This is a genomic window from Streptomyces fragilis (assembly GCF_003112515.1).
Taxonomy (GTDB): domain Bacteria; phylum Actinomycetota; class Actinomycetes; order Streptomycetales; family Streptomycetaceae; genus Streptomyces; species Streptomyces fragilis.
In genome coordinates this window covers 228,547-343,889 of the sequence record NZ_BEVZ01000001.1, presented here as the reverse complement: position 1 = coordinate 343,889, position 115,343 = coordinate 228,547, and the positions used below count along the sequence as shown (strand labels likewise).

Sequence of the window (115,343 nt, the reverse complement as noted above, 5' to 3'; positions counted from 1 at the left end):
GTTCGCGCCGGCCCCGTGCCGGCGTCACATTCCGCCGACAACCGGAGGGGGCGATTCTGCATGATTGGGCGCGGTACAGTTGGGTATCCCGCGCCGAACTCGGGCCGGGTGCCGAAGAGTTCCTGCCTCCCGCACGGCAAGAAGCAGCCAAACTGCGCGGGTCGTTTGCGTAGTTCGCTCCTTCTGTCCGCCCCGACTTGCCCTGAATACCGGCGAAATCTCGGCATATTCCAGACCCCCCGCCCCCAGAATTGTCGTCGGATTGACCTGTTGCAGAGGGCAGTTGGACAGATACATTCAGCCGCGGTCGACGCGTTCCGGCGCACGCCCGTCGCTCTCGGCGGCGGGTGAGGTCTGACCCGGATCCGCGAAGTGTGGATCTGTGCAAGGGCCAGTAATAGGGGAGTTAGGCATGGCTCAGGGCACCGTCAAGTGGTTCAACGCGGAGAAGGGGTACGGCTTCATCGCGGTCGACGGTGGTGCGGACGTCTTCGTGCACTACAGCGCGATTCAGATGGACGGCTACCGCACCCTCGAGGAAGGCCAGCGGGTCGAGTTCGAGATCTCGCAGGGCCAGAAGGGGCCGCAGGCGGACATGGTCCGGCTGGCTGCCGGCTGAACGCCTCGACCGAACATCCTGACGTGACATCGGGCCCGCGGCCCCCCTCGGGGGGTCGCGGGCCCCTTGCGTTCCCGGCGTCCGGCGCCGGCCCCACAGCGCCCGGGAGGGTGTCCAGGGGGCGGGAAACGGGGGCGGGATCGGGAGAGCGTCTTGCACTCGGAGGGGGCGAGTGCTAATCATTGCGTTAGCACTCTGAAGGTGAGAGTGACAACGATGGACCGGGTCGGTGAGGTCCGCGTTGCCGTTGGCGGGGAAGGAACCGCCCGGCACGCAGGCCGTCCGTCGCGGGCGCGGGCGCGGTCCGAAGGAATCACCCCCAGTCCTGGGAGGACCACTTCACATGGCCAAGATCATCGCGTTCGACGAGGAGGCACGGCGCGGCCTCGAGCGCGGCATGAACCAGCTCGCGGACGCCGTCAAGGTGACGCTCGGCCCCAAGGGCCGCAACGTCGTCCTCGAGAAGAAGTGGGGCGCCCCCACGATCACCAACGATGGTGTCTCCATCGCCAAGGAGATCGAGCTCGAGGACCCGTACGAGAAGATCGGCGCCGAGCTGGTCAAGGAAGTCGCCAAGAAGACGGACGACGTCGCCGGCGACGGTACGACCACCGCGACCGTGCTCGCCCAGGCGCTGGTCCGCGAGGGCCTGCGCAACGTGGCGGCCGGTGCCAACCCGATGGCCCTCAAGCGCGGCATCGAGAAGGCCGTCGAGGCCGTCTCCGGCGCCCTGCTCGAGCAGGCCAAGGAGATCGAGACCAAGGAGCAGATCGCCTCCACCGCCTCCATCTCCGCCGCCGACGTCCAGATCGGCGAGCTCATCGCCGAGGCGATGGACAAGGTCGGCAAGGAAGGCGTCATCACGGTCGAGGAGTCCCAGACCTTCGGTCTGGAGCTCGAGCTCACCGAGGGCATGCGCTTCGACAAGGGCTACATCTCGGCGTACTTCGCGACCGACATGGAGCGCATGGAGGCGTCGCTCGAGGACCCGTACATCCTCATCGCCAACTCCAAGATCGGCTCCGTCAAGGACCTGCTCCCGCTCCTCGAGAAGGTCATGCAGTCGGGCAAGCCGCTGCTGATCATCGCCGAGGACGTCGAGGGCGAGGCCCTGTCGACCCTGGTCGTCAACAAGATCCGCGGCACCTTCAAGTCCGTCGCGGTCAAGGCCCCCGGCTTCGGTGACCGCCGCAAGGCCATGCTCACCGACATCGCCATCCTCACGGGCGGCGAGGTCATCTCCGAGGAGGTCGGCCTCAAGCTGGAGAACGCGTCCCTGGACCTCCTGGGCCGCGCCCGCAAGGTCGTCATCACCAAGGACGAGACCACCATCGTCGACGGCGCCGGTTCCGCCGACCAGGTCCAGGGTCGGGTCAACCAGATCCGCGCCGAGATCGAGAACAGCGACTCGGACTACGACCGCGAGAAGCTGCAGGAGCGCCTGGCGAAGCTCGCCGGCGGTGTCGCGGTCATCAAGGCCGGCGCCGCCACCGAGGTGGAGCTCAAGGAGCGCAAGCACCGCATCGAGGACGCCGTCCGCAACGCGAAGGCCGCCGTCGAGGAGGGCATCGTCGCCGGTGGTGGCGTGGCCCTGCTGCAGGCCTCCCAGGTCTTCGAGAAGCTGGAGCTCGAGGGTGACGAGGCGACCGGCGCCCAGGCCGTGAAGCTCGCGCTCGAGGCCCCGCTGAAGCAGATCGCCGTCAACGCCGGCCTCGAGGGCGGCGTCGTGGTGGAGAAGGTCCGCAACCTCACCCCGGGTCACGGCCTCAACGCCGCGACCGGCGAGTACGTCGACCTGATCGCCGAGGGCATCATCGACCCGGCGAAGGTGACCCGTTCCGCGCTGCAGAACGCCGCCTCCATCGCGGCGCTGTTCCTCACCACCGAGGCCGTCATCGCCGACAAGCCGGAGAAGGCCGCCGCGGCCGCCCCGGGCGGCATGCCGGGCGGTGACATGGACTTCTGAGTCTGACGGCTCGGAGGACCACGGTCCGCCTCGCGCGAGACACGCGAGACACAGGAGGGCGGCACCCCGCTGGGGTGCCGCCCTTCGGCGTTCCGCGCAAGGGCGGCGCCTCGCCGCCGTCGCCCCGGGCGTGGGCGCGGGCGCGGGTGGGGGCGGTGTGCCGATCGTCACCGGCGACGGGGAATGCCCCGGCATACCGACTGGTTCGCACAAGTACGCGGACGCGCGCGCCGCCGGACGGCGCACGCGCCCGCGCAGTGTGACCGAAGACCGACCCCTGACTGTCCCTCCCTTAGGAGCCCCACGTGACCGTCGCCACCGGTGCCGAGATCGCCGACCGCGCCTCCCGGGTCCTGGCCCGCCCGCTCACCATCAACGGCATGACGCTGCGCAACCGCCTGGTGATGCCTCCCATGACCCGCAAGTTCTCCCCGGACGGCGTGCCGGGCGAGGACGTCGTCGCCTACTACCGGCGGCGCGCCGCGGCCGAGGTCGGGCTGATCGTGACCGAGGGCACGTACATCGACCGTCCCGCCGCCGGTGACAGCCGCCGGGTGCCGCGCTTCCACGGCGAGGACGCGCTGGCCGGCTGGCGCAAGGTGGTCGAGGCGGTGCACGCCGAGGGCGGGAAGATCGTCCCGCAGCTGTGGCACGTCGGCATGACCCGCCCGGAGGGCCGCGGCCCGTCCCCCGACGCCCCGTCCGAGGGCCCCTCGGGTCTGCTGCTGAACGGTGAGGCGGCCCCGAACGGCCGCGCGATGACCCAGGAGGACATCGACGCCACCGTCGCCGCCTTCGCCCGGGCCGCCGCCGACGCCGAGCGCGTCGGCTTCGACGGCATCGAGCTGCACGGCGCCCACGGCTACCTGATCGACCAGTTCCTGTGGGAGCGCACCAACCGCCGCACCGACAAGTACGGCGGCGACGCGGTGGCCCGCACCCGCTTCGCGGTGGAGATCGTCGAGGCGGTCCGTGCCGCGGTCTCGCCCGACTTCCCGGTCATCTTCCGCTTCTCCCAGTGGAAGTCCGAGGCGTACGACGCGAAGCTGGCGACCACCCCGGAGGAGCTGGAGGCCGTGCTGCGGCCGATCTCCGAGGCCGGCGTCGACGCCTTCCACGCCTCCACCCGCCGCTACTGGCTGCCCGAGTTCGAGGGCTCCGACCTCAACCTGGCCGCCTGGACGAAGAAGCTGCTCGGCAAGCCCGTGATCACCGTCGGCTCGGTGGGCCTGGACGGCAACTTCACCGACGCCTTCGCCGGCAAGGGCGCCCCGGTGCGCGCCGTCGACGACCTGCTGGACAGCGTGGAGCGTGAGGAGGTCGACCTGGTGGCGGTCGGCCGTGCGCTGCTGCAGGACCCCGAGTGGGGCGCCAAGCTGCTCGGCGGGCGCACGGACGAGATGACGCCGTACGACGCCGCCTCGCTGATGAACCTGCACTGATCCCCCTCCGCCGGGACCGCGAACGGTCCCGGCGGACCCCGCCGGGACGCGATCGGGCCCGGGACGCGCACCGCCGCCGCGTCCCGGGCCCGTTCGCGTGCCCATGGAGCCGGCCGCGCACGGCGACCACGGGGCACCCGGGGCCCGTGGGGCGCTACCGCGGGGCCCGTGGGGCGCGCCCTCGGTCAGCCCATCGGTTCGACGGGGACGACCCGGGGCTCGCCCCAGACGCGCAGCACCTCGTAGTCGGTGAACTCGTGCACCAGCCGGTACGCCATGGCCGGGCGCGGGGAGCGGCGCTCGGCGGCCAGGAACAGCTCGGCCTCCCGCCGGTCCCGGCGCGGCGCGCCGCACAGCTCCCAGCCGCGGCCGTTCCACGCCTCCGGCAGCCAGCGCTGCTGCGGCTGCGGGCGGTCGCCGTGCATCCCGTACCGCGACGGCACCGGGTCCACCGGGCGGTCCGGGACGGGACCGCCGCTGAGCCGGGCACGGCGGGCGGAGCGGCGGCGGGTCTCGCAGAGCAGGCACAGGTCCTGGGCGCTCGCGTCCACCGGGCCGTTGGGGTGCTCCGGGCAGCGGGTGGCCGGGGCAGCCGTGGTGACGGTGTCCTCCAGCAGCTCCATCGCGCGCCGCAGGTCGCCCTTCAGCTCGTGCAGCCGTGAGTCGGGGGTGTCGGAACCCAGGGCCTCCCCGTGCTCGCCGAGCACGCGCAGGGCGCGGCCCAGGGCGTTGAGCTGTGCGTGGTTCACGGCGGTGCGGTCCTTTCCGGGACGGGACGTGTCGCGACGTGAGGCGACGGGACGCGTCGGTACGGGCGGCGCGGCGGTGAGCCGGTGCCGGGTGCCGGGCGCCCCCGCGGGACGTCGCGGCGGGTCTGGGTGCGGCGGAGTGCTGCGGGGTGTGCGGAGTGCTCGAGCGTGCTGGGGACTGCTTGGGCGTGCTTGAGCGTGCGGCTTCAAGCGTCGCACACGCCGGGCCGGCCCCGGAGCGCGTGCGGCGGGCGCAGCGGCGCACAATGCGGGCATGACCGCATCACAGGCCGACCTCGCCGACCTCGACGCACTGCGCGCCCGCTGGGCGCGGACCCTGACCGCCGCCCGCGGCGGGGCCGCGGAGCCGGATCCGGCGCCGTACGCGGAGCGGCTGCTGGCCCGCTGGGCGGAGCCGCAGCGGCACTACCACACGCTCGCCCACCTGACCGCGGTGCTGGACCGGGTGGACGAACTGGAGCGGTACGCGGCCGACGTGGAGGTGGTGCGCCTGGCGGCCTGGTTCCACGACGCCGTGTACCGGCCGGACCGTTCCGAGAACGAGGAGCGGTCCGCCCGCCTCGCCGACACCGCGCTCCGCCAGGCGGGCGTCGACGCGGCGAGGACCGCCGAGGTGGTGCGCCTGGTCCGGCTCACCGTCACCCACGACCCGGCCGACGACGACCGGGACGGCCAGGTCCTGTGCGACGCCGACCTGGCGGTCCTCGCCTCCCCGCCCGAGGCGTACGCCGCCTACACGGCGGCGGTCCGGCAGGAGTACCACTTCGTGCCCCCCGAGCTGTTCCGCGAGGGCCGTGCCGCGGTGCTGCGCCAGCTCCTGGAGCTGCCCCGGCTCTACCGCACCCCGTACGGCGCGGAGCACTGGGAGGCGACCGCCCGCTACAACCTGCGGGCCGAAATGGACCTGCTCACCGGCTGATCGCGGCCTAGGCTCCGGACATGACAAATCTGGGAGCCCTCGGGGGCGACGCGGCGGCGCGAGCGGTGACGGACACGGTGGCGGAGGCGGTGGAGGCGCTGCGGCCGGCCACGGGACGCGACTGGTCCGGCGTCCGCGCGGGACGGGTCGAGTGGGACTGCCTGCGCACCGCCGAGCACGTGGTCAGCGACCTCTTCGCCTACGCCACGCAGCTGGTGACGCGCGCGCCGGCCGCCTACCGGCCGGTCGAGTACGTCCTGGACCCGCCGCACGACGGCGCCGCCTCGCCCGAGGACGCGCTGGAGGCGATCGAGGCGGGCGGCCTGATGCTCGCCCTCGCCTGCCGCACCGCGCCCCGGGCCGCACGCGGCTTCCACCCGTACCCGTTCCGCAGCGCCGGGCGGGAGGGCTTCGCCGCGATGGGCATGGCGGAGGTCCTGCTCCACACCCACGACATGGCGCAGGGGCTGGGCGTCGGTTTCCGGCCGTCGGCCGAGCTGTGCGGTTACGTGCTCGCGCGGCTCTTCCCCCACGTGCGGCAGGGCGAGGACCCGTGGCGGACGCTGCTGTGGGCCACCGGGCGGGGGCCGCTGCCCGGCGAGGAACCGGTGGACGAGTGGCGCTGGTACAACAACCCGCTCGTCGAGGCGGAGCGGCTGACGCTGGAGGCGCTGACCGTGCCGGCCGCGGCGGACCTCTCGCTCGGCGGCGACGGCGGCTTCGCCTGGGTCTCCGGCGGACCGTTCGAGGGCACCCGGGAGGGCGCCGGCCTCATCACCGCGGCGTACGGGAAGGGCGCCTTCCGGCCCGAGTGGTCCTCCTACGTCCTGGTGCGCCGCGAGGACGACCGCGCGGTCGGCTCCATGGGCTTCCACGGGCCGCCGGACGAGCACGGCCAGGTGGAGATCGGCTACGACCTCGCCGTGGCCGCCCGCGGCAAGGGCTACGCCACGGAGGCCCTGCGGGCGCTGAGCACCTGGGCCCTGGCCCGCGACGGCGTGGAGGTGGTGACGGCCCGGGTGGACCCCGCCAACACGGCCTCCCGGCACGTCCTGGAGCGCGGCGGCTTCCGCCGCGCCGGCCACGTCGACGAGGCCGGCGGCGTCCTGGTCTTCGAGCGCCGCGAGGACTGACGGCAGCCGAACCCGGGCGGTCGCGGACGCCGCACCCGGTCCTCGCGGGGGAACGACCGCCCGCCGGATGCTCGGTGCGGTCAGCGGCGGCCCGGGGTCTTGCGGCGGCGCAGGCCGGCGGTGTGCAGGCGGCGGACGAGCTCGCGGCTGCGGACCGGGACGGCGCCGGCCGCGATCGCGTCGGCGTACCGGTCGGCGGGGATGTCGTAGTGGTCGCCGTCGAAGGCGCGGCCGGGCGCGCCCAGCCGGGCCGCGAAGGCGTGCAGCTCGTCGAAGGACACGTCGCTGATCAGGTGGGACCACAGACGGCCGTGTCCGGGCCAGGCGGGCGGGTCGATGTAGAGGGCCACGGGATCAGGAGGCGCCCGGCAGGGCGGAAGCCAGCCCGCCGACCGCCGCCACCCGTACGCCCGCCTGGTGGCACACCCAGTGCGGGTCCGCCCCCAGCTCCGGCTCGACCTCCAGCGCGTGCGGCTCGCCGTGCGCGCACACCGGGCACAGCGGCCACCGCCCGTACTTGTCGAGCAGCGCGTCCTGGACGTCCTGCGCGACCAGCCCGGGCAGGAAGTCCGCGCCCTCCGGCCACTGCTCGACCCACCAGCGCCGCTGCACCACCGAGTCCTCGACCAGGGAAACCACGTCGGCGTGGGCGACGTCTCCAGCTACCAGATCGGCGAGGACGAGGGCGCGTGCCGCGTGCACGGCCTGTTCGAGGGGGCTGATGGCGCTCATGCCCCCATTGTCACGCGCCCTTGACCGCGGCCAGGCGGTGAAAATATCTTTCAAGTACACCTCGTGAGATGAAGGAAATTTTCGTGAGCGCAGCGAGCCAGCAGTCCGCCGCCCGCCAGGCCGCGACCCGCGCCCCGGCTCGTGCCGTCGCGCCCGCCCGGCCCGCGCCCGCCCCGCCCGCGCCCGCCGCGCTGGCGGCCAAGGTGCGGACGCTGGCGCCGTCGATGACGCGGTCCATGCAGCGGGTCGCCGAGGCCGTCGCCGGCGACCCGGCGGGCTGCGCGGCGCTCACCGTCACCGGGCTGGCGCAGCTCACCGGCACCAGCGAGGCCACCGTGGTGCGCACGGCGCGGCTGCTGGGCTACCCCGGCTACCGGGACCTGCGGCTGGCGCTGGCCGGCCTCGCGGCCCAGCAGGAGTCGGGCCGGGCACCCTCGGTGACCGCCGACATATCCGTCGACGACCCGATCGCCGAGGTCGTCGCCAAGCTCGCCCACGACGAGCGGCAGACCCTGGCCGACACCGCCGCCTCCCTGGACACCGCGCAGCTCGGCGCGGCCGTCGCGGCGATGGCGGCCGGCCGGCGGATCGACGTGTACGGGGTCGCCGCCTCCGGTCTGGTCGCGCAGGACCTGGCGCAGAAGCTGCTGCGGATAGGGATGGTCGCGCACGCGCACAGCGACCCGCACCTCGCCGTCACCAACGCCGTGCAGCTGCGCCCCGGGGACGTGGCGGTGGCGATCACCCACTCCGGCTCCACCGGGGACGTGATCGAGCCGCTGCGGGTGGCCTTCGAGCACGGTGCGACGACCGTGGCCGTCACCGGCCGGCCGGGCTCGCCGGTCACCCAGTACGCGGACCACGTGCTGACCACCTCGACTGCCCGCGAGAGCGAACTGCGGCCCGCCGCGATGTCCTCGCGCACCGGTCAGCTGCTGGTCGTCGACTGCCTGTTCGTGGGCGTCGCCCAGCGCACCTACGACCGGGCCGCGCCCGCCCTGTCCGCCTCCTACGAGGCGCTCGCGCACCGCCACCGGCGCTGAGAGGCGCCCGACGCCGACGCCGCCCCGCCCGCCACCGACGCCGATCCGCCGTTCCGACCCACCTGCCGCGTCCGCCGACCCGCCTGCCGCGTCCGCCGGCCCGCCCCCCGCTCCGCCGGCTCCGCCCGCCGATCCAGCCTCGCCGACCCCGCCCGCCGATCCCGCCCCACGACCCCGGGAGTGCCCGCCGACATGTCCGGTGCCGACCTGAGAGTCCAGCTCGAGAGCCTCGCCACCGAGGCCGCCCGCCCCGACCTCGCCGAGCTCGACCGGCTGCCCACGGAGCGGATCGCGGAACTGATGAACGAGGGGGACGCCGCCGTGCCCGCCGCGGTCCGCGGACAGGTGCCGCGGATCGCCGCCGCCGTGGACGCGATCGCCGCGCGGATGGCGCGGGGCGGCCGCCTGATCTACGCGGGCGCCGGGACGGCCGGCCGGCTGGGCGTGCTGGACGCCTCCGAGTGCCCGCCCACCTTCGGCACCGCCCCCGGGCAGGTCGCCGGACTGATCGCGGGCGGCCCCGAGGCGCTGGTCACCTCGCTCGAGGGCGCCGAGGACGACGCCGACGCCGCGCGGGCCGACCTCGACGCGCTCGGCCTGACCTCCGGCGACTGCGTGGTCGGCGTCTCGGCCTCGGGACGGACGCCCTACGCCGTGGCCGCGGTGGAGCACGCCCGCGCCGCGGGGGCGCTCACCGTGGGCGTGGCCTGCAACCCGGGCAGCCCGCTGGCCGCGGCGGCGGAGCATCCCGTCGAGGTGGTCGTGGGCCCCGAGATCGTCGCGGGCTCCACGCGGCTGAAGGCCGGCACCGCGCAGAAGCTGGTCCTCAACATGCTCTCCACCATCACCATGGTCCGCCTCGGCAAGACCTACGGAAACCTGATGGTCGACGTCCGGGCCACCAACGAGAAGCTGCGGGCGCGCGCCCACCGGATCGTCGCCCTGGCCACGGGCGCGCCGGACGAGGAGGTGGCCGCGGCGCTGCGGGCCACCGGCGGCGAGGTCAAGCCCGCGGTGCTGGTGGTGGCCGCCGGGGTGGACGCGGAGACGGCGGCGCGGCTGCTCGAGAAGTCCGGCGGCCACCTCAGGGCCGCCCTCGGCGGGGCGGGGGACTGACGTCCCGCCCGCCGGTCGAGCCCCGGCGGTGTGTGGCGCGTGAGGCGTCCTAGGCCGCCTCGCGGTGGGTCCTAGGCCGCGGGCAGTGGCGCGGCCGCCGGTCTAGGACGCGTGCCGGGCCGAAGATGGGGCAGTCTCCCGATGCCCCGAACCCCCCTTGGAAGCGAAGGTTGAGGTGCTTCGCAATCGAGGAACGCAAGGGGGAAGGTCATGTTCGAGTACAGGTATCAGGAGATTCGGGCGGCTGAGCTCAGGGAGCGGGCGGCGCGCGAACGGCTGGCCCGGGCCGTGGTGCGGGCCAGCCGGGAGGCCCGGCGAGAGGCCGCGGCGCGTGAGGCGGCCCGGCGGGAGGCGGAGGCGGCGGCCGCCGTGCGCCGGGCGGCCCGGCGGGGGCCCAACGGCCTCGCCGCGTGAACGGGGCGGTCGTGCCGCGAGGACGCGGCGGCTTCGGCGCCCTCGCTCCCGCACCGCGGAAAGTCCCCGCCCCCGCCCCGCGGGCCTGTGCGATGCTCCCCCACGTGGAGACCAGGAACGTGAGTCCGGTGTTCGTCGGCCGGACCGAGGAACTGCGGGTCCTCACCGAGGCGCTCGCACGGGCCGACGCCGCCGAGCCGCAGGCGCTGCTGCTCGGAGGCGAGGCCGGGGTGGGCAAGACCCGTCTGGTCGAGGAGTTCACCGCCGCGGCTCGCGGGGGCGGCGCGGTCGTCGCCGTCGGCGGCTGCGTGGAGATCGGCGCGGACGGACTCCCGTTCGCCCCCGTCTCCACCGCCCTGCGCGTGCTGCGCCGGGAACTGCCCGCGGAGCTGGCCGCGGCGGTCGCGGGCCAGGAGGACGAACTGGCCCGGCTGCTGCCGGAGATCGGCGGCGAGATCCCGCGCGGCCGCCACGACGACGAGGGCCTGGCCCGCCTGTTCGAGCTCACCGCCCGGCTGCTGGAGGAGCTGTCCGCCGCCCGCACGGTGGTCCTCGTCATCGAGGACGTGCACTGGGCGGACGCCTCCACCCGCCATCTCCTCGCCTACCTGCTGCGCACCCTGCGCACCGGCCGCCTGCTGGTCCTCGCCACCTACCGCAGCGACGACGTCCACCGCCGGCACCCGCTGCGGCCGCTGCTCGCCGAACTGGACCGGCTGCGCACCGTCCGCCGGATCGAACTGGGCCGCTTCACCCGCGAGGAGGTCGCCTGCCAGCTCACCGGGATCCACGGCGCGCCGCCCGGCGCCGACCGCGTCGACGAGATCCACCGGCGCTCCGACGGCAACGCCTTCTTCGTCGAGGAACTCTCCTGCTCCGACCGCGCCGACAGCCTGCACGACCTGCTGCTGGTCCGCGTCGAGCGGCTGCCCGAGGAGGCCCAGCGGGTGGTGCGGATCGCCGCCGAGGCCGGGTCCACGGTGGAGCACCGGCTGCTCGCCGCCGTCGCGGGCCTGCCCGACGACCGGCTGGACGACGCGCTGCGGGCCGCCGTCGGCGCCAACCTGCTGCTCGCCGAGGCCGAACAGGACGGCTACCGCTTCCGCCACTCCCTGGTCCGCGAGGCCGTCGCGGACGACCTGCTGCCCGGGGAGCGCGCCCGGATCAACCGGCGCCTGGCCGAGTGCCTGGAGGCCGACCCCACCCTCGTCGCCCCGGACCGCCGCGCCACCCGGCTGGCGGGCTACTGGTACTGCGCCCACGACGCCGCCAAGGCGCTGCCCGCCGTGCTGGCCGCCGCCGGGGAGGCGAGCTGCCGCCGCGCCTACGCGGAGCAACTGCGCCTGCTGGAGCGGGCGCTGGAGCTGTGGGACATCGCGCCCCAGGAGATCAGGCCGGCGCTGCGCCTCCCCGACCACGAGGAGATGTCGCTGTACGGACCCGACGAGCCGGCCCGGGCCCTGGACCACGTCGACCTGCTCTCCCAGGCCGCCGTCGCCGGGCGCCTGTGCGGGGAGCGGGACCGCGCGCTGAAGCTGGCCCGGCGCGCCCTGGAGCTGATCGACGAGCGGAAGGACCCGCTGCGCGCCGCCTGGTTCTGGGACCAGACCTCGCTGCTCGTGGAGAAGCTGGGCCGCGGGGACGGCCGGGCGGAACTGGAACGGGCGAGGGAGCTGACCCGCGGGCTGCCGCCGTCCCGGGTGCACGCCTGGGTGCTGGCCCACTCGGCGGCGTGGGAGATGGTGCGCCACCGCGGGCCGGACGCGCTCGCCGCCGCCGAGCACGCCGTCACGTACGCCCGGATGGTCGGCGTCCTGCCCATCGAGCTGAACGCCCGGACCACCCTGGGCTGTCTGCGCGTCCACGCGGGCGACGTGGCGGGCGGATTGCGGGAGCTGTACGCGGTGAAGGACGAGGCGATCGCCGCGGGGCTCATCCACCAGGCCGGCCGGGTCTACGTGAACCTGCCCGCGGAACTGGAGTCGATGGGCCGCTCCCGGGAGGCCGCGGCGATGCTGGAGGAGGCGGTGGCCTTCACCGAGCGGAACGGGCTGGTGGTCTCCCGGGCCTGGGTGCACGCCAACCTCACCGAGGCGCGGTTCTCGCTGGGCGACTGGGACGGTGCGCTGAGCGCCGCGGAGCGGACCCGGCGGATCGGTCACTCGGCCGCGTCGCAGGGCACGGCCCGCCTGGTCACCGCGCTGGTGGCGCTCCACCGGGGGGAGACGGACGAGGCGGAGGGACTGCTCCGGGAGGCGCGGGAGCTGTACGGCGCCGACGACCCGCTGCCGCAGGAGTCCATCCCGCTGGCCTGCGCCAAGGTCCTGCTCGCGTCGGCCCGCGGCCGGACCGGCGAGGCCCGCGCGGCGCTGCTGACCGCGCTGGAGGCCGGGCTGCCCCCGGCGGCCGCCCCGCACACCTGGCCGTTGCTGCTCGCCGGAGTGCAGGCGGCGATCGCCAGGACGGCGGCGACGAGCGCGGCGGCGACGAGCGCGGCGGAGACGAGCGCGGCGGAGACGGTGGCGACACGGACGGCGGCGACGGAGACGATGGCGACGGCGACGGCGGTGGACGCGCGGCTGCTGGAGCGGCTGCGCGCGGCCGCCCGGGGCCAGGCCACGCCCGCGCCGGTGTGGCGGGCGCACGAACTGTGGTTCCGGGCGGAGCTGCGGCGGGCGACGGCCGCGGGCGGGCCCGGTGGCGGCGCGGACGGACCGGGGGAGCCGGAGGCGGCGGTGGACGAGTGGTCCGCCGTGGTCACCGCCTTCGAGGCCCTGGAGCGGCCGTTCGACCTGGCCCGGGTCCGCCTCCGGCTCGCCGAGGCGCTCCTCACGCGCGGCGCGGACGGCGACGCGCAGCGGGCGGCCGGCCTGCTGGACCTGGTCGGCGCGGTCGCCCGTGGGCTGCGGGCCCGCCCGCTGGCCGCCGCGGCCGAGGCCCTGCGCCCCGCGCGCCCGGGCCGGGAGCCCGGCGACCCCTACGGGCTGACGGCGCGCGAACGGGAGGTCCTGCCCCTCGTCGCCGCGGGGATGAGCAACCGCCGGATCGCCGAGCGGCTGTTCATCTCCCCCAAGACGGCGAGCGTGCACGTCTCCAACATCCTGGCCAAGCTGGGCGTCGCCACCCGGGGCGAGGCCGCCGCGCTGGCGCACCGCGGAGGACTGGTGGCGGGCGGGGACCACCCCTAGCGTGACGGCATGACGACTCCTGCCGACGTACGACGAATCGACCGCGACCCCGAGCTGCCGGGACGGCTGCTGACCGTCGAACGGGACGTGTTCGTCCCGCTGTTGCGGTCCCGCCCGGACGCCGACTTCGACGCCCCGGTGCCCGCCTGCCCCGGGTGGACGGTGCGGGACGCGCTGTCCCACTGCGGGGCGGTGCTCACCCGTCTGGTGGAGGACCGGTGGGAGCGGGGGACCGGCAGTCCCGAGGCCAACGCCCGGGACATCGCGGAGCGGGCCGGCTGGCCGGTGGCGCGGGTCGTGGACGAGCTGGAGCGGGGGATGGCCGAGGCCGGCGCCGCGATCGCCCGGAACGAGCGCGGGTCACGGGACGGCGTGGCGTTCGGCGAGTGGGTGCACGCCGGGGACGTGCGGGAGGCGTGGGGACTGCCCGGCGCCTACGCGGGCGACGGGCAGGCGGACGCGCTGCGGCTGCTGGCCTGGGTGACCGCCCACTACGGCCTGGCCCCCGTGCACGCCGACCTCGACGGCTACGACGAGCCGGTGCGGCTGGGCGACCCCGCGCGGACCCCGGGGCGCTACATCGGTGACGCGGCGACGCTGATCCGGCTGTGCACGGGGCGGTCGGCGGCGGGCGCGTCCTACGAGCTGGCCGGGGTGGGTGAGGCCGAGCTGAACATCTTCGGCTGACCCGGCGGGGCGTGGCGCGTACCCTGGGGGTCCAATTGGACTAGACCTGTGTGGTGGTGGCCCGTGAGTCTCGTGAGTGCGGAGCGTCCGGTGCTGGAGGTGATCGCGCTCGACGCCGAGGACGCGGTCGCGGCGCGGGAGGGCGGGGCGGACCGCCTGGAGCTGGTGTGCGACATGGCGGCCGACGGGCTGTCCCCGTCGGCCGCCGTCTTCGCGGCGGTGCGCGAGGCGGTGGACCTGCCGGTGCGCGTGATGCTGCGCCTGTCCGACGGGTTCTCCGCCGGGGGCGACGCGGGGGTGGGCGCGCTGGTCCGCCGCGCGGAGGAGTTGCGGGAGGCGGGCGCGACGGAGTTCGTGCTCGGCTTCCTCGACGGGTCCGGGCTGCTCGACCTCGCCGCGACGGAGCGGGTGGTGACGGCGCTGGACGGCTGCGCGTGGACGTTCCACCGGGCGCTGGACCACGCGGCGGACCGGGCCGCGGTCCGCAAGGCCCTGGCCGGGCTGCCGGGCCTCGACCTGTGCCTGACCGCCGGCGCGGCCGGCGGGGTGGGGGCCGGCCTGCCCGTGCTGCTCGCCGAGGCGGCCGCCGCGACCCCCGGTGACCCGGGGCTGATGGTCGGCGGAGGGCTGCGGCTGGAGCACCTGCCGCCGCTGCTGGCGGGCGGCGTCGGCGCGTTCCACGTCGGCGGCGCGGTCCGCGGCGCCGGCGGCTGGGCGGGCAGCGTGTCACCGGCGGCGGTCCGTGCCTGGCGCACCGCGGTGGACCTCGTCCCCGCCGCCTAGACACCGACCCGCGCGGCCGTCCAGCCGCGTGGCCGCGGAGCCGCGTGGCCGCCGCCCCGCGTGGCCGCCGACCCGCGTGGCCGCCCCGCCGCGTGGCCGCCGAGCCCCGTGGCCGTCCAGCCGAGTGGCCACACGACCCGCGCGGCCGTCCAGCCGCCGGGTCGCGTGGGCGCGTCGTCAGGTGAGCTGGGCGGGCAGGGCCGTCGTGTGGGTGACGACGAGGCCCGAGACGGCTCGGGTGAGGGTGACGTAGAGGCGTCGCAGGCCGGTGCGTTCGTCGGGTTCGCCGTCGACCACCGCCTGCGGCTCGTCGAGCACCACGTAGTCGTACTCCAGGCCCTTGGCCAGCGACGCCGGCACCAGGGTGAGCCGGGTGCCGGCGGTGGTCTCCTCGCCCGGCGCGAGGTACCCGACGCCCGCCCCGGCCAGCGCCTCGGCCAGCACCGGCACCCGCGCGTCCGCGGCGATCAGGCCCACCGACCCCTCGTGGCGCAGCAGTTCCTCGCAGGCCGCGACGACGGCCCCGGTGTCCTCGACCCGCCGGATGTCGAAGAACCCGGGGTTCTCACGGACCGAGGCGACCGGCGTGAGCCCCGGCGCGATGTGCGGCAGCAGCCGCGAGGCGTACGTGATCACGTCCGTCGGCACGCGGAAACCGGCGGTGAGCTCCTCCACCTGCCCGTCCGGCTTGCCGAGGTGCCGCAGCGCCTCGTCCCAGCTGCGCGTGGCCCACGGTGTGGTGCCCTGCGCGAGGTCGCCCAGCACCGTCGCCGAGCCGGTGGTGCAGCGGCGGCCCACCGCGCGGTACTGCATCGGGGAGAGGTCCTGCGCCTCGTCCAGCACCACGTGCCCCAGCGACGGCGTCCGCTGCACCAGGTCGGCCGCCTCGTCGATCAGCACCGCGTCGGCCGCCGACCACTTCGCGGACCGCACCGACCGCGCGGGCTTCGTCCACAGCAGCTGTTTCTGCTCGTCCGCGGTGAGCACGCCGTCCGCCTGTTCGGCGAGGAACTCCGGGTCGGAGAGCAGCCGCAGCACCAGCTTCGCCGGGTCGACCGGCGGCCACACCGTCTTGACGGCCGCCTTCACCGCCGCGTTGCGGGCCACCGCGTCCTGCACCCGGTCGTCCGGCGCCTCCCCGGACTGCTCCATCCGCACCAGCACCGCGTGCGCGATCCGCTGCGGCAGCGCCTCCCGGGCCGCGCCGTAGCGGATGTCCCGGCCGAGCAGCTCGGTGACGATCTCCTCGAGTTCGTACGCCGGGATCCGCCACCGCCGTGAGCCGCGGACCACCACGACCGGCTCGGTGGGCATCGTGACGTGCGAGCGCACGGCCCGCCGCACCACCTCGGCCATCCGCGCGTCGCCCTTGAGCAGCGCGGTGGCCGGCTCGTCCGCGCCGCGCACCTCGACACCGGAGACCCGGGCGACCAGGTCGTCCACAGTGGCCTGCTGGACCTCCAGCTCGCCCAGCGCCGGCAGCACCTGCTCGATGTAGTGCAGGAAGGAGCGGTTGGGCCCGATCACCAGGGTCCCGGTACGGGCCAGCCGCTCCCGGTAGGCGTACAGCAGGAACGCCACGCGGTGCAGGCCGACCGCGGTCTTGCCGGTGCCGGGGCCTCCCTGCACGCAGACCGTGCCGCCCAGCCCGGCACGGACGATCTCGTCCTGCTCCGGCTGGATGGTCGCCACGATGTCGCGCATCGGGCCGACGCGCGGCTTCTCGATCTCCTGCTGGAGCAGCCGGCTGGTGGTCTCCGCCTCCGCCGGGTCGGTCAGGCGCTCGTCCTCGTACGCGGTGAGTTCGCCGCCCGTGTAGCCGAAGCGGCGGCGCAGCCCGATGTCCATGGGGTCCTTGCGGGACGCCCGGTAGAACGCCTGGGAGACCGGCGCGCGCCAGTCGATGACCATCGGGTCGCCGTCGGCGTCGTGCACGTGCCGCCGCCCGATGTAGAACTGTTCCCCGCCGGCGCCCTCCGCCCGGTCGGCGCCCGGCGCGTGCAGGAAGTCGAGGCGGCCGAAGAACAGCGGGGTGTCGCTGAGGTCGGCGAGGGACCGGATGCGTTCGTCGATCTGCCGGGTCAGGATCTGCGCGTTCACCCAGTTGGCGGTGACGTCGCTGATGTCGAGGGCCTCCACGTCCTCCCGCATGGCCCGCAGCGCGGCCCGCGAGGCCGCCAGGTGGGCGCGCTCCCGGGCCAGCGGATCACCGTCGAACGGATCACCGCCGAACGGCTCTCCGGCGAGCGGCTCCCCGACGTGAGGGTGCCCGGCGTTCGGGTCCCCGGCGGGGGCGTCGGACGGGCTGGACGAGGTCGGGCTGGACACGGCATGCCTCCGGACGTACGTACCTGATGGTGTGCGGTGACGGGCCGCCGGGCGCGAGGCGCGGGGGCGGCGGGGCCGGCCGGTTTCCGTCCGGTCGGCGGCACTCCGGGGCACGGAGGCGGGAGACGCGGGATCCTACGCCCCCGCGCGGGGGCGGCGCCAACGCGTTTCCCGCCCCGGCGGCCGCACGGAACCGGCCGGGGGTGGCCCGGGTCACCCCGCCGCCCGCTCCGGGTGATGCACACTGGACGTTTGGCCGACGAGGTGCGGCCGTGAGGGAGAGGTGGCGCGGGGTGAACGGTCCGCTGATCGTGCAGAGTGACAAGACGCTGCTGCTGGAGGTCGACCACGAGCAGGCCGACGACTGCCGTCGGGTCATCGCGCCCTTCGCCGAACTGGAGCGGGCGCCCGAACACATCCACACCTACCGGATCACGCCGCTCGGCCTGTGGAACGCCCGCGCCGCCGGGCACGACGCCGAGCAGGTCGTCGACGCGCTGGTCACCCACAGCCGCTACCCGGTGCCGCACGCGCTGCTGGTGGACATCGCCGAGACGATGGACCGTTACGGCCGGCTGACGCTCTCCAAGCACCCCACGCACGGCCTGGTGCTCACCACCACCGACCGGCCGGTGCTCGAGGAGGTGCTGAAGTCCAAGCGGATCGCCCCGCTGGTCGGCGCCCGCATCGACGCCGACTCGGTGGCCGTGCACCCCTCCGAGCGCGGCCAGATCAAGCAGACGCTGCTCAAGCTGGGCTGGCCCGCCGAGGACCTCGCCGGGTACATCGACGGCGAGGCGCACCCCATCGACCTGCACGAGGACGGCTGGCAGCTGCGGCCCTACCAGCGGCAGGCGGTGGAGAACTTCTGGCACGGCGGCAGCGGCGTCGTCGTGCTGCCCTGCGGCGCGGGCAAGACGCTGGTCGGTGCGGGCGCCATGGCCGAGGCGAAGTCGACCACGCTGATCCTGGTCACCAACACCGTCTCCGCCCGGCAGTGGAAGGCCGAGCTGGTGCGGCGCACCTCGCTGACCGAGGACGAGATCGGCGAGTACAGCGGCACGAAGAAGGAGATCCGGCCGGTCACCATCGCCACCTACCAGGTGCTGACGACCCGGCGGAAGGGCGTCTACCCGCACCTGGAGCTGTTCGACTCCCGCGACTGGGGGCTGATCCTCTACGACGAGGTGCACCTGCTCCCCGCGCCGGTCTTCAAGTTCACCGCAGACCTGCAGGCCCGGCGGCGGCTCGGGCTGACCGCCACGCTGGTGCGCGAGGACGGCCGGGAGTCCGACGTCTTCTCGCTGATCGGGCCCAAGCGGTTCGACGCGCCGTGGAAGGAGATCGAGGCGCAGGGATACATCGCGCCCGCCGACTGCGTCGAGGTGCGGGTCAACCTCACCGACTCCGAGCGGCTGGCGTACGCCACCGCGGAGACGGAGGAGAAGTACCGCTTCTGCGCCACGACGGCCACCAAGCGGAAGGTGACCGAGGCGCTGGTCAGGAAGTTCGCCGGGCAGCAGATCCTGGTCATCGGGCAGTACATCGACCAGCTGGACGAGCTGGGCGAGCACCTGGGCGCCCCGGTCATCAAGGGCGAGACCAGCAACGCGCAGCGGGAGAAGCTGTTCGACGCGTTCCGCAACGGCGAGATCAACGTGCTGGTCGTCTCGAAGGTCGCGAACTTCTCGATCGACCTCCCCGAGGCGACGGTCGCCATCCAGGTGTCCGGCACGTTCGGCTCCCGGCAGGAGGAGGCGCAGCGGCTGGGGCGGGTGCTGCGGCCGAAGGCGGACGGGCACCAGGCGCACTTCTACTCGGTGGTCGCGCGGGACACCGTCGACCAGGACTTCGCGGCGCACCGGCAGCGGTTCCTGGCCGAGCAGGGGTACGCCTACCGCATCGTCGACGCCGACGACGTCCTCGCCGCCGACTGACGGGCCGGGGCGCGGGCGGGCCGGCGGCACGTGGTGCCCGGGGCCCGGCCCGCCGTCCTCACCCCTCGTCGTCGAGTTCGGCGGCGCCGGTGATGCGGTGGAGGGGGTACGTGCGGACGCCCGCGGCCGTGTGGTCGTGGGCGGTGACGAAGCCGCCCTCCACGCTGAGCGGCGTCAGCACCCGCTGCGTGGCGATCCCCTGCGCGTCGAGGTGACCGATCAGGACGCGCGTCCCCGTCATGACCGCCATCTGCAGCGTGGCCAGCGTGTCCGCCGCCGAACCGCGCGGCAGGTCCCCCTCGACCGCGTCCGGCGTCCGCAGCGGCGCGGTCGAGGCGTCGTCCCCCGCGCGGATCGCCCGCACCGCGGCGGACAGCGCCGGCCCGTCCGGCGTCGGCGGCCCCTCCGGCACCGGCTGCGGCACCGCCCGCGGCGGGGTCCGGTGCGCGGCGGCCCGGGCGATCAGCACGTCGCCCTCCGTCGACTCCGCGGCCGGGGCGAACCCCATCGACCGCAGACCCTCCAGCAGCGTCGCCGGGTCGGTCCGCGCCGCCAGCACCGTGGGCGCCAGCCGCCGCAGGCCCAGCCCGGAGGACCGCCCGTCGGCCAGGATCTCCTCCAGCACCTTCTCGTCGTCGCACCGCACGTACGAGGAGGACGCCCCCACCCGCAGCACGCCGTGCCGCCGGGCCACGTCGTCGATCAGGTAGGCCAGCGGCTGCGGCACCGGGGTGCGCGCGTGCGCGGCGAGGAAGGCGTGCAGGTCGGCGGCGGTGCGGCCGGAGTCCAGCGCGCGCCGCACCGAGCCGGGCGTGAACCGGTAGACCGTGGCGCCGCCCTTGGACTCCACCTCCGCCAGCACGTCCAGCGTCTCGGCCAGCGGCCGCACCAGCGGCCCCGGGGCGACCGCAGTGAGGTCGGCCTGCAGCAGCACGTGGTCCAGCGGCGCGGGCAGCAGCGGCGTCAGGACCCGGGCCGCGAGGTCCGCGGCCTCGGCCTGCGCGGCGGGCGGCAGCGGGGCGGGGATCGGCTCGGGACGGCCGGTGGCCCCGTCGTCGTGGTGGTGGACGGGGAGCTTGTCGCCCGGCCCGGCGTCCGCGGCGGCGGTGGAACCCTGACCGCCGCCCGCGCCGTCGTGCGCCCCGGCCGCGGCCGGCTCCCGCACCTCGCCGAGGACCAGCGCGCGGCCGTGCGAGGACAGCGCGCCGCGCCCGGTGACGCCGAGGCGTTCGGCCTCCTCCAGCGTCCAGCGGGCGATGCGGGTCCGCAGGTCCTCCTCGCCGCCGGCCGGCCCGCCGGAGGAGCCGGCCGAGCCGTCCGCCCGCCGCAGCGGACGCTCCCACCGCAGCCGCTCCAGCAGCGACCGCTCGTCCGGCGCGGCGCCCGACGGCAGCGAGGCCGCCAGCGTCAGCACCCGGTGCCGCACCTCCGGCGCGGCGGAACGGTCCAGGCCGGGGCCGAGCGCGGACAGCGCCCGGTCCTTGGCGTCCCGGCCGCCCACCACGCCCGGCGTGCGGGTGGCCGTCAGCCACGCCTCGGCCAGCCGGGCCCACCGCTCGGCGGGCGGACCGTCCAGCCACTCGTCGGAGGCGGGGGTCGGCGCGTACCGCTCGTCGGCCTCGCCGTCGGAGGCCAGCAGGCCCGCCGCGAAGGCGAGCTCCAGCCAGAACGCCGCCTCCGGCTCGGAGACGCCGAGCGACACGGCGGTCCGCTTCAGGTCGCGCACGCTGAGCCCGCCGGCCCGCAGCACGGCCGGGCCGCCGCCGTCCCACAGCTTCAGCAGGTCCTCCACGGCCACCAGCGCCTGGTACGCCTGCCCGGCCGCGGTGGCGTCCACCACCTGCGGCGGGTGCTGCGCGGCGGCCCGCACGGCGGGCGGCAGCGGCTCGGTGACCCGGTGGGCGCGCCCGCCGCGCAGGTGCAGAGCCACCTCGCGGGGCAGCACGACGGTGCCCGGGGTGATCGGCAGCAGCAGGCCGCGGTCCATCAGCCAGCGCAGCCGGGGCGCGGGATCGTGCGTCACCTGGCCGTAGGGCGGGCCCCACACCAGGCGGTCCAGGATCTCCAGGGAGTCGGCGGGCGCGTCGGACAGCAGGTCGGACATCCGCTGCGGGTCGGTGAACAGGTCGGTGAGCGCGGTGACCGCGGAGACCGCGTCATGGGTGGACGACAGGCCGGCCGTGGCCAGGATGTCCTGCACCCGGTTGGGTGACATGGGGACGGCGGCCTCCGCCACCGTCGGGCCCAGACCGGTCGGCGAGGGGTGCCGCGGTGTGGGCGCCATCAGCTCGCGGGCGGTGCGCACCAGGCGCAGCCGGGCGTCGTCGCCCCACACCAGTGCCTGCTCGCGCAGCTTCGCCACGGCGTGGGGGAGGGCCCTGGCCACCGCGGAGTCCGCGGCGTGCGGGTCCTCGCCCTGCTCGCCCGCCATCAGCCGCAGCAGCTCGTCGTAGGACGCCGGGTCGGCGGCGACGGCCAGCGCCTCGGCGGTCTGCAGGGTGAAGCGGTCCAGCCGCTCCAGGGCGCGCGCCACGGAGGCGCGGGTGCCGGCGCGGGTGGCCAGCTGCGTCAGGTCGGTGGGGACGGGGGTCACCAGGTCGGGGCGGGCGCGCAGCAGCGCGGACAACGACGCGTCGTCCCGGGCGCGCAACGCCTCCGCGAGGGAACGGGGGGTTGCCGCCGGCTTCTCCTCGGTGCTCATCCGCCTAACGGTAGTGGGTGGGACCGTCACAGCCTGGGCAGGCCTGTGGAGGGGCAGGCGGGGCGGCGGGTCCCGGGGAGTGTCAGGGGCGGCGTTCCCCGGCCACGGCGGGGTGTCTGCGCTAGCGTGCGAAGGCGCGGCCCGGGGGTGCGCGGGGCGGGCGGTGGCAGGGCGGTGGCACGGGAGGTTGAGCGCGTGGGGATCGAGAGCGACCGGCTGGTCTACGACTACCTGAGCCGGGTCGGGGACGTCGCCCAGCAGCGGCAGCTGCCGTCGGCGACGCGGATGCGGCTGGTGACGGAGCTGCGCGGCGAGATCGACCGGCGGCGCGCCAAGGCGATGGGCGACGGCCCCGCGACGGTGCGGCGGATCCTGGACCGGCTCGGGTCGCCGGACGCGGTCGTCGCGGCGGCCGGCGGGTCGGTGCCGGTCCAGCGGGCGGCCCCCGACGCGCCGCCCGCGGCCCCGGCGGTCCCCGCCGCCCAGGCTCCCGCGGCCCAGGCCCCTGCCGACCGGGCTCCTGGAGCTGCCGAGCCGTCGCGACCCTCGCCGGAGGGGCCGCCCGAACCGGTGCCGCCCGCGCCCCAGGGGTCCCGGCTGTGGGGGCTGCGCAAGAGCGTGCCCAAGCAGCGGGAGGACGACGCGACCGCGGCGGGCGACTGGTGGCGGGTGGACCCGGTGGCGGGGCCGGACGAGGTGCCCGGGTTCACCGGGGGCGTCGAGATCCCCGAGATGCTCAAGCCGCCCCCGCGTGAGCGCGACCGTGACGCGGGGGCCGGGGCGGACGCCGTCGTGCCGCCGGAGCCGGGGGTGGCCGTGCCGGCCGCCGCCCCGGCGGGCCGGCGGTTCGCCTGGCTCCCGCGCGGACGCCGGGGCGCCGGCGGCGGGGCGGGCCTGGGCAGCCCGGTGCTGCTGGCCGCGGCGCTGGCGCTGGTCGCGGGCGCGGTGATGGGGCAGCTGCTGCCGCTGGCCCTGGGCTGGCTGATCGTCTGGGGTTCGCGGCGGCTGGGGCCGGGCGGGACGCGGTGGGCCCTCGTGGTCATGCCGGGCCTCGCCGTCGCGGGCGGCGTCGTCTGGCTCTGGGGCCGCGCGCGGGGCCACTGGGGCGCTCCGGTCCCCGACGGCGAACTCGCCGCCGCGCTCGCCGAGACCGGCCCCTGGGTGCTGCGTGCCGCCGCCGTCCTCACCGCCGCCTACGTCCTCCGCCGGACCCGCCGCCCGGCCTGACGGCGCACCCCGCCTGCCTCCCGGCCGGCGCGACGCTCCGGCCGCGGTGCGCATGCCGCGCTGCGCCCTTCCCCCGCCCTGCGGACACTCGTGCTGCCGGGCGCCAGGGGCCGCGCGCCACCGGCCCTCCCGGCCGACGCGGGACCGGGTCGTCAGGCCAGGGTGCGGCGGCCCGAGGCGGTCGCGCTGTGCAGGAGGCCGCGGACGGTGGTGGCCCAGCCGACGCCGACGATCGCCGCCGCGACGGCCATGCCGAGCGGGCCCACCAGGGGCAGGGAGATGCCGATCGCGCCGCCGACCACCCAGGCCAGCTGCAGCGTCGTCTCGGACCGGGCGAACGCCGAGGTCCGCACCAGTTCGGGCACGTCCCGCTGGATCATTGCGTCGAGCGACAGCTTGGACAGCGCCTGGGCGAAGCCCGCGACACCCGCGAGGACGGCCACCATCGCCGCCCCGAAGAACGCCGCGGCCAGCGCCCCCGCCACGACCACCAGCGCCACCACCGTCACGATGATCCGCTCCGGCGCCCGCGCCCGCACCCACGCGCCGACCGCCGTGCCCAGCGCGTTGCCGGTGCCCGCCGAGACGCCGACGATGCCCATCGAGACGGCCACGCTCTGCCCGCTCAGCGGGTGCTCCCGCAGCAGGAACGCCAGGAAGAAGAGCAGGAACCCGGAGAGCACCCGCTGCGAGGCGTTCACCGCCAGCCCGTGCGTCACGCTCGTGCCGACCGTCCGCAGCGCCAGCCGCGGCCGGTCCCCGGGGTCGCGCCGGTGCGGGCCGTGCAGGTGCTCGGGGTCGGCCGCCAGCAGTGCCGCCTCCTCGCCCTTCGCGGAGTCGACCTTCTTCGGCAGCGACAGGGACAGCACCGTGCCCGCGACGAACACCGCGCACGCCGCGTACAGCGGCCACCGCGGCCCGATCTGGTGCAGCAGCGCCCCCACCGGCGCGGCCGCCCCGGTGGCGACCAGCCCGCCGAGGGTGACCCGGGAGTTCGCCTTGACCAGCGAGAACTTGCGCGGCAACAGGCGCGGCACCACCGCGCTGCGCACCACCCCGTACGTCCGGGAGCACACCAGCACGGCCAGCGCCGCCGGGTACAGCTGGATGCCGCCGCCGACCACCGCCCCGGTGAGGACGAGCGCCAGCACCGCCCGCGCGCCCATCGCGGTCGCCATGGCGGCCCGCCGGCCGTACGGGACGCGGTCGATCAGCGGCCCGATCACGGGGGCGAGCAGCGCGAACGGCGCCATGGTGATCGCCAGGTACAGCGCGACCCGCCCGCGGGCCTCGTCGGTGGGGACCGAGAAGAAGACGGTGGAGGCCAGCGCCACCGTGATCAGGACGTCGCCCGCCCCGTTCACCGCGTGCAGCTCGATGAGCTTGCCGAGCCCCGACTCGCCCGCGCCGTGCGCGTGGGTGACCCGGCGGATCAGCCGGCCGAGCGCGCCGAACGGGGACCTCAGGGCACGCCCGACGGCACGGAACGGTCCGTCGTCTCGGTCCGCTCCGTCGCTGGTTCGTCCCCCGGTCCCCCGGGACGTCCGTACGGCTGCCACCCCGTCATAGTGCCCCGCTCGCGGCGGTTATGCGCGGTTCCGTCCGGGCGGTTCGGATTGTCGAAGGACGCGCCGGCACCGTCCGCGAGGCCCCCGCGCGCCGATCGGGATCGCCGGAACCGCCCGCCGGTGTGGGCCGACGGCCACGGAGCAGGTAGCGTTCGGTTGCGCGCCGTGGTGGTTGTACTCGGCCGCGCGCCTGAACCTCATCCCGCAGAATGGATGACATAGGTGCGCCCGAGCGCGATCGGGCGCGGACGTCGACGCGGCCCTTCGGTCCGCTCCGTCCGCCCCGCCGCCGAACGCGTGCACCCGTGAGACGGCGTAGGAGAGAAGCGATACCTGTGAGCGCAGCGACAACGCGAAGCCGCACCCCCGACCGCCTGTGCGCCGAGGCCGTCGACCTCGCCCGCGCCGCAGCCGAGGAGGTGGCCGCGCCGGGAGTCGTCGGCGAGCACGTCGGCGTGGTCGCCGAGGGGGACCGCGTCGTCACCCACTTCTTCGCGTGCCAGGACCCCGGCTACCGCGGCTGGCGCTGGGCCGTGACGGTGGCCCGGGCCTCCCGCGCCAAGATCGTCACCCTGGACGAGACGGTGCTGCTGCCCGGCCCGGACTCGCTGCTGGCCCCCGAATGGGTGCCGTGGAGCGAGCGGCTGCGGCCGGGCGACCTCGGCCCCGGCGACCTGCTGCCGACCAACGCCGACGACCTGCGCCTGGAGCCGGGCTGGAGCGGCGAGGACGAGCCCGCGCCGAACTCCGCGGTCTCCGACGAGATGGCCGCGCTGGTCGAGGCGGAGGACGCCGAGGTGGCGGGCGCCGGGCCCGCGGAGCTGCCGGTCACCCCGGCCCGCGGCACGATCGCGGCCGTCGCCGAGGAGCTGGGCCTGCGCCGGGCCCGGGTGCTGTCGCGGTACGGGCTGCACACCGCGGCGGACCGGTGGGAGGACTCCTTCGGCCCGAAGACCCCGATGGCGCAGGCGGCGCCCGCGACGTGCGTGTCCTGCGGGTTCCTGGCCCGGGTGGGCGGCTCGCTGGGCCAGGCGTTCGGCGTGTGCGCCAACGAGTTCTCGCCCGCGGACGGGCGCGCGGTGTCGCTCGGGTACGGCTGCGGTGCCCACTCGGAGGCCGCCGTGATGCCCAAGCCGCCGCGGCCCGCGCCGCCGGTCCTCGACGAGACCCGGGTCGAGTCGATGGTGCTGCACCCCGTCTCGGTCCCCGACGAGGGCTCCGTGCCCGCCACGGCCGACTCCTCCACGGAGGACCTGGGCCACTCCTGACCCGGCCGCCGGCCCCGCGCCGCGGCCCCGTGCGGCCGGGGACGGCAAGGCAGGGGAGGGCACGGGCGGCAGCGCCCTGCCAGGGTCCTCACCCGGCCTTCCCGGGGCGAAAGCGTCCAGCACGCGGCGGTTCGCACCGTACGAGCGCCGCGGGGGACGGCACGCCGACCCCCGCGTGACCTTGTCGTTGCCGGGGCCAGATAGCCTTCGGCCATGACCACGATGCACTCCGCCGCGCGCCGCCGCCGAGCCGTCGCCGCCGTCGGCGCCGTTTCCGCCGGGCTGCTCGCTCTCTCCGCCTGCGACGCGCCGTCGCCGGTCGCCACCGTGACCGTCAATTCGGACACGGTCAACTCAGAGGCCTCCTGCTGGAACGACGGCAAGGCGATCGACGACAAGGAGCTGACGTCCTGCCTGCAGGACAAGGACGTCCCCACCCTGAAGGTGAACCAGGACGAGACCGTCCGGTTCGGCGTCGACCAGGAGATCGCCGAGAGCCGCTGGGTGATCCTCATGAACGGCCGCCCGCTCGTCGAGGACAGCGGCCGCACCTACCGCACGATCCCGGGCAGCGTCTTCTTCGACCCCCAGTACGGCGCCCAGGGCAACTCCACCGTCGTCGCCATCCGGGCGCTGGACGAGGACGACAAGGCCAGGACCACCGGCCTGTGGACGTTCAAGCTCAAGCGCGGCGACGACAGCTGAGCGCACCGTGTCCGGCCTGACCCGCGTACTCGTGGCCACCGCCGTCCCCGCCGAAGGGGACGCGGTGGCCCGCGCGTTCGGTCCCGTCGCCGGTGAGGCGTCGCTGCCCGGCGGCCTGCTGGTGCGCGGTCTGACGGACGGCCCCGACCTCCTCGCGGCCGGCGTCGGCCCCGCGCTCGCGGCCGCGTCGACCGCCACCGCGCTCACCGCCGCCGCCCTGCGCGGCGAGCCGTACCGCCTGGTCGTCTCGGCCGGCATCGGCGGCGGCTTCGCCCCCGCCGCGCCCGTCGGCTCCCTGGTGGTGGCCGACGAGATCACCGCCGCCGACCTGGGCGCCGAGACCGCCGACGGCTTCCTGCCCGTCACCGAGCTCGGCTTCGGCGCGGTCACCCACCGCCCGCCCGCCGACCTGGTCCGCGCCGCCGCGCGGGCCACCGGAGCGGCCACCGGCCCGGTGCTCACCGCCTCCACCGTCACCGGCACCGCCGGGCGCGCCGAGCTGCTCCTGTCCCGTCACCCCGGCGCGCTCGCCGAGGCGATGGAGGGCTTCGGCGTCGCCGAGGCGGCCGCCGCGCACGGCGTACCCGTCCTGGAGGTCCGGGCCGTCTCCAACCCGGTCGGCCCCCGCGACCGCGCCGCCTGGCGGATCCCCGAGGCGCTGGCCGCCCTCACCGCCGCCTTCGAGGGGCTCGCACCCGTCCTGAGGCGCTTCAGCACCGAAAGAGTGAAGCCATGAGCGACACGCCGACGCACACCCCTGCCGCCGCCGGGCACACCGGCCACCCCGGCCGTGACGAGGGCGCCGCGCTGCGCATCGCCTACTCGCCCTGCCCGAACGACACCTTCGTCTTCGAGGCGTGGGCCCACGGCCGGATCCCCGGCGCGCCCGCCCTCGACGTCACCTTCGCCGACATCGACATCACCAACGGCATGGCCGAGCGCGGCGAGTTCGACGTGCTGAAGGTGTCGTACGCGGTGCTGCCGTACGTGCTGGACGAGTACGCGCTGCTGCCCTGCGGCGGCGCGCTGGGCCGCGGCTGCGGCCCGCTGGTGCTCACCCGGGACGCCGTCGCCCCCGGCGACCTGGCCGGGCGCACCGTCGCCGTGCCGAGCGAGCGGTCCACCGCCTACCTGCTGTTCCGGCTGTGGGCGGCGGCCGAGGTGCCCGGCGGCGTCGGCGAGATCGTGGTGATGCCGTTCCACGAGATCATGCCCGCGGTCCGCGACGGCAGGGTGGACGCCGGCCTGGTCATCCACGAGGCGCGGTTCACCTACCAGGACTACGGCCTGACCAGGCTCGCCGACATGGGCGAGCACTGGGAGGCCGCCACCGGGCTGGCGATCCCGCTCGGCGCCATCATCGCCAAGCGCTCCTTGGGCGAGGAGACGCTGCGCCGGCTCGCCGACGCGGCCCGCGCCTCGGTGCGCGCCGCCTGGGCGGTGCCCGAGGCGACGCGCCCGTACGTGATGGAGCACGCGCAGGAGATGGACCCGGCCGTCGCCGACCAGCACATCGCGCTGTACGTCAACGAGTTCACCGCGGACCTCGGCGAGGAGGGCCTGGCGGCGGTCCGCGGCCTGCTGGACCGCGCCGCGGACCAGGGCCTCGTCCCCGCGCTGAAGCCGGACGCGCTCGCCTTCCCCTGACCGGCCCCGGCCGGCCGTGGCGTGGGGGGTTCTCGGCCAAGGTGATCCTCACGGGGCGAGGCGCGGCGGATCCGCACCCTTTCGCCCACGCCGACCGTACAGTGGTCGCGTAGTTTCGGGATCGGCCCAACTCCTGGACGCCGCGGCCTCGTTGCCGGCCGCGGCGAGTCCGCCTCCTACCCCACGTGGAGAACGAGTGACCAGCAAGCAGCCGTCCGTAAGCCCCTTACTGTTCGACACGCTGATCGACCGGTGGCAGTCCCTGCGCGACAAGGGACCCGTCCACCACGACGAGACGCTCGGCGTGTGGCAGGTCGTGGACCACGAAGGCGTCGCGGCCGTGCTGAGCGACCACGCCACCTTCTCCTCCGACATGAGCTCCCTCGCCCCGACGCAGGAGGACTTCGACACCTTCCGGCAGGGCAACTTCGTCGGCATGGACCCGCCGCACCACCGCAAGCTGCGCACCCTCGTCAGCCAGGCCTTCACCCCGCGCGTCGTCCAGGGGCTGGCGCCACGGATCGAGGACGTCGTCACCCGGCTGCTGGACGAGGTCGCCGGCCGGGACCGCTTCGACCTGGTGGAAGCCCTCGCGAACCCGCTCCCCGTCATCGTCATCGCCGAACTGCTCGGGGTGCCGCCCGAGGACCACCGGCTGTTCCACGAGTGGGCGAGCGTCCTGTTCGACGGCGAACTGGTCGGCGAGAGCGCCGACATGGACGACCTCGGGCGCGCCCTGGAGGCGATCGCGCCCACCGTGCGCGAGATGAACGGCTACGTGCTGGACCACATCCGCCGCCGGCGGGCCGACCCCGGCGACGACCTCACCAGCCGCCTGCTGCACGCCGAGGTCGACGGCGTCCGCCTGGCCGACCAGGAGATCGTCGGCTTCGTCGCCCTGCTGCTGGTCGCCGGGCACATCACCACCACCGCCCTGCTGGGCAACACCGTCCTCACCCTCGACCGGCTCCCCGGCGCCCTGGACGGGCTGCGCGCCGATCCCGACCGGATCCCGGCGGCACTCGAAGAGGTGCTGCGGTGGCTTCCCCCGTTCCCCGAGGTGGGCCGGCGCACCGCCCGCCCCGTCGTCCTCGGCGGCCACGAGATCCCGGCCGACACGCTGATCACGGCCCACCTGGGAGCCGCCAACCGTGACTTCGCCCGCTTCACGGACCCCGACGCCGTCGACGTCGGGCGCAGCCCGAACCCCCACCTGACCTTCGGGCACGGCATCCACTTCTGCCTCGGCGCCCACCTCGCCCGCCTCGAGGCCCGCATCGGCGTCCGCCTGCTGCTGGAACGTTTCGCCACGCTGGCCGTCGCCTCCTACGACGACGTCGAGTACCGGAACCCGGCGGTTATCGTCGGCGTCCGCCACCTGCCGGTCGAGGTCACCCGCGCGCGGTAGCGCCGGCCCGGCCCGCCCCGGGCGACCGCCTGGGGCGGGCCGGCCCCGCCGCCGGACGGGGCGGGGCGTCAGACGTCCAGGTCGTCGGCGACGGCCCGCAGCAGGGTGGCGACCTTCTTGCCGACCGCCTTGTCGGGGTAACGGCCCCGGTCCAGCCCGGCCACCATGCCCTCCAGCAGGGTCGTCAGGTCCTGGACGATGGACGCCAGCTCGGCCGGCTTGCGCCGCTGCGCCGCCGCCACCGAAGGAGCGGGCTCCAGCAGGCTGACGGCGAGCGCCTGCTCGCCGCGCTGTCCAGCCACCACACCGAACTCGACCCGCTGACCGGGCTTGAGGGCCTCGACGCCGGCGGGCAGGACCGAGGAGTGGACGAAGACGTCACCGCCGTCGTCGCGGGAGAGGAAGCCGAAGCCCTTCTCCTTGTTGAACCATTTGACCTTGCCGGTGGGCACGTCCGTCGTCCTCGTCCTCGTGCTGGTTGCGGTGATGGCGGCCGGCGAGATCGGCCGGTTTACAGGCTAATGGGCCCCTGCCCGGGGACAAGACGTCCCCCGGCCGTTTCCCCTGGCTGGGAACTACCCTGGTGGGGTGCGTGAACAAACACCAATGAATTCCGGCGACCGCCTGGTCCGCGTCGGCGGGATCGTCTTCGTCGTCGGCGCCGTGGCCACCTTGGTCACCGTGGCCCCGCTCCTGCTGGGCACCACGCCGTTCCCCGTCTACATGTTCTGCCTGAGCATGCTGATGGGCGTGGGCTTCCTGATCGCCGCCGCGGGCGTGCTGACCTCCGCCGCGGCCGGGCGCCGCGAGGCGCGCGCGGCCCGGGAGGCGGCCGCCGCTCAGGCGGCCTCGGGCTCCGGCGTCGGCGCCGTGAGGTAGTCCGCCAGCCACGCCGGGAACTCGGACAGGTCGGCCAGCACCACGTCGGCGCCCGCGGCGCGGAGCTCGCCGGCCGGGCAGGGACCGCTCGCCACCCCGACGGACAGCGCGCCCGCGCGCCGCGCGCCGAGCACGTCCCCGACGTGGTCGCCCACGTAGACGGTCGCCCCCTCGGCGCGCAGCGCCTCCGCCTTCGCCTCCGCCCACAGGCCGCCGATCACGGCGTCCGCGTCGATGCCGAGGTGGGCCAGGTGCAACTTCGCGTTCGGCTCGTACTTGGCGGTGACCACGACCGCCCGGCCGCCCGCCGCGCGCACCGCGTCCACCGCCTCCCGGGCCCCGGGCATGGCGAGCGTCGGGGCGATGGCGTACCGCGGGTACATCTCCCGGTACACGCCGGCGATCTCCGTGATCCGCTCCTCGGGGAACCAGTACGCCAGCTCCGTCTCCAGCGGCGGGCCCAGCCGGGTGACGGCCAGGTCGGCGTCGACGAACGTGCCGGTCCGCGCCGAGAGCTCCGTGTAGCAGGCGTGGATGCCCGGGCGGGAGTCGATCAGGGTCATGTCGAGGTCGAAGCCGACCGTGAGTGTCGCGTTCACTCTCCTATGGTGTCCCAACCCGATGACCAGCAGGTGAACTGGTTCCGCCGTCGATGACCCGGGGCACACCACGGGTCGCCGTGCGGAGGCCATGCATGAGCCATGCGGAATCGGAACCTCCTCGGTGGAGAGTGCCTGAGCAGCGAACGAGGTAGCTCTTGCAGGGGGATACATGAACATTCAGCTCTTGGGCAGCGTCACCGTTCACACGGTTGAAGCCGGACAGAAACGGGTCGCCGGCGGCTGTGGGCGGTTGCTCGCGAGTCTTGCCTGGACGCCAGGGGCGTTCCTGGCCGACGAAGTGGTGATCGACCGCATCTGGCAGGACCGGGCCCAGCCGGAGGATCCGCGGGGCGCGCTTTACATCTTGGCGACCCGGCTCAGAAAAATCCTGGGTGAACGCCTGACTCGCGAAGCGGGTGGCTACCTGCTGAACGTCGACGAGGACTCCGTGGACGTCGCACGGTTCCGGGCACTGGCGCGCCGTGCTCATGTCGCTTATCGGGAGGGAATGGCGGAAAAGGGGCTTCGCGCCTACGACGAAGCGCTGGCGCTCTGGAGGGGGGAGCCGATGACGGACATCCGCGCCCCGTGGGCGGACGCAGCGAGGGTGACCATGGAGCACGAGTACCGCGAAGCATTGGTAGCCGTTACCGAGCTGTCACTTCTCGCAGGCCGTCCGGGGGAACGCATTTCGGCCCTCCACCACTTCACGGAGTCGCATCCGCTCGACGAGAGGGTCACCGGACTGCTCATGGCGGCCCTGCACCGCGACGGACGCCGCGCCGAGGCGTTGCAGCAGTTCCGCTGTCTGAGGCGCAGAACGATCGACTTCCTGGGCTGTGAGCCTGGACCGGAGCTGCAGGAATTGAACAGGTCGCTCCTGGTCCAGGGTGAACCGGCCGAATCAGCTGTGATGGCACATCAGCTTGCCCAGCCCTCCGGGAAGTGGTCCGCCATGAACCCGCGCAGTCTTTCCTCCCTCTCTGCGGGCGGTTTCGCGACGGTATGAGGCAGCGCGCCCACAGGTCGCTTCGTGACGTCTCCGGCCGCCCACCAGGCACCATCGCGGTGTACCGCGGGAATGCCGAGACTGTCGAACAGTGAGGTGGCCCTGCCTGCCGCGGCCTCAGCGGCGGGCAGGATCCCCGCGGCCTCGCCGGCCGTGGCCAAGATTTTGAGACAGCGCGCCTCTACGAGACGCTGCGATGCCTGTCGGGCGGCGTCCACCCCGCCTTGGGCAGCGTCGAAGGCGGCTTTCGGCTCCCCGGTCTCGAGCAGGGTCAGTGCCTCAGCGGCACGGATCAAGGGAAGCCTCAGCACATGGGCGTCGATCGCCATCGTGCCGGCCTGTCCCAGCAGCGCCGTTGCGGTGAGCGCGTCGCCCGTGGCGTGGGAGATCAGGGCGCGCTGGAGCAGGGCGTCCACCCTCCCGGCGTGGTACCCCGAATCGATCAGGCCGTCGGCCTGCTGCAGGTACTGCCGGGCGTCCTCTGCGGAGCGCCACCGCAGCGCCAGCAGAGACAGACCGAGCAATGCGTTCGCCCGGCAGTAACGGTTCTCCGCCCATTCGGCGACGGCCAGGGCATCGTGCCAGACCCGCCAGGCGATGTCGTCCCTTCCCGTCTCCGCGTGGAACCTGGCGAGCACGTCCAGTGTCATCGCCTCCGCGTAAGGGAGGTCGGCGTCACGACAGATGGCGAACGACTCCCGCAGCGGCTCGGTGACGCTCGTCAGGCTGCCTTGGTGGAGCCGGACGGAGGCGAGGTTGGCCAGCGCCAAGCACCGGGGAATCCGTAAGTCGGCCTGCAGCAGGTCGAGGGCTCTGGTCGCTGCCTCCTCCGCCTCGTCGAGCAGACCGAGCGAGAGGTTGAGGGAGGACATGTTGAGGAGCATCAAGCCCTCGGAGCGGCGGTTCCCCTGCTGGTGGTAGAGATCGATCGCTTTGCGGTAGCGGGGAAGGGCTCGGCGGGGCTCGCCGAGAATTTTCAAGGTGACCCCTGCGCCCTGTAGTCCGGCCGCCTCTCCATGGCCCCACCGTGCCACCTTGGAACGGTCCTCGGCGCGCTGGAAGGCGGCGAAAGCCTCACGCAGGTCACCCTCCCTCCACCGGGCGGCGCCAAGGGCGAGTGACATCGCGGCCACGCCCACGGCGTCACCGTCGCGATCCGCGGCGCTGCGGGAGATGGTCGCCAGCCGGATCCAGTCGGAAAGCGGGCGCCAGTGATGGAAGACGTCCTGCATGGCATCCACGATCTGCCACGCGTAATGCGCCGGCCCGAAGTCTGCCGCGTGCATGACGGCCGAGACGATGTCCTTCCACTCCGCATCCACCCAGGCGGCTGCCTCGTCCATGCAGCGGAAGGCACGAGGGGCGGCTCCGTCGGATGGTGGCAACGGCACGGCAGGTGTGTGGAAACTGCATACTGCAGCTGCCGCTACGAGGCTGTGCAGGTAGTGCCCCAGGAGTCTGTGCCGAGCAGCGTCGCGGACGTCCGCAGGGTCCTCGGTGCCGCTCCTGGCGACCGCGTATTCATGAACCAGGTCGTGCCAGGCCCACCGTCCGCGGCCGTCCCTCCGGACGAGATGAACCTTCTCCGCCTGACGCAGGAGTTCCTCGGCACGGTTCGCATCGATGTCGGACGTGGCGGCGATTGCGGCGGTGGAGCGCCCGCTGCCTCCCGTGACACCGAGGAGCCGGAAGACCCGGCGGGCTTCCGGGAGCAGTGTCTCGTAGGAAAGGTCCAACGCCGCGCGAACAGCCACGCTGTCGTCGCCCTCGGACTGCAGGCCGGCCAGTCGGCCTCGCTCGGCCAGTTCGTCGATGTACTCCTGGACGCGCCCGTGACCGCCCTCCTGCAGCCAGGACCTGGCGATGCTCAGGGCCAGGGGAAGACGCTCGCACAGTTGGACCAGCCGGCCGGATGCCTCCGGCTCCTCGTCCACACTCATCGCCGAAGGGCCCGCCCTCAGCAGTTCCAGGGCTTCCTCCTCGCCGAAGAGGTCGCAGGTGATCCGGCGCGCACCCTCCAAGGTGATCAGGGAACCGAGTTTGTACCGGCTCGTCACCACGGTCATCGAGCCGGGAGCGGGCGGTTGCAACCTTCGCACCGTTTCGGCGTCGGTGACGTCGTCCAGCACCAGGAGCATTTTGCGGCGAGCGATCATGGTGCGGTACAGGGCGGCTTGCGCGTCCTGCCCTGTGGGGATGTCCCGGACCGCGCAGCCGAGGCCTTGCAAGAGGATGACCAGCGCCTCTCCCGCGCTCATCGGCGCACGGCCGTCGAAACCGTGCATGGGGAGGAACAACTGTCCGTCGGGAAAGCGCGGCATGACCCGGTTGGCCCATTTGAGGGCCAAGCTGCTCTTGCCGATACCGGCGGGGCCAGTGATCAGCGCCAGTGGCTCGTTCTTGTGGAGGCAGTCGTCCAGACTCGACAACTCCGCCGAACGCCCGACGAACAGTCGCGGTGCGGCGGGAAGCTGCCGCGGCACCACCGCGTCCTTGCGGCGTTCGTCCTCGGCTTCCTGCGGTGACGGACGCCGAGCCACCTCCGCCTCACCGGCCAGCAGGCGCTGGTGTGCGGCTGTGAGCGCGGCGGAGGGCTCCGTGCCCAGCTCCTCCACCAGACGCCGCCTCAGCGCCGCGTACACCTGTAGCGCCTCGCCCATCCTCCCGTCGAGTTGCAGTGCTCGCATCAGAAGGACATGCGGCCGCTCCCTGAGCGGGTCCTCCGCCGTGAGACGGACCAACCGTGCCACAGCACTGGGGTGGTCGCCCAGCTCCATCTCGGCCTCCGCCATGCCCGCTTGAGCGGTTTTCCGGAGCTCGGACAACCGCTCACGTTCCGCCCAGGTGGCGAGGGCCGGCAGGTCGGTCAGGGGCTCCCCCCGCCAGAGGCGGAGCGCCTCACCATGGCAGCGCAGGGCCGCTCGCCACTCCCCGGCCGCACTCATACGCGAGCCCTCACCCACGAGTTCTTCGAACTTGAGGGTGTCGAGCTCGTCAGGTGTCACGCGGATGGCATACCCGGGACGGCGGGTCTCCAGCACTGACGCGCATGCACCCATCGCGCGCCGCACCTCCGCGACCAGCGCCCGCACGCGGGCCTCCCCGGCCTGCGGGGGCGCCGCTCCCCAGAGCTGGTCCACCAGGCGGTCGACCGACACCACTCGGCCTGGCTGAAGCAGGAGGGCCGCACAGAGGGCACGCTGCCGAGGCGTCAGCCTCACAGGACAACTGTCGCTCTCGACTTCCAGAGGCCCGAGCAGACGGAAAGCTACGTGCGAAGCGGACACCTTGTGCACTTTAACGAGGGCGAAGTGCAGGCGGCAACACATTGTTGATCATGAGTGAAGGGGTCGGCGACCTGTCAGACGCGAGACCGTCCTCCGTACTCTGCGCTGGTGGCGGTGCCACCAGGTGCGTGCCCACAGAGCGTGCAGTCCGCACAGGCAGACTGCCGTGGCGGCCGAGTCCCACCAGAGCAGTCGCTCTTCGGTCTCGGTGAGCCGAAGGACCGAGCGGCCCAGCAGCGGCCACATCACCTCGGTCAGGTAACGGGTGCCGAGGAAGAGGCAGACGCCGGTTCCGGCCGCCGCCACCACGGCGTAGCACATGACGATCCGGCGCTCGCGGGGCAACAGCGCGGGCAGCGCGCGGGCCGAGAGGTTTCCGGCCGGCCGGGACACGAGGTGGCGAAGGTATCTGCCCGCGTCTCCGTACAGGTCACGGCAGCCCGTGAGGTCCTGTACGAGGAAGTAGATGTCGGTACGCATGAAGATCATGAACTGCTCGGCGATGGCGAGCGCCTGAAGCACGATTACGACCGCGAGGAGCGGCGAGCGCGCTCCGAGAGCGAGTGCCAGCAGACAGAGCCCGGCCACGCAGGCATCAAGAGCGATACCGGACAAGTAGACGGTCAGACGTTCCCGGCGGCCCTTGAGCCAGATGCCGGACACTTCCGTCTGGGCCACCAGGAATTGCAGGCGTGTCCCCAGCGTCACCCGTCCCGCGACCCCGGCGGCGCGCGCTGTACCCAGATGCGCGAGTTCGTGCAATCCGATCAGCACCCAGGCCAGCCCGAGCTGCGTCAACAGATTCACTGTGCTGTATTCCGACCACAGGAAGTCGGTCCACGTCGGCAACTGGACGTAACCGAGCAATACCGCACCCACGCCCGCCAACGGCACCGACATGATGGTCGCCTGGACGACAGGTGAGAGCAGCCAGCGCACGTGCCGCTGACGCAGTCGGGGCAGCGTCACTCTCTCGGCCTCGCCGGGGAACTCCTCGTGGCCGAATCTCTTCACCAGGCCCGCGTCCGCCAGCCCTCGCACGAACGCGGACACATCGACGGAGCGTCCTGTTGATCCGAGGACGAGTCGCTGCGTGCGGCGCACGCCGTTCCCCGCGGCGAGCAGCCGCAGAGCTTCCATCCCCACCTCGGGGATGGCGACCACCCGGCCGCCGTCGGGACATCCGACGATCCACTCGCCGTCGTCGTGCCGGAAACGCAGTTCACGCAGGACGACGGTGACGTCGACCGGGTCGGAGTCCTCCTGGTACATCACGGCCGGCACAGGGAGCAGTCGGGGCGGGCGGGATGCCTGACGTAGATCGCCTCGTCAGGCGTGACGAGGTTGATGCCTCGCACGTGTCCGGGGGCTGCGGCGCCGGTGCCGGTGATGAGTGAGATCACTTCATGAGCCAGCAGTCCGCCGGCGAGTCCCGCAGTGGTCGACAGTGCGCCCTGCCCGCGCATGTCCGGCATCCATCCGTGCTTCAGCACGGACTGCTCCGCCAGACTCATGCATTCGACGCAGGGGCCTTCCGGGGAGTACACCCCGACCGTGACCAAGGGTCCGTTGTAACCGCCGCGTACCCAGGGGAGCCCCGCGCGGTGGCAGGCCCGGGAAGCCATGGTGGCGATCTCGCCGTTGCGCGGCTCGTCCGCGCAGAGCGCCAGGACGTCACACCCTCGCACTGCCTCGAACAGCTTCTCCTCCGAGTCGGCCAGCTGAATGCGGAACGTGTAGTCGCCGGTCGAATTGACGTGTTCGAGACGCCGTGCCGCCACCTCCGCCTTGTACCCTCCGACATCCCGCTCGTCGAACAGCATCTGCCGACTCAGGTTGGATGGTTCCACCCGGTCCGGGTCGACGAGATGCAGGGACCCGATGCCCGCGGCGGAGAGCGCCCAGGCGACGTGGGTCCCCACACCCCCGATTCCCACGACCACGACGCGTGCGTCCCGCAGGCGTCGCTGGGCGGTGTACGGACTGCTGCCCGGCCGGAGGTCCACGTACCTGAAGTAGGCGATGTTGCGGCTGTACCGCTCCAGCTCGTCCGCCGACAGCACCTCGGCGCCGTCCAGCGCCGCGTCCTCTATGTAGCCCGTGGCGATCAGCTCGGCGATCAGGCGTTCCGCCTGGGACCGGGCCAACCGGTCGTACCGCTGTGACAGCCGTTCTGCGATCAGGTCCACGGGCGTCCGGCCGTTCATCATCGCCAAGGCGTCCCAGATCCAGCCGTGCCGGTCCATGATCTCGGCGGCCAGGCCGTAGAGTTCCCCGCCGATCCTGATCGTGCCGTCGTCGAAGCGATGCGGAGCATGCGGCGGCTTCACCTTGGGCAACCTCACGGCGCTTCCTCACTGATCTGTGTCCGGGGTCGTCACGTGCCGACGGACAGGTCCGCCCGTCGGCACGTGAGCGTCATCCGTCGACGTGCTTCAACTTGACCGTCTCGATCTTGTCGAGGAGACGAATCTCGATGAACTCGGCCGGCTCGGTCGAGGAGACCGGCGCGGGCGTCACCGTCTCCTGGGCATTGTGCGAAGACGTGTTCTGTTCCATGTTTTCCCCCTTTCCCTGCTCACGGTGGAAGCGCAGCGCGCGGAAGGCGGTCAGCGCCTCTTCGTGCGCTGCTGGCACAGCGTGCGCTCCGGGTCTTTCACAGGCGTTTCACCGGGCGGTGGGGCAGAGACGTTCACAGGCGGAGCACCACCGACCCCAGGACGCGTTCGACAGGGAAGGGGCCAAGCTGCCGGGAGTCGAGACTGCGTCGCCGGTTGTCGCCGAGCAGCGCCACATGCCCGGGCGGAACCGTCGAACCGGCGCCTGTCCCGGAGTCCCACAGCTCTCCGGGTTCAGCCGCCACCCGTTTGACCAGCCACCGTCGATCACCGAGGCGGTCTCCCGTCACATCAGGTCTGGTGACCGGATCGGGCCACGGTGAACCGTCCGTGGACGGTTGCTCCACGACGACGACGTTCCCTGCGCGCGCCACCGTTCCGCGTCTGACGAGAACGCGGTCCCCGGGCTGGAAGGCTGGCTGCATGCTCACGCCAACCACGGTGACCAGTACCAGACGCTTCCGTAGCGCCGCTGCCACCGCCGCCGTGGCCGTTACCACCCCGGTCAGGAACAGGAAAAGCCACAGGGCGCCGCTCATGAGGCGTCCAGGGTGACGGCCGCGGGACGCAACTCGTCGGCATATCCAGCTGCCTGAAGGGTGAACAGCTGGGCGTACACGCCGTGGGACGCCATCAGGGAGGCGTGGTCGCCCTCCTCGACGATGCGGCCCTCGGACAGGACGAAGATCCGGTTCGCTTCCCGTACGGAGCCGAGGCGGTGCGAGATGAGCAGACTCGTCCTGCCGTGGTGGAACTCCTGCAGGCTGCGGTTCATCGCGTGTTCGGACTGAGCGTCCAGCCCGGAGGCCGGCTCGTCCAGGATGAGGAAGTCCCTTCCCTCCCTGATCAGCCCTCGGGCCAGAGCCAGACGCTGGAACTGGCCGCCGGAGAGCAGTACCCCGGACGAGGAATCGGCGTCCTCGTTGTCGTTGTCCGGAAAGAACATGCGGGTCACCAAGGTGTCATAGCCCTTCGGCAGTGCGGCGATCGTCTCGTGCGCCCCCGCCCTGCGAGCCGCATCCGTGACACGCCCGGTGTCCCCCAGGTGCTCCAGGTCGCCGAGCGCGATGTTCTCGTGGGCGCTGAGGTCGTAGTGCATGAAGTCCTGGAACACCGCCGTCAACCGGTGCCTGAGCTGCGCGGCGTCCATGTCCCTGATGTCGACGCCGTCCCACATGATCGCCCCGCGGGTCGGGTCGTAGAACCGGCACAGCAGCTTGACGAGCGTGGACTTGCCGGATCCGTTGAGGCCCACCAGTGCCGCACTGCTCCCCATGGGAATGCGGAGGCTGACGCCTTCGAGGACCCAAGGCTGGTCGTCCGCGTAACGGAACCACACGTCCCGGAGCTCGATGGAGTGCTCCAGCGGATCGCAGGCGTGGGGACGGGAGGCTTGCGCCAGGTCCGGCTCGGCGTCGATCACTGCCTGGTAGTGCGTGAAGAGGGTCACCGCGTGGTGGGCGCGGGCGAAGTCGCCGGCGAACTGAGCGGTCGACACCTGGACGCCTGCCACGGCGGCGATGAAGATGGCGACGTCGCCCAGGGTGAGCCGCCCGTTCACCGCGCTGATCACGGCCCACAGGAGGCCCGCACCGGACACGAGAGCGGCGAGCAGCGACAGCGCCGACTGCGTGGTGAGTTCGCGGCGGTCCATCCGCCGGGTCGCGGCGTTCGCCTCTCGCCGTTCGCGTTGCAGTCGGTCCATCAGGAACCCGCCGATGCCGAAGAGACGTATTTCCTTCGCGGCGTCGACGTTGGACAGCAACTGGTCGTAGAAGAACTCCCGTCTCTCCCGCGGGCTGATCTGCCAAAGCAGCCGTGCCCTGCGCCGGGAGAGCACGAGTTCCGCGACCAGTACCGGAACGGAGGAGATCAGTACCGCGGCGGCCATCAGCGGAGCCAGCGCGAGGAGCGACCCCAGGAAGCCACCTGTCGTGACGCACGCCCGCAGACAGCCCAACGTCCCACTGACCACGTCGAACGGAGCGGTGCGGCCCGACTGCTTGGCGAGTCGGAGCCGGTCGTGGAAAACGGGGTCCTCGAAGCGCTGCAGGCCCGTGAACCGGCTCAGTGAGGCGAACAGCCTTCCCTGGGCGAGTACGCCGATGTCCCGGCCGATCTCCGCCTGCAGGTAGCCGACCGCGTGCGGCAACACCGCCTGCAAGATCCCGGCGACCGCCAGCGCCAGCCCCAGGGCGAGCAGGCCCGACTCCGTCGCCCTCTCGCTCAGCCGGTCGATGACCAGCTTGGTGAGCCAGCCGACCAGTACGGGCAAAGCGCCGCCGACCAGGCTGAGCAGAGTGAAGCAGGCCAGTTTCGCCGGTGCGGCCTCCAGTCCCAGTGAGAGGGCGGACCAGGCACGGAGCACACCGGCCCCCGACTTCTCCCGCCACCGCGGTGGCGACTTCTTCACCCGTGTCATGTCCGGCGCCTAGCCGATGGCCATGGTCCGCGACAGGAATCGCGGTGCGGTGGTGGCGAGCCGTGCGGAACTCTGCACGGCGTGAACGACCCGGTCCCCCTCGACGACGGCGTAGGTGGGGAACACGGAGACGCCCAGCGTCTCCACCAGTTCGGAGGTGATCCCGCTCTGCGGGATCACACGGCTGAGGTCACCGAGCTCCTCGGCGTAGAACGCGACACCTTCAGGAGCACCCATCACGACGGAGAAGACGCGGTCCCGTTCGACGCCGGCGTTGCGCAGGAACTTCTTGTACGCGGGAAGCTGCTGCTTGCACCCGTTGCAGTCCACCGCTTGGAAGGTGAGGATCCACGGAGCGTGACCACCGACCGGGAGCTCGACTTCCTCGCCGCGGAAGTCGGCGACCGCCGGCATCGCGGGTACGGCCTCACCCGGCTCAGGACCCGAGTCACGACGACCGCGGCTCAGCACTCCCTCCTCGGTGAGCGGATCCAGCAGTTTCTTCACCCTCAATGCCACGGCCAGGGACAGGGCCAAGCTCAGTGATCCGACGAGCAGCGCGAGTACGGACGTTAGAGCGATCATGAATGACTCCGGTGTCTGTTCGGGGGGTGCTGAGGAATAGGGACACAAGGGCACCGAGGTGCAGAAGGGCGAATCCCGTGAGCGCAGCGGGCACCGCTGTGACGGCGTAATGGACGGCGGAGGGGCCCGACGACGCCTCGCTCGCCCACCAGGCAAGGAGGCAGAACCCGGCGAGTATCGCGTTGCGGGTGACGTCCAGGCCCGACGCCGGCGTCTCCCGACTGCTCGAGCAGCCGCAGGAGGCCTTGCTTCCGGATCTGATGAGAATCAGCAGATACATACTGAAAATCGCCAGGAGGAGAAGGACGGCGAGGAATCGACCGAAGCCCAGACCGCGGAACGGTATGAAGACCACGGCTGCCGCCTCTGCCACCAATGTCCCAGCGCCGATCAGCCATGCCGGTGCGGGCCAGGAAACTGTCGTCGACACGTGATGGCAGAACTGCCGGAAATGGCGGGCCTTGGTGATTCCGGACCAGGCGAAGGCACCCATCAGGCAGACGTAGCTGAAAGCCTCGATTGATCGCATGCGCGCTGCCGTCCTGCCGTGGGTGAGTTCCGTAGAGGCCGGAATGGGCGACCGTCCGGTCGCCCGTGATCCGACTCGCCGCGATGCCACTTCATCGCGGTTCGCTTTCTTCATCGGCCACTCAAACTGCGAGGTCCTTCCTGGAACTTTCGCGCATCTTTCACTTCCGTGCGCCGTTCTCGTGCTTCTGGTGAAAGGGATGGGAAATAGATCCGAAAGACTTCCCGGCCATGGTTCTTCGTGAAGACGGAACGAAAACGCGTTCCCGAATCCGATGCGGATCCGCATCGGATGATCTCTACCGAGGAGAAACGACATGTCGAAGCTGTTCCGCAGCATGGCCGGCCGTGTGGCCGGCGCGCTGCTTCCCCAGACGTCCGCCGCCGCGGGCTGCGCCTCCGACTGCACCACCCACTGGGAGAAGACCGGCAGCAACCAGGTGTACAAGATGAAGTGCTGCTACCGGCCGGACTGCACCTACTACTGCGTGCCTGCGTAACTTCCGCCGCCGTGGCGGCGTAATACATCGGCCGCCGTGTCCCTGGACACGGCGGCCGATGTGTGGAGGCGGGGGTGCGGGCAGGAACGACCCGGTCATGCGGACGGGACCCTGGCGCTGCTGTGGGTGGAGCGCTCCCGCCGCTCACTGTCACGTTAGCCTCCTTCACGTGAACGTGACGAGCACCGACCCCGGCGCCCCGGACCCCGCCCCGGACCTCTTCGGCACGGCGCCCCTGCGCCGCGCCGTCCTGGACACCTGGACCGCAGCCCCGCCCCGCTTCCGCGAGGACGCCAACGCCGAGGAGGACCTCGTCCTCGGCGGGTACCGCGACCGCCTGGTCGTCGAGCTCGCCCAGAACGCCGCCGACGCGGCCGCCCGCGCCGGCGTACCCGGCCGCCTGCGCCTCACCCTGCGCGACGGCGTCCTGGTCGCCGCGAACACCGGCGCCCCGCTCGACGCGGCCGGCGTGGAGTCCCTTTCCACCCTGCGCGCCTCCGCCAAACGCGACACCGACACCGCCGTCGGCCGCTTCGGCGTCGGCTTCGCCGCCGTGCTCGCCGTCACCGACGAGCCCGCCGTCGTCTCCCGCCACGGCGGCGTCCGCTGGTCCCTCGCCGAGTCCCGCGACCTCGCCGCCGCCGAGGCCGAGGCGGCGGGCAGCGCGGGCCTCGCCGAGGAGATCCGCCGCCGCGACGGCCACGTCCCGGTGCTGCGCCTGCCCTTCCCCGCCGAGGGCACCGCGCCCGCCCCGTACGACACCGCCGTGATCCTCCCGCTGCGCGACCCGGCCGCGGAGGCGCTCGCCGCCCGGCTGCTGGACGCCGTGGACGACGCCCTGCTGCTGGCCCTGCCGGGACTGGCCGAGGTCGTCGTGGACAGCGACGACGGGCCCGAGCGGGTGCTGCGCCGCCGCGACGAGGGCGACGTGGTGGCCGTCGAGGACTCCCGGACCGGGACGACCCGCTGGCGCACCGCCGCCGACCACGGCGAGCTCGACGCCCGGCTGCTCGCCGACCGCCCCGTCGAGGAACGCCTGCGCCCGCACTGGTCGGTGACCTGGGCCGTCCCCGTCGACGACGCCGGAGCGCCCGGCCGCCCCGGCACCGCCCCCGTGCTGCACGCGCCGACCCCCAGCGACGAGCCCGTCGGCGTCCCCGCCCTGCTGATCGCCACCTTCCCGCTGGACACCACCCGCCGGCACGTCGCGCCCGGAGCGCTCACCGACTTCCTGGTCCAGCGCGCCGCGGACCTGTACACCGCGCTGCTCGCCGCCTGGCGTCCGGTCGACGAGGGCCTGATCTCCCTGGTCCCCGGCCCGCTCGGCAAGGGCGAGCTGGACGGCGCCCTGCGGGCGGCCGTCCTGGACCGGCTGCCCCGCACCGCCTTCCTGCCGCCGGCCCTCCCGCCGCGCGGCGACGGCTCCGACAGCGACCTGCCCGAGGCCCTGCGGCCCCGCGACGCCGAGATCGTCGAGGGGGCGGGCGCCGGCACCGTCAAGGTCCTCGCCGAGGTGCTGCCCACGCTGCTCCCCGCCGGCCTGGAGCGCCGCACCGAACTGCGCTCCCTCGGCGTCGCCCGGCTCCCGCTCACCGAGGCGATCGACCGGCTGGCCGGGCTGGAGAAGTCCCCCGAGTGGTGGCACAGGCTCTACGACAGCCTGCTGGGCGTCGACCCCGACCGGCTGACCGGCCTGCCCGTCCCGCTGGCCGGTGGCGGACGCACCGTCATCGGCCCGCGCCAGGTGCTGCTGCCCACCCCCGACGGGCCGTCGGCCGACCCGGAACTCCTCGCCCGCCTCGGCCTCAAGGTGGCCCACCCCGACGCCGCGCACCCCCTGCTGGAGAAGCTGGGCGCGCTGCCCGCGACCGCCCGCGCCGTCCTCACCACCGGGCAGGTCCGCGCCGCCGTCGCCGCCTCGCTCGACGACGAGGGCGCCGGCTGGGACGAGAACGCCCTGGACGCCGACGAACTCGCCGACCTGGTCCTCACGCTGGTGCGCGACGCGAACCTCGAGCCGGGCGACGAGCCCTGGCTGGGGGCGCTGGCCCTGCCCGACGAGGAGGGCGAACTCACGCCCGCCGGCGAACTCCTCTTCCCTGGAAGCGCGTTCGCCCGCGTCGTCCGTGAGGGCGAGCTGCTCGCCGTGGACGAGGAGACCGCCGCGCGCTGGGGCGAGCGGACGCTCGCCGCCTGCGGCGTGCTGGCCGGCTTCACCCTGGTCCGCGCCACCGACGTCGTCCTCGACCCGGACGAACTGGAGCCCCGCGACTCGGACTTCGCCGAGCCCGACGACGCCGGGCTGCTGGACGCGGTCGACGTCTGGTGCGAGGACGTCCTGGACCGCTTCCCCGGCACGCCGGTGCCGCCGGTCGCCGTCGAAATGGCCGCCGTCCGCGACCTGGAGCTGGTCGACGACGACCACTGGCCCGAGGCGCTGGCGATGCTCTCCCGCCCGCCGCTGCGGGACGCCCTCGTCCAGCCGGTGCGGGTGCTGATGCCCGACGGCACCCACGAGACCGTCCGCCCGTACACCGCCTGGTGGCTGCGCGGTCACCCGGTGCTGGACGGCCGCCGCCCGGCCGGACTGCTCGCGGCCGGCGGCGACCCGCTGCTGCGCGGCCTCTACGACGAGGCGGACGCCACCGGCTTCGACGACGTCCAGGTGCTGCGGGCCCTCGGCGTGCGCACCTCGGTGGCCGCGCTGCTCGACGAGCCGGGCGGGCCGGCCGAGCTCCTGGACCGTCTCGCCGACCCGGACCGCCAGGTCACCCCCGCCCAGCTGCACGGCCTCTACAGCGCGCTCGCCGAACTCGACCCCGAGCGGGTCGGGCTGCTCCCCGACGAGGTGCGCGCGGTGGTGGACGGCCGCGCGCGGATCGTCGACGCCGCCTACGCGGTGGTGGCGGACACCCCCGACCTGCTGCCGCTCATCGAGGGGACCCCGCTGCTGCCGGTCCGCCCGGAACTCGCCGCCGAGCTGGCGGAGCTCTTCCAGATCCGCCGCCTCAGCGAGACGGTGCCCGGGACGGTCGTGTCGCAGGGCGTGGAGCACGAGGTGCCGGAGGCGGTGCGGGTGCTGCTGGGGCCGTCGGCGCCGGCGTCCTACGTGGAGCACGAGGAGCTGGTGGTCGACGGGACCGAGCTGGACTGGCGGCTCGCCGCGGACGGCACGGTGCACGCCGCCACGCTGGAGGGCGTGGCCGCGGGCCTCGCCTGGGCCGCCCGCCAGTGGCCCCGCCGCTTCGAGGTCGCCGCCCTCCTGGAGGACCCCTCCCGCACCGCCGAACTCGCCACCGCCCGCTGGTTCGACTGACCCGAGGAACCCCCGGGAGCCCCGGGGGAGCCGCCGGGCAGCCTCCGGGCCCGGTTCGGCGGCCGGTCCTCCGCCAGGCGGATGGCGTCCGGGCCCCCGGGGCCGTCACCCTGGTGGCATGCGCCTCTTCGCCGCCGTGCTGCCCCCGGACGACGTGCTCCAGGACCTCGCGGACGCCGTCGCGCCGCTCCGCGAGCTCCCCGCCGGGCAGCGGCTGCGCTGGACCGCGCCCGCGGGCTGGCACCTGACCCTCGCCTTCTACGGCGAGGTCGACGAGGAGCGGCTGCCCGCCCTGCGCGAGCGGCTGGCCCGGGCCGCCGCCCACACGGAGCCGTTCGCGCTGAGCCTGGCGGGGGCGGGCCAGTTCGGCCGGGGGCGCGCGGTGTGGGCCGGGGTCCAGGGCGACGTGCGCGACCTGGGCTTCCTCGCCTCGCGCGCCGAGGCCGCCGCCCGCAGGGCGGGCCTGCGCATGGACGAGCACCGCCGCTACCGGCCGCACCTCTCCCTGGCCCGCTCCGGCCGCGGCGCCCCGCCCCCGGACGTCCGGCCGGTGCTGGAGGCCCTGGACGGCTACCGCGGCCGCACCTGGCCGGTGGAGGAGCTGGCCCTGGTCCACAGCCGGCTGCCGCGCTCCGGGGTCCCGGGCGAGCAGCCCCGCTACGAGACGGCCGCCCGCTGGCGGCTCGGCGCCTCCGGTTAACCTCGAAGGCGTGGATACCAAGACCCGGAACCGGATCATGGCCGGTGTGCTCATCCTGATGTTCGTCGCCGTCGCCCTGGCCTCGGCCGTCGGCCGGTAGTCCGGCCGACGGCGCGAGGAACTCGACGGAGAGCGCCCGGGGCCTCTACCAGGCGAACGCCTCCGGCGACGGGCCCGGGCCGGGGAAGATCTCGTCCAGCCCGGTCAGCACCTCTTCGCTCAGCTCCAGCTCGAGGGCCCGCAGCGCGGACTCCAGCTGCTCGACGGTGCGCGGGCCGACGATCGGCCCGGTGACGCCCGGCCGGGTCAGCAGCCACGCCAGCGCGGCCTCGCCCGGCTCGATGCCGTGCTTGTCCAGCAGGTCCTCGTAGGCCTGGACCTGCTCGCGCACGGCCGTGTTCGCCAGCGCGTCCGCGGACCGGCCGCTCGCCCGCCGCTTCCCCTCGTTCTCCTTCTTCAGCACGCCGCCCAGCAGACCGCCGTGCAGCGGCGACCAGGGGATCACGCCCAGCCCGTAGTCGCGGGCCGCCGGGATGACCTCCATCTCGGCGCGCCGCTCCGCCAGGTTGTACAGGCACTGCTCGCTGACCAGCCCGATGGTGGTGCCGCCGCCGCGGCGGGAGGCGACCTCGTTGGCCTGGGCGATCTTGAAGCCGGGGAAGTTGGAGGACCCGGCGTAGAGGATCTTGCCCTGCTGGACGAGGACGTCCACCGCCTGCCAGATCTCCTCGAACGGGGTCCGGCGGTCGATGTGGTGGAACTGGTACAGGTCGATGTAGTCGGTGTTCAGCCGCTTGAGGCTGGCCTCCACGGCGCGCCGGATGTTCAGCGCGGAGAGCCGGTCGTGGTTGGGCCAGGGCTTGTCGTCGGCGCTCATGTTGCCGTAGACCTTGGTGGCCAGCACCACCTTGTCGCGGCGCTCACCGCCCTTGGCGAACCAGCTGCCGATGATCGACTCGGTGCGGCCCTTGTTCTCGCCCCACCCGTACACGTTGGCCGTGTCGAAGAAGTTCAGGCCCGCGTCGAGGGCGGCGTCCATGATCGTGTGGCTGTCGGCCTCGTCGGTCTGCGGACCGAAGTTCATGGTCCCGAGGACGAGCCGGCTGACCTTGAGACCCGTGCGTCCCAGTTGTGTGTACTTCATGGCCCCCAGCCAACGCCCTGACGGCCCGCCGGGCAAGAGGGACTCGGCGTCACGTCGGTGAACGGGGACGTCTCTAGAAGCGTGACGGCTCGTACCGCTTCCCGTACCCCCACGCCTCGTGCATCACGTCCGCGAAGGCCGCCGCCAGCTTGTGCTCGCCTGCGGCGTTGGGGTGGGTGCCGTCGTAGGTGTCGTGGTCGATGTCCCAGCCGGGCGGCACGGGGGCGAGGAGGACCGGCGAGTGCTCGGTGTGCAGGGTCCCGGCCTCCTGGGCCAGGAGCTCGTTGAAGCGGGCCACCTCGGCGGCGAAGTCCTCGTCCTTCGCGGCGCGCACGTTGGGGATCACCGGCAGCATCACCATCCGCACCGCGGGCCGGACCTGGCGCGCCTCGATCACGAAGCGGCGCACGTTGTCGGCGGTCTGCCGGGCGTTGGTGTAGAAGCCCAGGTCGATCAGGCCGAGGGAGATCAGCAGCACGTCGGCGCGGTGGGCGCGGACCTCCTCGCCGATCAGCGGCATCATGTGGTGCCAGCCCTCGCCCCAGCCGGCCAGGTGCGCGCGGGGGAACGCCGGGTCGACGTCGGCGGCGTACTCGTACGCGTCGGGGCCGTCGGTGGCGGGGTCGTGCAGCGCCTCGCGGGGACCGACGATCCGGAACGGGGCGTCGAGCGTGGCCCGCAGGTGCTGCCAGAGGCGGTAGCGCCAGGTGTGCTCCCCCGCGCTGCCGATCGTCATGGAGTCCCCGACGGGCATGAACCTGAGCATCCGATCATGATGCCCCGTTCCCGGCCCGCGACGCGATGTGAGGGGGGACACTGGGCGCATGCCGCGTCGATCGCTCGTGACCCTCGCCGGGGCGGTGCTCCTGGCCGCCGCCGGTTCCGCCGTGTCCGCCGCACCCTCCGCCGCGGCGGAGGGGGACGGGAGCTTCACGCTCACGGATCCGCGGATCACCGAGTCGAGCGGTCTCGCCGCCTCGCGCCGGCACCCGGGGATCTACTGGACGCACAACGACAGCGAGGACGGCTCCCGGGTGTTCGCCGTGGACGGCCGCACCGGGCGGACCGTCGCCACCGTGACCCTGTCGGGCGCCGGGCAGGCGCGGGACATCGAGGCGGTGTCGGTGGGGCCGGACGGGCGGGTGTACGTCGGCGACATCGGCGACAACTTCGACGGCGGGTGGGACCACGTCTGGATCTACGCCTTCCCCGAGCCGAAGAGGCTGCGGGACGCCACCGTGCGGGCCACCCAGTACGTGGTGAAGTACGAGGGCGGGGCGCGGGACGCCGAATCGCTGGCCGTGCACCCGAAGACCGGAAGGGTCTACATCGTCGACAAGCGCAAGGGCGGCGACGGGCACGTCCTGGCCGGGCCTGAGCGGCTGTCGGCGACCGGCGTGAACCTCTTCCGGCCGGTCGCCGGCATCGACGTCTGGGCGACGGACGCGGCGTTCTCCCCCGACGGGTCCGAGCTGGCGGTGCGGGGCTACCTGGACGGCGTGCTGCTGGACTGGAACGGGGGCCGGCCCGAGGAGCGCGAGCGGCTGTCGCCGCCGTTCCAGAAGCAGGGGGAGTCGCTGACGTACAGCGCGGACGGGCGGCTGCTGCTGTTCGGCAGCGAGGGCGAGGGCAGCCGGGTGGTCGCGAAGCCGGCCCCCGGGGGCGCCGCGGTGGAGCCGCCCGAGCGGTCCGGTGACACCTCGTCCTCCGGCCGCACCCCGGCGGCGGGCGCGCCCGCGGAGACGGCCGGGGGTGGCGGTGGCAACGGGGGGAGCGTCACCCTGGGCGGGGTGGCGCTGATCGCCCTGGTCGTGGGCCTGTGGGTCGCCGCCCGCCACCGCCGGGCGGACTGACGCCGTCCACCCGCGGGGCGGTCGCGGTCGGTGCGGAAACCGGATGCCCTCGCCGGCGGAGCCGGACGACGGCCATCGGCGTCACGGCCACCGGCGCGGTCGGCGTCGGCGCGGCCAGGCCCACCATCGGCGGCTCGGACAAGGGCCCCTTCCACGGAGCGGGACACGCCGGGCTCCTGAGCACCCGGAACGCGTGAGGGGGCGGGCGCCGGAATGCTCCGGCACCCGCCCCCTCACGCCGTCCCGTCACCCCGGGGTGGCGAACTCAGCTCGCGGTGACGAGCTCCCGCTCGCGCGGGACGACCCGCACCGTGGGGTGCGTGCCCCGCCAGCCGACGGCGAGACGCAGGCGGCCCAGCCGGGCCAGCGCCACACCCACCGCGACGGCGGACAGCGTGGCGACCGCGCCGCAGGCCACGAAGCCCGCCCGCGCGCCGTAGACGTCCGTCGCCCACCCGGCGAGCGGCGCCCCGATCGGCGTGCTGCCCATGAAGACCATCATGTAGAGCGACATCACCCGCCCGCGCATCGCGGGCTCGGTGGCCATCTGCACGCCCGTGTTGGCGGTGACGTTGAGCGTCATGCTGAACGCCCCGATCGGCACGAGCAGCGCCGCGAAGAGCCACAGCCCGGGGCTGAGCGCCGCCGCGACCTCCAGGAGACCGAAGGCGAGCGCCGCGCCGATCAGCAGCCGCAGCCGCGCCCGGGCGCGCCGGGCGGCGAGCAGCGCGCCGGCCAGCGAGCCGACGGCGATCAGGATGTTGAAGAGCGAGTAGCCCGCCGCCCCGGTGTCGAAGACGTCGTAGGCGAAGGCGGACAGCACCACCGGGAAGTTGAAGCCGAAGGCCCCGACGAAGCCGATCAGGACGATCGTCCAGTACAGGTGCGGCCGCCCCGACACGTAGCGGATGCCCTCCCGCAGCTGCCCCTTGGCGCGGGGCGCCCGCGCCGTCGGGTGCAGTTCGCGCGTCCGCATCAGCATCAGGCCGGCGATGGGGGCGGCGAAGGAGAGGCCGTTGATCAGGAAGGCCCAGCCCGTGCCCATGCCGGTGATCAGCACGCCGGCCACGGCGGGACCTATCAGGCGGGCGGACTGGAAGTTGGCGGAGTTGAGGCTGACCGCGTTCTGCAGCTGCCCCGGGCCGACCATCTCGGAGACGAACGTCTGCCGTGCCGGGTTGTCGACGACGGTGGCCAGGCCGACCAGCAGGGCGGCGACGTAGACGTGCCACACCTCGACGTGCCCGCTCAGGTCGAGCGCGGCCAGGGCGAGGCCGGTGACGGCCATCGCGGACTGGGTGACGAGCAGGGTGGGCCGCTTGGGCAGCCGGTCCACCAGCAGGCCGCCGTAGAGCCCGAGCAGCAGCATGGGCAGGAACTGCAGCGCCGTGGTGACGCCGACGGCGGTGGACGAGCCGGTGAGGCTGAGCACCAGCCAGTCCTGGGCGATCCGCTGCATCCAGGTGCCGATGTTGGAGACGACCTGGCCGGCGAAGAAGAGCCGGTAGTTCCTGATCCTGAGGGAACTGAACATCGAGCCCTTGCGGGACTCGGCGCCGGCGACGGCAGCGGGGGTGGTGCGGGGGGTCGGTGGATCGATCGGTGCGGGGGCGGAGTGTGCTCCGGGTCCCGAACTCAAAAAGGTTCGCCTCCTTCTGGCGTCCAGCTCACAGGTGGGCGAGCTTCTCCAGCACCGGCGCGGCGGCACGGAGCTTCGCCCACTCCTCCTCGTCGAGTCCCTCTTCGACCAGTGCGGCGAGGAACGCGTTCCTCCTGCGGCGGCTCTCCTCGAGCATCGCCTCGGCCGCGTCGGTCTGGGAGACGACCTTCTGCCGGCGGTCCTCCGGATGCGGCTCCAGACGGACCAGCCCCTTGGCCTCGAGCAGGGCCACGATGCGCGTCATGGACGGCGGCTGCACGTGCTCCTTGCGGGCCAGCTCACCGGGGGTGGCACGGCCGCAGCGGGCGAGGGTGCCGAGCACCGACATCTCGGTGGGGCTCAGCGACTCGTCCACCCGCTGGTGCTTGAGGCGGCGGGCCAGGCGCATCACGGCGGAGCGCAGGTCGTTCACGGCGTCCGCGTCGTCGCCGTGGTTGAGGTCCAGCATGTCCTTAGAGTAACTCATTACCCTCTCTAAAGAACAATGACAGGCCTCATGCGTGCAGGAGGGTGGGCGAGATCACCCGAAGGAGTGGTCCCGACGAGGGAAACGGGACTGTTTCCGGCCCCCGGCGCGACCCTCGTGGCCATGCAGATGACGCAGACGACGGGACACACCGGCAGCGGTGTGCTGAGCCTGCGCGTCGACGGGGACCTGCTCGACCGTCTCCGCAGGCACGCGGCGAGAAGTGGGATGAGCGTCCAGGACTACGTGGTCCGGACGCTCGTGAGGGACGACTTCGACCAGCGGTTCCGGGCCGCGGTCGAGGAGACGGAGAAGCACTACGGCCCCGCGCACGGGAACGCGGGGCCGTAGGGGTACGGGGGCGGCGGCCGCCCCCGAAGGGGATCAGGCGAGGCCGAGGGCCGGCATCAGGTAGTAGAAGACGAAGACCGCGGCCACCGCCCACATCGCCGCCGGGACGCCCTTGGCGCGGCCGGTCGCCAGGCGCAGCACCGCGTAGGTGATGAAGCCCAGGCCGATGCCCGTCGTGATGGAGAAGGTGAACGGCATCGTCAGCATGGTGACGAAGGCCGGGATGGCGATCGACCAGTCGTTCCAGTCGATCTCCTTGATGTTGCCCGCGAGGATCAGGAAGCCGACCGCGACCAGCGCCGGGGTGGCCGCCTGCGACGGCACCATGGTGGCGACCGGGGTCAGGAAGAGCGCGACCGTGAAGAGCAGGCCGGTCACGACGTTCGCGAGGCCGGTGCGAGCGCCCTCGCCGACGCCGGCGGTGGACTCCACGAAGCAGGTGGTGGCCGAGGACGAGCTGGCGCCGCCGGCGGCGACCGCGATGCCGTCGATGAACAGCACCTTGTTCATGCCGGGCATCTGGCCCTGGGCGTCGGTCAGCTTCGCCTCGTCGCTGATGCCCATGATCGTGCCCATGGCGTCGAAGAAGCAGGACAGCAGCACGGTGAAGACGAACAGGACGCCGGTCAGCACGCCGACCTTCTCGAAGCCGCCGAACAGGCTGACCTGGCCGACCAGGCCGAAGTCGGGGGCAGCGAAGGGGTTGCCGGGCCACTCGGGCGTGGTCAGGCCCCAGCTCTTCACGTCGGCGACCGCGTGGATGACCACGGCGACGACGGTCATGGCGACGATCGAGATCAGGATGGCGCCGGGAACCTTGCGGATCAGCAGCGCGAAGGTGAGCAGCACGCCCAGGGCGAAGACCAGCACCGGCCAGCCGTGGAGCTGGTTGCCGACGCCCAGCTGGAGCGGGACGGTCGTGTTGGCGGCGTCCGGGATGCGGGTGACGAAGCCGGAGTCGACCAGGCCGATGAGCAGCACGAACAGGCCGATGCCGATGGCGATCGCCTTGCGGATGCCGAAGGGCACCGCGTTCATCACGCGCTCCCGCAGACCGGTGGCGACCAGCAGCATCACCACGAAGCCGGCCAGCACGACCATGCCCATCGCGTCGGCCCACGACATGCGCGGGGCCAGCTGGAGCGCGACGACGGTGTTGACGCCCAGACCGGCCGCCAGCGCGATGGGCACGTTGCCGATGACGCCCATCAGGAGGGTGGAGAACGCGGCGGAGATCGCGGTGGCGGTGACCAGCTGGGCATTGTCGAGCTGGTTCCCGTACATGTCCTTCGCGCTGCCCAGGATGATCGGGTTCAGCACGATGATGTACGCCATCGCGAAGAAGGTGGCGAAACCGCCGCGGACCTCACGGGGCAGGGTGCTGCCGCGCTCGGAGATCTTGAAGTAGCGGTCGAGGGCGCCGAACTGGGGCCGGCGGCCCGGCTGCTCGGGCGCGGGGGCCTTGGCGGTGGCCGAGGAGGACATACGGGACCTCAGGAGTGCGGGGGTCGGGGGGCCCGCCCGGTGGTCCTCGCGGGATCTCGTGGATTCCTACGAATGGATCCAGCCAAGCGGTGTCTCCACCAGTATGAACATATAAACCTCGCGTGAGCGAATCTCTGCGTGCCGGTGTGACGAGGGTCGAAAGAGGGTGCGAGGGGCCTCGTAAACTGGGGCCATGGCGAAGTGGACCCCCAAGCACGAGGCGCCGGAGCCCCTGGAGGGGCCCGTTGTCGCCACCATCACCGGCGGCACGATCCTGTGGTTCGTCCTCTTCCTGGTTCAACTCCCCTTCTACAGCTGGTTCGACGAGAACGGGCACGCGTGGTGGGTGTGGACCTGTCTCGCCGGCGGCGGGCTCGGGCTGATCGGCGTCTGGTACGTCCGCAGGCGGGACGCGGCGATCAAGCGGGCCGGCGCCGACCGCGCCGCCTCCGCGTGACACGTCTCACGCCGCACACCACACGCTCCCCGGCCCCCTCCGCCCCCGCAACCGCGGGAGGGCCCCCGTACCGCCGACCGGCGTAACCGCGCGGCCCGGGGCGCCGTCCTGCGGGCGGTCGTGCCGCCGGGCGGCCCGGACGGGCGCAGGGCGGGGAACGCCGGAAACGCGAAACGCCGCGTTCGCGGAACGCGGCGTCTCGGGGGTGCGGTGAGGTCAGAGGTGGTCGATGACGTGGTCGACGCAGGCGGTGAGCGCCGCGACGTCCGAGGGGTCGATCGCCGGGAACATCGCGACCCGCAGCTGGTTGCGCCCCAGCTTCCGGTACGGCTCCGTGTCCACGATGCCGTTCGCCCGCAGTGCCTTCGCCACCGCGGCCGCGTCGATCTCCTCGACGAAGTCGATCGTGCCGATGACCTGCGACCGCTTCGCCGGGTCGGCGACGAACGGCGTCGCGTACTTGGATGCCTCGGCCCAGCCGTACAGGTTCCGCGCGGACTCCGCCGTGCGGGAGACCGCCCAGTCCAGGCCGCCCTGGCCGTTGATCCACTCCAGCTGCTCGTTGAGCAGGAACAGCGTCGACAGCGCGGGCGTGTTGTACGTCTGGTTCTTGCGCGAGTTGTCGATCGCCGTGGGCAGCGAGAAGAACTCGGGGATGTGGCGGCCCGACGCCGCGATCCGCTCGGCGCGCTCGATCGCCGCCGGCGAGAACACGCCGATCCACAGACCGCCGTCCGAGGCGAAGGACTTCTGCGGGGCGAAGTAGTAGACGTCCGTCTCGGAGACGTCCACCGGCAGACCGCCCGCGCCGCTGGTCGCGTCGACCAGCACCAGCGCGCCCTCGTCCGCGCCGGCCACCCGGCGGATCGGCATGGCGACACCGGTGGAGGTCTCGTTGTGGGTGAAGGCGTAGACGTCGACGCCCGCCTCGGCCTTGGCCTCGGGGTGGTCGCCCGGCTCCGCGGAGACCAGCGTCGGCTCGCCCAGCCACGGGGCCAGCTTGGAGGCCTTGGCGAACTTCGAGGAGAACTCGCCGAAGGTGAGGTGCTGGGAGCGGTTCTCGATCAGACCGTGCGTCGCCACGTCCCAGAACGCGGTGGAGCCGCCGTTGCCGAGGATCACCTCGTAGCCCTCGGGCAGGGAGAACAGCTCGCGGATGCCCTCCCGCACCTTGCCGACCAGGTTCTTGACCGGGGCCTGGCGGTGGGACGTGCCGAGCAGGGACGTGCCGGTCGCGGCGAGGGCGTCCAGCGCCTCCGTCCGCACCTTGGAGGGGCCAGCGCCGAATCGTCCGTCGGCGGGCTTGATGTCAGCGGGAATCCGGATCTCAGCCACGAGCGCGAGCGTAGCCGCTGGGGAAACCCGCACGAAAGGCGGTCCGGCCGCTGAGACGACGTGTCCGACGGCCGCCCGCCGGGGATCCTGGGGAGATGCACGAGCTGCGATCGTCCCCGCTGGAGGCCGCCCTGCGCCGGGCGGTGCGAGGAGAGGTCGCGTTCGACGCGGCCGCCCGCGCGCTGACCACCATGGACGCGTCCAACTACCGCCGGGTGCCGCTGGGCGTGGTCGCCCCCCGGGACGCCGACGACGTGGCGGCGGCGCTCGAGGTCTGCCGCGAGCACGGCGTGCCGGTGGTGCCGCGCGGCGGCGGCACCTCGATCGCGGGACAGGCCACCGGCACCGGTGTCGTGCTCGACTTCACCCGCTCCATGAACCGCCTGGTGTCCCTGGACGCCGCATCCCGGACCGCCGTCGTCCAGCCGGGCCTGGTGCTGGACCGGCTGCAGGAGGCGGCCGCGCCGCACGGCCTGCGGTTCGGGCCCGACCCGTCGACCCACGGCCGCTGCACGCTCGGCGGGATGATCGGCAACAACTCCTGTGGCGCCCACTCGGTGGCCTGGGGGACCACGGCGGACAACGTGGAGTCCCTGTCGGTGCTCACCGCGCGCGGCGACCTGCTCCGCCCGGGCCGGGGCGGGCGGGGCGCGCCGGACGGGCTGCGCGACCTGATCGGGACCGAACTGGAGCTGCTGCGCACCGGGTTCGCGCGGGACCTGCCGCGCCGGATCTCCGGCTACGCGCTGGACGCGCTGCTGCCCGAGCGCGGGGTGGACGTGGCGCGGTCGTTCTGCGGCTCCGAGGGCACCCTCGGGGTGCTCACCGAGGCCACCGTGCGGCTGGTGGAGTCGCCGCCCGCCCGCGCCCTGGCGGTGCTGGGGTACGCCGACGAGTCCGCCGCCGCGCAGGCCGCGCCGGGACTGCTGCCGCACCGTCCGCTGACCGTGGAGGGCATGGCGACCGATCTGGTGCCCTCCGCCGAAGGGCTGCCGCGCGGCGGCGCCTGGCTCTTCGTGGAGACCGGCGGGGCCAACGGCGTCGAGGCCCGGGCGCGCGCCGAGCGGATCGTGCGGGCCGCCGACGCGCTGGACGCGCTGGTGGTCACCGACCCGGCCGCCCAGCGGGTGCTGTGGCGTATCCGCGAGGACGCGAGCGGCACCGCGACCCGGATGCCGGACGGCACCGAGGCCTGGCCCGGCTGGGAGGACTGCGCGGTGCCGCCCGCCCGGCTGGGCGCCTACCTGCGGGACTTCCGGCGGCTGACGGCCGAGCACGGCCTGCGCGGCGTCCCCTACGGGCACTTCGGCGACGGGTGCGTCCACGTCCGCATCGACTTCGACCTGCTGACCGCGCCGGGCGTCGCGCGGTTCCGGCGCTTCTCGCAGGAGCTGGCCGACCTGGTGGTGGCGCACGGCGGCTCGCTGTCGGGGGAGCACGGCGACGGGATGGCACGGGCGGAGCTGCTGGAGCGGATGTACGGGGCGGAGGCGGTGCGGCTCTTCGCGCGGGTCAAGGACCTCTGGGACCCCGACGGCCTGCTCAACCCCGGCGTCCTGGTCCGTCCCGAACCGCTCGACGCCAACCTGCGGTTCGCCGTGCTGCCGCGGGAGCCGGTCGACGTGGAGTTCGGCTACCCGGCCGACAACGGCGACTTCCGGGCCGCCGTCCGGCGCTGCGTGGGCGTCGCCAAGTGCCGCACGACGACGGTGGCCGGGAGCGGGGTGATGTGCCCGTCGTACCGGGCGACCGGAGAGGAGGCGCACTCCACCCGGGGCCGGGCGCGGCTGCTGCACGAGATGCTGGCCGGCGAGGTGATCACCGACGGGTGGCGCTCGGAGGAGGTGCGCGACGCGCTGGACCTCTGCCTGTCCTGCAAGGGCTGCCGCACGGACTGCCCGGTGGGCGTCGACATGGCCACCTACAAGGCGGAGTTCCTGCACCACCACTACGCGGGGCGGCGCCGGCCGGCCGCGCACTACGCGATGGGATGGCTGCCGGTGTGGCTGCGGGCGCTCGCCCGGGCCCGGCTGACCGGGGTGGCCGGCGCGTTGGCCTCGGTGCGGCCCCTCGCGGCGGTGGCCAAGCGGCTGGCGGGGGTCGCCCCGCAGCGGCCGCTGCCGCGCCTCGCCCGCGAGACGTTCACCCGGGGGTGGGAACGTCGTCCGCGCACCGGCGTTCACCCGCAGGGGGGTCGCACGGTGGTGCTCTGGCCGGACACCTTCACGGAGTACCTGTCGCCGTCCGTCGGCCGTTCAGCCGTACGGGTGCTGGAGGCCGCCGGGCTGACGGTGACGCCGCCCCCGGTGCTCCGGCCGGGCGGCCCCCGGATCGCCGACGGCCGCACCACCGGCGTGCGCGGCGCCCTCGCCGTCCTGGCCTCCGCCGTCCGCCGCCGCGGCCGGGTCTGCTGCGGCCTCACCTACGTCTCCACCGGCCAGCTCGACCGGGCCAAAGCGGTGCTGCGCCGCACGCTGGACCTGATGGAACCGGTGCTGGACGCGGGGCTGCCGGTGGTCGTCCTGGAGCCGAGCTGCGGGGCGGCGCTGCGCGGCGACCTGCCCGAGCTGCTGCCGGACGATCCCCGCGCCGCGCGGCTCGCGGAGGCGGTGGTCACCTTCGCGGAGGCCCTGGAGCGGTACGCGCCCGACTGGACGCCGCCCCGCCTCGACCGCCCGGTGGCCGGCCAGACCCACTGCCACCAGCACGCCGTCCTCGGCGACGCCGCCGAACGCCGGCTGCGGGAGGCGGCCGGCCTCACCGGCGACCTCTCCGGCGGCTGCTGCGGCCTGGCCGGCGACTTCGGCTTCGCGCGCGGCCACCACGAGGTGTCCGTCGCCTGCGCCGAGGACCGGCTGCTGCCCGCCGTCCGCGCCGCGGGGGAGGAGGCGGAACTCCTCGCCGACGGCTGGTCCTGCCGCACCCAGCTCGACCACCTCGCGGGCCGGCGCGCCCGCCACCTGGCGGAGGTGCTGGCGGAGGCGCTGGGCGAGGACCGGGGCGGTAAGGACTGAACCCGCTTTACGCGGATGACGGGCCGCCCGTAACCTCATGCTGGCCCCGTGGCCCCGTGGCCCCGTGGCCCCGTGGCCCCGTGGCCCCGTGGCCCCGTGGGCCTGTAGCCCTGTAGCCCTGTAGCCCCGGAACACCCTCTCGTACCTCTCCTCTCGTACCCCTCGCACCCCGCGCACCAGGACGGCACCGTGAACGCACCCCGCACCGACCGGCCCCTCGCGGGCGCCACGGCCTCCGGCACCGGTGAGGCTCCCGTGCCCGCCGGCGGCTCCCGCAGGGCGCTCGGGCCGGTCGGCCTGGTGCTGGGCGGGGTCGTTTCCGTGCAGTTCGGCAGCGCGCTGGCGGTGAACCTGATGGACCGCACCAGCGCCCTGGGCGTGGTCGCGATCCGCCTGGTGGTCGCCGCGGCGCTGCTCCTGGTCTTCTGCCGTCCCCGGCTGCGCGGCCACTCCCGCGCCGACTGGGGCACGGTGATCGCCTTCGCGGGGACGCTGGCCGGCATGAACGGCCTCTTCTACCAGGCCGCCGACCGCATCCCGCTGGGCCCGGCGGTCACCCTGGAGGTGCTGGGGCCGCTCACCCTGTCGGTGATCAGCTCGCGGCGCGTGGTGAGCCTGCTGTGGGCGGGCCTCGCCCTGTCCGGCGTCTTCCTGCTCGGCGGCGGCGACTTCTCCGGCCTCGACCCGGTGGGCGCGGCGTACGCCCTCGGCGCGGGCGCCATGTGGGCGGGCTACATCGTCTTCAGCGCCCGCACCGGCCGCCGCTTCCCCCAGGCCGACGGCCTGGCCATCGCGATGGGCCTCGCCGCGCTCCTGATCCTCCCCCTGGGCATCGGCTCGGCGGGCGCGGAACTCCTCGATCCGGTGACGGTCGGACTCGGCGCGGGCGTCGCGGTGCTCTCCTCCGTCCTCCCGTACACCCTCGAACTGATCGCCCTGCGTTCGCTCCCGGCCGCCGCCTTCTCCATCCTGATGAGCCTGGAGCCCGCGGTGGCCGCCCTGGCCGGCTTCCTGATCCTCCACCAGACCCTCGGCGCCGCCCAGGCCGCGGCGATCGGCCTGGTCGTCGCCGCGAGCATGGGCGCCGTCCGCACCCAGGTCGGCGCGATCCGTGCGACGAAGGAACCCGAACTGGGCTGACGGGGGTTCGAGGCGTGGCTACACCGTGCGCACGGCTTGTCCTCCCAGTACTGCCGGTAGCTCACCGTCCCGGGTGACGGTGCAGGTCACAGCTATTTTCGGCGTCCTACGCTCCGAGCCATGACCCGAGCCCGCGCCGCCTTTCCGGTGCGGGCCGACAGCAAGGATGGCCATGGTCAGCTCGGCGCACGAGGCGCTGCACCGCATCTTCCGGGACCACCCGGACCTCTTCTACCGCCTGTCGGCCCGACTGGGCTTCGATGTCCCGCCCCCGACGAAGGCGACCGTCGAATGCCCCGACGTGACCGAGACGGTCGCGCTCGAACGCAGGATCGACACGCTCATCCGCTTCGAGACGGAGAGTCAGGGGCCCTTTCTGCTCGTGGTCGAGGCGCAGGGCAAGCCTGACCCGGACAAGCCGTCGAGCTGGGCCTATTACGTCAGCTATCTCTGGAGCAAGTACCGGATTCCCACGCACCTGATGGTGGTCTGCCAGGACCGCAGGACGGCGGCATGGGCGGAACGGCAGGTGTCCAGCGGACTCCCATTCCTGCCGACGCTGACCCTGCGGCCTCTGGTCGTCGGGCCGCACAACACGCCCGTCATCGCCGACCCTCGGCAGGCGAGGGAAGACCTTCTGATGGCGACGCTCTCGGCCATCACACACGCCGCAGAACCGGACATCGATGACATACTGAAGGCCCTGTCCAGTGCCCTCCGTGACGTTCCGGAGGACGAAGGCAGCCAGGTCGTCGAGTACACAGCCCAAGGCCTCAGGAACGGCCGGGCGAAGCAGCTCTGGAAGGAGCTTCTTATGGTCGACACTACTTTCTACCGCTCATGGCTGTTCGAGGAGCTTCGGGACGAGGCCCGTGCACAGGGGATGGCCCAGGGCGTGGCGCAGGGCATGGCGCAGGGCATGGCGCAAGGCATGGCCGAAGAATCGGTGAGGTCGAAGATCGAAGACCTCCTGGTCGTCCTTGAGCAGCGCAACCTGGAGGTGTCGGACGAGACGCGCAGGCGCGTCGAGGAGTGCGGGGACCCGGACGTCCTGCGTATGTGGCTTGTGCGGGCCGTGACCGCCCCGACGGCCGACGCCGTCTTCGAGGGGACTCCTCAGGAAGGCGTGCCGGGCCAGTCCCGGGTGGAGAGCACCAGCCGGTAGCCGTCCGGGTCCTGCGAGTGCCCCGTCCCCGTCGACGGGGCACTCGCCGTCCGCGGCAGCGGCGAAAGGCCTGGGGCCGGCGGCGGACGCCTGGCTAGGGTGCGCGCATGAGTGAGCAGCGCACGAGTGAGCGGCAGTTGCGGCTGGAGCCGGTCACGCCGGACAACTTCGACACCGCGATCGGCATCGAAGTGGCCCCCGAGCAGCGCCGGTTCGTCTCGTCGGTGGTCAAGTCACTGGCGCAGGCGTACCTGTACCCGGAGGCCGCCTGGCCCCGGCTGATCCGCGACGGGGAGAGGGCCGTCGGGTTCCTGATGGCGTTCCTGGACATCGACTGGCGCGGCGACGGCAGCCGCGGTGACGTCCGGTCCGGACTGTGGCGGCTGAACATCGCGGCGGACCAGCAGCGGCGCGGCTACGGGGCGTTCGCGGTGCGGGCGGTGGCGGAGGAGATCCGGCGCAGGGGCGGGTCGCGGTGCTACGTGACCTGGGAGCCGGGGGAGGACGGGCCGGAGGAGTTCTACCTGCGGCTGGGCTTCCGGAGGACGGGGGAGCTGTCCGGGGAGCAGATCGTCGGCGTGCTGGAGCTCGACCGAGCCACGTGAGCGCCTCACGGAGAAAATCAAGCAAGCACGCTTGATTGATTCCCGTCCCGCTGCCATGCTCCGAGGCGCACCACTCCGCACCACTCCGCACCACCCCGCACACCGCCGTGCCCGGAGGGAGCAGGACGCCACGATGGACGATCCGACGTCGTCGGTGATCGACGACATGCGTGAGGAGTCCGAGGAACTCGACGCCCTGGTGGCCGAGTTGAGTGAGGACCGGTGGGCGGCGCCCACGCCCGCGCCGGGCTGGAGCGTCGCGCACCAGATCGCCCACCTGGAGTGGACCGACCGGGCCGCCCTGGCCGCGATCCGCGACAGGGAGGCGTTCGACGCCGAGGTCCGGCAGGCCCTCGCGGACGCCGACGGCTACATGGACGCGCAGGCCGCGCTGGGCGCGAGCAGGCGGCCCGCGCAGGTGCTGGCGGCCTGGCGGGCGAGCCGTGCCGCGCTGGAGACGGCGCTGCGCGAGGTGCCGCGGGGGACGAAGATCCCCTGGTTCGGGCCGCCCATGTCCGCCGCCTCCATGGCCACCGCCCGGCTGATGGAGACCTGGGCGCACGGCCAGGACGTCGCCGACGCCCTCGGCGTCGAGCGGCGCCCCACCCGCAGGATGCGGCACATCGCCCGGCTGGGCGCGCGCACCCGGGACTTCGCGTTCGTGATGAACGGACTGCCGGTGCCGCGGGAGGAGTTCCGGCTGGAGCTGGAGTTCCCGGACGGCGGGCTGTGGACCTCCGGGCCGCCGGACGCCGCGCAGCGGGTCACCGGGTCGGGGCCGGACTTCTGCCGCCTGGTGACGCAGCGCGCACACCGCGACGACCTGGACCTGCGCGCCGACGGCCCGGACGCCGACCGCTGGCTGGACGTCGCCCAGTGCTTCGCCGGACCCCCCGGCGGCGGTCGCGAGCCGAAGGAGCCCGCGTGACGACGACCCCGCCGCACACCGGACCGCACACCGCGCCCCTGCCCACCGCACCGCCCACCGCACCGCACACCGCGCCGCACACCGGACCGCGGACCGCACCGCACGCCGCGCCCCTGCCCACCGCACCGCACGCCGCGCCCCTGCGCATCGGCAACGCCTCCGGCTTCTACGGCGACCGCTTCGACGCGATGCGCGAGATGCTCACCGGCGGCGAACTCGACGTCCTCACCGGCGACTACCTCGCCGAGCTCACCATGCTGATCCTGGGCCGCGACCGGCTCAAGGACCCCGAGGCCGGCTACGCCCGCACCTTCCTGCGCCAGCTGGAGGAGTGCCTCGGCCTCGCCCACGAGCGCGGCGTGAAGATCGTCGCCAACGCGGGCGGTCTCAACCCCGCCGGGCTCGCGGCCCGCGTGAGGGAGCTGACCGAGCGCCTCGGGCTCCCCGTGCGCGTCGCCCACGTCGAGGGCGACGACCTCACCGGGCGGCACCCCGGCGCGCTGGCCGCCCACGCCTACCTCGGCGGCTTCGGCATCGCCGCCTGCCTGCGGGCCGGCGCCGACGTCGTGGTCACCGGGCGGGTCACCGACGCCGCCCTGGTCACCGGCCCGGCCGCCGCCCACTTCGGCTGGGACCCCGGCGACCACGACGCCCTGGCGGGCGCCGTCGTCGCCGGGCACGTGCTGGAGTGCGGCACCCAGGCCACCGGCGGCAACTACGCCTTCTTCGGCGAGTTCGACACCCGCCGCCTGCTCCACCCCGGCTTCCCGCTGGCGGAGATCCACCCCGACGGCAGCTCGGTGATCACCAAGCATCCCGGCGCCGGCGGCGTCGTCGACGTCGGCACGGTCACCGCCCAGCTGCTCTACGAGACCGGCGGGCCCCGGTACGCCGGGCCGGACGTCACCGCCCGGCTCGACACCGTCGCCCTCGAGCAGGAGGGCCCCGACCGGGTGCGGATCACCGGCGTGCGCGGCGAGGCCCCGCCGCCCACCCTCAAGGTGGGCGTCAACCGCTTCGGCGGGTTCCGCAACCAGATCGAGTTCGTGCTCACCGGCCTGGACGTGGAGCGCAAGGCCGAGCTGGTGCGGGCGCAGCTGGAGGACGCCCTCGCACGCGCCGCATCCCGCCCCCGCGAGGTGGTCTGGGACCTGGTGCGCACCGACCGGCCCGACGCGGCCACCGAGGAGACCGCGAGCGCCGTGCTGCGCCTGGTGGTCCGCGACCCCGACGAGAAGGCCGTGGGCCGGGCCCTCAGCGGCGCGGGCATCGAGCTCGCCCTGGCCAGCTACCCCGGCTTCCACGTCACCGCCCCGCCCGGCAAGGGCGCGCCCTACGGCGCCTTCGCCGCCGCGTACGTCCCGCAGGGCGAGGTCGAGCACGTCGCCGTGCTGCCGGACGGCACCCGCGAGACCGTGCCCCCGGCGCCGCGGACGCGGCAGCTCGCCGCGGTGGACGAGGCGCCGCTGCCCGCGCCGCCCGCGCCCGGTCCGGTGCGCCGCGCCCCGCTGGGCCTGGTGGCCGGCGCCCGCAGCGGGGACAAGGGCGGCGACGCCAACGTCGGCGTCTGGGCACGGAGCGAGGAGGGGTGGCGCTGGCTCGCCCACACCCTCACCGTCGAGCGGTTCAGGGAACTGCTGCCCGAGACCGCAGCGCTCACCGTCACCCGGCACCCGCTGCCCAACCTGCGCGCGCTCAACTTCACCGTCGAGGGGATCCTCGGCGAGGGCGTGGCCGCGCAGCACCGATTCGACCCGCAGGCCAAGGCGCTCGGGGAATGGCTGCGCGCCCGTCACCTGGACATACCGGAGGCCCTGCTGTGACCGTGCTGCCCACGGCCCTGGACACCGACAGCCCCGAGTACGCGGCCCGCCGCGCCGCGCTGCTGGACAAGCTCGCGGCACTGGACGCCGAGCACGCCAAGGCGCTCGCGGGCGGCGGAGAGAAGTACCTCGCCCGGCACCGGGGGCGCGGCAAACTGCTGGCCCGGGAGCGCATCGAGCTGCTCGTCGACCCCGACACCCCGTTCCTCGAACTGTCGCCGCTGGCCGCCTGGGGCAGCGAGTACCCGGTGGGCGCGTCGATGGTCACCGGGATCGGCGTGGTCGAGGGAGTGGAGTGCCTGATCACCGCCAACGACCCGACGGTGCGCGGCGGCGCGACCAACCCGTGGGGGCTGCGGAAGGCGCTGCGCGCCAACGACATCGCGCTGGCCAACCGGCTGCCGGTGGTCACGATGGTCGAGTCCGGCGGGGCCGACCTGCCCTCCCAGAAGGAGATCTTCATCCCCGGTGGCCAGGTCTTCCGCGACCTGACCCGGCTCTCCGCGGCCGGCATCCCCACCGTCGCCGTGGTCCTCGGCAACTCGACCGCGGGCGGCGCGTACATCCCCGGGATGTCCGACCACGTGATCATGGTGAAGGAGCAGTCGAAGGTCTTCCTCGGCGGTCCGCCGCTGGTGAAGATGGCCACCGGCGAGGAGAGCGACGACGAGTCGCTGGGGGGCGCCGAGATGCACGCCCGGACCTCCGGCCTCGCCGACTACTTCGCCGTCGACGAGGTGGACGCGATCCGGCAGGCCCGGCGGGTGGTCGCTCGCCTCCACCACCGCAAGGCGTACCCGGACCCCGACCCGGCGTCCGTGGAGCCGCCGAAGTACGACCCCGAGGAACTGCTGGGCATCGTCCCGGAGGACCTGCGCACGCCGTTCGACCCGCGCGAGGTGATCGCCCGGATCGTCGACGGCTCCGACTTCGACGAGTTCAAGCCGCTGTACGGCACCAGCCTGACCACCGGCTGGGCCACCCTGCACGGCTATCCGGTCGGCATCCTCGCCAACGCGCAGGGCGTGCTGTTCAGCGCCGAGTCGCAGAAGGCCGCCCAGTTCATCCAGCTCGCCAACCAGCGCGACATCCCGCTGCTGTTCCTGCACAACACCACCGGCTACATGGTCGGCAAGGAGTACGAGCAGGGCGGAATCATCAAGCACGGCGCGATGATGATCAACGCGGTGTCGAACTCGACGGTGCCGCACCTGTCGGTGCTGGTGGGCGCCTCCTACGGGGCCGGCCACTACGGCATGTGCGGGCGGGCCTACGACCCGCGGTTCCTGTTCGCCTGGCCGAGCGCCAAGTCCGCCGTGATGGGGCCGCAGCAGCTGGCCGGCGTGCTCTCCATCGTGATGCGCCAGTCCGCGGCGGCGAAGGGGCAGCCCTACGACGAGGAGGGCGACAAGGCGCTGCGCGCCATGGTCGAGCAGCAGATCGAGGCCGAGTCGCTGCCGATGTTCCTGTCCGGGCGGCTCTACGACGACGGGGTGATCGACCCGCGCGACACCCGGACCGTACTGGGCATCTGCCTGTCCGCGATCCACACCGCCCCGTTCGAGGGCGTGCGCGGCGGCTTCGGCGTCTTCCGGATGTGAGGGACCTCCTGTGAACTCCGTGAAATCCGTCAACTCCGCGCACTCCGCGATCTCCAAGGTGCTGGTCGCCAACCGGGGCGAGATCGCCTGCCGGGTCTTCCGCACCTGCGCCGAGCTGGGCGTGCGCACCGTCGCCGTGCACTCCGACGCCGACGCCGGGGCGCTGCACACCCGCACCGCCGACGAGGCGGTCCGGCTGCCGGGATCGTCGCCCGCGGACACCTACCTGCGGGGCGACCTGATCGTGAAGGCCGCCCTGGCGGCCGGCGCGGACGCCGTGCACCCGGGGTACGGCTTCCTGTCCGAGAACCCCGGCTTCGCCCGCCAGGTGCTCGACGCGGGGCTGGTGTGGATCGGACCGCCGCCGGAGGCCGTCGAGGCGATGGCGTCCAAGACGCGGGCCAAGGAGCTGATGGGGCTGGCCCCGCTCGCCGAGGTCGGCGAGGCGGACCTGCCGGTGCTGGTGAAGGCGGCGGCCGGCGGCGGCGGCCGCGGCATGCGGATCGTGCGCCGGCCGGCCGACCTGGAGGCCGCGCTGACCGCCGCGCGGGCCGAGGCGCTGAGCGCGTTCGGCGACGACGAGGTGTTCGTCGAGCCCTACCTGGAGGGCGGCCGCCACGTCGAGGTGCAGGTGCTGGCCGACACCCACGGCACGGTGTGGGCGCTGGGCACCCGGGACTGCTCGCTGCAGCGCCGCCACCAGAAGGTCGTCGAGGAGGCTCCGGCGCCCGGGCTCCCGCCCGAGCTGCTGGCGGAGCTCCACGAGCTGGCCGTGCGGGCGGCGCGCGCAGTGGACTACGTGGGCGCCGGCACGGTGGAGTTCCTGGTCGCCGACGGCCGGGCCCACTTCCTGGAGATGAACACCCGGCTCCAGGTCGAACACCCCGTCACCGAGGAGGTGTTCGGCATCGACCTGGTCGCCCTCCAGCTGCGGATCGCCGAGGGCGGCGCCCTGGACCCCGAGCCGCCCGCCCCGCGCGGGCACGCCGTGGAGGCCCGCCTCTACGCCGAGGACCCGGCGCGCGGCTGGGCCCCGCAGACCGGGGTGCTGCACCGGATCGGGCTGGACGAGGCGGCCACGGCGGCCGGCGTGCGGGTGGACACCGGCTTCGCCGACGGCGACACGGTCGGCGTGCACTACGACCCGATGCTCGCCAAGGTGGTCGCCCACGCGCCGACCCGTGCCGAGGCGGTCCGCAAGCTGGCCGGGGCGCTGGAGCGGGCCGCGGTGCACGGGCCGGTCACCAACCGCGACCTGCTGGTGCGCTCGCTGCGGCACGAGGAGTTCGCCTCCGGTCGGATGGACACCGGCTTCTACGAGCGGCACCTGGCCGAGCTCACCCGGGAGACGGTCGACCCGCACGCGCCGCTGGCCGCCGCCCTGGCCGCGGCCGGTGCCGCGTCGGGTGCGGGCGCCCGGTTCGGCGGTGGCTGGCGCAACGTCCCCTCGCAGCCGCAGGTCCGCCGCTACCGGGTGGGGGACCAGGAGTACGAGGCCGCCTACCGCTGGACCCGCCGGGGCCTGGAGGCCGACGGGGCGGTCGTGGTGCACGCCGACGCCTCCCTGGTCGTCCTCGAGGTGGACGGCGTGCGGCGGCGCCACGAGGTGGCCCGGTACGAGGGCGGACGGGTCTTCGTGAACGGCGTGGCCCTCACCGAGCTGCCCCGCTTCCCCGAGCCCCAGTCCCGCCGGGAACCGGGCTCGCTGCTCGCCCCCATGCCCGGCACCGTCGTCCGCGTCGCCGACGGCCTGGCCGTGGGCTCCGCCGTCACCGAGGGGCAGTCGCTGCTGTGGCTGGAGGCGATGAAGATGGAGCACCGCGTCACCGCCCCCGTCAGCGGCACCCTCACGGCACTGCACGCCGCACCCGGCCGCCAGGTCGAGGTCGGCGCGCTGCTCGCCGTCGTCCAGCAAGCGCCGTCAGAGGCCGAAGGCACCGCCGACCACGAGGAGAGCCAGTGAGCGTCGTCATCGAGACCGAGGAGCACAAGGCGCTGCGGGAGGCCGTCGCCGCGCTGGGCCGCCGCTACGGCCGCGCGTACGTCACCAAGGCCCTGGAGGAGGGCAAGGGCCCCGAGGAGCTGTGGAACGAGGCGGGCAAGCTCGGCTACCTGGGGGTGAGCCTGCCCGAGGAGTACGGCGGCGGGGGCGGCGGCATCTACGAGCTGTCCCTGGTCCTCGAGGAGCTCGGCGCGGCGGGCTGCCCGCTGCTCCTGCTGGTGGTCTCCCCGGCCATCTGCGGCACGATCATCGCCCGTTTCGGCACCGACGAGCAGAAGCGGGAGTGGCTGCCCGGTCTCGCCGACGGCAGCAAAATCATGTCGTTCGGCATCACCGAGCCCGACGCCGGCTCCAACAGCCACCGCATCACGACGACCGCACGGTGGGAGGCCGGGGGTACCTCCCGCTCGAGCGGAGCCGAGAGTGGGGGACAGTGGGTGCTCAACGGGCGGAAGGTCTTCATCTCCGGCGTGGACATCTCCGACGCCACGCTGATCGTGGGCCGCACCGAGGACGCCCGCACCGGCAGGCTCAAGCCCGCCCTGTTCATCGTCCCGCGCGACACCCCCGGCTTCCACCGCACCATGCTCGACATGGACCTGGCCGCCGCCGAGAAGCAGTTCGAGCTGGTCCTGGAGGACGTGCGGCTGCCCGCCGACGCGCTGGTCGGCGACGAGGACGCCGGTCTGCTCCAGCTGTTCGCCGGGCTCAACCCGGAGCGGGTGATGACCGCCGCCTTCGCCGTCGGCATGGCCCGCCACGCCCTGACGGCCGCGATCGGGTACGCCAAGGAGCGGCAGGTCTGGAAGACGCCCATCGGCGCCCACCAGGCCATCCAGCACCCGCTGGCGGTCGCCCACATCGAGGTCGAGACGGCCAAGCTGATGATGCAGAAGGCCGCCCACCTCTGCGACGCCGGCGACGACCTCGCCGCGGGCGAGGCGGCGAACATGGCCAAGTACGCGGCGGGCGAGGCCTGCGTGAAGGCGGTGGACACCGCCGTCCACACCCTCGGCGGCAACGGCCTCACCAAGGAGTTCGGCCTCGCCTCGCTGGTCAACGCCTCACGGGTGGCGCGGATCGCCCCGGTCAGCCGGGAGATGATCCTCAACTTCGTGTCGCACCAGACGCTGGGTCTTCCCAAGTCCTACTGATATCGCCATATTTGGCGGCCACGCCTCATCGGAGGCGAGCACAGCGTCGTGCGACAAGGAGCCTTCATGTTCCGCAGCGAGTACGCAGATGTCCCCGCCGTCGAGGAGCCCATCCACGACGCGGTGCTCGGCCGGGCCGCCGAACGCGGCGACACCCCCGCCCTGATCGACGGGGTGAACGGCATGACCCTCACCTACGCCCAGGTCGACGCCTTCCACCGCAAGGTGGCGGCCGGCCTGGCGGAGGCGGGCGTCGTCAAGGGCGACGTGCTCGCCCTGCACAGCCCCAACACGGTCGCCTTCCCGATCGCCTTCTACGCGGCGACCCGGGCGGGCGCCGCGGTCACCACCGTGCACCCGCTGGCCACCGCCGAGGAGTTCGCCAAGCAGCTCACCGACTCCTCGGCCCGCTGGATCGTCACCGTCTCGCCGCTGCTGGAGACCGCGCGGGCGGCCGCCGCGCTCACCGGCGGCATCCAGGAGATCTTCGTCTGCGACACCGCCCCCGGGCACCGCTCGCTGATGGATTTCCTCGGCACCACCGCCCCCGAGCCGCGGGTGGAGATCGACCCGGTGGAGGACGTCGCCGCCCTGCCGTACTCCTCGGGCACCACCGGGACGCCCAAGGGCGTGATGCTCACCCACCGGTCGATCGCCACCAACCTGGCGCAGCTGGAACCCGCGGTGCCCACCGGGGAGGGCGAGCGGATCCTCGCGATCCTCCCCTTCTTCCACATCTACGGCCTCACCGCCCTGATGAACGCCCCGCTCAAGCAGGGCGGCACCGTGGTGGTGCTGCCCCGCTTCGAGCTGGACACCTTCCTCGCGGCGATCGAGAAGCACCGGATCACCGCGCTGTACGTCGCCCCGCCGATCGTGCTGGCGCTGGCCAAGCACCCGGCGGTGGACGGCTACGACCTGTCCTCGGTGCGCTACGTCATCAGCGCCGCGGCCCCGCTGGACGCGGAGCTGGCCGAGGCCTGCCGGGCCCGGCTCGGGGTGCCGCCGGTCGGCCAGGCGTACGGCATGACGGAACTGTCGCCCGGCACCCACGTCGTCCCGCCCTTCTGCGAGGACGCCCCGCCCGGCACCGTCGGCAAGCTCATAGCCGGCACCGAGATGCGGATCGTCTCGCTGGACGACCCCGGCAAGGACCTCCCCGCCGGCGAGAGGGGCGAGATCCTCATCCGAGGCCCGCAGGTGATGAAGGGCTACCTCGGCCGGCCCGACGCCACCGCCGCGATGATCGACGCCGACGGCTGGCTGCACACCGGCGACGTCGGCCGGGTCGACGACGACGGCTGGCTCTTCGTCGTCGACCGGGTCAAGGAACTGATCAAGTACAAGGGCTACCAGGTCGCCCCGGCCGAGCTGGAAGCCCTGCTGCTCACCCACCCCGGCATCGCCGACGCGGCGGTGATCGGCGTGTACGACGACGACTCCAACGAGGTCCCGGCCGCCTACGTGGTCCGCCAGGCCGGGGCCGAGGCGCTCACCGAGGCGGAGGTGACGGCCTACGTGGCCGAACGGGTCGCCCCGTACAAGCGGGTGCGGCGGGTCACCTTCGTCGACGCCGTGCCGCGCGCGGTCAGCGGCAAGATCCTGCGACGCGAACTGAGGGACCGAGCATGAGGGACCGAGCATGAGGGACCGAGCATGAGGGACCGAGCATGAGCATGAGGGAACACGGATGACGGACACACCCCCGGACCTGGTGCGGCGGTCGGACGAGCGGGGCGTCGCCACGCTCGTCCTCGACTCGCCGGCCAACCGCAACGCCCTGTCCGCCGCGCTGGTCGGGCGGCTGGCCGCCCTGCTGGAGGACTGCGCGAAGGACGACGGCGTGCGGGCGGTGCTGCTCAGCCACACCGGCACCACCTTCTGCGCCGGCGCCGACCTGCGCGACCCGCCGCCGCCCGAGGCGCTGACCGGGCTGCTGCGGCGGATGCTGGAGCTGCCCAAACCGGTGGTCGGGCGGGTCGACGGGCACGTGCGGGCGGGCGGGTTCGGGCTGCTGGGCGCGTGCGACGTGGTCGCCGCCTCCACGGGGCGGTCGACGTTCGCCCTCACCGAGGTGCGGATCGGGGTCGCCCCGGCGGTCATCTCGCTGACGCTGCTGCCCCGCGTGGAACCGCGCGCGCTGTCGCGGTACTACCTCACCGGGGAGCGGTTCGACGCCGCCGAGGCCGCGCGGATCGGGCTGGTCACCGTGGCGGGCGAGGACGTCGACGAGGTGCTGGAGCCGATCCTGGACGGCCTGCGCCGGGCCTCCCCACAGGCCCTCGCGGCGACCAAACCGCTGGTCACGGCTAAGGTGCTGGAGAACTTCGATCGTGACGCGGAGACCCTCTCCGCGCTCTCGGCCCGGTTGTTCTCCTCCGACGAGGCGCGAGAGGGGATGACCGCCTTCCTCGAACGACGGGATCCGGCGTGGGTGAAGTGAACCAGGCGACGTCCACCGCGGCGCGCGCCCCGAAGCAGGACCGCAGCCGGGCCACCCGGCAGCGGCTGCTGGAGGCCGCCGTCGCCTGCCTGGCCGAGCACGGCTGGGCGGGCTCCACGGTGGCCGTGGTCGCCGAACGGGCCGGCGTCTCCCGGGGCGCCGCCCAGCACCACTTCCCCACCCGCGAGGATTTGTTCACCGCGGCCGTCGAGCACGTGGCCGAGGAACGCTCCACCGCCCTGCGGGAGTTGTTCCCCCAGGGCGCCGCGGGCGACCGCGGGGCCGTGGTCGCGGAGATCGTCGCCCTCTTCACCGGGCCGGTCTTCCGCGCCGCCCTCGCCCTGTGGGTGGCCGCCTCCAACGAGGAGCAGCTGCGCGGCCGCGTCACCGAGCTGGAGGCACGGGTCGGCCGGGAGACCCACCGCACGGCGGTGCAGCTGCTGGCCGCCGACGAGTCCCGGCCGGGTGCGCGGGAGACCGTGCAGGGGCTGCTGGACATGGCGCGCGGGCTGGGCCTGGCCAACCTGCTCAGCGACGACACGGCCCGCCGGGAGCGGGTGGTCGCCCAGTGGGCGGCGCTGCTCGACGAGGCGCTGGGCCCGCCGCTCGGGGACTGAGGCGCTGGGCCCGCCGCTCAAGGCTGAGGCACTGGGTCCGCCGTGCTGGGCCGCCGCTCAGGGGGCTCCGGCGCTCGGTCCGCCGCTCAAGGGCTGAGGCGCTCGGTCCGCCAGCCGCCGCCCGGCAGCGCCACGTAGCGGAGCCGGTCGTGCAGCCGGTTGCTGCGGCCCTGCCAGAACTCCACGCTCTGCGGCACGACCCGGAAGCCGCCCCAGTGCGGCGGGACGGGCACCTGTTCGTCGGCCGGGTAGCGGGCGTCCAGCTCGGTGAAGGCGCGGTCCAGCTCCTCGCGCGAGGAGATCACCGTGGACTGTTCGCTGGCCCAGGCGCCCAGCTGCGAACCGTGCGGCCGGGTGCGGAAGTAGGCGGCGGTCTCGTCCCGGCCGGTGCGGGCGGCCGTGCCGGTGACGATCACCTGCCGGGCCAGCGGGTACCAGGGGAACAGCAGCGACACGTGCGGGTTCTCGGTGAGCTCGCGGCCCTTGCGGGAGCCGTAGTTGGTGTAGAAGACGAACCCGCGCTCGTCGTAGTGCTTGAGCAGCACCGTCCGCGAGCTGGGGCGGCCCTGGGCGTCGGCCGTGGAGACCACCATCGCGTTCGGCTCGAACACCGCGGGGTTGTCCGTGGCCTCCCGGAACCAGCGGCCGAACTGCTCCACGGGCGTGCCGGCCAGCTGGGACCTGACCAGCCCCTCCGCCTCGTAGTGCCGGCGCATCGCGGCCGGGTCGGGCGCGAGGGCGGTGGCGGGAACGGTGTCGTCGGACGGGTCGAGGGCGGCTTCTCGGTCGGTCACGGGATCATCTTGCCGCATGCGCAGGCACGTTCGGGTCGCGGACCGGCGGCGCGTGCGGGCGCCCGGGGGCACCGGTGGGCCGGGGGTGCTGTCAGGCCCGCACCGGGTGGATTGAAGGTGGCACTGAGTGCCGCGCCTCTCCCCAAAAGTGGCACTCGTGGATACGATCCGATGCACGGGGCGGACCCGCACCCCCTACAAACGTCGAGGAGCCGCACATGTCCGACTTCGTTCCCGGGCTCGAGGGAGTCGTCGCATTCGAGACGGAGATCGCCGAACCGGACAAGGAGGGCGGCGCGCTCCGGTACCGGGGCGTCGACATCGAGGACCTGGTGGGCACGGTCGGGTTCGGTCACGTCTGGGGCCTGCTGGTCGACGGGTCGTTCAACCCCGGCCTGCCGCCCGCCGAGCCGTTCCCCATCCCGGTCCACTCCGGCGACGTCCGCGTGGACGTGCAGGCGGCGCTCGCGATGCTCGCGCCCGCCTGGGGTCTTCGGCCCCTGCTGGACATCTCCGTGGAACAGGCCCGTGACGACCTCGCCCGCGCGGCCGTGATGGCGCTGTCCTACGTCGCCCAGTCGGCGCGCGGGCAGGGCGTGCCGATGGTGCCGCAGAAGGAGATCGACAAGGCGAACTCCATCGCCGAGCGGTTCATGATCCGCTGGCGCGGCGAGCCGGACCCGAAGCACGTGGCCGCCGTCGACGCCTACTGGACCTCGGCCGCCGAGCACGGCATGAACGCCTCCACGTTCACCGCGCGGGTCATCGCCTCCACCGGCGCGGACGTGGCGGCGGCGCTCTCCGGCGCGGTCGGCGCGATGTCCGGCCCGCTGCACGGCGGGGCTCCCTCGCGGGTGCTCGGCATGATCGAGGAGATCGAGCGCACCGGGGACGCCGACGCGTACGTGCGGGGCGCGCTGGACCGCGGCGAGCGGCTGATGGGCTTCGGTCACCGCGTCTACCGGGCCGAGGACCCGCGCGCCCGGGTGCTGCGGCGCACCGCCCGCGAGCTGGGCGCGCCGCGGTACGAGGTCGCCGAGGCGCTGGAGAAGGCGGCGCTGGCCGAACTGCACGCGCGCCGGCCGGACCGGGTGCTGGCCACCAACGTGGAGTTCTGGGCGGCCATCGTCCTCGACTTCGCCGAGGTGCCGGCGCACATGTTCACGTCGATGTTCACCTGCGCCCGCACGGCGGGGTGGTCCGCGCACATCCTGGAGCAGAAGCGGACGGGGCGGCTGGTGCGGCCCTCCGCGCGGTACGTCGGACCGGCGTCGCGGCCGGTCGAGGCGATCGAGGGCTACGGGGACATCGCGCGCTGAACCCCGCCGCGGGTCGTCCCGTCCCGGGAAAGGGAACGACCCGCGAGCTCTGGTCCCACGGAAGGGGGCCGGCCGGACGTGCCGGCGAGCTCGCGGGTCGGGTGACTGCTGGTGCTGGGCCGAGGCCCGTCGTGGTCACGGGCTCTCAGCCCGCAGCCACCTCACGCGTCCGGGTGTCACTCATGTACCCGATCACCTCCTTTCCCGTGTGGCCCCACCGTACGACCGGGGCCGCCGCGGAACAACGCCTTTTTCCCACCGCCCCCCAGGCCGGCCCCTCGACCGGGGGGGCGGGAGGAGCGGAGAGGGTCGGTGAAAGTGGTGTTCCGGGAGGGGGTCGTGGAGTTGAATGGGAGCCCCACGGCCCAGGACAGGGGGGAGCCACCGTGACCGCTCCGACCGGCGAGGACCAGTGCGGCGACCGACTCCTCGCCGCCCTGCTGAACGGCATGGACGCCGCTCTGTGCGCCTTCGACGCCGACGGCGTGGTGACCCACTGGAACCGTGAGGCGGAACGCGTCCTCGGCTGGAGTGCCGCCGAGGCGGTGGGCCGCCGCGGCCTGGCCGGCTGGGCGGTCCGTCCCGCCGACGCCGCCGGCACCGAGGCCCGCCTGATGGCCGCCATGCACGCCCCGGGCCGCCGCGTCCATGACTTCGCGCTGCTGACCAAGGACGGCGGCCGCGTCCTGGTGCGGACCCAGTCCGCCGCCGTCCCCGGCCCGGACGGCAGACCCGCCGGCGTGTACCTCGCCTTCGGCCCGGCCGACGCGCAGACCGACCTGGAACGCTCCCTCGCCCTGAGCGAGGCCCTCTTCTCGGACGCCCCCTGGGGCGTGGTCCTGGTCGACGCGGACCTGCGCCCCGCCGTGGTGAACGCCCACGCCGCCCGCGCCCTGGGACGCGGCCGCGCGGCGCTGCTCGGGCGTCCGCTGGGCGAGCTGCTCACCGAGGGCGTCCGCGAGGTGGAGGCCGCGCTGACCCACGTCCTCGCCCAGGGCGCGCCCCCCGCCCCCGCCGACCTGTGGGTCACCGTCGCCGCCCCCACGGGGTCCGGCGGTGCCGCGGGGACGGGCGGGGCCGCGCCCGGGGAGCGCCGCTGCTGGCGCAGCGGCTTCCTGCGCCTGGCCTCCCCGCTCACCGAGGAACCCACCCCGCTCGGCGTCGGCTGGCTGTTCCAGGACGTCACCGAGGCCCGCACCACCGAGCAGGAGGCCGCGGTCACCCGCTTCCGTGCCGCCCAGCTGCACCGGGCGTCGCGCGCCGCGGCCGAGTGCGACAACCCCGCGGAGGCCGCCGCGGTCCACCTGGACTTCGCGCTCGCCGGCTTCGCCGACCACGCCCTGCTGGACCGGGCGGCCGGCGGCGTGGTGCCGGACGACGAGGAGACGCCGCTGCGCCTGGTGCGGACGGCCACCACCCCGTTCGGCACCCCGGGGGCCGGCGAGGGCGCCGACCGGTCGGGCCTGCCGGTGCCGTATCCGCCCGGGCACCCGGCACTGCGGTGCGCGGAGCGCGCGGGCACCGTGCGGGTGTCCGCCGCCGCCGGGTTCACCCGGCAGTGGCCGCAGGACGCCGCGCACGCCCTGTGCGTCCCGCTGCGCAGCCGGGGCCGCACCCTGGGCGTGGTGACCTTCCTGCGCGGCCCGGCCCGGGGACCGTTCGGCCGCCACGACGTCGCGCACGGCGAGGAGGTGGCGGGCCGGGTGGCCGCCGCCCTGGACCTGGCGGCGGCCCTGGAGAACACCGCCGGGTGACCTCGCGCGCGCTCCCCCTCTCCGGGGGGGGGGAGGGCTCAGTGCTGGTGGAAGATCCGGTCCCGGTACCGCTCGAAGACCGCGTCGTTCCAGTCGCGGCCCCCGTCCACGTTGCCCGACCGCAGCAGCGGCGGCTCCACGCCCCGCTCCGCGAGCGCGCCGGCCGCCACCGCCATCACGGACTGCATGACGGCCGAGGTCACCACCGTGGAGGCGGACGCGAACGGCGCGCCCACACCGTCCAGGGTGAGCTCCGCGTCGCCCACCGCGACCTTGGAGTCGATCACCACGTCGCAGTGGTCCTTCAGGAAGGTGCCCGAGGGGTGGCCCGGGGCGGTCTCCCGCGCGTAGGCCACCGAGGTCACCCCTACCACCCGCACCCCGCGCGCCCGCGCCTCGGAGGCCATCTCCACCGGGAGCGCGTTGCGCCCGGACAGCGAGATCACCACCAGCAGGTCCCCGGCGCGCAGCGGCGAGACGTCGAGCACCGTGGCCGCCAGCCCCTCCACCCGCTCCAGCGCCGAGCCCAGGGTGGCCGGGCGCACGTCGACGCCGGTCAGCCCGGGCACGGAGAGCAGGTTCATCAGCGCCATGCCGCCCGCCCGGTAGACCACGTCCTGCGCGGCGAGCGACGAGTGTCCCGCGCCGAAGGCGAACAGCCGCCCTCCGGCGCCCACCGTGTCCGCCACCAGTTCCCCGGCGGCGGCGATCGCCTCCGTCTCCTCCACCCGGACCCGCCGCAGCAGCCGTTCCGCCGCGTCGAAGTACCGGCCGACCAGATCGTCCGCGTGATCGCTCACCGGCAGGCTCCCTCCTGTGTGTCGATGATCACCGTGAGGTCTGGACCACAGTGGTGTCAACGGGTGGCATCGGCCGTTCCCCGAGGGGCAGTAGGGAGCCGGACCGGACCGTTTCGGTTCCTCCGGCAGGGCACGGTTGTCGGCCGCATGCGTAAGAATTGGATGCGGAGTCGGCGCGCCGCCCGGAGCAGCCGGGCAGGCCTGGCCGCCGAGGCTGCGCGCGGCTTATCGGCAGATGTATTGCGAGGGGCACGTATGTCCGGACTGATCGACACCACGGAGATGTATCTCCGCACCATCCTCGAGCTCGAGGAGGAAGGTGTGGTCCCCATGCGCGCCCGCATCGCGGAGAGGCTCGACCAGAGCGGCCCGACGGTCAGCCAGACGGTGGCGCGGATGGAGCGGGACGGCCTGCTCGCCGTGGCCAGCGACCGTCACCTGGAGCTGACCGACGAGGGCCGCCGGCTGGCGACGCGGGTGATGCGCAAGCACCGGCTGGCCGAGTGCCTGCTGGTGGACGTCATCGGCCTGGAGTGGGAGCAGGTGCACGCCGAGGCCTGCCGCTGGGAGCACGTGATGAGCGAGGCCGTCGAACGGCGGGTCCTCGAGCTGCTCCGCCACCCGACCGAGTCGCCCTACGGCAACCCCATCCCCGGCCTCGAGGAGCTCGGGCAGCAGGCCACGGCCGACCCGTTCCTCGACGAGGGCATGGTGTCGCTGGCCGACCTGGAGCCCGGTCACGAGGGCAAGACGGTCGTCGTGCGCCGCATCGGCGAGCCCATCCAGACGGACGCGCAGCTGATGTACGCGCTGCGCCGGGCGGGCGTGCAGCCCGGTTCGGTGGTCAGCGTGACCGAGTCCGCCTCCGGTCTGCTGGTGGGCAGCGGAGGCGAGGCCGCGGAACTGGACGGCGAGGTCGCCTCGCACGTGTTCGTGGCCAAGCCCTAGTCGTTCCCACGGCGGCCGTGCGCGGTGCGCCTTCGGGGGGCCTGCCCGGAGCCACGTCCGGAGTCGACCGGAGCCGCGTGCGGAGCCGGCCGGAGTCACGTCCGGAGTCGATCGGAGCCGCGTGCGGAGCCGGCCGGAATTGGCCGGAACCCGTCCGGAGCCGCGTTCGGGGCCCCTCGACCGCGGGGTCGAGCGCCCCGCGGAGTCGCTTCCGGTGTGTTCCGGCGTCGCTCGCGGGCGTCGTGCGCCCCCGCGTGGACGGCGTGCCGCGTGTGCCGCACGCCCTCTTTCGCGCCGCCCGCCTTTTCAAGGTGGCTCACCGTGCGGCAGTGTGGTGGGCGAGGCATATGACCCGAGGACCCCGCCCCGAGGGGCGACCCACGCAACAGGGCCCCGGCGCGGTGTCGGCCGTGCCGGGGCCCGTCCTCCCCTGTGCCGACCCGGAGCCCCGAGCTCCCGAGGTCGGTCGTCCCCGCGGACCGCTTTTCCCCGAGTGGTCCGCCTCCCGCTCAGGATCTCCCCTCGTCGACGGCGGTCAATCCCCGGCCGTGGTCACTCGAACGAGGGGTGTCGGCGATATGGACCCGCGTTTTCGAATACAGATTCGATAGCCTGCGGGAGATGGCGCAAAGCAGCGCACAACCGGGCAGACAGGCGTAAGGATGGGCGCGCGACAGGGCGCGCATTGAGGGGGCACGGATGGCACGGCGGATCGATCTGACCGGAGCGGGTGGCCTGCGCCTGGCCGCCTGGGAGTTCGCCGAGCCCCCGAAGCCGGCCGGGCAGGCCGGCCCTCAGGGGCCGGACGGTTTCCCGCCGGATCCCGCGCTCGGTGCCGTGCAGGTCGCCGGGTCCGGTTCCGGACCGCGCGGGGAGCCGCCGGAGCCGTCGCAAGGGCCGGGCGTCCTGTTACTGCACGGGCTGCTGGGCCGTGCCTCGCACTGGGCGCAGACCGCGCGCGGCCTGTCCGGCAGTTGCCGCGCGGTCGCCCTCGACCAGCGCGGGCACGGGCTCAGCGACCACCCCGAGGGCCCGGCCGGGCTCACCCCCGAGGCCTTCGTCGCCGACGCCGAAGCGGCCCTGGAGCAGCTGGGAATGGGTCCCGCCGTGGTGGTGGGGCACGGCATGGGGGCGCTCGTCGGCTGGCGGCTCGCCGTCGCCCGGCCGGACCTGGTGCGCGCTCTGGTGCTGGCGGAGATGCGCGCGGCGGCCGTGGGGGCGGCGCTGCACCGGGAGTGGGAGGACTGGCTCGCGGCCTGGCCCACGCCGTTCGCCACGCTGGGGGAGGTCCGGGAGTGGTTCTCCCGCGATCCCTGGGTGGAGCGGCCCAGCGAGGCCCGGGCCGCCTACTTCGCCGAGGTGATGACCCACGCGCCGGACGGCTGGCGTCCGGTCTTCGACCCCGAGCAGATGCGGCTCGCCCGCCGCGGCTGGGCCTTCGACGCCCACTGGGAGGAGCTCGCGCAGGTGCCCTGCCCCGCCCTGGTGGTGCGCGGCGTGGACGGCCAGCTGGGCCGGGCCGAGGCCCACGAGATGGTCCGCGTCCTGCCGCGCGGCGAGTACGCGGAGATCCCCGACGCCGGCCACCTCCTCCACCACGACCAGCCCGACGCCTGGCAGAGCCTGCTGACCCGCTTCCTCCAGGGAGTCCTCACCCCCTGAGCGGCCTGCGCTCAGCCCTTGCTGACGGCGGCGAGGATCTCCGGGAGGCGCGCGGCCGCACGGGGCGCGGCCAGGCGCAGGCCGGTCACGGTCAGCAGGGCGCCGTAGGCCGCGCCCACCGGCAGCAGCAGCCAGCTCCACGCGCCGGCGTGACCGGCCACGTGCAGCCAGACGGTCAGCGCGATCACCGGCGCGGAGAGGACCGCCGCGGCGGCCATGCCGCCGAAGATGGCCATCCACACCAGTCCGACCTGACCGGGGGCCACGTTCCGGTTGCCCTCGGGCGGGATGGAGTAGGGGTGGCGCACGGAGGCCCACGCGCCGGTCGCCATCATCGCGCCGAGCAGCGCCAGCGACAGGCCGAGAGCCTCGGAGAGCTTCCCCCACTCGCCGAGCACCGCCACCGTCGCCACGCACACCAGCACCGAGTACGGCACCGCGTACGACACCAGCGCCAGGGCCCGGCCCCACAGCTCGCGCAGCGCGTCCCGGGGGGAGGAGATGGTCATCGCGACCATCCAGAAGCCCGAGTAGTCCTGGCCGAACTGGTTGTACATCATCGAGCCGAGCATCCCGGCGGCGAAGCAGGCGAGGTACACCGATCCCGAGCCCTGCAGCGCGTTGAAGAGCGGAACGATCAGCCCGACCGCCAGCGAGACCACCAGCGCGGCCCGGGTCTTGGGGTCGCGCCAGGCATAGCGCAGGCTGCGCTCCATCACGGTGCGGACCCGGCCGGGCGGCAGCAGCCGGGTGAGCCCCCAGCCGCCCGGACGGCGTCCCGCGCGGGCCGCGGCCGGTTCGGCGGCCTGCAGGGTGGAGGAGTCGGGCGCGGTCATCAGCCGGGTCAGGGTCGCCGACCACCAGCGCAGCGCGAGCACCAACGCCACTGCGGTGAGACCCAGTTGGGCGGCCGCCGTGCCGTACGCGCCCTCGCTCGCCGCGTCGACGGCGCCGATCGCGGAGGCGGGCGGGACCCAGCGCAGCACCTCGGCGAACGGGTCGAGCTGGGCCAGCCCGGACGAGCCGAGCCGCTGCACGCCGAAGTTGACGGCCTGCGCGCCGATCGCCACGATCAGGCCGCTGACCACGGCGAGGTCGCGGCCGCGGCGGCTGGAGAGCAGCCGGGTGTTCGCGGTGACCACGGCCCGGGCCAGCGCCACGCAGGTCAGCAGCGCCAGCACCACCGCGACGACCCCGGTCACCGCCCCGGCCGGCCCGTGGGCCACGGCGATCGCCGAACCGGTCAGCAGGCAGAGGGTGAACAGCGGGCCGATGCCCACCAGTGAGGCGGCCAGCAGCGCCCGCACCAGCGGGCGGGGCCGCAGCGGCAGCAGGACCAGCCGGGTCGCGTCCAGGGTCTCGTCGCCGCTGGCGGAGAAGAGCGGCATCACCGCCCAGCCCAGTGCGAGCACGGCGGTCAGCGGCACCACCACGGAGGCGGCGTGCGGATGACCGCGCAGCACGAGCAGCCCGAGGAGCAGGAACGCGGCCAGCAGCAGCACCACGACCGCGGAGGCGATGTACGCCGCGCGGCGGCCGCCGGACTGCCGCAGGCCGTTGCGCACGATCGACAGCTTCAGCCGGACCATCACCCCGGTGACGGCGTCGGGCCGCTCGGCGGTGGCCGGTGGCGCCAAAGCGCCCGAAGGGTCCGGGGAGGCCGAAGGCGCCGGAGCGGCCGAAGGGTCCGGGGAGGCCGAAGGCGCCGGCGAGGCCGGGGAGGCCGGGGAGGCCGGGGAGGCCGAGGGGTCCGGGGAGGCCGAGGGGGCCGGGGCGTTCGGGCCGCCCGGAAGGGCCGCGCCACCCGTGGAAGCCGGCCCGTCGGCCGACGGGCTCCGCTCCGTCATCGCGCGCCGCCCAGCCAGTCCAGGCTGCTGCCCGCGTCCCGGTCGCCCGCGCCCACCAGTTCGAGGAACGCCTGCTGCAGGGAGGGGGCGTCGCCGCGTACCTCCGCCAGCGTGCCCGCGGCGCGGATCCGGCCGCCCGCCAGCACCGCCACCCAGTCGCAGAGGGACTCCACCAGTTCCATCACGTGGGAGGAGAAGACCACCGTCGCACCGGAGGCGGTGTACCGCTCCAGCACCGTGCGGATGGTCTGCGCGGAGACCGGGTCGACGCCTTCGAAGGGCTCGTCCAGGAAGAGGACTTCGGGGTTGTGCAGCAGCGCCGCGGCGAGCCCGATCTTCTTGCGCATGCCCGTGGAGTAGTCGACGACCAGCTTGTCGCGGGCGGCGGAGAGGTCGAGCACCTCGATCAGCTGCGCCGCCCGCTTGTCGGTCTCCTCGCCGGGCAGTCCCCGCAGGCGGCCCGCGTAGGACAGGAGTTCGCCCCCCGAGAGCCGCTCGAAGAGCCGCAGTCCCTCGGGGAGGACGCCGATCCGCGCCTTCACCGCGGCGGGGTCCCGCCACACGTCGTGCCCGACGACCTCCACCCGGCCCTGGTCGGGTCGGAGCAGCCCGGTGATCATGGAGAGGGTGGTGGTCTTCCCGGCGCCGTTGGGACCGACCAGGCCGACGAACCGCCCGGCGGGCAGCTCCAGGTCGATCCCGCCGACGGCGACATGGTCGCCGAAACGTTTCCAGAGGCCTTCCACACGTACGGCGGCAGTCATCTCATCCCTTCGCCGGCCCGGATCCGGTCACGGCCCCGACCCTAAGCCCCGCCCCGGCCCCCTCACCACCGTCACCGCAAGGCTTGGGACGGGTCGCGATCGGTGGCGCTGACGGGGCGTCCGTGCAGTGGCCGCGGCATCCTGCTCAGGGGACCAGCAGGTCGCGCCGGTACCAGGTGCCGGGCTCACCGCCGAGGTGGGCCGGGTCGGCAGGACCGGCAGGGACGAACCCGGCCTTCGTCAGCACCCTTCGGGACGCGGCGTTGCGGTGGGCGGTGGCCGCCCGCAAGGCGCGCAGTCCGTGCCGGGCGGCCGCCAGCCGGCACAGCTCCCGGACGGTCGCGGTCGCCAAGCCCCGGCCGGCGACGCGTCGGGCGACCCGGTAGCCCAGTTCCGCGGTGTGGCCGTCGAGGTCCATCAGGTTGAACCGGCCGAGCACCGAGCCGTCCTCGGCGACGAGCGCGTGGAAGGCGCAGGTCCCGGCTTCCTGCTCGGCCAGCAAGGCGGCGAACCTGTCGGTGAACCGGTCGAAGAAGGCGTCGCCGCGGTCGGGGACCGAGGCCGCGAAGTAGGCGCGGTTCGCCAGCTCGAAGGCCAGGACCGCCGGGGCGTGATCGGCGCGCAGCCGCTCCAGCTCGGGCATCGCCCGACCGTACCCGCACGGTGCGCCGTGATCACCCGACTTACTTCACCAGTGCCCGGCGGCCCCGGGCGTCGACCGCGTGCGGGGAGCGACGGCCGAGGGGGCCGGCCTACCGGGTGCAGGCGTAGGCGAGGGCGGGGACGAGCGCCGCCGCGTCGGGGAGGCGGCGGTCGGCCGGGGGCCGGACCCACTGGACGGGACCCCGTGCCCCGTAGCGGGTCGGCGGCGCCGGGATCCATCCCCCCGCGCCGGTGACCGTGAGGTCGAGCCCTTCGGGCGCCCACCCCAGCCCCCGGACCGCGCGCGGCACCCGCGCCACCGCCCCCGGGGCCACCAGGAACCGCATCCTGCGGTCCGGCGACAGCAGCACCGGGCCGGCCGCGCCCTCCGTGCCCAGCCGGTCCAGCCGGGCCAGCGCGAGGAACCCGGCGGTCTCCGGGACGTCCACCACGTCGAACCCGTGCCCCGTCGGCAGCAGCACGGCCGCCCCGGGCCGGCTGCTCCACATCCGCCGGGCGACCGCCCCGCTGAGCGTGGCCCGGTCCACCCGGTCCGGCCCCTCCGGGTGCGCCCCCGGCAGCGGGCAGGCCGCGTCGCCGCAGGAGCAGCGCACCACGCCCGCCGTCGTCTCCAGCGACACCCCGGGGAAGACCTGCCACTGCCACTGCTCGGCGTAGCGCACGGCGGCCTCGAGCGGGGAGGAGACCGGCGCGCGGGCGTCGTCGGAGCCCGGCCGGCCCGCCTCGCCGCGCTGCTGGGGGATGGGGGTGACTTCGGTGCCGGAGATCGTATTTTCCACGCACGACTCAACTCCTCTCACACGTCCGGGTTACGCCGGACACGCGGAAGGCGAGCGGCCGCCGCCGGGGAGCACGGGGCGCACAGGTGCATTCGAGGGGGCGCGCGGGCGGCGGGCGAGCGGGGGCTGGGTAGCCACTGGGGGGTCCCGGCCGGGCGCACCGGCCAGGACCCGCGTGATCGCGGGACCACAGCAGGCACCACCCGGGCACCAACGGCAGCAACAGGGGGTACTCATGGCCGCCAGGCCACTCGTCGCACGGCAGCCCAACGAACGGCTGCAGGCACTCATCCAGGAGGCGGGCTGCTCCAACGCCGGGCTGGCCCGCCGGGTCAACCTGTGCGGCGCGGAACACGGTCTCGACCTGCGCTACGACAAGACCTCGGTGGCCCGGTGGCTGCGCGGCCAGCAGCCCCGGGGGCGCGCCCCCGCCGTCATCGCAGAGGCCCTCGGCCGCAAGCTCGGGCGCACCGTCACCATCGACGAGATCGGCATGGCCAACGGCAAGAACCTCGCCACCGGCGTCGGCCTGCAGTTCGCCCCCACGGTGGCGGGCGCGGTCGAGCAGGTCAGCGAGCTGTGGCGCAGCGACGTGGGGCGGCGCGACTTCCTGGCCGGCACCTCGGTGGCCGCCTCGGCCCTGGTGGAGCCCAGCCGCGACTGGCTGATCTCCGCCCCGGACCCCCAGGTCGCCCGCGCGGTCGGTCCCCGTGTCGGCCCCTCCGACGTGGAGGCGGTCAGGGCGATGACGCAGGCCCTCGTCGACCTGGACCACCGCTTCGGCAGCGGTCACGTCCGGCCGGTCCTGGTCCACTACCTCAACAGCGTGGTCTCCGGGCTGCTCTCCGGGTCCTACAAGGAGTCGGTGGGGCGCGAGCTGTTCGCCGCGGTCGCCCGCCTCACCGAGCTGGCCGGCTACATGGCGGTGGACACCGGGCAGCCGGCGCTCGCCCAGCGCTACTACATCCAGGCGCTGCGCCTGGCCCAGGCGGCGGGCGACCGCGGCTACGGCGGCTACGTGCTCGCGGCCTCCATGAGTCACCTGGCGGCGCAGCTCGGCAACCCGCGGGAGATCGCCCAGCTCGCCCGCGCGGCCCAGGAGGGCGCCCGCGGCAGGGTCACCCCGCGCGCCCAGGCGATGTTCCACGCCGCCGAGGCGCGGGGCCATGCGGTGCTCGGCGACGCGACGGCGGCCGAGGTGGCCCGCGGCAGGGCGCTGGACGCCATGGAGGCGGCGGCCGCGGCGACCGAGGCCGGCGACGACCCGGTGTGGATCAGCCACTTCGACGAGGCCTACCTCGCCGACGAGCTGGCCCACTGCCACCGCGACCTCGGGCAGGCCGAACAGGCCGAGCGCTACGCCCGCCAGTCGCTGGACGGCCACCCGGAGACCCGGGCGCGCCGCCGGGCCATCGGCCACGTGCTGCTCGCCACGGCCCAGCTGCAGCGGCGGGAGCTGGAGCAGGCCTGCGCCACCGCGCTGGACGCCGCGGTGGTCCTCGGCTCGCTGCGCTCCAACCGGGGCACCGAGTACCTGGATGACTTCCGGCACCGCCTGGAGCCGTACCGCTCCGAGGCCCCGGTCCGCGACTTCACGGAGCGCCTGGCCGTGGCGTGAGGCGAGGGCGCGCGGCCGCGCCCCGCGAGGGGCGCCGGCTCCAACTGCCCTGCCGGCGGGGCGCGCTGGGAGGTTGGGTGGAGGGCACGGCGGGCGAGCGGGTAGCGTGAGCCGACGATTCCGCAAGCCTTCCGATGTAGGAGCCCCGGTGACGCAGAGTGGACACGGCGGTCCGTGGACGCCGGACCAGCCGGACCGGCCGCCGTACCCGCGACAGCCGCAGCCCGAGGAGAACTGGCAGGGTGCCGGGACCCATGGCGACGGCGCGTGGGACTCCGCACCGCAGCTCTACACCGGCGCGCCGGGCCCCGGCCCGCTGCCCCCCGAGACCCCGGCGGGCAGCGGTCACGGCGAGGCCACCCAGTACCTCCCGCCGGTGCCTCCGGGACCGTCCGGTCCGGCGGGCCCGTCCGCGTCGCACGGCGGACAGGGGCACGCGGGACACCCGGGCCACCAGGGACAGCCGGGCGACCAGGGACACACGGGGCACCAGGGGTTTCAGGGACAGCCGGGCCACCAGGGACAGCCAGGGCATCAGGTGCACCCGGGCCACCAGGGCCAGAGCCACCCCGGCCGGCCCGGGCCCGGCGGCTTCGGTGACGACGCCGCCACGCAGTACATACAGCCCATACCTCCGGCGGCCGACGACTCCGCCGCCACCCAGCTCATCCCCCCGGTGCCGGCCGGCGACCAGGCCGCCACCCAGTACCTCCCGCCGGTCCCGCCGCAGTCCGCGGACGGCCCGCGGCAGGCCGCGCAGCACTCCCCGGCCGCCCAGCACCCCCACCAGCACGCCGCGCAGCGTCCCCCGCAGCAGGGCATGGACCGCGACACCCAGATGCTGCGCCGGATCCCCGGGCCGCAGGCGCAGCCCTCCGGCGGCGACGGCGAGGCCACCCAGTACCTCCCGCCCGTCCCCGGCGGCGGCCACGGCGCCGACGAGAACCGGCAGCCGCCCGCCGAGTTCGACAACCTCTTCCGCTCCCACGCCCCGCGTCCCGACTACGGGCAGCCCGCCCCCGGCGGCTACGACCCGCACCCCGCCCCGGCCCCCGGCCGGCGCGGCGGCCGGATCCCGCTGCTGGCCGCGGCCGGCGTCGGCATCGTGGTGCTGGGCATCGGCATCGGCTCGCTGATGGACGGCGGCGAGGACCGCGCCAAGAGCCCGGTCGCGGCGGACTCCCCGGCGCCCTCCGCCTCGCGGGAGGAGTCCGGCGGGGAGGAGGAGAAGGAGGAGGACAAGGCGCGCGAGCAGGCCGTCGCCCTGGACAAGCTCCTCGCCGACAGCGGCAACAGCCGCTCCGCGGTGGTCGGCGCCGTCGACAACGTCCGGCGCTGCGAGAAGCTGGGCGAGGCCGCCCAGGCGCTGCGCGGCGCCGCCCAGCAGCGCGCCGACCTGGTCACCCGCCTCAACGAGATCGAGGTCGACCAGCTCCCCCAGCACGCCGCGCTGACCCAGGCGCTCACCAAGGCGTGGCAGGCCTCGAAGTCCGCCGACGAGCACTACGCGAACTGGGCCGACCAGGTGGCCGGCAACCGCGGCAAGCTCTGCAAGCGCGGCCACGCCCGCAACACCCCGGAGACCGGCGCCGCCGTCGAGCAGAGCGGGATCGCCACGGCGGAGAAGCAGAAGGCGTCCGACCTGTGGAACCCGATCGCCAAGGAGTGGAAGCTCACGGAGCGGCGTCCGATCCAGCTCTGACCTGCGGCGACACCCCCGGGCGTGCTGGCGTGACGATTCCCGGGGGGCCGCCCCCGGGGCTCGCGGCCGGCGGCGGAACGTACGATCGGATGTCGTGCAGACTTCGGTGAACTCTTCCCGCCACGGGCGTCGCTCCTCCACCATGGGCGTCATGCCCCTCAACGACATGCCGTGGTGGCGCTGGCGCGGGAACGTCCGCTCGGCGCTGCACATGCTCTCCGACCCGGACTTCCAGCAGAACGTGTGGCTGGCCGGCGTCGACGGGTACGGCGACGTCACGGACGCCGTCTACCGCCTGGTCGAGGACACCTGGCTGGACAACTGGTCCGCCGAGAAGTACGTCGGCACGATCTTCCGGGACTCGCAGGAGGCGGCGCTGGTCGACACGGCCGTGCTGCGGGTGCTGCGGATCATGCACCAGGTGGGGCCGGACGCGCCGGTGTCGGCGTACATGGCGCACGCCGGATGGCCGGAGGCGGTCCGGGCGGCCCGGGACGCGCACGTGCGGATGGCGGTCGGTGACGGCGACGATCCCGACACCCCGCCCCAGTCGCTCGAAGTGCTGCGCATCCTCACCCGCACCGCCTGACCCCGGCGACCGGGTGTCCCGGATGTGGGACAAGGGCGGCGGGGGCGGGTGGCGATGTGCGATTCTGGCGGGCATGAGTGAACAGTCCGCCGCCGCCCCCATCGAGCAGTACGTCCTCACCCTCGCCTGCCCGGACAAGCAGGGCATCGTCCACGCCGTGTCGAGCTACCTCTTCATGACCGGCTGCAACATCGAGGACAGCCAGCAGTTCGGCGACCACGACACGGGACTGTTCTTCATGCGGGTCCACTTCTCGGCCCCCGCCCCGGTGAGCCTGGACAAGCTCCGCGCCAGCTTCGCGGCGATCGGCGACTCGTTCCACATGGAATGGCAGATCGGCCAGGCCGGCGAGAAGATGCGCGTGCTGCTGATGGTGAGCCGCTTCGGCCACTGCCTGAACGACCTGCTCTTCCGCGCCTCCACCGGCGCGCTCCCGGTGGAGGTCGTCGCGGTGGTGTCCAACCACACCGACTTCGCCGAGCTGGTGGGCTCCTACGACGTGCCCTTCCACCACATCCCGGTGACGCGCGACACCAAGGAGCAGGCCGAGGCCCGCCTGCTGGAGGTCGTCCGCGAGGAGGGCGTCGAACTCGTCGTCCTGGCCCGCTACATGCAGGTGCTCTCCGACGACCTGTGCAAGCAGCTCAGCGGGCGGATCATCAACATCCACCACTCCTTCCTGCCGAGCTTCAAGGGCGCCAAGCCGTACCACCAGGCGCACGCCCGCGGCGTGAAGCTGATCGGCGCCACCGCGCACTACGTGACCGCGGACCTCGACGAGGGGCCGATCATCGAGCAGGAGGTCGAGCGGGTCGGCCACGAGCTGACCCCCGAGCAGCTGGTCGCGGTCGGCCGTGACGTCGAGTGCCAGGCGCTGGCCCGTGCCGTGAAGTGGCACGCCGAGCGGCGGGTGCTGCTCAACGGCCGCCGCACGGTGGTCTTCTCCTGACGGACCCGGTCGGCGCCGGGAGGCGACGGCCGCCGGTCAGAGCCGGCTGAGCGAGGCCGCCGCGTGGAGCACGTCCTCGACGGCGGCCCGGTCGCCGCTCTGGCCCGCCGCCGCGTCCCGCGGCCTTATGTGGCCGGCCACCACCTGTGCGAACTCCTCGTCGTCCAGCACCACATGCGCGACGACGTGGTTCTCCGAGGGGAGCGCGGCGGGGGAGTCCAGCGGGATCAGCCACTCGCCGCCGCCCCGGCCCTCGACCTCCAGCATCAGGCTGCGCCCCGGACGGCCCGCGGAGACCAGATGGCGTGCGCCGGGAGAGGGCTGCGCGGCCCGGCCGGCCCGACGACGGGCGGCCAGCGCGTGCGGCAGCCGGCGGGCCGCCAGGTCGAGCAGCGCGTGCAGATGGCGCGGCGCGGGCGGCCGGTAGGGGTAGTTCACCGCGTCCGCGATGTCGCCGCCGTGCACCCAGCAGGCGAAGGCCCGCTCCAGCATGGCGTCCCGCAGCGGGATCTCGCACGGTCCGTACGTCACGGGCAGGCCGCCCGCGGTGCCGCCGGTGAACGAGGCGGTGCGCACCAGGTCGTGGCTCTGCGCCCGCCAGGGGTCGCGCACCTCACGGGTGGGCGGACGGTTCAGCGCCGCCCAGTAGGCCCGGGTGCGCGAGGTCGGCGTGCCGCTGCCGCCGGCCGGGGCGGGGCCCGGCAGCGCGGAGAGCGGGTCGGCGAGACCGAGGGCGACGGCGACCAGGCCGTCCACCGCCAGCAGATGGGCGATCACCTTGGCGACGGTGGCGCGGTGATGGCGCTCCTCGTCCTCCTCGATCCAGCGCAGCCGGACCGGGGCGTGCCACTCCGCCTCGTCGATGTCCTGCAGCAGCGCGTCCAGCCGGGCGGTCTCCGCGTCGTAGGGCGTCGCCCACTCGGGGACCGGGACGCGCGGCGGGCGCCGGTCGAGGCAGGCGTCCAGCACCCGGGTCCGCAGCAGCGGGTCCAGGTCCAGGCTCTCCGGCCGCTGCAGCAGAGGGACCGCGTCGCGCAGCGACCGGGCCTCGTCGGCGCAGCGGCGGCAGCCCGCCAGGTGGGCGTCGACCGCGGCCGTCTCGGCGGGCGTGCAGACCGCGAGGGCCCAGGCGCCCAGCATGGCCTTCAGTTCGGCGTGCGTGGCGGGCACCGCCGGCGGGCCCTCCTCGCGCGTCCCCGGGGTGCGGGAGGGCTCCGCGGAACCGGCGGCCGACGGCAGCCGTCCCCCGTGGGGCCGGTGGGAACGGGCACCGCGGACGGGACGGCGCCCGTTCCCGCGGTCCGGTCCGCCGGTGTCCTCGGCCCAGGGCCGCTCGCCGTCGGGCCGCTCGTCGTCGGGCCGGCCGCCGTACGCCTCCGCGTCCCGGTTCACGCCGCGCCTCCCGGGGTGCTCCCGGCGTCCGGCAGCGGCTCGGGCGTGGTGACCGCGTGGGCGGTGGCCAGCAGCTGCAGACCCAGCCGCATCCGGCGGCGGATCTCCACCTCGGTGACGCCGAGGTCGGCGGCGGCTCCCCGGTAGTCGCGGCGGTGGTGGTAGGCGAGGTTCAGCGCGGCCCGCAGCGAAGCGGGCATCGACGTCACGATGTAGTCGGCGCGGGCGGCGACGGCCGCCTCGCGGACCTTCTCCTGGAGCTCCTCGCGCGCTGCGGGGTCCGCGGGGTCGGCGCCGTCGCGCAGCAGCTCGGCGGCTCCCCGCGCGTGCAGCCGGCGCACCGCGAGGTCGCGGGTCAGCTCGGAGAGCCAGGTGCGCACCGGGCCCTGGCCCGGGTCGTAGGCCGAGGGGTTCTCCCAGACCCGGGCGAAGACCTCGCGGGTCACCGCGTCGGCGGCCCGCTCGTCGTCGAGCACCCGGTTGGCCAGGCCGTGGACCAGTGAGGCGTACCGGTCGTAGAGCTCACCGAGCGCCGCGGCCTCCCCGCGCTCGAGCCGCTGCCGCATCCTCCGCTCCGCGCGGACCGGTCCGTCCGTGGCGACCGCCACAGTCCCCTCCCTCCGGTTGCCCCCGTGCCCCGTCGCTTCCGCCCCGCTCCCGGCGGGTCCTCCCTGACGAATGTAATCGGCACCCGGTGCCGCGCACGGTCCTTTGCCGCAAACGCGCGCCCCGGAAGCGCTCCCACAGGACAAGGGTCGCGCGGCGCGGGCTCCGGTGGCGTCGGGTGTGCGTCTTGTCCCCTCACAACGACCGTAATTGATCGATGTGTGAGAATTTTCGATCGAATCGGCCCGTAAGTGGCCGGTCGATGTCTGGTTCTCCCGGTCCTGGCCTGGGTTTCATGGAGGTGTGGCGGGGGCAGGGGCGCTGCCACAGGACAGCCTCCGGCGAGTAAGGGGCATGATGTGGCGTTCACGGTGACCGGCACCGAGCACGACGGCTGGGTCGTGCTCCGGGTGTCCGGCGAGATGGACCTGATGACCTCGCCGGAGCTGCGCAGGCGGGTGCACGACGCGGTGGCCGCGGGGCACCGCAGCGTGGTCGTCGACCTCTCCGGCGTCTTCTTCTGCGACTCCAGCGGCGTCGGCGTGCTGATCGCCGCCCGGCGGCTGCTGCGTTCCTGCGGCGGCCGGCTGCGCCTGGTGCTCCCGGCCGCGGGCGCGGAGGACGGGTCGCACGTGAACCGGGTGCTGGGCGCGCTCGGGGTGCGGCGGCTCTTCGAGGTCTTCCCGGACGCGGACGCGGCGCTGGACGAGGACGTCCGCCCGATGTCGGCGTGAGCCGGCCGGGGACCGGGACACGCGAGTCTGCAACACGCCCGGCGCGCCGAACAGTTGAGAGCCGCCCCGGGACCGGTGTTCACCCGTGCGTGATCGGGAGGCGCACGTCACGCACCGTCGCGGCGGCGCGGTCACGGAGAGTTGACGTGGCGGGGAGCGGGGCCGGCTCGGCCGGCCGCCCGGAGCCGGCCCGCCCTCGGGTACCTTGGGCGAAATGCGAGAGATGCCAGGGCCCAACGGCCCTAGCACGAGGGCGCATCGCACGGCGTGAGTCGTCGCACAGTATGCCGCACGGGTACTCCTTCGCGCTGGAATATGCCCGAAGCGCTTGTTGGCGTGACTCAGTGTCAACCATGCTGTGCTTCAAGGGAGTCACGGACCGTGACTCCGTGTCGTGTCCACCGGTTCGGATGGTGTGAGCGGTGCAGGTGCTTCAAGTGCAGTTGGAGATCCGGCCCGACCCCGCGGAAGTGGGGAGAGCCCGGAGATGGGCCCGGTCGCGGCTCGCGGGGTCCGGCATGGACGCCGACGAGTCGCTGGCGGAGACGGTGATCCTGCTCGTGTCGGAGCTGGTGACCAACGCGGTGGTGCACACGGGCTGTCCCGCGGTGCTGCGGCTGGTGCTGCCGGCCGAGGACCCGGGCGAGGTCCCGGCCGGTGCGATGCCGCCGGTCCGCCTGGAGGTCGCCGACGCGGACTGCCGGGCACCGGTGCCGCGATGTTCCGACGAGGACGAGACGGGTGGCCGCGGCCTCGCGCTGGTCGACGGCCTGGCCGACCGCTGGGGCTGGACCCGGGAGGGCGCCGGCAAGCGGATCTGGTGCGAACTCGACCGCGGCGTCCAGGCCGGCACGGGCGGTGCGGCGGCGGTCGCGTACGGCACGGGCATCGCGGCGTGCGGGGGCCTGGCCTACGAGGCGGTCTGACCGCGGCCTGAGCGCCTGCCCGGCGTTCCCCTCGACTCCGAGGCCGTCCGCACCCGAGGTCCTCGCGCGGCCCCGAGGCGTGCGCCCCCGGGTCCCTGCGCGGTCCCGAGGCGGGACGACCCACCGAACCCGCGCCGCGCTGCCTCCTGCCCGTGGTGTTCCGGGCCGGGCCTTCCGCGCGTGCGGCGTGCTGCCCGAGCCTTCCGCCGCCTCCCCCCCTTCTTCTCTCCTCCCCTTTCTCCCCGTCCTCTCTTTCCCGCCTCCCTCTTTCCTCGTCCTTCCGGTCTCGCTGATCGGGGTGCGAAACGTTGTCCACAGGGTGTGGACAGGAGTCAGCGGGTCTCGTGGAACGTGCGGCGGTAGGTCGTCGGGGCGACGCCGAGGACGGCGCGCACGTGCTGCCGCAGGGACTGAACGCTGCCGAACCCCGCGTCCCGGGCGATGCGCTCCACCGGCAGGTCGGTGGTCTCCAGCAGGTGCCGTGCCCGCTCCACCCGTTGCAGGGTCAGCCACTCCCCGGGGCTCACCCCCGTCTCCTCGCGGAACCGCCGGGTGAAGGTCCGCACCGACAGCGATTCGCGTTCCGCCAGGTCCCGCAGCCGTAGCGGCTCGTGCAGCCGCTCCAGGGCCCAGGCCCGCGCCCGCGCCGTCCCCGCCGCCCGTGCCTCCGGCACCGGACGCCGCACGTACTGCGCCTGCCCGCCGTCGCGGTGCGGCGGCACCACCGTGGCCCGGGCGACCTCCGCGGCCACCGCCGCCCCGTGGTCCCGGCGCAGCAGGTGCAGGCAGAGGTCGATGCCGGCCGCCACTCCCGCCGAGGTCAGCACGTCGCCGTCGTCGACGAAGAGGACGTCCGGGTCCACCCGGACCTGGGGGAAGAGCCGTTGGAAGTGCTCGGCGCTCGCCCAGTGGGTGGTGGCCGGGCGCCCGTCCAGCACCCCGGCCGCGGCCAGCACGTAGGCGCCCGTGCAGATGGACACCAGCCGGGTGCCGGGGCGGATCACGGCGAACGCCGCCGCCAGTTCGTCGGTGAGCACCCCCTGCTCGTGCGGCGTGCCCCGCTCGTGGGACGCCGGCACCACCACGGTGTCCGCCCGGGCCAGCGCCTCCGGGCCGTGCTCGACCCGCACCGCGAAGTCGGCGTCGGTGCGGACCTCGCCCGGCGGTCCGGCCGAGCAGGTCGTCACCTCGTACAGCCGGCGGCCGTCCGCGCCCCGGGCGCGGCCGAAGATGCGGTGCGGTATGCCCAGCTCGAAGGGGATCAGCCCGTCCCGCACCAGTACGGCCACCCGGTGCGGCCCGCGGTCCCGCCCCGGGCCCCGCTCCGTCCCGCCTGCGCCCTGCTCCGTCATGCCGGGAGCGTAGCGCCGGACGGGCGGCCGCGTGGCCCGATCCTGTCGGGTGGTGTCCCTCGGGCCACTCGTCCCGGACGGGGCGGAGAACGGATGCTGTCCCGGTGACACGGACCGAACCCGCCTCGCCCGCCCCCGCCCTCCTCGCGCCACCGCCCACGAAGGTCCCGCGTGGTCCGGGTGATCCGCGTGGTCCGCGTGGTCGGCGTGACCCGCAGGACCCGCGAGGCGCGCGGGCCTGGATGCCGCACCGCGCCTGGCTGGTGGTGGCGGTCGCCTTCGTGACGATCATCGGCGCCGCGGCCTTCCGCACCCTGCCGGGGCTGGTCACCGACCCGCTGGCCGAGGACTTCGGGTGGTCGCGCGGCACGATCGGCGCGGCCGTCTCCGTCAACCTCGTGCTCAACGGCCTGATCGCACCGTTCTCCGCCGCGCTGATGGACCGCTTCGGCATCCGCCGGGTGGTGACCGGCGCGCTCGGCCTGATCGCGGTGGGCGTCGGCGCGGGCGTGGTCATGCGGGAGGCGTGGCAGCTCCTGCTGCTGTGGGGCGTGTTCGTGGGACTGGGCACCGGTGCGCTGGCCACCGGGTTCGCCGCCACCGTCACCAACCGGTGGTTCGCCGAGCGCCGCGGCCTGGTCTCCGGCATCCTCACGGCGGCCGGCGCGTCGGGGCAGCTGGTGTTCCTGCCGGTGCTGTCCTGGCTGGTCGTCGCCCACGGCTGGCGGCCGGCCACCGCCACGGTGGCGCTGGCCGCGCTCGCCGTGGTGCCGCTCGCCTGGCTGCTGATGCGGGACCACCCGGCCGACGTGGGGCTGCCGCTCCTCGGCGCCACCGAGGTGACCCCGCCGCCGCCCCCGGTCCCCGGGGTGGCCCGGCGCGCGCTGACGGTGCTGTCGCGGGCGGTGCGCACCGGCACGTTCTGGCTGCTCGCCGGGTCCTTCGCGATCTGCGGGGCCTCCACCAACGGGCTGATCCAGACCCACTTCGTGCCCGCCGCGCACGACCATCCGCACCACATGCCGGTCACCGCGGCGGCCTCGCTGCTGGCGGTCATCGGGGTCTTCGACGTGGTCGGCACGATCGCCTCCGGCTGGCTCACGGACCGGTTCGACTCGCGTCGGCTGCTCGCCGTGTACTACGCGCTGCGCGGCGTCTCGCTGCTGTTCCTGCCGATGCTGCTGGCGCCGACGGTGCATCCGCCGATGCTCTTCTTCATCGTCTTCTACGGGCTGGACTGGGTGGCGACGGTGCCGCCGACGATCGCGCTGTGCCGGGAGCACTTCGGGGAGGACGGGCCGATCGTCTTCGGGTGGGTGCTGGCGTCCCACCAGGCCGGGGCGGCCGCGGTGGCCTTCCTCGGCGGCGTCGCGCGGGACGTCTTCGGCACCTACGACGTGGTCTTCCACGCCTCCGGCGCGTTGTGCGCGGCCGCGGCCCTCATGGTCCTCGTCATCCGCCGCCGCCGAGCCCTCTGACCCCCGCGGCACGGGGATGCGCGCGGCGGGGCGGGCCCGGGGACGGCCGACGGCCCGCGGGCGGGAGGTCAGTGCGTGGCGGCGCGGGACACGGCGCGGGCCAGGCGTTCCGCGTCGCGGGAGAGTTCGCGGAGCGTGCCGCTGATCGGCGTGGTGAAGCCGGTGAAGAAGAGACCCGGCGCGTTCCGCGGGGACCGCGGACCGTGGGCCGTGGGGAGCCCCCGCGCGTCGAGGACGTCGAGGTGGCCGAGCAGTCCCTCCAGCCCCCGGTGGTACCCGGTCGCCGCGACCACCACCTCGGGCGTGATCCGCGACCCGTCCGCCAGCAGGACCTCCGCCCCGTCGAACCCGTCGACCGCCGCGACGACCTCGACCCGCCCCCGGCGGACCGCGTCGATCAGCCCGGCGTCCTGCACGGGGATCGCGCCCTGCCGCACCCGGGAGTACAGGCCGGTGTCCGGACGCGGCAGGCCCTGCGCCGACAGGTCGGGAACGCTGAGCTTCGCCATCGCCCGGGCCAGCCGGTCCACCACCGGCACCGGCAGCCGCCGCACCAGGATCGCGGTGTTCTGCGCGGGCCACCCCGCGGTGGAGCGGCGCACGATGTGCGGCGCCGTCCGCACCGCCAGCCGCACCCGTGCCGCGCCGCCCTCGACGAGGTCGACGGCGAGCTCCGCGCCGGTGTTGCCGACGCCGACGACCAGGACGTCACGCCCGGCGAAGGCGGTGCCGGAGCGGTAGTCCGAGGCGTGCAGGAACGTGCCCGTGAAGCCGTCCAGGCCGGGCCAGGCCGGGACGCGCGGGGTGTGGTTGTAGCCGGTCGCCACGACGACGGCGCTGCCGGTGAGCCGCCGCCCGCCGGTGGCGTGCAGGATCCAGGCGCCGCCCCCGTCACCGTCCTCGGCACGCTCCAGGCGGGTCACCTCGACGCCGGTGACGACCTCGAGGCCGTGGTGCTCGACGTACTTCTCCAGGTAGCGCACCACGTCGTCGCGGGCCGGCCACCGGCCGAAGGAACGCGGCATCGGCAGTCCGGGCAGCGAGGACCGCTTGCGGGTGGTGTGCAGCCGGAGCCGGTCGTAGTGGCGGCGCCAGGAGTCGCCCACCCGGGGCGCCTTCTCCAGCACCACGGCGCGGATCCCGCGGGCCCGCAGGGCCTGGGCGGCTGCCAGGCCTCCGGGTCCGCCTCCGATGACGTAGACGGGGTGCTGGGCACGGGACCGGGAGTCCTGAGGGACAGGCTTTTCGAGCATGATGCCGAAATCATATTCACGGCATCACTCGATTGGTCTCATTCAAGATCGGAATTGATTCCGAATTGGTCACGCTCAAGGGTGAATTGTGAACGAGGGTGGAAGAGCGGCGAGGGTGGCCGGTGAAAACCGGTCGGATGACAGGACGTGGGCGGACGAGCGCGCAGGACGGGCGCGACGGCCGCGGAGGCGGGCCCGAAGGCCCGGGACTACTTCGTGGGCTTCTTCCCGGTGACCCCGAGGTGCACGATCTGGGCCAGGCTCGGCCGCAGCTCCGCGGCCTTGTAGCCCCAGCCCTGGTGGCCGCCCTTCTGGTGGGAGGCCGCCGCGGAGAGCATGGCGACCAGCGAGGCGGCCGTCGCCGCCGGGCTCACGTCCTGGTCGACCTTGCCCTTGGAGCGCAGGCCGTCGATCGCCTCCGTCAACCCCTTGTGCAGGGTCCCCAGGATGCGCACACGCAGCTTGGAGAACCGTTTGTCCCCCTCGGCCGCCGCCAGGTCGACGACCCGCAGGATCGCGTCGTTGGCCCGCCAGAAGTCCATGAACCCGTCGACCAGTTCCTGGGCGGTCTGCCACCCCGCGCGCCCCGTCCAGGACCGTCCCTCCAGCAGGCCGCCCAGCCCCGCGCCGCCCGCCGCCAGGTCCTCGGCGATCTCCAGGACGGCGCTCTCGACGTCGGGGAAGTACTGGTAGAAGGTCGCGGGCGAGGTGCCGGCCCGGCGGGCCACGTCGATCACCTTGACGTCGCGGTAGGGGGCGGAACCGAGCATTTCTCCGAGGCAGTCCAGCAGCTTCTGCCGCGTCGCCTGTCCTCGCCGACCAGCCACGCGGCCGTCGACCGTGCGTACGTGTCCTGTCATGTCGTCAGCTTATCGACGGGGGATTCGCGCGCTATTCGGCAGACTGCAAATGGGGTGCGCGTGCTCTGCGTGACCGTTCCCCTACCGCTAACTTGACGCCATGGCCGAAAATGGGGCATCCGTGAATACGGAGGGCGGCGAAGCCGCCGAAGGCGTTCCCTGCTGGGTGGACGCCTCGCTTCCCGACGTGGAGGCGGGCAAGCGTTTCTACGGGGAACTGTTCGGGTGGAGTTTCGACGCGGTGGGCCCGCGCGGGGTGGAGGGCGGACCGCCCGGCGCCGCCTGGGCGCACCGTGAGGGCGAGCCGGTGGCCTCGCTGCTCCCCAAGCGGGACGGCCGGATGCCGACGGTGTGGACGGTCCACCTGGCCACCCGTGACGCGACGGCGGTGGCCCGGCGGATCACCGAGGAGGGCGGCCAGATGATCAGCGCCCCGGCGCCGGTGGGCCGGCTGGGGCGCCAGGCGCTGGCGGCCGGCCCCGAGGGGGCCGTCTTCGGGCTCTGGGAGCCTGCCCTGCACGAGGGCTTCGGCCGCCGCCGCCCGGCCCGCGGCGCCTTCGCCGGGGCGGTGCTCCACACCCGTGACCCGGAGGGCGCCCGGCCGTTCTGGCAGAACGTGTTCGGCGGCCTGCGGGACGGCATCGCCCCCCTGGCGGGCGTTTTTCCGGAAGTCATGCCGTCGCACTTTCTGGTGCATTTCTCGGTGGACGACCTGGAGGGCGCGCTCGGCGCCGTCTACCGCCTCGGCGGCAGGGTGCAGGCGCAGCCCTTCACCACCGACCGCGGTGCGGTGGCGGTGGTGACGGACAACCAGAACGCCTCGTTCGCACTCCTGGAGAGCTGACGCGGCGTCGGCCGCGGAAAGAAGGGAGCGGGCGGCGGGTACGGCGCTGAGCAGCGGGAAGGCGGCGAAGGGCCGTGGCGGGCGGCTCGGGGCCCCGGAACGGGTCCCGGCCGGGGTCTGGACCCGGGCCGCCGTGCGCGGTACCCAGGGGCGGGCGACGTCCGGTTCGCCCCCGGGTTCGCGCGGCGGCGCTCGGGCAGGGAAGAATCGGGGTGCGTGCCGCCACGGCGGTGCGGTGGTGAGACGCTGCACGGGGTCGCGTACACACGAAGGCGACGCGGCTCTCACGGGGAAGTGGCAGGCAAGTGGTGGATCAGCTGACACAGACCGATCCGCGCCGGATCGGTCCGTTCGAGGTGCTCGGACGTCTGGGGGCCGGCGGCATGGGCCTGGTCTATCTCGCGCGCTCGGCGTCCGGGCGCCGGGTGGCGATCAAGACCGTGCGGACGGAGCTCGCCGAGGACCAGCTGTTCCGCGTCCGCTTCACGCGTGAGGTGGAGGCGGCCCGCGCCGTCTCCGGTTTCTACACCGCCGCCGTCGTCGACGCCGATCCGCGCGCCGCGGTGCCGTGGCTGGCCACCGCGTACGTGCCGGCGCCCTCGCTCGAGGAGATAGTGAACGAGTGCGGCCCGCTGCCCGTGCAGGCGGTCCGCTGGCTGGCCGCCGGCGTCGCCGAGGCGCTGCAGTCGATCCACGGCGCCGGTCTGGTGCACCGCGACCTCAAGCCGTCCAACGTCCTGGTGGTCGAGGACGGCCCGCGGGTCATCGACTTCGGCATCGCCTCCGGCGTCTCCTCCACCCGGCTGACCATGACCAACGTCGCCGTGGGCACCCCCGCCTACATGTCGCCGGAGCAGGCCAAGGACTCCCGCAGCGTCACCGGCGCCAGCGACGTCTTCTCCCTGGGCTCCACCCTGGTCTTCGCCGCCACCGGCCACCCGCCGTTCCACGGCGCCAACCCGGTGGAGACGGTCTTCATGCTGCTGCGTGAGGAGCCCGACATGGAAGGGCTGCCCGACGAGCTGCGGCCCCTGATCGACGCCTGCATGAAGATGGACGCCTCGGCCCGCCCCAGCCCGGCCGACCTCCAGGCGCAGCTGGCCCCGCACCTGTTCGGGGCCGGCTCCGACGACAGCGGCACCGCCTCGGCGTGGCTGCCGGAGCGCGCCGTCCACCTCATCGAGCAGCGCCGCAACGGCGGCCGGACCACCACCTTCCCCGCGCAGCAGCCCGGCCGGAACCCCCTCCCGGTGCCGCCGCGGCCCGCGCACGACCCGGCGCCGCCGCCGCCGCAGCAGCACGGTCCCGGCCCCGGCGGCCCCCTCCCGCACCCGTCGGTGCCCGCCTCGCGGCCCGACCCCGGGCCGGTGCTGCTGCCGGGCGCCCGGGTGCCGATCGGGCCCGGACCGGTGGTCGCCGAGGTGCGCGCCGCGGCCGGCGCCCGGGCGCCGCTGCCGGAGTCCGGCCTCGCCGCCTCCTGGTCCCGGCCCCAGCAGGGCGCCGCGCCGGTGCCCCAGCAGCAGGTCGGCCGGCCCGGCCCGGCCGGCGAGGAGCAGCCGGACGGCCGGGGCGGCTGGCGGCCTTGGCGCTTCCGGATGTCCAACGACGTCTGGGGCACCCCCGAGGTGGCCGACGACCTCGTCTACGTCACCTCCTTCGAGGTGCACGCCCTGGACGTGCAGACCGGCCGCCGCCGCTTCAAGACCCGCGACGTCGCCTGGTCCATGAAGGTCGCCGACGGGCGCATCCACGCCTCCGACGGCCCGACCCTGTTCGCCCTGGACGCCCGCGACGGCTCCGACCTGTGGCGGCTGTCCGCCGACGCCTGGGTGTACTCGCTGCAGGCCGAGCGCGGCTACGTGCTCACCGGCACGCGCGGCGGCGGCGTCCAGGCGTGGGAGGCGGCCACCGGGCGCAGGCTGTGGCAGCTGAACGGCGCGCAGACGGACTTCGAGACCCCCGAGGCCGGACCGGCGCTGCACGACGGCACCGCCTACGTCTGGCAGGACGCCCGGCTGCGCGCCCTGGACATGCGCACCGGCGAGGAGCGGTGGTCGTACCCGATCGGCGACGCGGCCTCCTGCGGGGGCGTCCCGGTACGGCTGAGCCACGCCTCCGACGGGTGCGTGTACGTGTCCGCCGGCACCCGCGTGCTGGCGATCAACGCGGCCGGCGGCCACGTGCACTGGCACTTCGAGGCGCCGGCGGTCTTCCTCGGGCCGCCCGCCTTCGTGCCCGGCGCCGCCGTGACGGGCGGCGGGGTGTACCTCGCCGACTACCTCGGCACGGTGTACGCGCTGGACGCGGCGGACGGCCGGGACCGGTGGCGGATCGCCACCGAGGCGCGGTCCTCGGTGGAGCCGGTGCTGGTCGCCGCCGGGCACATCCACGTGGCCAGCGGCAAGGGCCTCTACACGCTGGACGCGGTCACCGGCACGCCCAAGTGGCGCTTCCAGGCGGGCGGGGACATCGTGGGCGCGCCGGTGGTCGCCGAGGGCCGGATCCACTTCGGGTCCACCGACCACCTGCTGTACACGCTCAAGGCCGACGACGGCCGGCTGCGGTGGAAGCTCGCCACGGGAGGGGAGATCACCGGGTCGCCGGTGGTCCGCGGGGGCGTCGTGTACGCGTGCAGCAAGGACCGTTGCGTCTATGCCCTGGACGCGGAGAAGGGCACCGGCACGGCCCGCCCGGCCTGACCCCCCGGGCGGCCCCCGGGCGAGCCCGGCCCGCCCCCGGGCGTCCCCGCCCAGTTCCCCGGGGCTCCCGGCTGCCCGCGCCCCCGGGTTCCTCCGTTGCGCGCGCCCGCCCAGTTCCCCAGGGCTCCCGGCCGCCCGCGCTCCCGGGTGCCTCTGCCGCGCGCCCGCCCAGCTGTCGGCCCCGCGGCCGCCCGGTTCCCTCGGCTCGCGAGGCCCCCCGCTCGGGGTGTCGGCCCCCGCGGCGGAGGCGGCGGTACCGGCTTGTCTAGACCTTTTTTGTCTAGACCTCTTGCCCGGGCCGGACCCGAAGGCTACGTTTCCCGCTGTCCGGAGTACCTCACGTTTCCTTCGACTCCCTTGCCCCGCAAGGCTGGAAGGAGCACGTCCGCATGCAGGACCGGAGCCTGACCCGACGAACCGTCCTCGCCTCCGCGACCGCGACCGCCGCGACCGCGGCGGGCCTCGTGGGCGCGACGGCCACCCCCGCGGCCGCGCACCGGCGCGGCGACCGCATCGAGAAGATCATCTCCGCGATGAGCGTCGAGGCGAAGATCGGCCAGCTCTTCGTGCCGTACTTCTACGGCACGTCGGCGACCTCTCCCAGCCCTCTCGACCAGGAGCGCAACCTCGCGGAACTCGGCGTCCGCACCGTCGCCGAGCTCATCGCCAAGTACCAGGTCGGCGGAGTCATCTGCTTCTCCGGCTGGGCGAACAACATCCAGGACCCCGCCCAGGTGGCGGAGCTGACCAACGGGGTGCAGCGGGCCTCGCTCGCCCTGCCCACCCCCGTCCCGTCCCTGATCTCCATCGACCAGGAGCACGGGGCCAACGTCCGCATCGGGAACGGCGCCACCCAGCTCCCGGGCGCGATGGCCCTCGGCGCGGGCCGCTCGCTCTCCGACGCCCGCACCGCCGGGTACATCTCGGGCGCCGAACTCGCCGCCCTGGGCATCCACCAGAACTTCGCCCCGGTCGCCGACGTCAACGTCAACCCGGCCAACCCCATCATCAACGTCCGCTCCTTCGGCGCCGACGCCCGCGAGGTCGGCCGCATGGTGGCGGCCCAGGTGGCCGGCTACCGGCGGGCCGGCGTCGTCGCCTGCGCCAAGCACTTCCCCGGCCACGGGGACACCGGCGAGGACAGCCACACCGGACTGCCCGTGATCACCCACAGCCGCGAGGAGTGGGAGCGCGTCGACGCCCCGCCCTTCCGGGCCGCGATCGCGGCCGGCGTCGACTCGATCATGACCGCGCACCTCCAGGTCCCCGCGCTCGACCCCAGCAACGACCCGGCCACCCTGTCGCCGGCGATCCTCCAGGGCGTGCTGCGCGGCGAACTCGGCTTCGAGGGCGTCATCGTCACCGACGCGCTCAACATGCGCGGCGTCCGCACCAAGTACGGCGACGACCGCGTGCCCGTCCTCGCCCTCAAGGCCGGCGCCGACCAGCTGCTGTTCCCGCCGGACATCGACGTCGCCTACAACGGCGTCCTGGCCGCCGTGCGCGCGGGGGAGATCACCGAGGAGCGGCTCGAGGAGTCGGTCCGGCGCATCCTGCGGCTCAAGGACAAGGCCGGCCTGCTCGGCGGCAGCCCCTACGTCTCGCCGAAGGAGGTCGACCGGGTCGTCGGCGCCCGCGCGCACCGGCGCGCCGCCGCCCGGATCGCCGAGCGCACCACCACCCTGCTGGTCAACGACGACGGGGCGCTCCCGCTGCGCCGGACGCAGAAGAAGCTGCTGGTGGTCGGCGCGAGCCCGGCCTTCCCGACCGACGCCACCCGCACCACGGTGCCCGAGCTGGCCAAGGCCTTCGAGGAACTGGGCTACGGCACCACCCAGCTGGCCACCGGCCGGACGCCCGACGCCGCGAAGATCGACGAGGCGGTGGCCGCGGCACGGGGACGGGACGCGGTGGTGGTCACCACCGACAACGTCGGCGCCACCAGCGCCCAGCGCACCCTGGTGGCCCGGCTGCTCGCGACGGGGGTGCCCGTCGTCCACCTCGCGGTGCGCAACCCCTACGACATCGCCCACCTCGGCGACGTCCCGGCGTCCCTGGCCTCCTACTGCTGGACGGAGACCGAACTGCGCGCCGCCGCGCGGGTGATCGCCGGCCGGGTCGCGCCGCGCGGCAGACTGCCCGTGCCCGTCCAGCGGGCCGACGATCCGGCCGCGGTGCTCTTCCCCCTGGGGCACGGCCTGTCGTACGACGACTGACGCCACCACCCCCCGCACGGCTTCGGCCCCGGTCCCCTCCACGAGCGGGGACCGGGGCCGAAGTCCGTCACGGGACGCCGAGCCGGGACGCCGTCACGGGACGACGACCACCGGGGTGCCGGTGGAGGCGAACTCCCACAGGGCCGTGCCGTCCTCCACCTTCATGCGGACGCCGGCCGTCTGCTTGCCGTCGGCGGGGGCGGGCGAGGCGCCGTCCTCCGCGTGCGAGAAGGCGAAGTTCACGCCACCGGAGAAGGCGAAGTACACGACGTGCTCGATGGCCACCCCGTCGGAGCCGGTGGTGGCCGCGGTGCGGGTGCCCGCCTGGTACTCCCCGGGCTCCGGGTCGAGCGTGCCGGGCCACACCGTGAAGCTGCGCAGCGCCTTGTCGCCGGCGTCGACCAGCCACACCCGGTCGGCCTCCAGGCCGTACACGAGCCGCCGTCCGGTCCCGGACTCCGGCGGCACCGACGTCGCGGCGGTCTCCGCTCCGTCCTCACCGCCCTCGGAGAGGGACTTCTTCGGCCGGGGCGTCTCGGAGGCCGAGGCCACCGGGCTCCGGTCGTCCAGGGCGGCGGGCTTGGGCCCCGAGCCGGCCTGCACGGCCAGTCCGATGACCACCACGATCGCCGCGCTGGTCAGGCCGGTCACCCAGGCCCAGGTGGGAAGCCCTCGAGCAGCCACGTGCACGCATCTCCTCAGCAACGGGCCCGGACACGGGCCGCGGCGGGAACAGAGTCGGATCATCCTACGGCGACCCTCCCCGCCCCTGACCAGGGGCCCGGCCCGGCGACCCGCCGGACCGGGACCACCCGCCGGTTACCGGTCCCGCCGGTACCGGTACCGGTAACCGGTCCCTGTCCCGTCCGCCGGCGCCGGCCCGCCGGTGTCAGTCCAGGACCGGCAGCAGCTCGGGGAGGTGGCCGTCGGAGGCGGCGGCCGCGCGCTGCCGCTCCTCGGGGACCTCGCCGTACAGCGTGGTGCGCGGCCGGGACGGACGCCCCGCCGCGTCGGCGATCGCCACCAGGTCGGCCACCGAGCGGTAGGAGCCGTAGGAGGAGCCCGCCATCCGGGAGATGGTCTCCTCCATCAGCGTCCCGCCCAGGTCGTTGGCGCCCGACCGCAGCATCTCCGCCGCGCCCTCGGTCCCCAGCTTCACCCAGCTGGTCTGGATGTTTGGGATGTACGGGTGCAGCAGCAGCCGGGCCATCGCCGTGACCGCCCGGTTGTCCCGGGTGGTCGGACCCGGGCGGGCGATGCCGGCCAGGTACACGGGGGCGTTGGTGTGCACGAACGGCAGCGTCACGAACTCCGTGAACCCACCGGTGCGCTGCTGGATGCCGGCCAGCGTCCGCAGGTGCCCCAGCCAGTGCCGCGGCTGGTCGACATGGCCGTACATCATCGTCGAGGACGAGCGGATGCCCAGCTCGTGCGCGGTGGTGACCACCTCGACCCAGGTGGCGGTGGGCAGCTTGCCCTTGGTGAGCACCCACCGCACCTCGTCGTCGAGGATCTCCGCCGCGGTGCCCGGGATGGTGTCCAGCCCGGCCTCCTTGGCGGCCGTCAGCCACTCGCGGATCGACATCCCGGTCCGGGTGGCGCCGTTGACGACCTCCATCGGGGAGAAGGCGTGCACGTGCATCCCCGGCACCCGCTCCTTCACCGCCCGCGCGATGTCGAAGTACGCCGTGCCCGGCAGGTCCGGGTGGATGCCGCCCTGCATGCAGACCTCCACCGCGCCCACCTCCCACGCCTGCTGGGCCCGGTCGGCGACCTGCTCCAGCGACAGCGTGTACGCGTCGGCGTCGGTGCGGCGCTGCGCGAAGGCGCAGAAACGGCAGCCGGTGTAGCAGACGTTGGTGAAGTTGATGTTCCGCGTGACGATGTACGTCACCTCGTCGCCGACCGCCGACCTGCGCACGTCGTCGGCGACCCGGCACAGCGCGTCCAGCGCCGCCCCGTCCGCGTGGAACAGGGCGAGCGCCTCCTCGTCGGTCAGCTTCGTCGGGTCGTCCGCCGCCGTGCGCAGCGCCGCCCGCACGTCGCCGTCGATCCGCTCCGGGACCATGCCGGGGGCCGCGGCCTCACGCAGCGACTCCCAGTCGCCGTACACCTCGTCGAAGTCGTCACGCCGGTCGGCCGTGCGGCCCTCGGAGTCGATGGTGCGGTGCAGGTCGGTCCGGCCCGACGGCGTGAACGCCTCGTCCGGCTCCTGCCAGGGCCGCCCCTCGACCACCGCGTCCGGCACCGCGAGCCCGGTCGCCGGGTCGGCCAGCGCCCGCACGTGCGGCAGTACCCGCGGGTCCAGCCAGGGCTCGCCCCGCCGCACGAACTCCGGGTACACGCAGAGCCGTTCCCGCAGCTCGAAGCCGGCCGCCGCGGACCGCTCGGCCAGCTCGTCGATCTGCGGCCAGGGCCGCTCCGGGTTCACGTGGTCGATGGTGAGCGGGGAGACCCCGCCCCAGTCGTCGATGCCGGCCCGGATCAGCCGCTCGTACTCGGCGTCCACCAGGTTCGGCGGCGCCTGCAGGCAGGCCGACGGCCCCATGACGACCCGCGCCACCGCGACCGCCGCGACCAGGTCGTCGAGTTCCGCGTCCGGCATGCCGCGCATCGCGGTGTCCGGCTTGGCGCGGAAGTTCTGGATGATCAGCTCCTGCACCGAGTGGTACGCCCGCGCCACCTTCCGCAGCGCGAACAGCGACTCGGCGCGCTCCTCGTACGTCTCGCCGATGCCGAGCAGGATCCCGCTGGTGAACGGCACCGAGGAGCGGCCCGCGTCCTCCAGCACCCGCAGCCGCACGGCCGGCTCCTTGTCGGGGGAGCCGTGGTGAGGGCCGCCCGGTTCGGACCACAGCCGGGTCGCCGTCGTCTCCAGCATCATCCCCATCGACGGGGCGACCGGCTTGAGCCGCTGGAAGTCCGTCCAGCTCAGCACCCCCGGGTTGAGGTGCGGCAGCAGGCCCGTCTCCTCCAGGATCCGGATGGAGATCGCCCGCACGTAGGCGATGGTGTCGTCGTACCCGTGCGCGTCCAGCCACTCGCGCGCCTCGGGCCAGCGGTCCTCCGGCTTGTCGCCGAGGGTGATGAGCGCCTCCTTGCAGCCCATCGCCGCCCCGCGCCGGGCGACCTCCAGCACCTCGTCCGGCGACATGAACATCCCGTGACCCGTGCGCCGCAGCTTGCCGGGGACGGTGACGAAGGTGCAGTAGTGGCACTTGTCCCGGCACAGCCGGGTGAGCGGGATGAACACGCTCTTGGAGTACGTGATGACGCCGGGCCGTCCGGCCGCCTCCAGCCCCGCGTCCCGCACCCGCGAGGCGGTGGCGCACAGGTCGTCGAGGTCCGCCCCGCGCGCCTGCAGCAGCACCGCCGCCTCGGCCACGTCCAGCGCGACCCCGTCCCGCGCCCGCCTGAGGGCACGGCGCATGGAGTTCTCGGTGGGGCGGCCGGTTCCGGAGCTGGCGGAAGTCGTCATCCCCCGAGCATACGAGCGGCACGAGCTGGGCAAACACGGGCGTCCGGTCAGAGGGAGGGGGGTTCTGGCCGGTAAATCGATGACGGACCGTCGGTAACCCCTGTTAGGTTCGGCCCCGCTTTGCCAAGCACACGACAAGGGTGGATGTCACATGAACGTCATGGGCCGGCGCGGACGGGGCGTGGTCGCCCTGGCGGCCGTCGCGCTGCTGGGAGCGACACCGGGGGTGGCGTCGGCGGCGGAGACCCCGCTGCCGCAGCCGCGGGTCGAGGACCTCAGGACGGGCTACAGCGCCTGCGCGCAGGGGGACTCGGCGCCGTACGTGGGGGAGAAGCCGCAGCTCGAGGTCACGCTGCGGAACCCCGACGCGTGGGCCTGGGCGGGCGCCGAGATCGAGGTGTGGTGGACCGACGCGGAGGGTGCCGAGCGGCGCGAGACGCTGACCACCACCGCGAGCATCCCGGGCACCCCGTTCCGGCTGACCCCGTCCTTCGACATCCCCGCGGACACCCTGGTCTCCTGGCGGGCGCGGGCCGTCGGCGAGCACGGGGCGACGTCCTCCTGGAGCGACGAAGCGGACGGCCACCTCTGCCAGTTCCGGATCGACACCGAACACCCCGAGCCGGCGACGATCACCTCGGACCGCTACGACGACACCGCCTGGCACGACGGGGTCGGCGTGTACGGCGGCTTCACCTTCGACTCGCCGTCCGACGACGTCGTCGCCTACCGGTACCGGTTCACCGGCGAATCCGAGCGCACCGTGGAACCGGAGGAGGCGGGCGGCCTTGCGACGATCCGCCTCATGCCGCAGGAGGAAGGCCCCGACTCCCTGACGGTCAGGGCGGTCGACCGTGCCGGCAACCCCAGTACCGCCGTCACCCACCGGTTCCTGGTCGCCGAGGGCCGCGCCCCCGTCGCCCACTGGAAGCTCACCGACGCCTCCGCCGGGACGGGCCCGGCCCTGCGGGCGGAGGACGGCGTGACGTTCACGGACGCCGGCCCCTACGGCACGGACGTCACCGGCAGCGCGCACCTCGACGGGGCGGGCAACGGCTACCTCACCACGGACGCGCCTGTGGTGGACGGGGAGAAGACCTTCGCGGTCGGCGGCTGGGTCCGCCCGGGCCGCACCGGCCGCGCCATGACGGTCGCGAGCCAGGACGCCGGTGACGGCACCTCCGCCTTCACCCTGGGGCTGAGGCCCACCGCGGACGGCGACGCCGACTGGGCGTTCACCTTCGGCGGGGCGACCGTCGCGGGCGGTGGCCCCGAGACCGGCGACTGGGCCCACGTCCTGGGCGTCTTCGACACCGAGGACGACACCCTGCGCCTCTACGTCGACGGCAAGGCCGTCGGCGAGCCGGCGAAGGCCGACCCCGTCGAGGCGCCGGGCGCCTTCCAGCTCGGCCGGGCCCGCGGTGACGGCGGGCAGCGCTGGCAGGGCGACCTGGCGGACGTCCGGGTCTGGGACCGCGTGGTGGTCGGCGCGGAGGCGGCGACGCTGGCGCAACGGGAGCCGCAGGACGCCGGGGCCTGGGACTTCGAGTCGGTGACCGACGGCGCCGCGCCCGGCGGTGCGAACGGCCCGCTGACGCTCCACGACGGCGCCACCGTCTTCCGGTACGTGGACGACCCGGACTGCTGGATCGACCCGGACTGCGTTCCCGGTCCGCCCGCCCTGGTGGGCGACGCCCACCTGGAGCTGGACGGATCCACCGGCCACGCGGCCACCGGGGGACCGGTCGTCGACACGTCCGGCAGCTTCACCGTCGCCGCCCAGGTCCGGCTGGCCGACAGGGAACCGGCAGGGCCCATGACGGTGCTCTCCCAGGGCGGCGAGCACGGTGACGCGTTCAAGGTCCGCTACGACCCCGCCGCCCACGCGTGGCAGTTGGTCGTGACGGACGGCGAAGGGACGGACGCCGAGGAGACCGTGGCCTCGCGCATCGTGGCCGCGGACGGCGGGAAGGGCGACGGCCACCACATCGCCGTGGTGCACGACGACTCGGCCGACACCGTCCGGCTCTACGTGGACGGCCAGCTCGGCGACGAGGCGTCCTTCGACGCCCCCTGGTCCGCCGAGGGCCCCCTGCAGGTCGGCCGCGGCCGCACCGCGGACGGCTGGGGCGAGTACCTCCACGGGGCGGTCGACAACGTCCGGGCGTTCACCGGCGTGGTCGACGCCGAGCGGATCCCCCGGCTGCGGTACTGACTCCGGCGGAACCCGCCACGGTACGGCGCCCGCTCCCCGCCAGCGCGGGGGGCGGGCGCCGGCGTCGTTCCGCGCGGACCCGCGGGGCTCCGCTGTGCGCATCCGGGGTGGATCTCGTGGAGGCGCGCCCGTCCGGTACGGACCTACGTGCACATCGGCCGGAAATGCCCGTTCCGACCGGCCCGGCGGCCGGTTAGCGTCGGCAGGGGACGGGGCCCGGGCCTCGCTCCGCAGGCGTGGACGACGGCCGTGGGAGGTCGGGCGGTGGCTGGTGCGTGGGGCCGGGCCGAGTTGCAGGACTTCCGGAGCAGGGTGCGCGGCGTCGTGCTCGGATCGGCCGTGGGCGACGCGCTGGGCGCACCGCTGGACGGACTGACACCCGCCGAGATCGTGGCCGCCCACGGCCCCCAGGGGCTGGCCGCGCCGGTCCCCGCGTACGGCCGGCTCGGCGCCGTCACCGACGTCACGCAACTGTCGCTGTTCACCGTGGACGGACTGATCCGCGCCCAGGTGCGCCGGGACACCGGCGTCTGGCACCCGCCCAGCGACCTGCACCGCGCCTGGCGCCGCTGGGCGGTCACCCAGGACGACTGGGGCCCCGACGAGCGGCGGGACGACGACGGCTGGCTGGCACGCGAGGAATGGCTCTACACCCGCCGCGACCCGCACGGCCCGACCCTGCTGGCGCTGCGCGCCAGGACCATGGGCACGCCCGCCGAGCCCAGGAACCCCCGCGAGCGCGGCCCGCACGCGGCGGCCCGGTCCGCGGCGTTCGGCCTGCTGGTCGGTTGGGAGCCGCGACTGGTCGCCCAACTGGCCGTGGAGTGCGCCGCGCAGACACACGGCCACCCCACGGCCTGCCTGGCGGCCGGTGCCTACGCGGTCACCGTGCACGGCCTGGCACGCGGGGACGAGTTGCCGCAGGCCGTGCGGACGGCGATCGGGGCGGTCGAGCCCTGGCCCGGCCACCAGGAGGTCGTCAAGGCCCTGGAGGCCGCCCTGGCGGGCGCCGAGGAGCCGCCGCACCCGCTGGGGGCCGACGCGGGTGCGGACGAGGTCCTGGCGGCTGCCGTGCGCTGCGCTCTGGACGGCGAGGACGTGCGGCACGCCCTGTGCCTGGCGGTGAACCTCGGCGGTCGGGCGAGCGTCACCGGGGCACTGACCGGGGGACTGCTGGGGGCGCTCCACGGGGAGACGGCGCTGCCGCCGGCGTGGCTGGCCGAACTCGAGGGCCGCCCCACCCTGGTGGTGCTGGCCGACGACTTCGCGGTCGAGATGACCCAGGGACCGGCCCTGCACGGGCCCACCTACGCGTCCCCCGGCTGGCTGGCCCGCTACCCCCGCTGACCGCCCGTTCCGACGACCGGTTCCGTCGACCGGTTCCGGCATGGGCGAGCCCCCTCGGCCAGGACGGCGAGCCGGACGAGAGGGCCGTACAGGTGGTGCCCATGGTGCCGGGCCGGTGCGGCCCGCTGTCGCGGCGGTCGGTCAGATCCCGCCGAACGCACCACGGTTGACCCCGGAGACGAACGCGCTCCAGGAACCCGCCGGGAAGGCGAGGGTCGGGCCCGCCGGCACCTTGGAGTCCCGCACCGCGAGCTCCTCGCGCACCGGAGACTTGACCTCCACGCACGCTCCGTTACCGGTCGAGTAGGAGGACTTGGTCCACGCGGGGGTGGCGCCCTGACGAATAGCCATTTTTACTCCGAGTTGACTGAGGGTGACGATGCGAGTGATCTCTGCCAACTGGCTGTGACCGTTGGCGTGATCGACGCTACTCGCCGCCCCGCGTTTCGGAGGGGTCCATTCACTCATGAGGATGGCATGTACCAATAGCCCCTACGGCACCGCCAGTTGTGCGTGTACGGTTCCTCCTTTTGCCGTTGGCAAAGTCCAGGGGCAACCGATAGGGGTGACGACGTCACCCAGCGTGAAGGAGGTCGCGGCGCCTCACGCGTAGGTCTTCGCGATGTCCTCGATGTACTGCCGTGACTGCTCCACGTTCAGCGCCTGGGCCCGCAGGTGCTCGTACATCACGCTGTACTTCTGCACGTCGTTGGGCTTCTCCAGGTACAGGTCGCTGGTGACGCCCTCGATGTAGACCACGCTGGAGTCCGACGCGTCGGGGAACTCGAGGATCGCGTACTGGCCGTTGAGCCCCGGGTGGGCGCCCATGGTGAACGGGATCACCTGCACCGTCACGTGCGGCAGCTCCGACTGCTCGACCAGGTGCTCCAGCTGTTCGCGCATCACGGCCTTGTTCCCCACGATCCGGCACAGCGCCGCCTCGTCGAGCACCGTCCACAGGCGCAGCGGGTTCTCGCGGGCGTTGATCCGCTGCTGCCGGCGCAGTCGCACCTGCACCCGCTTCTCGATGTCCGCGGCGGCCGTCTCCGGCAGCGCCCCGGTGATCAGGGACTCCGCGTACCGCCGCGTCTGCAGCAGCCCCGGCACCACCTGCGGGTCGTAGACGCGCAGGCTGGCCGCGTCGGTCTCCAGGCCGATGTAGACGCTGTACGGGATGTCGCCGAAGGAGTGCCACCAGCCCTGCTGGCGGGAGTCCTTGGCCATCTGCATGAGCGACTCGACGATCCGCTGGTCATCGACCTCGTAGACCCCGCAGAGGTCGCGGACGTCGCGCTGGCTGATGGACCTGCGGCCGTTCTCCAGCCGGCTGATCTTCGACTGCGAGACCAGCAGCCGTTCCGCCACTTCCTCGGCGGTCATGCCCTTCTGCTCACGGAGCCTGCGGAGCTCCTGGCCCAGGCGGCGGCGCCTGACGGTGGGGTTGACACTGGACGCCACGGACGGCACCTCCGGCTGCGTACCTCAACTTTGCGTATCTGCTGTTCAGCAGATTGCCACCTGGGTATGGGCCGCCGCTGGGAAACGGCGCACAATCGCTGCCCACGCGTGACGTCCTGGTCACCCGGCGTCCTTCCCCGGAGCGGATCCGCGAGGGCGGTTCACGCTTTCGGGTTCGGCTTGACGCCTTGGGTTGACGACCGGCCCGTCGATGCGCGGCGACGGCCCCGGGGAACGGGTCATGCCCGGACGGGCGGCGGACCGGGAAGGTCCGCCGCCCGTCCGGGCATGTGCCCGTGCCGAGGTCAGCGCGCGACGGCCCGCACCATCGGACCCGGGTGCGGCTGGGCCGCCACCCCCCGGGCCGCCTGCTGCGGAGCGTTCGCCCGCCCGTGCGCCGGGACCGGCGTGCGGGCGGCCGGCGCCTGGGCGCGGCGTGGTTGCGCCGCGGCGCCGTTCTGGACGTCCATGACCGCGTGCGCGACGAGGCCGCCCATCGGGTCGTGCCTGATCAGGTCCCGCAGCCGGGAACGGGCCGAGCGGCCCTCGTTGCCCGGGTACAGGTGCTTGCCGAGGCCGACCGCGTGGGCCAGCGCCGCGAGCGCGGCGGTGCGGGGGTCCGGTGGGACGCCCGTCTTGATCGCCGTGTCCAGCCGGGCTCTGATCTCCCGGCTGATCGCCGTGTCCGTCGCCTGGTAGCGAGTCGTCGGCAGTACTCCGCACATCGGACCGGCGACGGCATGGACCATGCCGCACCGCTCCAGGTGCGCGAGGTACGTCTGGCGCAGCCCCAGCCGGGGCCCGCCTATCCAGTGGACCGCGCGGACCGGGGCGCCGCGTCTGCGCAGCAACTCCAGTGCGTGGTCCAGAGTCGGATCTCCTGTCGGCCGTGGCATCACCACGGAGATACGATCCCCGTCCGGGGCTATCCGTCCGGCCATGGCCAGCTCGACGAGCTGTGCTCCGGCCAGACCCAGGTCGAGCGACTGCGGCTGTGCAGTGGTACCCGTGGCCGGGTCCAACGCCAGCAGCAGAAGCTCCTCCGGAAGTGTTCTGCGGCTCCTGCCCATCCATGCCTCCCCGCGTGGATGTACGACAGGGTGACCCCTCTCACACTCATCTGTCGAGAGTGCGAGTCCGCTATCGGATGGAACCGGCAGGTATGTCGTTCTCGTCCCTGCGGGAGGGCCGGGAGCGCTGACGCGAGACTGGACCCTGGTCCGGACGGTGGCCGCCGACGTTCACGGTCGGCTGGTTGGGCAGGCGCACGGGGAGTGCGGCGTATGGAGGAGGCACAGGTGGCGGGCGAGTCCCCCGACAGGTCGAAGCAGCGAGAGTCCTCGGCGGGTGTGACGCCGGGCACGGGGGAACCGGTTGCGGAGACCGCCGCGGCGTCGGCCGCCGCCGATCCGCGCGCCGCCTTCGCCCGTACCGCCGTGGCCGATCCGCCCTCCGGGAGCGACGCGGACGAGGCCGGGGAGCCGGACGAGGCGTCCGACGCGGCCGGTGCGGGTGGCCTGTCCGGTGGCTCCGTGGAGGGCGACGGGTCCTCGACGGCCGTGGACGGCCCTGAGGGCGCCCAGGAGGCCCTGGAGCGGCCGGAGGGCCCCGGGGCCGCCGGAACGTCCTCCGAGGGCCTCACGGAGCCGTCTGACGCAGACGCGTCAAGTCTGGGTGCCGGCGGGGAGTCCGCCGACGGAGTTGCCGCCACCGGCGACGCGGACGGGTCGTCCGCCGCCGGGGAGCCCGCGGACGACCCCACCGGTGACCACCCCACCGGTGACCAGGCGGTGCCCGCGTCCGGCGTTGCGGCGGGCGCGGGCGAGGGCGCCCCGGTGGGTGACCGGGAGGACGAGGAGCCGTCCGACGCGGTCCCGGCCGGTGTGGCCGAGGCCGGGGACGAGCCGGCCGTGGAGACGGACGGTGCCGAGGACTCCGCCGTGCGGAACGTGCCGGCCTACGGTGCGGCGGCCGGCGTGAGCGAGGACGCCCCGGCCGCCGGCCCGGGCGGGGAGCCGTCCGACGGGATCAGCGACGCGGTCCCGTCCGGCGCCCGTGACCCCGAGGACGAGCCCGCCGTGGACGCCGACGGTCCGGCGGACGAGAACCGGGACGGATACGAGTCCGGTACCGCCGCCGCCGGTGTGGACGAGGAGCGGGACGGCGACGAGGCGGTGGCGGACGCCGACGAGGACGTGCGGGCCGCTGACCCTGACGTGCGCACGGCCGGTGCGGCAGGGGACCCGGAGACGGACGAGGACGCCCCTGCGGACGCCCCGAAGCCCGCCGTGGACGCGCCGGGGGCCGTCGAAGGCACCCATGCCGATGCCGACGACGACACCGACGCCGCTGACGACACCGACATCGCTGACGACACCGACGGGACGTCCGGCACCGCCGCCGAGGAGCGGTCCGGCACGGCCGCCGCCGCGGACGACGCTGCCGGGGGTTCCGGCACCGCCGACGCCGGTGCGCCGTCCGACGACCGCGAGGCCGCGGTCGACGCCTCGGACGCCGGCGACGAGCGCTCCGGCAGTGCGGACGCGGACGCGGACGCCGACGCCGACGCGCCGTCCGACGCCGACCGCGAGGTCGAGGCGGACCACGCCGCCGAGCGTTCCGGCACCGCGGACGCGGACGCGCCGTCCGACACCGACCGCGAGGCCGAGGCGTCCGATGCCGACCGCGAGGTCGAGGCGGCCGACGCCGACCGCGAGGTCGAGCCGGAGGACGCGGACGCCTCCGACGCGGACGCCTCCGACGCGGACGCCCCCGACGCGGACGCCCCCTCGGGGCCGCGGCGTCCCGGGTGGGCGGCCGGACCGCTGCCCGCCGAGGAGAAGGGCGACGCGACCCGCACCCTCGGCAAGGTCGCGCCCCCCGCCGCCGGGCCGGACGCGAAGGGCAAGGGCCCGGGCAAGCCGGTGGACCAGCCCACCACCGCGATCCGCCTCGGCGGCCGCCCCGCCGCCCGGCCGCCGGTGGACCAGCCCACCACCCAGCTGAAGGTCGGCGACCGCTCGCAGGCACCCACCCGGAAGCCCCCGGCGGCCCCGGCGCGCCCCGGCTCACCGGCGGGTCCCGCCGCCCCCGCCGCGGCGTCGACCGAGACCACCGCGATCCCGCACATCGGCCCCGAGCGCACCACCCAGCAGCCGCTGCCGCCCAAGCCGCCGCTGGACCTGCTGGCCGAGCTGACCAACACACCGCCGCCGCCGGACACCCTGCCGCGCCGGATGGTCCGCCGGGTCAAGATCTGGACACCGCTGCTGGTGCTGCTGGCGATCGTGCTCGCGGTCGTCCAGATGGTCCGCCCGCTGCCCGAGCCCTCCCTGGTGCTGACCGCCGAGGAGTCCTTCCGCTTCGACGGCGACCCGGTCGCCCTGCCGTGGCCGGACGAGGGCCAGGGCTGGATGGACGTCACCGGCATCGGCACGGTCGACAAGTTCGGCGACCAGAAGCCCGTGCCGATCGCCTCGGTCACCAAGTCGATGACGGCCTACGTGATCATGAAGGAGCACCCGCTCAAGAAGGGCGAGGACGGTCCCTCGGTCCCCGTCGACGCGCTCGCCGAGAAGGAGGGCGGCTACGACAAGACGGGTGACGAGTCCACGCTGAACACCGTCAAGGAGGGGCAGAAGCTCTCCCTGCGCGACGCGCTGTCCGCCGTGATGCTCCCGTCCGCGAACAACATCGCGCGACTGCTGGCCCGTTGGGACTCCGGTTCGGAGGCCGCGTTCGTCGACAAGATGAACAAGACCGCCGCCGAGCTCGGCATGAGGAACACCACCTACACCGACCCGTCCGGCCTGAAGGAGACGACCGTCTCCACGGCGGAGGACCAGGTGAAGCTGGGCGTCGAGATGATGAAGATGCCCGCCATGGTGGACATCACCAACAAGGGCTCCTGGAAGGACCCCTCGGGCCGGATCCACTACAACTACAACACCCTGGTGCCCTACAACGGCGCCATCGGCATCAAGACCGGCTCGACCACCAAGGCCGGCGGCAACCTGCTCTTCGCCGCCACCAAGGACGTCGACGGCGAGACCGTGACGCTGGTCGGGGCGGTCCTCGGGCAGCACAAGCCGTTCATCCTCGACACCGTCAACGCCGTGTCCAAGACGGCGATGCTCGCCACCCAGGACGCGCTGGAGGCGGAGACCATCCTCAAGAAGGGCGACGTCGTCGGGTACGTCGACGACCGGCTCGGCGGCCGCACCCCCGTGGTCGTCTCCGAGGACGTCAAGGCGGTCGGCTGGGCGGGCCACGAGGTCCGGCTGACCTTCGCCCCCGACCCGACGATGCCGCACGCCGCCCCCGAGGGCACCAAGGTCGGTTCGCTGACCGTCGGCGACGCCGAGGGCGGCGCCGTGAAGGTGCCGGTGCAGCTCGGCAGCGACCTCCAGGAGCCGTCCACGGGAGCCAGGCTGACCCGCGTCTCCTGAGGACGCGGGCCGGCCACCGCCCGGCCCGCACCCGCCGCTGCACCCGCGCCCCGTGCGAACCGCCCCGTCCGGCGGGCCCGCACGGGGCGCCGTGCTAGCGTCGCCGGGCTGTGCCGTGACCGCGCGGGGCAGCGGGACCGGCGCCCGGGGCAGAGGAGTTCGTCCAGGTGAGCACAGCGGAACCGACGGAGACGCCGTCCACCGTCACGGACGGCACGGGCCCCGCGCACGGGGCCGCGCCCGCCGCGCGTCCAGGCACCGACCGCGTACCGGCGCCGCGGTCCGCGCCGGACGGGCCGGGGACGGAGCCCGGGCCGGGGACGGAGCCCGGACCGGAGACGAAGCCAGGACCTGGGACGAAGCCAGGACCGGCGGAGGCCGGGGCCGAGGACCGGTCCGCGGCCGGGCGGTCCCGGACCCGCCGCGCCCGCCCGGGCCGCCTCCTCCGCCACCCGGTGACCGTCGTCACCGCCCTGACCGGCGTCCTGCACGTCGTCTGGTTCTTCGCGGTGGCGAACAGCGGCGGGGACCTCGCGGCGCAGGACGCCTGGGCCGAGTT

At 74.1% G+C, this 115,343-nt stretch carries 93 protein-coding genes and 1 pseudogene (1 of these 94 running past the window's edge); 56 read left to right on the top strand and 38 right to left on the bottom strand.

Annotation, left to right across the window (positions count from 1 at the left end):
* Positions 1-412 precede the first annotated feature (412 nt).
* The 3 genes from Sfr03f_RS01485 to Sfr03f_RS01475 all read left to right on the top strand — a co-directional run bounded on the left by Sfr03f_RS01485 (position 413) and on the right by Sfr03f_RS01475 (position 4,027).
* On the top strand, positions 413-619 hold the full coding sequence (locus Sfr03f_RS01485; RefSeq protein WP_005486335.1) for a cold-shock protein: 207 nt from the start codon (positions 413-415) through the stop codon (positions 617-619).
* Positions 620-962: 343 nt separating this feature from the next.
* The gene (gene groL, locus Sfr03f_RS01480) at positions 963-2,585 is read left to right on the top strand and encodes a chaperonin GroEL (protein ID WP_108951807.1); all 1,623 of its coding nucleotides are present in this window, start codon (positions 963-965) and stop codon (positions 2,583-2,585) included.
* A 305-nt stretch (positions 2,586-2,890) separates the two neighbouring features.
* The gene (locus Sfr03f_RS01475) at positions 2,891-4,027 is read left to right on the top strand and encodes an NADH:flavin oxidoreductase (protein WP_108951806.1); all 1,137 of its coding nucleotides are present in this window, start codon (positions 2,891-2,893) and stop codon (positions 4,025-4,027) included.
* 185 nt (positions 4,028-4,212) lie between these two features.
* Here Sfr03f_RS01475 and Sfr03f_RS01470 read toward each other — a convergent pair whose 3' ends face one another.
* Entirely contained in the window at positions 4,213-4,776 is a 564-nt protein-coding gene (locus Sfr03f_RS01470) for a hypothetical protein (protein ID WP_108951805.1), read from the bottom strand.
* Positions 4,777-5,050: 274 nt separating this feature from the next.
* On the opposite strand from Sfr03f_RS01470, the gene Sfr03f_RS01465 reads away from it, so the two are divergent.
* Together Sfr03f_RS01465 and Sfr03f_RS01460 are read left to right on the top strand one after the other, a co-directional pair.
* The gene (locus Sfr03f_RS01465) at positions 5,051-5,716 is read left to right on the top strand and encodes an HD domain-containing protein (protein WP_108951804.1); all 666 of its coding nucleotides are present in this window, start codon (positions 5,051-5,053) and stop codon (positions 5,714-5,716) included.
* A 20-nt stretch (positions 5,717-5,736) separates the two neighbouring features.
* Positions 5,737-6,849 (top strand): GNAT family N-acetyltransferase, encoded by a 1,113-nt coding sequence (locus Sfr03f_RS01460; RefSeq protein WP_108951803.1) that lies wholly within the window; start codon positions 5,737-5,739, stop codon positions 6,847-6,849.
* Positions 6,850-6,929: 80 nt separating this feature from the next.
* Here Sfr03f_RS01460 and Sfr03f_RS01455 read toward each other — a convergent pair whose 3' ends face one another.
* Together Sfr03f_RS01455 and Sfr03f_RS01450 are read right to left on the bottom strand one after the other, a co-directional pair.
* Complete coding sequence (locus tag Sfr03f_RS01455) at positions 6,930-7,199, bottom strand: DUF4031 domain-containing protein (RefSeq protein ID WP_108951802.1); 270 nt, start codon at positions 7,197-7,199, stop codon at positions 6,930-6,932.
* Between the two features lie 4 nt (positions 7,200-7,203).
* Positions 7,204-7,581, bottom strand: a complete 378-nt coding sequence (locus Sfr03f_RS01450) for a DUF8819 family protein (protein WP_108951801.1) — start codon at positions 7,579-7,581, stop codon at positions 7,204-7,206.
* A gap of 68 nt (positions 7,582-7,649) precedes the next feature.
* On the opposite strand from Sfr03f_RS01450, the gene Sfr03f_RS01445 reads away from it, so the two are divergent.
* The 6 genes from Sfr03f_RS01445 to Sfr03f_RS01420 all read left to right on the top strand — a co-directional run bounded on the left by Sfr03f_RS01445 (position 7,650) and on the right by Sfr03f_RS01420 (position 14,812).
* Positions 7,650-8,624, top strand: a complete 975-nt coding sequence (locus tag Sfr03f_RS01445; protein WP_108951800.1) for a MurR/RpiR family transcriptional regulator — start codon at positions 7,650-7,652, stop codon at positions 8,622-8,624.
* Positions 8,625-8,816: 192 nt separating this feature from the next.
* Positions 8,817-9,740 carry an N-acetylmuramic acid 6-phosphate etherase gene (gene murQ, locus Sfr03f_RS01440; protein ID WP_108951947.1) on the top strand — a complete coding sequence of 308 codons (924 nt, stop codon included), beginning with the start codon at positions 8,817-8,819 and terminating at the stop codon, positions 9,738-9,740.
* Positions 9,741-9,950: 210 nt separating this feature from the next.
* Positions 9,951-10,154 (top strand): hypothetical protein, encoded by a 204-nt coding sequence (locus tag Sfr03f_RS01435; RefSeq protein WP_108951799.1) that lies wholly within the window; start codon positions 9,951-9,953, stop codon positions 10,152-10,154.
* A 92-nt stretch (positions 10,155-10,246) separates the two neighbouring features.
* Complete coding sequence (locus tag Sfr03f_RS01430) at positions 10,247-13,342, top strand: helix-turn-helix transcriptional regulator (RefSeq protein WP_108951798.1); 3,096 nt, start codon at positions 10,247-10,249, stop codon at positions 13,340-13,342.
* A 9-nt stretch (positions 13,343-13,351) separates the two neighbouring features.
* Positions 13,352-14,029, top strand: coding sequence for a maleylpyruvate isomerase family mycothiol-dependent enzyme (locus tag Sfr03f_RS01425; RefSeq protein WP_108951797.1), 678 nt, complete (start codon positions 13,352-13,354; stop codon positions 14,027-14,029).
* Positions 14,030-14,092: 63 nt separating this feature from the next.
* Positions 14,093-14,812, top strand: a complete 720-nt coding sequence (locus tag Sfr03f_RS01420; RefSeq protein WP_245967332.1) for a copper homeostasis protein CutC — start codon at positions 14,093-14,095, stop codon at positions 14,810-14,812.
* A gap of 177 nt (positions 14,813-14,989) precedes the next feature.
* Here Sfr03f_RS01420 and Sfr03f_RS01415 read toward each other — a convergent pair whose 3' ends face one another.
* Positions 14,990-17,140: a HelD family protein gene (locus Sfr03f_RS01415; protein ID WP_108951795.1), complete on the bottom strand. Its 2,151-nt coding sequence runs from the start codon at positions 17,138-17,140 to the stop codon at positions 14,990-14,992.
* A gap of 293 nt (positions 17,141-17,433) precedes the next feature.
* Here Sfr03f_RS01415 and Sfr03f_RS01410 point away from each other — a divergent pair, with 293 nt between their 5' ends.
* Positions 17,434-19,077 (top strand): DNA repair helicase XPB, encoded by a 1,644-nt coding sequence (locus tag Sfr03f_RS01410; RefSeq protein WP_108951794.1) that lies wholly within the window; start codon positions 17,434-17,436, stop codon positions 19,075-19,077.
* A gap of 58 nt (positions 19,078-19,135) precedes the next feature.
* Here Sfr03f_RS01410 and Sfr03f_RS01405 read toward each other — a convergent pair whose 3' ends face one another.
* Positions 19,136-21,778 carry a helicase-associated domain-containing protein gene (locus Sfr03f_RS01405; protein WP_108951793.1) on the bottom strand — a complete coding sequence of 881 codons (2,643 nt, stop codon included), beginning with the start codon at positions 21,776-21,778 and terminating at the stop codon, positions 19,136-19,138.
* A gap of 195 nt (positions 21,779-21,973) precedes the next feature.
* Here Sfr03f_RS01405 and Sfr03f_RS01400 point away from each other — a divergent pair, with 195 nt between their 5' ends.
* Positions 21,974-23,005: a hypothetical protein gene (locus Sfr03f_RS01400; RefSeq protein WP_108951792.1), complete on the top strand. Its 1,032-nt coding sequence runs from the start codon at positions 21,974-21,976 to the stop codon at positions 23,003-23,005.
* 152 nt (positions 23,006-23,157) lie between these two features.
* On the opposite strand, the gene Sfr03f_RS01395 is transcribed toward Sfr03f_RS01400, so the two are convergent.
* The gene (locus tag Sfr03f_RS01395; protein WP_108951791.1) at positions 23,158-24,564 is read right to left on the bottom strand and encodes an MFS transporter; all 1,407 of its coding nucleotides are present in this window, start codon (positions 24,562-24,564) and stop codon (positions 23,158-23,160) included.
* A 344-nt stretch (positions 24,565-24,908) separates the two neighbouring features.
* On the opposite strand from Sfr03f_RS01395, the gene Sfr03f_RS01390 reads away from it, so the two are divergent.
* From Sfr03f_RS01390 to Sfr03f_RS01370, 5 genes are all read left to right on the top strand, one after another.
* The gene (locus Sfr03f_RS01390) at positions 24,909-25,841 is read left to right on the top strand and encodes a DUF3027 domain-containing protein (protein WP_108951790.1); all 933 of its coding nucleotides are present in this window, start codon (positions 24,909-24,911) and stop codon (positions 25,839-25,841) included.
* 222 nt (positions 25,842-26,063) lie between these two features.
* Positions 26,064-26,546 (top strand): DUF2771 domain-containing protein, encoded by a 483-nt coding sequence (locus Sfr03f_RS01385; protein WP_108951946.1) that lies wholly within the window; start codon positions 26,064-26,066, stop codon positions 26,544-26,546.
* 31 nt (positions 26,547-26,577) lie between these two features.
* Positions 26,578-27,282, top strand: a complete 705-nt coding sequence (locus Sfr03f_RS01380; RefSeq protein WP_108951945.1) for a futalosine hydrolase — start codon at positions 26,578-26,580, stop codon at positions 27,280-27,282.
* Entirely contained in the window at positions 27,279-28,193 is a 915-nt protein-coding gene (locus tag Sfr03f_RS01375) for a 1,4-dihydroxy-6-naphtoate synthase (protein ID WP_108951789.1), read from the top strand. The genes Sfr03f_RS01380 and Sfr03f_RS01375 overlap by 4 nt, the downstream gene beginning before the upstream one ends.
* A gap of 196 nt (positions 28,194-28,389) precedes the next feature.
* Positions 28,390-29,601 carry a cytochrome P450 gene (locus Sfr03f_RS01370; RefSeq protein WP_108951788.1) on the top strand — a complete coding sequence of 404 codons (1,212 nt, stop codon included), beginning with the start codon at positions 28,390-28,392 and terminating at the stop codon, positions 29,599-29,601.
* 68 nt (positions 29,602-29,669) lie between these two features.
* Here the strand turns inward: Sfr03f_RS01370 and Sfr03f_RS31460 are convergent, their stop codons facing one another.
* A complete protein-coding gene (locus Sfr03f_RS31460; protein ID WP_108951787.1) occupies positions 29,670-30,053 on the bottom strand; it encodes a cold-shock protein in 384 nt (127 codons plus the stop codon).
* A 154-nt stretch (positions 30,054-30,207) separates the two neighbouring features.
* Here Sfr03f_RS31460 and Sfr03f_RS01360 point away from each other — a divergent pair, with 154 nt between their 5' ends.
* Entirely contained in the window at positions 30,208-30,480 is a 273-nt protein-coding gene (locus tag Sfr03f_RS01360) for a hypothetical protein (protein ID WP_290429429.1), read from the top strand.
* Here Sfr03f_RS01360 and Sfr03f_RS01355 read toward each other — a convergent pair.
* Complete coding sequence (locus Sfr03f_RS01355; protein WP_281262816.1) at positions 30,441-31,079, bottom strand: HAD family hydrolase; 639 nt, start codon at positions 31,077-31,079, stop codon at positions 30,441-30,443. The genes Sfr03f_RS01360 and Sfr03f_RS01355 overlap by 40 nt on opposite strands.
* Before the next feature lie 172 nt (positions 31,080-31,251).
* On the opposite strand from Sfr03f_RS01355, the gene Sfr03f_RS01350 reads away from it, so the two are divergent.
* Complete coding sequence (locus tag Sfr03f_RS01350) at positions 31,252-32,091, top strand: AfsR/SARP family transcriptional regulator (protein WP_108951784.1); 840 nt, start codon at positions 31,252-31,254, stop codon at positions 32,089-32,091.
* Here Sfr03f_RS01350 and Sfr03f_RS01345 read toward each other — a convergent pair.
* The 8 genes and pseudogenes from Sfr03f_RS01345 to Sfr03f_RS31610 form a co-directional block, all read right to left on the bottom strand.
* Positions 32,004-35,420 (bottom strand): AfsR/SARP family transcriptional regulator, encoded by a 3,417-nt coding sequence (locus Sfr03f_RS01345; protein WP_108951783.1) that lies wholly within the window; start codon positions 35,418-35,420, stop codon positions 32,004-32,006. The genes Sfr03f_RS01350 and Sfr03f_RS01345 overlap by 88 nt on opposite strands.
* 6 nt (positions 35,421-35,426) lie before the next feature.
* Entirely contained in the window at positions 35,427-36,650 is a 1,224-nt protein-coding gene (locus Sfr03f_RS01340; RefSeq protein ID WP_108951944.1) for a hypothetical protein, read from the bottom strand.
* Positions 36,650-37,723, bottom strand: coding sequence for a ThiF family adenylyltransferase (locus tag Sfr03f_RS01335; RefSeq protein WP_108951782.1), 1,074 nt, complete (start codon positions 37,721-37,723; stop codon positions 36,650-36,652). Before Sfr03f_RS01335 ends, Sfr03f_RS01340 begins: the two co-directional genes overlap by 1 nt.
* A 73-nt stretch (positions 37,724-37,796) precedes the next feature.
* Positions 37,797-38,015, bottom strand: a complete 219-nt coding sequence (locus tag Sfr03f_RS01330) for a hypothetical protein (RefSeq protein ID WP_108951781.1) — start codon at positions 38,013-38,015, stop codon at positions 37,797-37,799.
* 55 nt (positions 38,016-38,070) lie between these two features.
* Positions 38,071-38,535 (bottom strand): S26 family signal peptidase, encoded by a 465-nt coding sequence (locus tag Sfr03f_RS01325; protein ID WP_108951780.1) that lies wholly within the window; start codon positions 38,533-38,535, stop codon positions 38,071-38,073.
* Positions 38,532-40,418, bottom strand: coding sequence for an ABC transporter ATP-binding protein (locus tag Sfr03f_RS01320; protein WP_108951779.1), 1,887 nt, complete (start codon positions 40,416-40,418; stop codon positions 38,532-38,534). The genes Sfr03f_RS01325 and Sfr03f_RS01320 overlap by 4 nt, the downstream gene beginning before the upstream one ends.
* Positions 40,419-40,427: 9 nt before the next feature.
* A complete protein-coding gene (locus Sfr03f_RS01315; RefSeq protein ID WP_159105507.1) occupies positions 40,428-41,003 on the bottom strand; it encodes a hypothetical protein in 576 nt (191 codons plus the stop codon).
* Positions 41,004-41,160: 157 nt separating this feature from the next.
* Positions 41,161-41,532, bottom strand: a pseudogene (locus Sfr03f_RS31610) (MauE/DoxX family redox-associated membrane protein); the annotation flags it as partial.
* 316 nt (positions 41,533-41,848) lie between these two features.
* Between Sfr03f_RS31610 and Sfr03f_RS01310 the strand changes: the two are divergent.
* The 3 genes from Sfr03f_RS01310 to thpR all read left to right on the top strand — a co-directional run bounded on the left by Sfr03f_RS01310 (position 41,849) and on the right by thpR (position 46,047).
* Positions 41,849-42,031 (top strand): hypothetical protein, encoded by a 183-nt coding sequence (locus tag Sfr03f_RS01310; protein WP_108951777.1) that lies wholly within the window; start codon positions 41,849-41,851, stop codon positions 42,029-42,031.
* A 169-nt stretch (positions 42,032-42,200) separates the two neighbouring features.
* Positions 42,201-45,347, top strand: a complete 3,147-nt coding sequence (locus Sfr03f_RS01305; protein ID WP_245967330.1) for a sacsin N-terminal ATP-binding-like domain-containing protein — start codon at positions 42,201-42,203, stop codon at positions 45,345-45,347.
* Between the two features lie 118 nt (positions 45,348-45,465).
* Positions 45,466-46,047, top strand: a complete 582-nt coding sequence (gene thpR / locus Sfr03f_RS01300) for an RNA 2',3'-cyclic phosphodiesterase (RefSeq protein ID WP_108951776.1) — start codon at positions 45,466-45,468, stop codon at positions 46,045-46,047.
* Between the two features lie 145 nt (positions 46,048-46,192).
* Here thpR and Sfr03f_RS01295 read toward each other — a convergent pair whose 3' ends face one another.
* Positions 46,193-47,191, bottom strand: coding sequence for an aldo/keto reductase (locus Sfr03f_RS01295; protein ID WP_108951775.1), 999 nt, complete (start codon positions 47,189-47,191; stop codon positions 46,193-46,195).
* 73 nt (positions 47,192-47,264) lie between these two features.
* A complete protein-coding gene (locus tag Sfr03f_RS01290) occupies positions 47,265-47,957 on the bottom strand; it encodes a GDSL-type esterase/lipase family protein (protein WP_108951774.1) in 693 nt (230 codons plus the stop codon).
* A gap of 58 nt (positions 47,958-48,015) precedes the next feature.
* On the opposite strand from Sfr03f_RS01290, the gene Sfr03f_RS01285 reads away from it, so the two are divergent.
* Positions 48,016-49,044, top strand: coding sequence for a hypothetical protein (locus Sfr03f_RS01285; RefSeq protein ID WP_108951773.1), 1,029 nt, complete (start codon positions 48,016-48,018; stop codon positions 49,042-49,044).
* A gap of 265 nt (positions 49,045-49,309) precedes the next feature.
* On the opposite strand, the gene Sfr03f_RS01275 is transcribed toward Sfr03f_RS01285, so the two are convergent.
* Both Sfr03f_RS01275 and Sfr03f_RS01270 read right to left on the bottom strand, forming a co-directional pair.
* Positions 49,310-50,683: an MFS transporter gene (locus Sfr03f_RS01275; RefSeq protein ID WP_174721515.1), complete on the bottom strand. Its 1,374-nt coding sequence runs from the start codon at positions 50,681-50,683 to the stop codon at positions 49,310-49,312.
* 28 nt (positions 50,684-50,711) lie between these two features.
* Positions 50,712-51,152, bottom strand: coding sequence for a MarR family winged helix-turn-helix transcriptional regulator (locus tag Sfr03f_RS01270; protein ID WP_108951770.1), 441 nt, complete (start codon positions 51,150-51,152; stop codon positions 50,712-50,714).
* 141 nt (positions 51,153-51,293) lie between these two features.
* On the opposite strand from Sfr03f_RS01270, the gene Sfr03f_RS01265 reads away from it, so the two are divergent.
* Positions 51,294-51,521 carry a hypothetical protein gene (locus Sfr03f_RS01265; protein WP_245967329.1) on the top strand — a complete coding sequence of 76 codons (228 nt, stop codon included), beginning with the start codon at positions 51,294-51,296 and terminating at the stop codon, positions 51,519-51,521.
* A gap of 33 nt (positions 51,522-51,554) precedes the next feature.
* Here Sfr03f_RS01265 and Sfr03f_RS01260 read toward each other — a convergent pair whose 3' ends face one another.
* The gene (locus Sfr03f_RS01260; RefSeq protein ID WP_108951769.1) at positions 51,555-53,006 is read right to left on the bottom strand and encodes an NCS2 family permease; all 1,452 of its coding nucleotides are present in this window, start codon (positions 53,004-53,006) and stop codon (positions 51,555-51,557) included.
* Positions 53,007-53,199: 193 nt separating this feature from the next.
* Between Sfr03f_RS01260 and Sfr03f_RS01255 the strand changes: the two genes are divergently transcribed.
* On the top strand, positions 53,200-53,463 hold the full coding sequence (locus Sfr03f_RS01255; protein ID WP_108951768.1) for a DUF2530 domain-containing protein: 264 nt from the start codon (positions 53,200-53,202) through the stop codon (positions 53,461-53,463).
* Positions 53,464-53,679: 216 nt separating this feature from the next.
* Here Sfr03f_RS01255 and serC read toward each other — a convergent pair whose 3' ends face one another.
* Complete coding sequence (gene serC / locus Sfr03f_RS01250) at positions 53,680-54,798, bottom strand: phosphoserine transaminase (RefSeq protein WP_108951767.1); 1,119 nt, start codon at positions 54,796-54,798, stop codon at positions 53,680-53,682.
* A 95-nt stretch (positions 54,799-54,893) separates the two neighbouring features.
* On the opposite strand from serC, the gene Sfr03f_RS01245 reads away from it, so the two are divergent.
* The 12 genes from Sfr03f_RS01245 (at position 54,894) to Sfr03f_RS01190 (ending at position 71,290) form a co-directional block, all read left to right on the top strand.
* Positions 54,894-57,812: an FAD-binding and (Fe-S)-binding domain-containing protein gene (locus Sfr03f_RS01245; RefSeq protein ID WP_108951766.1), complete on the top strand. Its 2,919-nt coding sequence runs from the start codon at positions 54,894-54,896 to the stop codon at positions 57,810-57,812.
* A 189-nt stretch (positions 57,813-58,001) separates the two neighbouring features.
* Entirely contained in the window at positions 58,002-58,952 is a 951-nt protein-coding gene (locus tag Sfr03f_RS01240) for an EamA family transporter (protein ID WP_372514343.1), read from the top strand.
* A gap of 172 nt (positions 58,953-59,124) precedes the next feature.
* Entirely contained in the window at positions 59,125-60,117 is a 993-nt protein-coding gene (locus tag Sfr03f_RS01235; RefSeq protein ID WP_108951940.1) for an RpnC/YadD family protein, read from the top strand.
* A gap of 107 nt (positions 60,118-60,224) precedes the next feature.
* Complete coding sequence (locus Sfr03f_RS01230; RefSeq protein WP_108951765.1) at positions 60,225-60,722, top strand: GNAT family N-acetyltransferase; 498 nt, start codon at positions 60,225-60,227, stop codon at positions 60,720-60,722.
* A gap of 133 nt (positions 60,723-60,855) precedes the next feature.
* Positions 60,856-61,650 carry a TIGR03084 family metal-binding protein gene (locus tag Sfr03f_RS01225; protein ID WP_108951764.1) on the top strand — a complete coding sequence of 265 codons (795 nt, stop codon included), beginning with the start codon at positions 60,856-60,858 and terminating at the stop codon, positions 61,648-61,650.
* Between the two features lie 113 nt (positions 61,651-61,763).
* Complete coding sequence (locus Sfr03f_RS01220) at positions 61,764-63,473, top strand: acyclic terpene utilization AtuA family protein (RefSeq protein WP_281262818.1); 1,710 nt, start codon at positions 61,764-61,766, stop codon at positions 63,471-63,473.
* On the top strand, positions 63,470-65,074 hold the full coding sequence (locus Sfr03f_RS01215) for an acyl-CoA carboxylase subunit beta (RefSeq protein WP_108951763.1): 1,605 nt from the start codon (positions 63,470-63,472) through the stop codon (positions 65,072-65,074). Before Sfr03f_RS01220 ends, Sfr03f_RS01215 begins: the two co-directional genes overlap by 4 nt.
* 10 nt (positions 65,075-65,084) lie before the next feature.
* Positions 65,085-67,037, top strand: a complete 1,953-nt coding sequence (locus tag Sfr03f_RS01210; protein WP_372514342.1) for an acetyl/propionyl/methylcrotonyl-CoA carboxylase subunit alpha — start codon at positions 65,085-65,087, stop codon at positions 67,035-67,037.
* Positions 67,034-68,230, top strand: a complete 1,197-nt coding sequence (locus tag Sfr03f_RS01205; protein ID WP_108951762.1) for an acyl-CoA dehydrogenase family protein — start codon at positions 67,034-67,036, stop codon at positions 68,228-68,230. Before Sfr03f_RS01210 ends, Sfr03f_RS01205 begins: the two co-directional genes overlap by 4 nt.
* A gap of 66 nt (positions 68,231-68,296) precedes the next feature.
* Positions 68,297-69,862 carry a 4-coumarate--CoA ligase family protein gene (locus Sfr03f_RS01200; RefSeq protein WP_108951761.1) on the top strand — a complete coding sequence of 522 codons (1,566 nt, stop codon included), beginning with the start codon at positions 68,297-68,299 and terminating at the stop codon, positions 69,860-69,862.
* A gap of 58 nt (positions 69,863-69,920) precedes the next feature.
* Positions 69,921-70,673 (top strand): enoyl-CoA hydratase family protein, encoded by a 753-nt coding sequence (locus Sfr03f_RS01195; protein ID WP_108951760.1) that lies wholly within the window; start codon positions 69,921-69,923, stop codon positions 70,671-70,673.
* Positions 70,661-71,290 (top strand): TetR/AcrR family transcriptional regulator, encoded by a 630-nt coding sequence (locus Sfr03f_RS01190; protein WP_108951759.1) that lies wholly within the window; start codon positions 70,661-70,663, stop codon positions 71,288-71,290. The genes Sfr03f_RS01195 and Sfr03f_RS01190 overlap by 13 nt, the downstream gene beginning before the upstream one ends.
* Before the next feature lie 86 nt (positions 71,291-71,376).
* Here Sfr03f_RS01190 and pdxH read toward each other — a convergent pair whose 3' ends face one another.
* Positions 71,377-72,102, bottom strand: coding sequence for a pyridoxamine 5'-phosphate oxidase (gene pdxH / locus Sfr03f_RS01185; protein WP_108951758.1), 726 nt, complete (start codon positions 72,100-72,102; stop codon positions 71,377-71,379).
* A gap of 200 nt (positions 72,103-72,302) precedes the next feature.
* Between pdxH and Sfr03f_RS01180 the strand changes: the two genes are divergently transcribed.
* Together Sfr03f_RS01180 and Sfr03f_RS01170 are read left to right on the top strand one after the other, a co-directional pair.
* Positions 72,303-73,403 carry a citrate synthase 2 gene (locus Sfr03f_RS01180; protein WP_108951757.1) on the top strand — a complete coding sequence of 367 codons (1,101 nt, stop codon included), beginning with the start codon at positions 72,303-72,305 and terminating at the stop codon, positions 73,401-73,403.
* A 386-nt stretch (positions 73,404-73,789) separates the two neighbouring features.
* Positions 73,790-75,157 (top strand): PAS domain-containing protein, encoded by a 1,368-nt coding sequence (locus tag Sfr03f_RS01170; RefSeq protein WP_245967328.1) that lies wholly within the window; start codon positions 73,790-73,792, stop codon positions 75,155-75,157.
* 38 nt (positions 75,158-75,195) lie between these two features.
* Here the strand turns inward: Sfr03f_RS01170 and Sfr03f_RS01165 are convergent, their stop codons facing one another.
* Positions 75,196-75,957 (bottom strand): SIS domain-containing protein, encoded by a 762-nt coding sequence (locus Sfr03f_RS01165; protein ID WP_174721514.1) that lies wholly within the window; start codon positions 75,955-75,957, stop codon positions 75,196-75,198.
* Positions 75,958-76,212: 255 nt separating this feature from the next.
* On the opposite strand from Sfr03f_RS01165, the gene Sfr03f_RS01160 reads away from it, so the two are divergent.
* Together Sfr03f_RS01160 and Sfr03f_RS01155 are read left to right on the top strand one after the other, a co-directional pair.
* Positions 76,213-76,905: an iron-dependent transcriptional repressor DtxR gene (locus Sfr03f_RS01160; RefSeq protein WP_108951755.1), complete on the top strand. Its 693-nt coding sequence runs from the start codon at positions 76,213-76,215 to the stop codon at positions 76,903-76,905.
* A gap of 699 nt (positions 76,906-77,604) precedes the next feature.
* Entirely contained in the window at positions 77,605-78,567 is a 963-nt protein-coding gene (locus Sfr03f_RS01155) for an alpha/beta fold hydrolase (protein WP_108951754.1), read from the top strand.
* 11 nt (positions 78,568-78,578) lie between these two features.
* On the opposite strand, the gene Sfr03f_RS01150 is transcribed toward Sfr03f_RS01155, so the two are convergent.
* The 4 genes from Sfr03f_RS01150 to Sfr03f_RS01130 form a co-directional block, all read right to left on the bottom strand.
* The gene (locus tag Sfr03f_RS01150; RefSeq protein ID WP_245967349.1) at positions 78,579-80,156 is read right to left on the bottom strand and encodes a transporter; all 1,578 of its coding nucleotides are present in this window, start codon (positions 80,154-80,156) and stop codon (positions 78,579-78,581) included.
* Positions 80,157-80,410: 254 nt separating this feature from the next.
* Entirely contained in the window at positions 80,411-81,178 is a 768-nt protein-coding gene (locus Sfr03f_RS01140) for an ABC transporter ATP-binding protein (protein WP_108951752.1), read from the bottom strand.
* Positions 81,179-81,323: 145 nt separating this feature from the next.
* Complete coding sequence (locus tag Sfr03f_RS01135; RefSeq protein WP_108951751.1) at positions 81,324-81,821, bottom strand: GNAT family N-acetyltransferase; 498 nt, start codon at positions 81,819-81,821, stop codon at positions 81,324-81,326.
* A gap of 109 nt (positions 81,822-81,930) precedes the next feature.
* The gene (locus Sfr03f_RS01130) at positions 81,931-82,620 is read right to left on the bottom strand and encodes a bifunctional DNA primase/polymerase (protein ID WP_108951750.1); all 690 of its coding nucleotides are present in this window, start codon (positions 82,618-82,620) and stop codon (positions 81,931-81,933) included.
* 235 nt (positions 82,621-82,855) lie between these two features.
* Between Sfr03f_RS01130 and Sfr03f_RS01125 the strand changes: the two genes are divergently transcribed.
* From Sfr03f_RS01125 to purU, 4 genes are all read left to right on the top strand, one after another.
* Positions 82,856-84,238: an NsdA family TPR-like regulatory protein gene (locus tag Sfr03f_RS01125; protein WP_108951749.1), complete on the top strand. Its 1,383-nt coding sequence runs from the start codon at positions 82,856-82,858 to the stop codon at positions 84,236-84,238.
* Between the two features lie 148 nt (positions 84,239-84,386).
* Complete coding sequence (locus Sfr03f_RS01115) at positions 84,387-85,940, top strand: hypothetical protein (RefSeq protein ID WP_218028119.1); 1,554 nt, start codon at positions 84,387-84,389, stop codon at positions 85,938-85,940.
* A 142-nt stretch (positions 85,941-86,082) separates the two neighbouring features.
* Positions 86,083-86,529, top strand: coding sequence for an SCO4402 family protein (locus tag Sfr03f_RS01110; RefSeq protein WP_108951746.1), 447 nt, complete (start codon positions 86,083-86,085; stop codon positions 86,527-86,529).
* 73 nt (positions 86,530-86,602) lie between these two features.
* Complete coding sequence (gene purU / locus Sfr03f_RS01105) at positions 86,603-87,478, top strand: formyltetrahydrofolate deformylase (protein WP_108951745.1); 876 nt, start codon at positions 86,603-86,605, stop codon at positions 87,476-87,478.
* Positions 87,479-87,514: 36 nt separating this feature from the next.
* Here purU and Sfr03f_RS01100 read toward each other — a convergent pair whose 3' ends face one another.
* On the bottom strand, positions 87,515-88,870 hold the full coding sequence (locus tag Sfr03f_RS01100) for a zf-HC2 domain-containing protein (RefSeq protein WP_245967327.1): 1,356 nt from the start codon (positions 88,868-88,870) through the stop codon (positions 87,515-87,517).
* Positions 88,867-89,436 (bottom strand): sigma-70 family RNA polymerase sigma factor, encoded by a 570-nt coding sequence (locus Sfr03f_RS01095; protein ID WP_108951935.1) that lies wholly within the window; start codon positions 89,434-89,436, stop codon positions 88,867-88,869. The genes Sfr03f_RS01100 and Sfr03f_RS01095 overlap by 4 nt, the downstream gene beginning before the upstream one ends.
* 399 nt (positions 89,437-89,835) lie before the next feature.
* Here Sfr03f_RS01095 and Sfr03f_RS01090 point away from each other — a divergent pair, with 399 nt between their 5' ends.
* Positions 89,836-90,210: an STAS domain-containing protein gene (locus tag Sfr03f_RS01090; protein WP_108951744.1), complete on the top strand. Its 375-nt coding sequence runs from the start codon at positions 89,836-89,838 to the stop codon at positions 90,208-90,210.
* A 437-nt stretch (positions 90,211-90,647) separates the two neighbouring features.
* Positions 90,648-91,136, top strand: a complete 489-nt coding sequence (locus Sfr03f_RS01085) for an ATP-binding protein (protein ID WP_170145015.1) — start codon at positions 90,648-90,650, stop codon at positions 91,134-91,136.
* A gap of 332 nt (positions 91,137-91,468) precedes the next feature.
* Here the strand turns inward: Sfr03f_RS01085 and Sfr03f_RS01080 are convergent, their stop codons facing one another.
* On the bottom strand, positions 91,469-92,488 hold the full coding sequence (locus Sfr03f_RS01080) for a GlxA family transcriptional regulator (protein WP_108951742.1): 1,020 nt from the start codon (positions 92,486-92,488) through the stop codon (positions 91,469-91,471).
* Between the two features lie 242 nt (positions 92,489-92,730).
* Here Sfr03f_RS01080 and Sfr03f_RS01075 point away from each other — a divergent pair, with 242 nt between their 5' ends.
* The gene (locus tag Sfr03f_RS01075) at positions 92,731-93,966 is read left to right on the top strand and encodes an MFS transporter (protein ID WP_108951741.1); all 1,236 of its coding nucleotides are present in this window, start codon (positions 92,731-92,733) and stop codon (positions 93,964-93,966) included.
* A 68-nt stretch (positions 93,967-94,034) separates the two neighbouring features.
* Here the strand turns inward: Sfr03f_RS01075 and Sfr03f_RS01070 are convergent, their stop codons facing one another.
* Both Sfr03f_RS01070 and Sfr03f_RS01065 read right to left on the bottom strand, forming a co-directional pair.
* Positions 94,035-95,219, bottom strand: coding sequence for a flavin-containing monooxygenase (locus Sfr03f_RS01070; protein ID WP_108951740.1), 1,185 nt, complete (start codon positions 95,217-95,219; stop codon positions 94,035-94,037).
* A gap of 209 nt (positions 95,220-95,428) precedes the next feature.
* Entirely contained in the window at positions 95,429-96,079 is a 651-nt protein-coding gene (locus tag Sfr03f_RS01065) for a TetR family transcriptional regulator (RefSeq protein ID WP_108951739.1), read from the bottom strand.
* Between the two features lie 166 nt (positions 96,080-96,245).
* On the opposite strand from Sfr03f_RS01065, the gene kbpA reads away from it, so the two are divergent.
* The 3 genes from kbpA (at position 96,246) to Sfr03f_RS01050 (ending at position 101,838) form a co-directional block, all read left to right on the top strand.
* Complete coding sequence (gene kbpA / locus Sfr03f_RS01060; RefSeq protein WP_108951738.1) at positions 96,246-96,923, top strand: AfsK-binding protein KbpA; 678 nt, start codon at positions 96,246-96,248, stop codon at positions 96,921-96,923.
* Between the two features lie 305 nt (positions 96,924-97,228).
* The gene (gene afsK / locus Sfr03f_RS01055) at positions 97,229-99,622 is read left to right on the top strand and encodes a protein serine/threonine kinase AfsK (RefSeq protein WP_108951737.1); all 2,394 of its coding nucleotides are present in this window, start codon (positions 97,229-97,231) and stop codon (positions 99,620-99,622) included.
* Positions 99,623-100,011: 389 nt separating this feature from the next.
* Positions 100,012-101,838 carry a glycoside hydrolase family 3 protein gene (locus Sfr03f_RS01050; protein ID WP_108951736.1) on the top strand — a complete coding sequence of 609 codons (1,827 nt, stop codon included), beginning with the start codon at positions 100,012-100,014 and terminating at the stop codon, positions 101,836-101,838.
* 93 nt (positions 101,839-101,931) lie between these two features.
* Here the strand turns inward: Sfr03f_RS01050 and Sfr03f_RS01045 are convergent, their stop codons facing one another.
* Together Sfr03f_RS01045 and Sfr03f_RS01040 are read right to left on the bottom strand one after the other, a co-directional pair.
* A complete protein-coding gene (locus Sfr03f_RS01045; protein ID WP_170145007.1) occupies positions 101,932-102,522 on the bottom strand; it encodes a hypothetical protein in 591 nt (196 codons plus the stop codon).
* Positions 102,523-102,727: 205 nt separating this feature from the next.
* The gene (locus tag Sfr03f_RS01040; protein WP_108951734.1) at positions 102,728-105,316 is read right to left on the bottom strand and encodes a bifunctional FO biosynthesis protein CofGH; all 2,589 of its coding nucleotides are present in this window, start codon (positions 105,314-105,316) and stop codon (positions 102,728-102,730) included.
* Between the two features lie 151 nt (positions 105,317-105,467).
* Here Sfr03f_RS01040 and Sfr03f_RS01035 point away from each other — a divergent pair, with 151 nt between their 5' ends.
* Both Sfr03f_RS01035 and Sfr03f_RS01030 read left to right on the top strand, forming a co-directional pair.
* Complete coding sequence (locus tag Sfr03f_RS01035; protein ID WP_245967326.1) at positions 105,468-107,531, top strand: LamG-like jellyroll fold domain-containing protein; 2,064 nt, start codon at positions 105,468-105,470, stop codon at positions 107,529-107,531.
* A 264-nt stretch (positions 107,532-107,795) separates the two neighbouring features.
* Entirely contained in the window at positions 107,796-108,878 is a 1,083-nt protein-coding gene (locus tag Sfr03f_RS01030) for an ADP-ribosylglycohydrolase family protein (protein ID WP_108951733.1), read from the top strand.
* Positions 108,879-109,019: 141 nt separating this feature from the next.
* Here the strand turns inward: Sfr03f_RS01030 and Sfr03f_RS01025 are convergent, their stop codons facing one another.
* From Sfr03f_RS01025 to Sfr03f_RS01015, 3 genes are all read right to left on the bottom strand, one after another.
* Entirely contained in the window at positions 109,020-109,229 is a 210-nt protein-coding gene (locus tag Sfr03f_RS01025; RefSeq protein WP_108951732.1) for a DUF397 domain-containing protein, read from the bottom strand.
* Between the two features lie 252 nt (positions 109,230-109,481).
* Positions 109,482-110,336 carry a helix-turn-helix domain-containing protein gene (locus Sfr03f_RS01020; RefSeq protein WP_108951731.1) on the bottom strand — a complete coding sequence of 285 codons (855 nt, stop codon included), beginning with the start codon at positions 110,334-110,336 and terminating at the stop codon, positions 109,482-109,484.
* A 305-nt stretch (positions 110,337-110,641) separates the two neighbouring features.
* Entirely contained in the window at positions 110,642-111,406 is a 765-nt protein-coding gene (locus Sfr03f_RS01015; protein ID WP_108951730.1) for a GOLPH3/VPS74 family protein, read from the bottom strand.
* A 213-nt stretch (positions 111,407-111,619) separates the two neighbouring features.
* Between Sfr03f_RS01015 and Sfr03f_RS01010 the strand changes: the two genes are divergently transcribed.
* Positions 111,620-114,784, top strand: a complete 3,165-nt coding sequence (locus Sfr03f_RS01010; protein ID WP_108951729.1) for a D-alanyl-D-alanine carboxypeptidase — start codon at positions 111,620-111,622, stop codon at positions 114,782-114,784.
* Between the two features lie 167 nt (positions 114,785-114,951).
* A protein-coding gene (locus Sfr03f_RS01005; RefSeq protein ID WP_435841897.1) for a DUF8823 domain-containing protein crosses the window boundary here: on the top strand, positions 114,952-115,343 show its start. 1,564 nt of this gene lie beyond the right edge of the window; only the first 392 of its 1,956 coding nucleotides appear in the window; its start codon is at positions 114,952-114,954; its stop codon lies off the right edge, out of view.

Bases quoted from the DNA above. Each gene is read 5' to 3' on its own strand.
- Sfr03f_RS01485 (WP_005486335.1), top strand. From the start codon at position 413: ATGGCTCAGGGCACCGTCAAGTGGTTCAACGCGGAGAAGGGGTACGGC.
- groL (WP_108951807.1), top strand. From the start codon at position 963: ATGGCCAAGATCATCGCGTTCGACGAGGAGGCACGGCGCGGCCTCGAG.
- Sfr03f_RS01465 (WP_108951804.1), top strand. From the start codon at position 5,051: ATGACCGCATCACAGGCCGACCTCGCCGACCTCGACGCACTGCGCGCC.
- Sfr03f_RS01460 (WP_108951803.1), top strand. From the start codon at position 5,737: ATGACAAATCTGGGAGCCCTCGGGGGCGACGCGGCGGCGCGAGCGGTG.
- Sfr03f_RS01450 (WP_108951801.1), bottom strand. From the start codon at position 7,581: ATGAGCGCCATCAGCCCCCTCGAACAGGCCGTGCACGCGGCACGCGCC.
- Sfr03f_RS01445 (WP_108951800.1), top strand. From the start codon at position 7,650: ATGAAGGAAATTTTCGTGAGCGCAGCGAGCCAGCAGTCCGCCGCCCGC.
- murQ (WP_108951947.1), top strand. From the start codon at position 8,817: ATGTCCGGTGCCGACCTGAGAGTCCAGCTCGAGAGCCTCGCCACCGAG.
- Sfr03f_RS01435 (WP_108951799.1), top strand. From the start codon at position 9,951: ATGTTCGAGTACAGGTATCAGGAGATTCGGGCGGCTGAGCTCAGGGAG.
- Sfr03f_RS01430 (WP_108951798.1), top strand. From the start codon at position 10,247: ATGCTCCCCCACGTGGAGACCAGGAACGTGAGTCCGGTGTTCGTCGGC.
- Sfr03f_RS01425 (WP_108951797.1), top strand. From the start codon at position 13,352: ATGACGACTCCTGCCGACGTACGACGAATCGACCGCGACCCCGAGCTG.
- Sfr03f_RS01405 (WP_108951793.1), bottom strand. From the start codon at position 21,778: ATGAGCACCGAGGAGAAGCCGGCGGCAACCCCCCGTTCCCTCGCGGAG.
- Sfr03f_RS01385 (WP_108951946.1), top strand. From the start codon at position 26,064: ATGCACTCCGCCGCGCGCCGCCGCCGAGCCGTCGCCGCCGTCGGCGCC.
- Sfr03f_RS01375 (WP_108951789.1), top strand. From the start codon at position 27,279: ATGAGCGACACGCCGACGCACACCCCTGCCGCCGCCGGGCACACCGGC.
- Sfr03f_RS01360 (WP_290429429.1), top strand. From the start codon at position 30,208: ATGAATTCCGGCGACCGCCTGGTCCGCGTCGGCGGGATCGTCTTCGTC.
- Sfr03f_RS01350 (WP_108951784.1), top strand. From the start codon at position 31,252: ATGAACATTCAGCTCTTGGGCAGCGTCACCGTTCACACGGTTGAAGCC.
- Sfr03f_RS01345 (WP_108951783.1), bottom strand. From the start codon at position 35,420: ATGTGTTGCCGCCTGCACTTCGCCCTCGTTAAAGTGCACAAGGTGTCC.
- Sfr03f_RS01340 (WP_108951944.1), bottom strand. From the start codon at position 36,650: ATGTACCAGGAGGACTCCGACCCGGTCGACGTCACCGTCGTCCTGCGT.
- Sfr03f_RS01325 (WP_108951780.1), bottom strand. From the start codon at position 38,535: ATGAGCGGCGCCCTGTGGCTTTTCCTGTTCCTGACCGGGGTGGTAACG.
- Sfr03f_RS01320 (WP_108951779.1), bottom strand. From the start codon at position 40,418: ATGACACGGGTGAAGAAGTCGCCACCGCGGTGGCGGGAGAAGTCGGGG.
- Sfr03f_RS01315 (WP_159105507.1), bottom strand. From the start codon at position 41,003: ATGATCGCTCTAACGTCCGTACTCGCGCTGCTCGTCGGATCACTGAGC.
- Sfr03f_RS01310 (WP_108951777.1), top strand. From the start codon at position 41,849: ATGTCGAAGCTGTTCCGCAGCATGGCCGGCCGTGTGGCCGGCGCGCTG.
- thpR (WP_108951776.1), top strand. From the start codon at position 45,466: ATGCGCCTCTTCGCCGCCGTGCTGCCCCCGGACGACGTGCTCCAGGAC.
- Sfr03f_RS01295 (WP_108951775.1), bottom strand. From the start codon at position 47,191: ATGAAGTACACACAACTGGGACGCACGGGTCTCAAGGTCAGCCGGCTC.
- Sfr03f_RS01290 (WP_108951774.1), bottom strand. From the start codon at position 47,957: ATGCTCAGGTTCATGCCCGTCGGGGACTCCATGACGATCGGCAGCGCG.
- Sfr03f_RS01285 (WP_108951773.1), top strand. From the start codon at position 48,016: ATGCCGCGTCGATCGCTCGTGACCCTCGCCGGGGCGGTGCTCCTGGCC.
- Sfr03f_RS01270 (WP_108951770.1), bottom strand. From the start codon at position 51,152: ATGCTGGACCTCAACCACGGCGACGACGCGGACGCCGTGAACGACCTG.
- Sfr03f_RS01265 (WP_245967329.1), top strand. From the start codon at position 51,294: ATGCAGATGACGCAGACGACGGGACACACCGGCAGCGGTGTGCTGAGC.
- Sfr03f_RS01260 (WP_108951769.1), bottom strand. From the start codon at position 53,006: ATGTCCTCCTCGGCCACCGCCAAGGCCCCCGCGCCCGAGCAGCCGGGC.
- Sfr03f_RS01255 (WP_108951768.1), top strand. From the start codon at position 53,200: ATGGCGAAGTGGACCCCCAAGCACGAGGCGCCGGAGCCCCTGGAGGGG.
- Sfr03f_RS01245 (WP_108951766.1), top strand. From the start codon at position 54,894: ATGCACGAGCTGCGATCGTCCCCGCTGGAGGCCGCCCTGCGCCGGGCG.
- Sfr03f_RS01235 (WP_108951940.1), top strand. From the start codon at position 59,125: ATGGTCAGCTCGGCGCACGAGGCGCTGCACCGCATCTTCCGGGACCAC.
- Sfr03f_RS01230 (WP_108951765.1), top strand. From the start codon at position 60,225: ATGAGTGAGCAGCGCACGAGTGAGCGGCAGTTGCGGCTGGAGCCGGTC.
- Sfr03f_RS01225 (WP_108951764.1), top strand. From the start codon at position 60,856: ATGGACGATCCGACGTCGTCGGTGATCGACGACATGCGTGAGGAGTCC.
- Sfr03f_RS01200 (WP_108951761.1), top strand. From the start codon at position 68,297: ATGTTCCGCAGCGAGTACGCAGATGTCCCCGCCGTCGAGGAGCCCATC.
- Sfr03f_RS01195 (WP_108951760.1), top strand. From the start codon at position 69,921: ATGACGGACACACCCCCGGACCTGGTGCGGCGGTCGGACGAGCGGGGC.
- pdxH (WP_108951758.1), bottom strand. From the start codon at position 72,102: ATGCGGCAAGATGATCCCGTGACCGACCGAGAAGCCGCCCTCGACCCG.
- Sfr03f_RS01180 (WP_108951757.1), top strand. From the start codon at position 72,303: ATGTCCGACTTCGTTCCCGGGCTCGAGGGAGTCGTCGCATTCGAGACG.
- Sfr03f_RS01160 (WP_108951755.1), top strand. From the start codon at position 76,213: ATGTCCGGACTGATCGACACCACGGAGATGTATCTCCGCACCATCCTC.
- Sfr03f_RS01155 (WP_108951754.1), top strand. From the start codon at position 77,605: ATGGCACGGCGGATCGATCTGACCGGAGCGGGTGGCCTGCGCCTGGCC.
- Sfr03f_RS01150 (WP_245967349.1), bottom strand. From the start codon at position 80,156: ATGGTCCGGCTGAAGCTGTCGATCGTGCGCAACGGCCTGCGGCAGTCC.
- Sfr03f_RS01140 (WP_108951752.1), bottom strand. From the start codon at position 81,178: ATGACTGCCGCCGTACGTGTGGAAGGCCTCTGGAAACGTTTCGGCGAC.
- Sfr03f_RS01135 (WP_108951751.1), bottom strand. From the start codon at position 81,821: ATGCCCGAGCTGGAGCGGCTGCGCGCCGATCACGCCCCGGCGGTCCTG.
- Sfr03f_RS01125 (WP_108951749.1), top strand. From the start codon at position 82,856: ATGGCCGCCAGGCCACTCGTCGCACGGCAGCCCAACGAACGGCTGCAG.
- Sfr03f_RS01110 (WP_108951746.1), top strand. From the start codon at position 86,083: ATGGGCGTCATGCCCCTCAACGACATGCCGTGGTGGCGCTGGCGCGGG.
- purU (WP_108951745.1), top strand. From the start codon at position 86,603: ATGAGTGAACAGTCCGCCGCCGCCCCCATCGAGCAGTACGTCCTCACC.
- Sfr03f_RS01095 (WP_108951935.1), bottom strand. From the start codon at position 89,436: ATGCGGCAGCGGCTCGAGCGCGGGGAGGCCGCGGCGCTCGGTGAGCTC.
- Sfr03f_RS01080 (WP_108951742.1), bottom strand. From the start codon at position 92,488: ATGACGGAGCAGGGCGCAGGCGGGACGGAGCGGGGCCCGGGGCGGGAC.
- Sfr03f_RS01075 (WP_108951741.1), top strand. From the start codon at position 92,731: ATGCCGCACCGCGCCTGGCTGGTGGTGGCGGTCGCCTTCGTGACGATC.
- Sfr03f_RS01070 (WP_108951740.1), bottom strand. From the start codon at position 95,219: ATGCTCGAAAAGCCTGTCCCTCAGGACTCCCGGTCCCGTGCCCAGCAC.
- Sfr03f_RS01065 (WP_108951739.1), bottom strand. From the start codon at position 96,079: ATGACAGGACACGTACGCACGGTCGACGGCCGCGTGGCTGGTCGGCGA.
- Sfr03f_RS01050 (WP_108951736.1), top strand. From the start codon at position 100,012: ATGCAGGACCGGAGCCTGACCCGACGAACCGTCCTCGCCTCCGCGACC.
- Sfr03f_RS01040 (WP_108951734.1), bottom strand. From the start codon at position 105,316: ATGACGACTTCCGCCAGCTCCGGAACCGGCCGCCCCACCGAGAACTCC.
- Sfr03f_RS01035 (WP_245967326.1), top strand. From the start codon at position 105,468: ATGAACGTCATGGGCCGGCGCGGACGGGGCGTGGTCGCCCTGGCGGCC.
- Sfr03f_RS01025 (WP_108951732.1), bottom strand. From the start codon at position 109,229: ATGGCTATTCGTCAGGGCGCCACCCCCGCGTGGACCAAGTCCTCCTAC.
- Sfr03f_RS01015 (WP_108951730.1), bottom strand. From the start codon at position 111,406: ATGGGCAGGAGCCGCAGAACACTTCCGGAGGAGCTTCTGCTGCTGGCG.
- Sfr03f_RS01010 (WP_108951729.1), top strand. From the start codon at position 111,620: ATGGAGGAGGCACAGGTGGCGGGCGAGTCCCCCGACAGGTCGAAGCAG.